General features: G+C 37.1%; 87 protein-coding genes, 1 tRNA gene, 1 rRNA gene, 1 pseudogene and 4 riboswitches. Of the genes and pseudogenes, 58 read left to right on the top strand and 32 right to left on the bottom strand.

Annotation, left to right across the window (positions count from 1 at the left end; translation table 11 throughout):
- A 5S ribosomal RNA gene (gene rrf, locus ACQKNC_RS19015) occupies nucleotides 1-74 on the top strand; the annotation flags it as partial.
- Between the two features lie 214 nt (nucleotides 75-288).
- On the opposite strand, the gene ACQKNC_RS19010 is transcribed toward rrf, so the two are convergent.
- The 5 genes from ACQKNC_RS19010 to ACQKNC_RS18990 form a co-directional block, all read right to left on the bottom strand.
- Nucleotides 289-1,743, bottom strand: coding sequence for an alanine/glycine:cation symporter family protein (locus ACQKNC_RS19010; protein WP_427426308.1), 1,455 nt, complete (start codon nucleotides 1,741-1,743; stop codon nucleotides 289-291).
- A 490-nt stretch (nucleotides 1,744-2,233) separates the two neighbouring features.
- Entirely contained in the window at nucleotides 2,234-3,451 is a 1,218-nt protein-coding gene (locus ACQKNC_RS19005; protein ID WP_427426307.1) for an NAD(P)/FAD-dependent oxidoreductase, read from the bottom strand.
- A complete protein-coding gene (locus tag ACQKNC_RS19000; protein ID WP_427426306.1) occupies nucleotides 3,441-3,782 on the bottom strand; it encodes a (2Fe-2S)-binding protein in 342 nt (113 codons plus the stop codon). The genes ACQKNC_RS19005 and ACQKNC_RS19000 overlap by 11 nt, the downstream gene beginning before the upstream one ends.
- Nucleotides 3,782-4,048 carry a (2Fe-2S)-binding protein gene (locus tag ACQKNC_RS18995; protein ID WP_427426305.1) on the bottom strand — a complete coding sequence of 89 codons (267 nt, stop codon included), beginning with the start codon at nucleotides 4,046-4,048 and terminating at the stop codon, nucleotides 3,782-3,784. The genes ACQKNC_RS19000 and ACQKNC_RS18995 overlap by 1 nt, the downstream gene beginning before the upstream one ends.
- Before the next feature lie 143 nt (nucleotides 4,049-4,191).
- On the bottom strand, nucleotides 4,192-5,877 hold the full coding sequence (locus ACQKNC_RS18990) for a sigma-54 interaction domain-containing protein (RefSeq protein ID WP_427426313.1): 1,686 nt from the start codon (nucleotides 5,875-5,877) through the stop codon (nucleotides 4,192-4,194).
- Nucleotides 5,878-6,051: 174 nt separating this feature from the next.
- Here ACQKNC_RS18990 and ACQKNC_RS18985 point away from each other — a divergent pair, with 174 nt between their 5' ends.
- The 5 genes from ACQKNC_RS18985 (at nucleotide 6,052) to ACQKNC_RS18965 (ending at nucleotide 11,755) form a co-directional block, all read left to right on the top strand.
- Nucleotides 6,052-7,233 carry an NAD(P)/FAD-dependent oxidoreductase gene (locus tag ACQKNC_RS18985; protein ID WP_427426304.1) on the top strand — a complete coding sequence of 394 codons (1,182 nt, stop codon included), beginning with the start codon at nucleotides 6,052-6,054 and terminating at the stop codon, nucleotides 7,231-7,233.
- Entirely contained in the window at nucleotides 7,230-8,249 is a 1,020-nt protein-coding gene (locus tag ACQKNC_RS18980) for a proline racemase family protein (protein WP_427426303.1), read from the top strand. Before ACQKNC_RS18985 ends, ACQKNC_RS18980 begins: the two co-directional genes overlap by 4 nt.
- 14 nt (nucleotides 8,250-8,263) lie before the next feature.
- A complete protein-coding gene (locus tag ACQKNC_RS18975) occupies nucleotides 8,264-9,136 on the top strand; it encodes a proline racemase family protein (RefSeq protein WP_427426302.1) in 873 nt (290 codons plus the stop codon).
- 205 nt (nucleotides 9,137-9,341) lie between these two features.
- Nucleotides 9,342-10,244 (top strand): 4-hydroxy-tetrahydrodipicolinate synthase, encoded by a 903-nt coding sequence (dapA, locus tag ACQKNC_RS18970; RefSeq protein WP_427426301.1) that lies wholly within the window; start codon nucleotides 9,342-9,344, stop codon nucleotides 10,242-10,244.
- A gap of 26 nt (nucleotides 10,245-10,270) precedes the next feature.
- Nucleotides 10,271-11,755 (top strand): aldehyde dehydrogenase family protein, encoded by a 1,485-nt coding sequence (locus ACQKNC_RS18965; RefSeq protein ID WP_427426300.1) that lies wholly within the window; start codon nucleotides 10,271-10,273, stop codon nucleotides 11,753-11,755.
- A 199-nt stretch (nucleotides 11,756-11,954) separates the two neighbouring features.
- Here ACQKNC_RS18965 and rpoN read toward each other — a convergent pair whose 3' ends face one another.
- Nucleotides 11,955-13,238, bottom strand: a complete 1,284-nt coding sequence (rpoN, locus tag ACQKNC_RS18960) for an RNA polymerase factor sigma-54 (protein WP_427426299.1) — start codon at nucleotides 13,236-13,238, stop codon at nucleotides 11,955-11,957.
- 374 nt (nucleotides 13,239-13,612) lie between these two features.
- Entirely contained in the window at nucleotides 13,613-14,677 is a 1,065-nt protein-coding gene (locus ACQKNC_RS18955) for a M24 family metallopeptidase (protein ID WP_427426298.1), read from the bottom strand.
- A gap of 134 nt (nucleotides 14,678-14,811) precedes the next feature.
- Between ACQKNC_RS18955 and ACQKNC_RS18950 the strand changes: the two genes are divergently transcribed.
- On the top strand, nucleotides 14,812-16,494 hold the full coding sequence (locus tag ACQKNC_RS18950) for a peptide ABC transporter substrate-binding protein (protein ID WP_427426297.1): 1,683 nt from the start codon (nucleotides 14,812-14,814) through the stop codon (nucleotides 16,492-16,494).
- A 157-nt stretch (nucleotides 16,495-16,651) separates the two neighbouring features.
- On the opposite strand, the gene ACQKNC_RS18945 is transcribed toward ACQKNC_RS18950, so the two are convergent.
- From ACQKNC_RS18945 to ACQKNC_RS18930, 4 genes are read right to left on the bottom strand one after another with little or no spacing between them, the layout of a single operon-like run.
- Entirely contained in the window at nucleotides 16,652-17,017 is a 366-nt protein-coding gene (locus ACQKNC_RS18945) for a DUF3899 domain-containing protein (RefSeq protein ID WP_427426296.1), read from the bottom strand.
- Nucleotides 17,014-19,002, bottom strand: a complete 1,989-nt coding sequence (locus ACQKNC_RS18940; protein WP_427426295.1) for an ABC transporter ATP-binding protein — start codon at nucleotides 19,000-19,002, stop codon at nucleotides 17,014-17,016. The genes ACQKNC_RS18945 and ACQKNC_RS18940 overlap by 4 nt, the downstream gene beginning before the upstream one ends.
- A 13-nt stretch (nucleotides 19,003-19,015) precedes the next feature.
- A complete protein-coding gene (gene opp3C, locus ACQKNC_RS18935) occupies nucleotides 19,016-20,050 on the bottom strand; it encodes an oligopeptide ABC transporter permease (RefSeq protein WP_427426294.1) in 1,035 nt (344 codons plus the stop codon).
- Nucleotides 20,051-20,053: 3 nt separating this feature from the next.
- The gene (locus ACQKNC_RS18930) at nucleotides 20,054-20,977 is read right to left on the bottom strand and encodes an ABC transporter permease (protein WP_427426293.1); all 924 of its coding nucleotides are present in this window, start codon (nucleotides 20,975-20,977) and stop codon (nucleotides 20,054-20,056) included.
- A 586-nt stretch (nucleotides 20,978-21,563) separates the two neighbouring features.
- Between ACQKNC_RS18930 and ACQKNC_RS18925 the strand changes: the two genes are divergently transcribed.
- From ACQKNC_RS18925 to tsaD, 6 genes are all read left to right on the top strand, one after another.
- A tRNA-Asp gene (locus ACQKNC_RS18925) sits at nucleotides 21,564-21,639 on the top strand.
- Nucleotides 21,640-21,832: 193 nt separating this feature from the next.
- A complete protein-coding gene (locus ACQKNC_RS18920) occupies nucleotides 21,833-22,168 on the top strand; it encodes a hypothetical protein (protein WP_427426292.1) in 336 nt (111 codons plus the stop codon).
- A gap of 297 nt (nucleotides 22,169-22,465) precedes the next feature.
- Nucleotides 22,466-22,915, top strand: coding sequence for a tRNA (adenosine(37)-N6)-threonylcarbamoyltransferase complex ATPase subunit type 1 TsaE (gene tsaE, locus ACQKNC_RS18915; protein WP_427426312.1), 450 nt, complete (start codon nucleotides 22,466-22,468; stop codon nucleotides 22,913-22,915).
- The gene (gene tsaB, locus ACQKNC_RS18910; protein ID WP_427426291.1) at nucleotides 22,912-23,619 is read left to right on the top strand and encodes a tRNA (adenosine(37)-N6)-threonylcarbamoyltransferase complex dimerization subunit type 1 TsaB; all 708 of its coding nucleotides are present in this window, start codon (nucleotides 22,912-22,914) and stop codon (nucleotides 23,617-23,619) included. The genes tsaE and tsaB overlap by 4 nt, the downstream gene beginning before the upstream one ends.
- Entirely contained in the window at nucleotides 23,612-24,064 is a 453-nt protein-coding gene (rimI, locus tag ACQKNC_RS18905; protein WP_427426290.1) for a ribosomal protein S18-alanine N-acetyltransferase, read from the top strand. The genes tsaB and rimI overlap by 8 nt, the downstream gene beginning before the upstream one ends.
- On the top strand, nucleotides 24,064-25,080 hold the full coding sequence (gene tsaD / locus ACQKNC_RS18900) for a tRNA (adenosine(37)-N6)-threonylcarbamoyltransferase complex transferase subunit TsaD (protein ID WP_427426289.1): 1,017 nt from the start codon (nucleotides 24,064-24,066) through the stop codon (nucleotides 25,078-25,080). The genes rimI and tsaD overlap by 1 nt, the downstream gene beginning before the upstream one ends.
- A 561-nt stretch (nucleotides 25,081-25,641) precedes the next feature.
- Here the strand turns inward: tsaD and ACQKNC_RS18895 are convergent.
- Nucleotides 25,642-27,585, bottom strand: a complete 1,944-nt coding sequence (locus ACQKNC_RS18895) for an ATP-binding cassette domain-containing protein (RefSeq protein ID WP_427426288.1) — start codon at nucleotides 27,583-27,585, stop codon at nucleotides 25,642-25,644.
- Between the two features lie 226 nt (nucleotides 27,586-27,811).
- On the opposite strand from ACQKNC_RS18895, the gene ACQKNC_RS18890 reads away from it, so the two are divergent.
- The 3 genes from ACQKNC_RS18890 (at nucleotide 27,812) to tatC (ending at nucleotide 29,839) form a co-directional block, all read left to right on the top strand.
- Nucleotides 27,812-28,447, top strand: a complete 636-nt coding sequence (locus ACQKNC_RS18890; protein ID WP_337988604.1) for a redox-sensing transcriptional repressor Rex — start codon at nucleotides 27,812-27,814, stop codon at nucleotides 28,445-28,447.
- A gap of 366 nt (nucleotides 28,448-28,813) precedes the next feature.
- Nucleotides 28,814-28,999 carry a twin-arginine translocase TatA/TatE family subunit gene (locus ACQKNC_RS18885; RefSeq protein ID WP_010857065.1) on the top strand — a complete coding sequence of 62 codons (186 nt, stop codon included), beginning with the start codon at nucleotides 28,814-28,816 and terminating at the stop codon, nucleotides 28,997-28,999.
- A gap of 18 nt (nucleotides 29,000-29,017) precedes the next feature.
- Nucleotides 29,018-29,839: a twin-arginine translocase subunit TatC gene (gene tatC / locus ACQKNC_RS18880; protein ID WP_427426287.1), complete on the top strand. Its 822-nt coding sequence runs from the start codon at nucleotides 29,018-29,020 to the stop codon at nucleotides 29,837-29,839.
- 90 nt (nucleotides 29,840-29,929) lie between these two features.
- Here tatC and ACQKNC_RS18875 read toward each other — a convergent pair whose 3' ends face one another.
- Nucleotides 29,930-30,691, bottom strand: coding sequence for a CPBP family intramembrane glutamic endopeptidase (locus ACQKNC_RS18875; RefSeq protein ID WP_427426286.1), 762 nt, complete (start codon nucleotides 30,689-30,691; stop codon nucleotides 29,930-29,932).
- 178 nt (nucleotides 30,692-30,869) lie between these two features.
- Here ACQKNC_RS18875 and groES point away from each other — a divergent pair, with 178 nt between their 5' ends.
- Both groES and groL read left to right on the top strand, forming a co-directional pair.
- On the top strand, nucleotides 30,870-31,154 hold the full coding sequence (gene groES / locus ACQKNC_RS18870; RefSeq protein WP_049667833.1) for a co-chaperone GroES: 285 nt from the start codon (nucleotides 30,870-30,872) through the stop codon (nucleotides 31,152-31,154).
- Between the two features lie 147 nt (nucleotides 31,155-31,301).
- Nucleotides 31,302-32,933, top strand: a complete 1,632-nt coding sequence (gene groL / locus ACQKNC_RS18865; protein WP_427426285.1) for a chaperonin GroEL — start codon at nucleotides 31,302-31,304, stop codon at nucleotides 32,931-32,933.
- Between the two features lie 250 nt (nucleotides 32,934-33,183).
- On the opposite strand, the gene ACQKNC_RS18860 is transcribed toward groL, so the two are convergent.
- The 3 genes from ACQKNC_RS18860 to ACQKNC_RS18850 form a co-directional block, all read right to left on the bottom strand.
- Nucleotides 33,184-33,900 (bottom strand): hypothetical protein, encoded by a 717-nt coding sequence (locus ACQKNC_RS18860; RefSeq protein WP_427426284.1) that lies wholly within the window; start codon nucleotides 33,898-33,900, stop codon nucleotides 33,184-33,186.
- Nucleotides 33,901-34,168: 268 nt separating this feature from the next.
- The gene (locus ACQKNC_RS18855; RefSeq protein WP_427426283.1) at nucleotides 34,169-37,324 is read right to left on the bottom strand and encodes an amino acid adenylation domain-containing protein; all 3,156 of its coding nucleotides are present in this window, start codon (nucleotides 37,322-37,324) and stop codon (nucleotides 34,169-34,171) included.
- A 145-nt stretch (nucleotides 37,325-37,469) separates the two neighbouring features.
- The gene (locus ACQKNC_RS18850; protein WP_427426282.1) at nucleotides 37,470-39,218 is read right to left on the bottom strand and encodes a methyl-accepting chemotaxis protein; all 1,749 of its coding nucleotides are present in this window, start codon (nucleotides 39,216-39,218) and stop codon (nucleotides 37,470-37,472) included.
- Between the two features lie 585 nt (nucleotides 39,219-39,803).
- Here ACQKNC_RS18850 and ACQKNC_RS18845 point away from each other — a divergent pair.
- The 9 genes from ACQKNC_RS18845 to ACQKNC_RS18805 all read left to right on the top strand — a co-directional run bounded on the left by ACQKNC_RS18845 (nucleotide 39,804) and on the right by ACQKNC_RS18805 (nucleotide 49,937).
- Nucleotides 39,804-40,175, top strand: a complete 372-nt coding sequence (locus tag ACQKNC_RS18845; protein WP_427426281.1) for a hypothetical protein — start codon at nucleotides 39,804-39,806, stop codon at nucleotides 40,173-40,175.
- Nucleotides 40,176-40,407: 232 nt separating this feature from the next.
- Nucleotides 40,408-41,745 carry an AAA family ATPase gene (locus ACQKNC_RS18840; protein WP_427426280.1) on the top strand — a complete coding sequence of 446 codons (1,338 nt, stop codon included), beginning with the start codon at nucleotides 40,408-40,410 and terminating at the stop codon, nucleotides 41,743-41,745.
- Complete coding sequence (locus tag ACQKNC_RS18835; RefSeq protein WP_427426279.1) at nucleotides 41,738-42,469, top strand: hypothetical protein; 732 nt, start codon at nucleotides 41,738-41,740, stop codon at nucleotides 42,467-42,469. The genes ACQKNC_RS18840 and ACQKNC_RS18835 overlap by 8 nt, the downstream gene beginning before the upstream one ends.
- A gap of 979 nt (nucleotides 42,470-43,448) precedes the next feature.
- Nucleotides 43,449-44,621, top strand: coding sequence for a glycosyl hydrolase family 18 protein (locus ACQKNC_RS18830; protein ID WP_427426311.1), 1,173 nt, complete (start codon nucleotides 43,449-43,451; stop codon nucleotides 44,619-44,621).
- A gap of 133 nt (nucleotides 44,622-44,754) precedes the next feature.
- Nucleotides 44,755-46,983, top strand: coding sequence for an S-layer homology domain-containing protein (locus ACQKNC_RS18825; protein ID WP_427426278.1), 2,229 nt, complete (start codon nucleotides 44,755-44,757; stop codon nucleotides 46,981-46,983).
- A 158-nt stretch (nucleotides 46,984-47,141) separates the two neighbouring features.
- Nucleotides 47,142-47,576, top strand: a complete 435-nt coding sequence (locus ACQKNC_RS18820; protein ID WP_427426277.1) for a MarR family winged helix-turn-helix transcriptional regulator — start codon at nucleotides 47,142-47,144, stop codon at nucleotides 47,574-47,576.
- A 50-nt stretch (nucleotides 47,577-47,626) separates the two neighbouring features.
- Nucleotides 47,627-48,610, top strand: coding sequence for a ring-cleaving dioxygenase (locus ACQKNC_RS18815; protein ID WP_427426276.1), 984 nt, complete (start codon nucleotides 47,627-47,629; stop codon nucleotides 48,608-48,610).
- 103 nt (nucleotides 48,611-48,713) lie between these two features.
- The gene (locus tag ACQKNC_RS18810) at nucleotides 48,714-49,331 is read left to right on the top strand and encodes a nitroreductase family protein (RefSeq protein WP_427426275.1); all 618 of its coding nucleotides are present in this window, start codon (nucleotides 48,714-48,716) and stop codon (nucleotides 49,329-49,331) included.
- A gap of 63 nt (nucleotides 49,332-49,394) precedes the next feature.
- Nucleotides 49,395-49,937, top strand: a complete 543-nt coding sequence (locus ACQKNC_RS18805; RefSeq protein ID WP_427426274.1) for an NADPH-dependent FMN reductase — start codon at nucleotides 49,395-49,397, stop codon at nucleotides 49,935-49,937.
- A gap of 348 nt (nucleotides 49,938-50,285) precedes the next feature.
- Here ACQKNC_RS18805 and ACQKNC_RS18800 read toward each other — a convergent pair whose 3' ends face one another.
- A complete protein-coding gene (locus tag ACQKNC_RS18800) occupies nucleotides 50,286-50,882 on the bottom strand; it encodes a biotin transporter BioY (protein ID WP_427426273.1) in 597 nt (198 codons plus the stop codon).
- Between the two features lie 173 nt (nucleotides 50,883-51,055).
- Nucleotides 51,056-51,248: riboswitch (cobalamin riboswitch) on the top strand.
- Nucleotides 51,249-51,487: 239 nt separating this feature from the next.
- Here ACQKNC_RS18800 and ACQKNC_RS18795 point away from each other — a divergent pair.
- Nucleotides 51,488-52,534: a FecCD family ABC transporter permease gene (locus ACQKNC_RS18795; protein ID WP_427426272.1), complete on the top strand. Its 1,047-nt coding sequence runs from the start codon at nucleotides 51,488-51,490 to the stop codon at nucleotides 52,532-52,534.
- Between the two features lie 5 nt (nucleotides 52,535-52,539).
- On the top strand, nucleotides 52,540-53,316 hold the full coding sequence (locus ACQKNC_RS18790) for an ABC transporter ATP-binding protein (protein ID WP_427426271.1): 777 nt from the start codon (nucleotides 52,540-52,542) through the stop codon (nucleotides 53,314-53,316).
- Nucleotides 53,317-53,719: 403 nt separating this feature from the next.
- On the opposite strand, the gene ACQKNC_RS18785 is transcribed toward ACQKNC_RS18790, so the two are convergent.
- From ACQKNC_RS18785 to ACQKNC_RS18775, 3 genes are all read right to left on the bottom strand, one after another.
- The gene (locus ACQKNC_RS18785; RefSeq protein WP_427426270.1) at nucleotides 53,720-54,034 is read right to left on the bottom strand and encodes a DMT family transporter; all 315 of its coding nucleotides are present in this window, start codon (nucleotides 54,032-54,034) and stop codon (nucleotides 53,720-53,722) included.
- Entirely contained in the window at nucleotides 54,034-54,387 is a 354-nt protein-coding gene (locus tag ACQKNC_RS18780) for a DMT family transporter (RefSeq protein ID WP_427426269.1), read from the bottom strand. The genes ACQKNC_RS18785 and ACQKNC_RS18780 overlap by 1 nt, the downstream gene beginning before the upstream one ends.
- A gap of 72 nt (nucleotides 54,388-54,459) precedes the next feature.
- Nucleotides 54,460-55,038: a TetR family transcriptional regulator gene (locus ACQKNC_RS18775; protein ID WP_427426268.1), complete on the bottom strand. Its 579-nt coding sequence runs from the start codon at nucleotides 55,036-55,038 to the stop codon at nucleotides 54,460-54,462.
- Nucleotides 55,039-55,186: 148 nt separating this feature from the next.
- On the opposite strand from ACQKNC_RS18775, the gene ACQKNC_RS18770 reads away from it, so the two are divergent.
- The 3 genes from ACQKNC_RS18770 to ACQKNC_RS18760 all read left to right on the top strand — a co-directional run bounded on the left by ACQKNC_RS18770 (nucleotide 55,187) and on the right by ACQKNC_RS18760 (nucleotide 58,289).
- Nucleotides 55,187-55,357 (top strand): hypothetical protein, encoded by a 171-nt coding sequence (locus tag ACQKNC_RS18770; protein WP_427426267.1) that lies wholly within the window; start codon nucleotides 55,187-55,189, stop codon nucleotides 55,355-55,357.
- 65 nt (nucleotides 55,358-55,422) lie between these two features.
- Complete coding sequence (locus tag ACQKNC_RS18765; RefSeq protein ID WP_427426310.1) at nucleotides 55,423-56,589, top strand: endonuclease Q family protein; 1,167 nt, start codon at nucleotides 55,423-55,425, stop codon at nucleotides 56,587-56,589.
- A 77-nt stretch (nucleotides 56,590-56,666) separates the two neighbouring features.
- A complete protein-coding gene (locus tag ACQKNC_RS18760; protein WP_427426266.1) occupies nucleotides 56,667-58,289 on the top strand; it encodes an S-layer homology domain-containing protein in 1,623 nt (540 codons plus the stop codon).
- Between the two features lie 154 nt (nucleotides 58,290-58,443).
- Here ACQKNC_RS18760 and ACQKNC_RS18755 read toward each other — a convergent pair whose 3' ends face one another.
- The 4 genes and pseudogenes from ACQKNC_RS18755 to ACQKNC_RS18740 form a co-directional block, all read right to left on the bottom strand.
- Nucleotides 58,444-58,737, bottom strand: coding sequence for a hypothetical protein (locus tag ACQKNC_RS18755; protein ID WP_427426265.1), 294 nt, complete (start codon nucleotides 58,735-58,737; stop codon nucleotides 58,444-58,446).
- A gap of 13 nt (nucleotides 58,738-58,750) precedes the next feature.
- Nucleotides 58,751-59,047 (bottom strand): annotated as a pseudogene (locus tag ACQKNC_RS18750) (transposase); the annotation flags it as partial.
- Nucleotides 59,048-59,565: 518 nt separating this feature from the next.
- Nucleotides 59,566-59,853, bottom strand: a complete 288-nt coding sequence (locus tag ACQKNC_RS18745) for a DUF2653 family protein (protein WP_427426264.1) — start codon at nucleotides 59,851-59,853, stop codon at nucleotides 59,566-59,568.
- Nucleotides 59,841-60,314 (bottom strand): hypothetical protein, encoded by a 474-nt coding sequence (locus ACQKNC_RS18740; RefSeq protein ID WP_427426263.1) that lies wholly within the window; start codon nucleotides 60,312-60,314, stop codon nucleotides 59,841-59,843. The genes ACQKNC_RS18745 and ACQKNC_RS18740 overlap by 13 nt, the downstream gene beginning before the upstream one ends.
- Before the next feature lie 216 nt (nucleotides 60,315-60,530).
- Between ACQKNC_RS18740 and ACQKNC_RS18735 the strand changes: the two genes are divergently transcribed.
- The 11 genes from ACQKNC_RS18735 (at nucleotide 60,531) to ACQKNC_RS18685 (ending at nucleotide 77,438) form a co-directional block, all read left to right on the top strand.
- On the top strand, nucleotides 60,531-61,547 hold the full coding sequence (locus tag ACQKNC_RS18735) for a YdcF family protein (RefSeq protein WP_427426262.1): 1,017 nt from the start codon (nucleotides 60,531-60,533) through the stop codon (nucleotides 61,545-61,547).
- 220 nt (nucleotides 61,548-61,767) lie between these two features.
- On the top strand, nucleotides 61,768-63,054 hold the full coding sequence (locus ACQKNC_RS18730) for an SEL1-like repeat protein (RefSeq protein ID WP_427426261.1): 1,287 nt from the start codon (nucleotides 61,768-61,770) through the stop codon (nucleotides 63,052-63,054).
- An 817-nt stretch (nucleotides 63,055-63,871) separates the two neighbouring features.
- Nucleotides 63,872-65,161, top strand: coding sequence for a protoglobin domain-containing protein (locus tag ACQKNC_RS18725; protein WP_427426260.1), 1,290 nt, complete (start codon nucleotides 63,872-63,874; stop codon nucleotides 65,159-65,161).
- Nucleotides 65,162-65,685: 524 nt separating this feature from the next.
- The gene (locus ACQKNC_RS18720) at nucleotides 65,686-67,074 is read left to right on the top strand and encodes a protoporphyrinogen oxidase (protein WP_427426259.1); all 1,389 of its coding nucleotides are present in this window, start codon (nucleotides 65,686-65,688) and stop codon (nucleotides 67,072-67,074) included.
- A 125-nt stretch (nucleotides 67,075-67,199) separates the two neighbouring features.
- A riboswitch (SAM riboswitch) is annotated at nucleotides 67,200-67,299 on the top strand.
- A gap of 215 nt (nucleotides 67,300-67,514) precedes the next feature.
- Nucleotides 67,515-69,362: a bifunctional homocysteine S-methyltransferase/methylenetetrahydrofolate reductase gene (locus ACQKNC_RS18715; protein WP_427426258.1), complete on the top strand. Its 1,848-nt coding sequence runs from the start codon at nucleotides 67,515-67,517 to the stop codon at nucleotides 69,360-69,362.
- On the top strand, nucleotides 69,355-72,786 hold the full coding sequence (metH, locus tag ACQKNC_RS18710; RefSeq protein ID WP_427426257.1) for a methionine synthase: 3,432 nt from the start codon (nucleotides 69,355-69,357) through the stop codon (nucleotides 72,784-72,786). The genes ACQKNC_RS18715 and metH overlap by 8 nt, the downstream gene beginning before the upstream one ends.
- 59 nt (nucleotides 72,787-72,845) lie before the next feature.
- The gene (locus tag ACQKNC_RS18705; protein ID WP_427426256.1) at nucleotides 72,846-73,346 is read left to right on the top strand and encodes an N-acetyltransferase family protein; all 501 of its coding nucleotides are present in this window, start codon (nucleotides 72,846-72,848) and stop codon (nucleotides 73,344-73,346) included.
- 369 nt (nucleotides 73,347-73,715) lie between these two features.
- Complete coding sequence (locus tag ACQKNC_RS18700; protein WP_427426255.1) at nucleotides 73,716-74,747, top strand: fatty acid desaturase; 1,032 nt, start codon at nucleotides 73,716-73,718, stop codon at nucleotides 74,745-74,747.
- Nucleotides 74,748-74,910: 163 nt separating this feature from the next.
- The gene (locus tag ACQKNC_RS18695) at nucleotides 74,911-76,059 is read left to right on the top strand and encodes a sensor histidine kinase (RefSeq protein WP_427426254.1); all 1,149 of its coding nucleotides are present in this window, start codon (nucleotides 74,911-74,913) and stop codon (nucleotides 76,057-76,059) included.
- 16 nt (nucleotides 76,060-76,075) lie between these two features.
- Nucleotides 76,076-76,687 carry a response regulator gene (locus tag ACQKNC_RS18690; protein WP_427426253.1) on the top strand — a complete coding sequence of 204 codons (612 nt, stop codon included), beginning with the start codon at nucleotides 76,076-76,078 and terminating at the stop codon, nucleotides 76,685-76,687.
- A 190-nt stretch (nucleotides 76,688-76,877) separates the two neighbouring features.
- The gene (locus ACQKNC_RS18685) at nucleotides 76,878-77,438 is read left to right on the top strand and encodes a methyltransferase (protein WP_427426252.1); all 561 of its coding nucleotides are present in this window, start codon (nucleotides 76,878-76,880) and stop codon (nucleotides 77,436-77,438) included.
- A 161-nt stretch (nucleotides 77,439-77,599) separates the two neighbouring features.
- On the opposite strand, the gene ACQKNC_RS18680 is transcribed toward ACQKNC_RS18685, so the two are convergent.
- From ACQKNC_RS18680 to ACQKNC_RS18670, 3 genes are all read right to left on the bottom strand, one after another.
- Nucleotides 77,600-78,574, bottom strand: a complete 975-nt coding sequence (locus tag ACQKNC_RS18680) for a proline dehydrogenase family protein (protein ID WP_427426251.1) — start codon at nucleotides 78,572-78,574, stop codon at nucleotides 77,600-77,602.
- A 78-nt stretch (nucleotides 78,575-78,652) separates the two neighbouring features.
- A complete protein-coding gene (locus ACQKNC_RS18675) occupies nucleotides 78,653-79,405 on the bottom strand; it encodes an ABC transporter permease (protein ID WP_427426250.1) in 753 nt (250 codons plus the stop codon).
- Complete coding sequence (locus ACQKNC_RS18670) at nucleotides 79,402-80,133, bottom strand: phosphate ABC transporter ATP-binding protein (protein WP_427426249.1); 732 nt, start codon at nucleotides 80,131-80,133, stop codon at nucleotides 79,402-79,404. Before ACQKNC_RS18670 ends, ACQKNC_RS18675 begins: the two co-directional genes overlap by 4 nt.
- A gap of 110 nt (nucleotides 80,134-80,243) precedes the next feature.
- Between ACQKNC_RS18670 and ACQKNC_RS18665 the strand changes: the two genes are divergently transcribed.
- On the top strand, nucleotides 80,244-80,744 hold the full coding sequence (locus ACQKNC_RS18665; RefSeq protein WP_427426248.1) for a methylated-DNA--[protein]-cysteine S-methyltransferase: 501 nt from the start codon (nucleotides 80,244-80,246) through the stop codon (nucleotides 80,742-80,744).
- Nucleotides 80,745-80,824: 80 nt separating this feature from the next.
- On the opposite strand, the gene ACQKNC_RS18660 is transcribed toward ACQKNC_RS18665, so the two are convergent.
- Together ACQKNC_RS18660 and ACQKNC_RS18655 are read right to left on the bottom strand one after the other, a co-directional pair.
- A complete protein-coding gene (locus tag ACQKNC_RS18660; protein ID WP_427426247.1) occupies nucleotides 80,825-82,120 on the bottom strand; it encodes an ammonium transporter in 1,296 nt (431 codons plus the stop codon).
- Between the two features lie 14 nt (nucleotides 82,121-82,134).
- Nucleotides 82,135-82,476, bottom strand: coding sequence for a P-II family nitrogen regulator (locus ACQKNC_RS18655; RefSeq protein ID WP_427426246.1), 342 nt, complete (start codon nucleotides 82,474-82,476; stop codon nucleotides 82,135-82,137).
- 312 nt (nucleotides 82,477-82,788) lie between these two features.
- On the opposite strand from ACQKNC_RS18655, the gene ACQKNC_RS18650 reads away from it, so the two are divergent.
- The 12 genes from ACQKNC_RS18650 (at nucleotide 82,789) to guaA (ending at nucleotide 97,078) form a co-directional block, all read left to right on the top strand.
- A complete protein-coding gene (locus ACQKNC_RS18650; protein WP_427426245.1) occupies nucleotides 82,789-84,249 on the top strand; it encodes a nicotinate phosphoribosyltransferase in 1,461 nt (486 codons plus the stop codon).
- Between the two features lie 22 nt (nucleotides 84,250-84,271).
- Nucleotides 84,272-85,096 (top strand): ammonia-dependent NAD(+) synthetase, encoded by an 825-nt coding sequence (gene nadE, locus ACQKNC_RS18645; protein WP_427426244.1) that lies wholly within the window; start codon nucleotides 84,272-84,274, stop codon nucleotides 85,094-85,096.
- A gap of 493 nt (nucleotides 85,097-85,589) precedes the next feature.
- Nucleotides 85,590-85,910: an NAD synthetase gene (locus ACQKNC_RS18640; protein ID WP_427426243.1), complete on the top strand. Its 321-nt coding sequence runs from the start codon at nucleotides 85,590-85,592 to the stop codon at nucleotides 85,908-85,910.
- Nucleotides 85,911-86,619: 709 nt separating this feature from the next.
- A complete protein-coding gene (locus ACQKNC_RS18635) occupies nucleotides 86,620-87,249 on the top strand; it encodes a nitrous oxide reductase accessory protein NosL (RefSeq protein WP_427426242.1) in 630 nt (209 codons plus the stop codon).
- A gap of 60 nt (nucleotides 87,250-87,309) precedes the next feature.
- Complete coding sequence (locus ACQKNC_RS18630) at nucleotides 87,310-88,581, top strand: right-handed parallel beta-helix repeat-containing protein (protein WP_427426241.1); 1,272 nt, start codon at nucleotides 87,310-87,312, stop codon at nucleotides 88,579-88,581.
- Complete coding sequence (locus ACQKNC_RS18625) at nucleotides 88,578-89,030, top strand: nitrous oxide reductase accessory protein NosL (protein ID WP_427426240.1); 453 nt, start codon at nucleotides 88,578-88,580, stop codon at nucleotides 89,028-89,030. The genes ACQKNC_RS18630 and ACQKNC_RS18625 overlap by 4 nt, the downstream gene beginning before the upstream one ends.
- A complete protein-coding gene (locus ACQKNC_RS18620; RefSeq protein WP_427426309.1) occupies nucleotides 89,030-89,842 on the top strand; it encodes an ABC transporter permease in 813 nt (270 codons plus the stop codon). Before ACQKNC_RS18625 ends, ACQKNC_RS18620 begins: the two co-directional genes overlap by 1 nt.
- A gap of 173 nt (nucleotides 89,843-90,015) precedes the next feature.
- On the top strand, nucleotides 90,016-90,693 hold the full coding sequence (locus ACQKNC_RS18615; protein WP_427426239.1) for an ABC transporter ATP-binding protein: 678 nt from the start codon (nucleotides 90,016-90,018) through the stop codon (nucleotides 90,691-90,693).
- A 240-nt stretch (nucleotides 90,694-90,933) separates the two neighbouring features.
- Complete coding sequence (locus ACQKNC_RS18610) at nucleotides 90,934-91,878, top strand: AAA family ATPase (RefSeq protein ID WP_427426238.1); 945 nt, start codon at nucleotides 90,934-90,936, stop codon at nucleotides 91,876-91,878.
- Nucleotides 91,875-93,056 carry a DUF58 domain-containing protein gene (locus ACQKNC_RS18605; protein ID WP_427426237.1) on the top strand — a complete coding sequence of 394 codons (1,182 nt, stop codon included), beginning with the start codon at nucleotides 91,875-91,877 and terminating at the stop codon, nucleotides 93,054-93,056. Before ACQKNC_RS18610 ends, ACQKNC_RS18605 begins: the two co-directional genes overlap by 4 nt.
- The gene (locus tag ACQKNC_RS18600) at nucleotides 93,053-95,239 is read left to right on the top strand and encodes a transglutaminase TgpA family protein (RefSeq protein ID WP_427426236.1); all 2,187 of its coding nucleotides are present in this window, start codon (nucleotides 93,053-93,055) and stop codon (nucleotides 95,237-95,239) included. The genes ACQKNC_RS18605 and ACQKNC_RS18600 overlap by 4 nt, the downstream gene beginning before the upstream one ends.
- Nucleotides 95,240-95,274: 35 nt before the next feature.
- Nucleotides 95,275-95,376, top strand: a riboswitch (purine riboswitch).
- Between the two features lie 151 nt (nucleotides 95,377-95,527).
- The gene (guaA, locus tag ACQKNC_RS18595; RefSeq protein ID WP_427426235.1) at nucleotides 95,528-97,078 is read left to right on the top strand and encodes a glutamine-hydrolyzing GMP synthase; all 1,551 of its coding nucleotides are present in this window, start codon (nucleotides 95,528-95,530) and stop codon (nucleotides 97,076-97,078) included.
- A 46-nt stretch (nucleotides 97,079-97,124) separates the two neighbouring features.
- On the opposite strand, the gene ACQKNC_RS18590 is transcribed toward guaA, so the two are convergent.
- Genes ACQKNC_RS18590 through ACQKNC_RS18580 form a run of 3 tightly spaced genes read right to left on the bottom strand, consistent with a single transcriptional unit; the run spans nucleotide 97,125 to nucleotide 98,531 of the window.
- The gene (locus tag ACQKNC_RS18590; protein WP_427426234.1) at nucleotides 97,125-97,667 is read right to left on the bottom strand and encodes a DUF7010 family protein; all 543 of its coding nucleotides are present in this window, start codon (nucleotides 97,665-97,667) and stop codon (nucleotides 97,125-97,127) included.
- On the bottom strand, nucleotides 97,651-98,094 hold the full coding sequence (locus ACQKNC_RS18585) for a hypothetical protein (RefSeq protein WP_427426233.1): 444 nt from the start codon (nucleotides 98,092-98,094) through the stop codon (nucleotides 97,651-97,653). Before ACQKNC_RS18585 ends, ACQKNC_RS18590 begins: the two co-directional genes overlap by 17 nt.
- Entirely contained in the window at nucleotides 98,091-98,531 is a 441-nt protein-coding gene (locus ACQKNC_RS18580; protein WP_427426232.1) for a LytTR family DNA-binding domain-containing protein, read from the bottom strand. The genes ACQKNC_RS18585 and ACQKNC_RS18580 overlap by 4 nt, the downstream gene beginning before the upstream one ends.
- Before the next feature lie 512 nt (nucleotides 98,532-99,043).
- On the opposite strand from ACQKNC_RS18580, the gene ACQKNC_RS18575 reads away from it, so the two are divergent.
- Entirely contained in the window at nucleotides 99,044-99,712 is a 669-nt protein-coding gene (locus ACQKNC_RS18575; protein WP_427426231.1) for an MOSC domain-containing protein, read from the top strand.
- A gap of 241 nt (nucleotides 99,713-99,953) precedes the next feature.
- A riboswitch (purine riboswitch) is annotated at nucleotides 99,954-100,055 on the top strand.
- Nucleotides 100,056-100,192: 137 nt separating this feature from the next.
- Nucleotides 100,193-101,518, top strand: coding sequence for an NCS2 family permease (locus tag ACQKNC_RS18570; protein ID WP_427426230.1), 1,326 nt, complete (start codon nucleotides 100,193-100,195; stop codon nucleotides 101,516-101,518).
- Nucleotides 101,519-101,986 lie beyond the last annotated feature (468 nt).

Below are 101,986 nucleotides of genomic sequence, written 5' to 3'. Positions count from 1 at the left end.
AACACGGAAGTTAAGCTCTTTAGCGCCGATGGTAGTTGGGGGCTTCCCCCTGTGAGAGTAGGACGTCGCTAGGCAATGGAAACAGTCAGCTGAGTACTGGCTGTTTTTTTATTGTTAAATAAACTATCGGTATAGGTTAAAGTGCTATATCTTCTTGGTCGCTTCAATCCCTCAAACTCAATTGTTCAAATGATGTAATTAACCATCGACAAGAAATTAAAACTGTTGGCAATTAAACAATGAAAGAGCAACTACAAACCATTATAGTTTTTGTAGTTGCTCTTTTTTCTATTTGTTATGTTTATGTTTGTTACTGTACTCTATCCAGAAGTCAGCATTTTCAATGCCTACTTCTCGCGGATCAAAAATCGGATCGAGCCCAGCCTTCTTTTGACGGTCGTAATCACGCAAAACTTTTATAGCTGGTTTTGTTAATAGGACAATGGCGATAAAGTTCAAATAACTCATACTGCCGAATCCGATATCTCCAAGACCCCACATCAAACTAACAGATTGAACACTTCCAATATAAACTACAATTAAGAAGACTAATTTTAAAACTAATTTTAATATGGGGTATTGCAGTTTTTTATCTAAATATACGATGGTAGTTTCTGCGATATAGTAGTAGGCCATTAAAGTTGTAAATGCAAAAAGGAAAATGGCTATAGCCACGAAACCACTACCAAAATCATTAAACACAGTAGAGACTGCCGCTTGTGTATAAGCAGTACCTGCCACAACGCCAGGAATGTTTTCAACTAGAGGTGTTGTTGCTCCAGGGGGTGTTACATTATACATACCTGTAATTAAAATCATTAGAGCAGTTGCTGTACACACGATAATAGTATCAATGTAAATAGAGAAACCTTGTACTAATCCTTGTTTAGCTGGATGGGATACTTCAGCAGCCGCTGAACTGAATGTTGCTTCACCAGCTCCAGCAACATTTGAAAATACTGAACGTCTTACACCCCAAGCGATGGCAGTACCAATTATACCTCCAAATATTTCGTTCGTACCAAATGCGCTTGTAAAGATTAGTTTAATCAAATTAGGAAGTTCACTTATATTAGCACCTAAAATAATAACTGTTAAAAGAACGTAGGCAAGCGCCATGATAGGCACAATTTTATCAGCAACACGAGCAATACGTTTAACACCACCAAAAATTATTAGTCCTAAAAGGGCAACAATAATTATACCCGTTATAAATGGAGGAATATTAAATGCTGTATTAAATGAAGTGGCAATTGTATTTGCTTGAATACCGGGTACTAAAATGCCATAAGAAATACAAATAACAAGTGCTACAAAAATAGCGAAACCTTTAAGTTTCAAACCTTTTTCAATATAAAACGGTGATCCACCACGATATTGGTTATCTGCTTTTTCTTTATAAACCTGTGCTAGTGTTGATTCAATGAAAGCGCTTGCACCTCCAAGAAACGCCATCACACACATCCAAAAAACTGCACCTGGTCCACCCGCTGCAATAGCAGTAGCCACCCCTGCGATATTACCAACCCCAACACGTCCAGATAATGCCATACAAAAAGCTTGGAAAGATGATATTCCTTCATTTGATTCTTTTCGTTCACGCAACAATCGTATCATTTCTGGAATATAACGGAATTGTACAGCTCTGGTCAGAACAGTAAAATACAATCCTACACCTAATGCTAAATAAACGAGTGCATTTCCCCAAATGTAATCGACTAACGTATTAATGATTGCTTCCATATGATTTCCCCCTTGAACAACTAATTCTTTTTTTATGTTCATAAATTCCTTGCGCTCTTGGCAATTCCCTAAGATTGTATACTTCCATTTCCTACTAAGATTGTTTTACTACATAGCTATCGTTAGGGATTACTCAAGCTTAAATTTATGAATTGAAGATAATAGTTAAAAAATACCTCCCTTCAAAATTTCCCTCCCTTATAATTCTTAATGCATTTTTTATGCCATAAAAAAATGCTCTTCATCTCTTGATTACTCACTTCACTCCGAGAACGCTTTACGGGGGCGTCTAAAGCAAAATATCAAAAAAATCTTTTTCTTATAAACCTAAAAAAAATCCTTTTCTCCGTGTTATGAGAAAAAGATTTTTAATAGGTTGTTATGCTGTTTACGCTGACTCGAATGCTTGCAGCGTGTAAATGTAACACAGTGTAATATTCTAATTGCTAAATGTTATACACTTTTTGTTTTGTCTAAAATACTGACAGTTTTATTTGATAACTTTTAGAAATGACTCTGTCCAAATTTTTTTCAATTGTTGGCGACCTGCTAGAACTTCTGGATGGAATTGAATATGTGCGTTAGCCCTTGTAGTCTCTACATCTTCAATAGCGCGTTGAATTTCTTGCTTTGTAGTGCCAGTATTTAATTTATATGCGATTGTAAGCGCAGCAACTTTGCCTTGTGCTAATGCAACTTTTGCTCCTTCAATACCAGTAATATTGCCTGCAACATGTAGTCCCTCTAAGTTAGTTTCCATTTGCTCATTATGTAATGGGATAAATCCACCTAATTGTTCAATATAATGGAATGGACAACCTGCTAAAGAAGCAAGTTCTGCTAAAGGATATAAACCGCCAGCTATACAAACGAAATCTGCTTTAATGCGTTTTTCGCTACCAGGAACGATGGAGCCATCAGTATTTACTGTTGCAATGACTACACCTTCTACTTGATCTTTGCCAACTATTTCAACGACTGCTTTTCGTAACATAATTGGAATATCCCACATTTTTACTCCATTTTTTGGATAGAAGGTAATACCTAACTTCTTCATAAATTCATTTTTCATAAATTTACTTCCGATTTTAACAAGGGGGGAGGGGGCCATATGAGATACATGTAGTAAAGAATTCATGACCTCTAGAGGGTTTCCACTAGCCTCTGTTAATAAGTTGGTAGCGGGTAATGTGATAGCTGCTACTTGAACGCCTGCGATTTGTAATTCCATCGCGATGGCTGAGGAAAGTACGTTAACACCAATAATAACCCCACGTTTGCCAGGCTTTACACGATGTACATTTGTCATTACTTGTGCAGCCCCTACAGACATTACACCAGGAAGTGTCCAACCTGGAATTGGGAATGGAGATTCAGCGGCACCTGTAGCTAACAGAAGCTGCCTTGTACGAAATACACCTTTATTTGTATGGACGGTCCACTCTTGCTCAATTTTTTCTAAATCTGAAACGCTCGTTTGTAGTAAAAGTTCGACATTGAGAGCTTTTGCACGTTCAAATAAACGCTTGGATTCTGCAATGCCATTCCACCATTTCCCTGGACTTTCTTCATATAATTGTCCAAGTAAGCGTCCTCCTGCATATAAGTATTCATCAATGACAAGAACAGCTATATTTTTTTCTGCTAATGTAATAGCGGCAGAAAGTCCAGCAGGACCAGCACCAATAATAATCACTTTATTTCCCATTGTTTTTCCTCCAGTCACGGACCGACGTAGGAAGTGTCTTACCACTTTTCACAACTATGCCATCAGAGACAGGGGTTATACATGCGCGTTCGCCTTCTAAGCCGTTGACAGTGACGCGACACTCAAAGCAGTGACCAATATTACAGTAGATGCCACGAGGTTGACCTGTTTCTTCATGGACACGTAAGGTGCGAATACCATTTGCAAGTAAAGCAGCTGCTAAGGATTCACCTTTGTATCCCTCATATTCTTGGTCATCAAAAATGAAAGACACTTTGTCTTTTGAAGGGAAAACTCCTAAAACAGGGTGATTCATAATACGTTCAGTCATTATTTAACCTCCCCTAATTCGGCAAACCGCACAGGACGAATTGGTGCCTGAAATTTTAATGAAATTTCGCTGTCTAGGCGTGGGTGATGTTTGTGTGCGATGTGATCGACCATTGTACGACAAGTACGACCACCACAATAGCCCATGCCTGCCCGCGTTCGTAGCTTAAGTTCACGAGCAGAGCAATTAGTTTCAGATGCTACTTCTACAAGTTCATCGTAGCTAACTTCTTCACAACGACATACAATCATAGATTTATTTTGCATAACTACACCCCTAATTAAGGAATTTTATTTACATATTAGTTACTGCAAGAACTGTGCCATGAAGCGTTTTTGGATGTACATTAATGGCTTGACGCATTTCAAAAGAAAAAGTGTATAAAATTATTTACATTAATTTTAAAAAATTAGACATCAATGTTTAATTTTTTCAATCGATTGTATAATGTTGCTCGAGTAATGCCTAAATTTTTGGCACATATTTTTTTATTACCATTTACTAAGGCAAGCTGCTCTAAAATAATTTCACGTTCATAATGCTCGAGTTGATTGCTTAGTTCCGTCCCTTGTGGAAAATCCTTTCGTACTTCAAGTTTTTCACTTTTTGGAACGGCTGCTAAAATATCTGCAGGTAAATCTTCTATATGAATTGCCCCTTCATCAGAAAAAACAACGAGGCGTTCAATAACATTACCTAGTTCACGAACATTTCCTGGCCATTGATATTGCAAAAGAATATTCGCAATTTCAGGCGGAATTCCTTGAATAGGTCGATTGTATTTAATGGATTTCTCATATAAAAAGTAGTTACTAATCTCCAAAATATCAGAAGCTCTTTCTCGAAGTGGAGGTACTGTGAAATTTACGACATTTAAACGATAATATAAATCTTCTCTGAATTTTCCTTCCTTCACTAATTGCTTTAAATCCCTATTAGTAGCAGCTACTAAGTTAAAATCGACATCCATTTCCTTCGTGCCGCCCACTGCATAAAATGTTTTTTCCTGCAACAATCGTAAAATCTTTACCTGCATATCTAAAGGCATTTCTCCAATTTCATCTAAAAACAGTGTGCCTCCTCGTGCAAGCTCAACTTTTCCTTTTTTTCCTTTTTGATGCGCTCCAGAAAAAGCTCCTTTTTCATAACCAAAAATTTCACTTTCGAATAATCCGCTAGGGATGGCCCCGCAATTGATAGCTACAAATGGTGCATCTGGTTTTTCACGAATCGCGTGAACTGCGCGTGCGAAAAGCTCTTTGCCGACGCCACTTTCGCCGTAGATTAAAATATTTGCCTCAGTTCTTGCCACTTTATTTACTTTTTCAAGCACCTTTTTTAGTGTGGGGCTATTACCACGAATAAGTGTAAATGGGTCGTAGGCTAAACCGTTAGTATTCATCTGTTTCTCTAAATTTAATAATTTTTCAGAAGTAATATGAAGTTCTTCGTTTAATTTTTTCACATGGGTAATATCTGTTTCGGCAACGACTGCGCCTATCGTTTGATCGTTTAACATGACAGGGTTGGAGTTGATCATTACAACAAGGTCTTCACGCGGAAAATGCTGTTGCTGATAAACGGATTTTCCATGCTGCAATGTATGTAAAATTTCAAGTTGATCTTCCTTAAAAAAATCCGTGATTGGCTTTCCAATAATATTTTCCCCAGATACTGAAAAAATACTTTCGGCTCCTTTAGTCCAATAAATAACGTTTTGATGACGATCAATTACAGTACAAGATTCATTAATCGTTTCTAAAATGGTGTTTAAATAGGAGTTTAAACACTCTAATTCATAAGCCAGATCGTACAACAAGGATTCTTTTGATAAATATCCTATATATTGCTTTGTTTCATCACGTATAAGTAAGAATTCATATTCCTCCAAATAATCAAGTACTGTTTTGATTGGGCAATCCATGCGGACAATTTGACAGGCTATATAGTTAAAATCACTTTTTCTTTTCCCTCGTTTCACTGCATAAGGTTTCTCATTTTCAATGACAAAGTACTGTAACTTGTCATCGTTAAGTATAGTCACAACATCCTCTATCGGGATAAAAGCCAAATTCCGTTTTAACATTTTATTCATAATTAAATGGTATGGATGCAAAATATATCCCCCCTAATCATTCATTTGTCCAATTCTTTTGAATAATATAAATAATTTTGACACATAGTGCATCGTTTATCAAACAAATTCCGAATAGATACATTGGCACGTTTTTTGCAGAATGTTAAGTGCTAGCAAAAAGGGGGGAGAGTCTTGGAGAAATCACATCAGGATATCGTAGTTATTGGCGGTGGCATCATCGGCGGGGCAATTGCTTATTACTGTGCAAAGGCCGGTCTAGAAGTAACGGTACTCGAAAAAAATGAATTGGCGAGTGGTACATCTTCTCGCTGTGATGGAAATATTTTAGCTATAGATAAGGATCCGGGCTTTGACAGCCAGATGTCATTAGTAAGCCAGCAATTAGTACATGAGTTAGATAAAGATTTGGAAATTAAATTTGAATATCGCAACCCTGGAAGCATTCTTGTTTGTGAAAGTGATGTAGAAATGGAAGCCGCTCAGCAATGGGTAACTCGTCAACAAGAAGCGGGTTTGGATTTTAATATGTTAGATCGTGCGGACTTGCGAAACGAATCAAAATTTTTCGCAGATGATTTATATGGTGGCTTGGAGTGTAAAACAGATTCAACGGTGAATCCGTATATGCTGACATTTTCTATGTTCCATTCAGCAGAAAAGTTTGGTGCAAAAATACGAAAACATACAGAAGTAAAAAACATTAAGAAACAGCCAAGTGGCACGTTTTTAATCGAGACTAACGAAGGTATAATGACAGCCAATAAAGTTATTAATGCTTGTGGTATTTGGGCACCGACAATTGGACAAATGCTCGGTGTTGATGTACCTATTAAACCACGTAAAGGTCATATTATCGTTGCATCACGTCAGCAACCAGTAGGCCTAAGAAAGGTAATGGAATTCGGTTATTTGATTTCTAAATTCGGCGGAGAGCGTATGGTGGATGCGGATATCGAAAAATATGGAGTTGCTTTAGTATTTGAACCGACAGAAGCACAAAACTTTTTAATAGGGAGTAGTCGCCAATTTGTTGGCTTTGATACGAAAGTAAATCATGATGTCGTGAAAATGATTGCCAGACGTGCAGTACGCTTTTATCCGAAAATTGCCGATATGTCGGTTATTCGTACATATGCGGGGCTAAGACCATGGACAGAGGATCATTTACCAATTATTTGCGAAGTAGAGGAGGTACCAGGCTTCTACATAGCGGCAGGGCATGAAGGGGATGGTATTAGCTTAGCGGCAGTCACAGGAAAGCTTGTGCAAGAATTGCTACAACACAAAGATACATGTATTCCTACTGAGCCAGTAAATATAAATCGATTTAAGAAAGGAGTAATCCACATATGAAATTTCAAAAGTTATTTACAACAATTGATACCCATACAGGTGGAAATCCAACGCGTTCACTCATTAGTGGCATGCCGCCGCTTGAAGGTGAAACGATATCTGACAAAATGCTTTATATGCAAAAGCACTTTGACTGGATCCGAAAATTTCTTATGAACGAGCCTCGAGGCCATAGCGTCATGTCAGGTGTTATTATTACGGATCCTTGCCATCCAGAAGCTGATTTAGGTGTTATTTATATTGAAACGGGTGGCTACTTACCGATGTGTGGGCATGACACAATAGGCGTTTGTACAGCACTTGTTGAATCGAATTTAATTGAGGTTCAAACCCCTTATACACATATTAAATTGGACACCCCAGCAGGTTTAATTGATGTGAAAATTAAAGTAGAAGATGGCGTGGCTAAGGAAGTAACGTTTAAAAACGTACCTTCTTTTCTATTAAAGACAGTTGAAATTGAAGACACCGAACTCGGTATTGTTGAATGTGAAATTGCGTATGGTGGTAATTTTTACGGCATTATAGATGCTAGAAAAATAGATCTAGATTTAACAGCAGAAAATGCTACGAATATTATTAATACAGGTATTCGTCTTCGCAATGCCGTGAATGCCAAGGAAGAGATCGTACATCCTGAGTTTTCGTTTATTCATGGGTTAACGCATATCGAGTTTTATACAGATCCAGTAAATGAATTAGCGGATTTAAAAAATACAGTCGTTGTACCGCCGGGCGGCATTGATCGCTCGCCATGTGGTACAGGTACTTCAGCTAAAATTGCGACTCTTTACACGAAAAATGAGCTTGCTATTAATGAACCGTTCATTTATGAAAGTATTGTAGGTACATTGTTTCAAGCGCGTGTACTAGAGGAAGTAGCTGTTGGTGATTTAATAGCTGTTATCCCTGAAATAACAGGATCCGCATGGGTAATGGGTATGCATCGATTCTTTTACAATGATCAGGACCCGTTAAAAGAAGGCTACCTGATGATTCCACCAATGGATCACTAAAGGAGGTTAGATATATGAACTATCATAAATCTTTTCAAACGATTGATACACAGGTAGTCGGAGAAGCCTTTCGTATAGTCGTGCAATCGCCTATCGTAATTTCTCAGGAAAATATAGTGGAAGCGGCTAATGCATTAAATACACAATTTGAAAATACAAAACAACTTCTATTAAATGAACCACGTGGGCATCGTGGTATGAACGGATGCATTATCTTGCCATCAGCTGTTGCATCATTCCGTTTATTATTTTTCCAGCATGATGCTTCTACAGATTTTAAGTATGAGGCACTTGTAGCTACGACGACAGCATTAATAGAGCTTGGAACAATTGAAGTATCAGAGAGTGATATGTATACGATTGAAACAGTAAAAGGTATTTACAAAGTAAATGTACAACTTTCGGAGAAAAAGGATGAAGTATTGTCAGTTCATTTAACAGTGAAGCCAGCGCTTGTAGAAGACGAGTTTGTAGTGGTAGATGGTGAGCGACGTTATATTGTTTTAGAAAAGCCTGAGCAATTAAAGGCACTTGTACTAGATGAACTAGCAGATATTAGTACATGGGGAGCAAACAAAAGTACAAAATATAGTACAGCTGATGGTGTCATTGTGTATGAAAAAGTAGGGAGCGAAGTGCGTTCGGTAACATTTGAACGTGATGGCTATATTCTTCGCTCGCCAAGTGTAGATAGCACACTTGCATTAGTAGCAGTCTTAGGCGATGAAGCTGTGCAAAAAAACAACAGTATTTTTTGCAGCTGTATTGAAATTGCAAGCAAAAATGAGGTTGGCTACGAACTTGCATTAACAGGATATATCACAGGAATCCATCAATTTGTAGTAGACAGGGAAGATCCACTACAACGAGGATTTGTCATTGTGTAAATACAAATTAAATTCGGACGTTTTGTTTATCTGTCCAAAAGCGAAGATCAGCGGCAATTGTTTTCTGTAGCGAAAGCAAAGCGGCAGCAACAAATGTTTTCTGTGCGAAAGCGAAGCGGCAGCAACAAATGTTTTCTGTGCGAAAGCGAAGCGGCAGCAACAATTACGCCAAGGCGAAATTTATATTACTTAGGAGGAAAAAAGTATGAAAAAATTAGAAGGTGTATTTCCAGTATTAGTAACACCGATGTTAAACCAAACAGACATCGATTGGGATGGCTTCCGTCAAAATATCGAGAGTTTTATAGAAACAGGCGTAACTGGTATTGCCATTAACGGTAGTACAGGTGAATTCGTAAGTTTATCTAAAGAAGAGCGCTTCAAAGCTGTAGAAGTAGCAGTTGATCAAATTAAAGGTCGTATTACATTAATTGTTGGTACGGCTGCAGAAACAACAGCGGAGGCAATCGAATATACACAACAGGCTGAACAAGCAGGAGCAGATGCAGCTTTGCTCATTAACTCTTATTACGCACACCCAAAAGATGAAGAAATCTATTTACACTTTAAATCAGTTGCAGAATCAGTAAGCTTCCCAATTATGATTTATAATAATCCATTCACTTCTGGTGTGGATATTGGCATAGAAACAATATTAAAAGTAGGCCGAGATGTACCAAACATTACACATATTAAAGAATCTAGCGGTAGCATCGGCAAAGCGCGTGATATTGCACGTCAAGGGCAAAACAATATTAAAGTATTCTGTGGTTCGGAAGATTTAGCGATTGAATCATTCCTTGTTGGTGCTGTTGGTTGGATTTCTGTATCAGGAAATATTGTGCCTGAACTTGTAACGGAATTGTATAACAATGTAAAAGACGACAATCTGGATGAAGCGTGGGCTATTTATGATCGTTTATTACCATTATGTGCATTTTTAGAAGGATCAGGTAAATACGTACAAATTGCAAAGCGTGCAATGGAATTAAAAGGTTGGGCGGGCGGACCTTGCCGTTTACCGCGTCTTCCATTAACAGAGGAAGAAGATGCACAACTAAAAGCAATCATGGCTGACTTAGGCGTACTGATAGCCGAACATAAATAATTTTTATGAGAAAAGGAGTGTCGAATATGGAGGCAGTATTAACACTGAAACCGAAAGTAAAAGAATTTTTACAATCGACAATTGGTTTATATATTAATGGTGAATATGTACATTCTCAATCAGGTAAAACTTTTGAAGTATTAAATCCGGCAAACGAAGAGGTAATTGCAACAGTACATGAAGCACAAGCTGAAGATATCGACATAGCTGTGCTGGCCGCACAAAAAGCATTTGATGATAAATGGTCTATCATGGATACAGCAGAACGCTCACGTATTATTTATAAATTTGCAGACTTACTCGAGGAGCATCGGGAAGAACTAGCACAACTAGAATCATTAGATAATGGTAAACCATACAAAACAGCCTTAGCTGATGATGTGGACGGTACTGTACAACATTTTCGTTACTATGCAGGATGGGCAACAAAAATTACAGGAAAAACAGTGCAAGTATCAAAGGATTACTTAAATTACATTGTCCATGAGCCAGTGGGGGTTGTGGGGCAAATCATTCCATGGAATTTTCCACTTGCAATGGCTGCATGGAAATTAGGCTCGGCATTAGCGGTAGGTTGTACAGTTGTTATTAAGCCGGCAGCGGAAACGCCATTATCGTTATTGTACGTAGGTCAATTAATGAAACAAGCTGGCTTCCCAGATGGTGTTGTGAACATCGTACCAGGCACTGGTGAAGCAGGTGAGGCTGTTGTTACACATAAAGGTGTAGCCAAGGTGGCATTCACTGGATCAACAAAGACTGGAATTCACGTCATGAAAAAAGCTGCAGACGATGTGAAAAGTGTAACATTGGAGCTTGGGGGTAAATCTCCAGCAATCGTTTTACAAGATGCAGACGTAGCAGAGGCAATAGAAGGAACATTTGCTGGGACAATGTATAATCACGGACAAAATTGTAGTGCATGTACAAGAGTCTTTGTACACAGTAGCTTATACGATCAATTTGTTGAGCGACTTGCAGAAAAAGCAAAAGCATTAAAATTAGGACCAGGGCTAGATCCGGAAACAGATATGGGTCCACTTGTTTCACAAAAACAACTGAATACAGTACTTGGCTTTATTGAAAAAGGAAAAGAAGAAGGTGCACGTCTAGTAGCGGGTGGGGAGCGTGAATTTAACAAAGGTTATTTCGTACAACCGACTGTATTTGCTGATGTACAGGATGATATGACAATTGCTCGTGAAGAAATTTTCGGACCGGTTATGTCCATCTTCTCATTCGACACAGTAGAGGAAGTGATTGCTCGTGCAAATGATAGTAAGTATGGACTTGCAGCAAGCATCTGGACTGAAAATGTGAAAAAAGCACATTATATCGCTAGTAAGCTACAAGCAGGAACCGTATGGATTAATGATTTCGGTTTAGAGTGGGAAACGATGCCATTCGGAGGTTACAAGCAATCAGGTGTCGGTCGTGAAATGGGCGGTGAATATGGCTTGTCTAACTATACGGAAGTTAAAAGTGTCTTCGTAAATATGAAGCAAAACTAAGCCGATTCCTTTAATATAGGCTCATCATCAAAAGTTGGGGATGACATTTGTTAAAACGGATGCCATGTATATAAGGTGATTGTAGTGAGGCTGGGCCGCCCCTAGGAAATCCCTTAGTCGGAACGGAAATCAACCCAACGTTATGTTGGTGAGCCTTAATTTATAGGAAAAGGAGCTACTAAATTGAGAGTAGCCCCTTTTAAAATTGAATCATTTTACGTCTTGTAGATGACGGAATGTTCATTTCTTCACGGTATTTTGCAATTGTACGACGTGATATTTCAATACCAAGTGTAGTGTTGAAATGCTCGGCAATTTTTTGATCTGAGAAAGGCTTCTTTTTATTTTCAGTTTTGATATAGTCTACTAAAAGCGATTTTACCTTTACTTGTGAAACGCTGTTTCCATTTGCTGTTTGTAATTTAGAAGTGAATAAATCTCGAAGTTCAAATGTCCCATAAGCCGTTTGTACATACTTATTCGTTGTGACCCGGCTAACTGTCGATTCATGTACTTCAATTTGTTCAGCAATTTCACGCAATGTAAGAGGCTCTATAGAATCAAAGCCATGTATAAAAAAGGCTTTTTGCTTCTTAATAAGTGCCTTCATGATTTTGATAATTGTAATTCGACGCTGCTCAATACTGTTAACTAGCCATTGATAATCTGATAAATATTTTTTAAAATAACTCTTTTCAGAGGAATTGGCAGTAATATATGGTGCATAATCCGCATGTATATTGATTTTTGGCAAATAATAATCATTTAATGAAAAAGTGATAGAGCCATCAACGTTATCAACAATAATATCAGGTGTATTATGATGTACAGCTTCCTGATGAAACAGTGAGCTAAGTTTAGGTTGCAAAGTTTGGATGAATTGATAAATTTCTTGCAATTCATAAAGTGATATATCTAACTCATTAGCGATTTTCTTCCATTTCTGATTTGCAAGTTCGTCAAGATAAGAGAAAATTACTGTTTCTGCATGAGCTGGACTATTTTCACGATACATTGTTTGTAATAGCAGGCATTCTTTCAAATTGCGTGCACCTATACCAAGTGGTCCGATTACTTGTAATAAGTGAATACCCTTTTCGATTTCATGGTCCTTAAAAGTCGGCGTAATTGGTTGTTCATAGTAGCCGTTGTCATCCAAATGATAAATAATGTGTTTAAGTAGTTTAATGTCTTTATCTTTATGAAAAGTTAACTTAATTTCCTCAAATAAATCATCACGAATATTTTTTTCATATTTTGTGACATGTTCCAAGATATTTGTGTGACGGCTAACACCCTTTGAAAAATGTGCACGTTCTTGGAATGCCGGTTCACTTAATTCTATTAATGGATTAATAAGCTCTTGTTCACGAATATATTGTTCTAATTCTTGTGTAGAATATTGTAGTAACTCGATGGCTTGACGAAGTTGTAAAGTCATAACTAAATTCAAATCTTGAGTTTGTTTAATAGAAAGATGCATATTAAAACCTCGATTCTCTATTTAACTTCTTCCTCCGGACACAATTATGCCGAGGCATAATTAATATACTTAAATCCATAGAAAATGATGTTAGTGACAAAAATTTTTGACATTAAAACTAAAGTAAAAAGAAACTATTAGTAAATGATATTTAAGATGTGTCCAAAATATGAACATTATTATCATGCGTGTATAAATAATGTGAAAAAATGAAAGGCATTCCATGAAATTGATCGCTCATCGCTACGGGAGAAGGCTTTCCATGGACGTGGCCTGAGCCTCCTCATCGCTCATACTTCGCTCGATGTACTTTCATACCAATCATTTTTAACCAAGAACAGATTTTAGTATTGAATCAAAATTAAAAGATTACTTTATAAAATTATAAGCTCTTTTGGTGAGTGTGTGATAACTTCAACACCGTTTTTTGTAACGATGACATCATCTTCTATACGTACTCCACCAAACTCAGGAATGTAAATACCTGGCTCAACAGTAAGCACCATATTTTCTTCCAAGATGTCTTCACATACTGTAGACATAAAAATGTTTTCATGAATATCTAAGCCAAGACCATGACCCGAGCCGTGTCCGTAATTTTTTCCATAGCCTTTAGCTTTTATGAAATCTCGTGAATAGCTGTCTGCTTCTTTTCCAGTAATACCAGCCTTCATATTAGATAGAGCTTTCTGTAATGAGTCATAAACGATTTGGTAAATTTCCTTTAGTTTTTTAGGTGGTTCACCAACTGCAATTGTTCTCGTCATATCTGAACGATAGCCTTGATAATATGCTCCAAAATCAAGTGTCAGCATATCGCCATTTTCAATGATTTTGTCAGATGCAACACCATGCGGAAGTGCAGAACGATGGCCAGAAGCAATAATTATATCGAATGCAGCTCCAGTAGCTCCGTTTTTACGCATATGAAACTCTAACTCATTTGCGATATCAATTTCTGACACTCCTGGTTTAATAAATGTCAAAATATATTTAAATGCCTCGTCTGAAATCCACGCTGCTTTCTTAATCAATTCAATTTCTTCTGGTGTTTTTATCATGCGTAAATTTTCCACAATATTAGATAGCGGCATTAATGTTGCTGTTAATTTACTAGACATTAATTGATATACCTCATAAGTAACATGTTGTTGCTCAAAACCAACCGTTTGAATAGATTCTGTGTCTAAAATTTCTTGGATTGTTTCATATAAACGGCTGCGATCGATTTCACGAACATCAAATTCTTTACTTTGGTTTGTTGCCTGCTGTGTGTAACGGAAATCTACGAGTAAAAGTGCTTTAGTTGGTGTAATTACTACTGTACCTGCACTGCCTGTAAATCCTGTTAAATAACGACGGTTTTGATTACTCGTTATGATGAGTACATCCGATTGTTGCGCTCGTAATGCTACACGTAATTGTTCTAGTAGTGACATGCTATAACTCCCCCTTTTTAAATATACTGCAAGATTTGTGCCATATTTAAGAGAGACATGGTGTAGGCATGAATATTGCATATATGTTTGTTGTACGGTACTAATCGTGCAATAAAATCAAAGGGGATATGACAATGACTAAAAAGACAAAATGGTTAGTCGTGTTATTGGGGCTGATGCTAGTTGTTTTAGTTGGCTGCTACGGCAAGGAGGATAATTCTTCTAGTAGTCCAACTGGTGGCAATAGTACGGACAAAGAGTCTACTACTGATGGCGACAAAGCTGTTGGACAGGAACTACATTTAGTGGCGGGAGGGGATTTAGCAACAATGAGTTCATTGGGGAGTGTAGATGCACTTGCAGTTACAGCAATGAACTCCGTATTTGAGGGGTTATACCGTATCGGACCAGAAAATACACCAGTGCCAGGAATGGCAGAGTCATATGAAGCTTCAGAGGATGGTACTGTATATACATTTAAGTTGCGCCAAGATGCTATGTGGAGCAATGGTACACCTGTTACAGCACATGACTTTGAATATGCTTGGAAAAGAGCTATCAATCCTAAAACGCAAGCAATTTATTCTTATTTAATGCTAGATATAAAAAATGCAGCTAGTGTTCAAAAAGAGGGCGATCCACTATATGGTAAGGTAGATGAAATTGGTATTAAAGCGCTAAACGATCACACATTGGAAGTCCAACTAAATGCTCCAATTCCATATTTCTTAAGCTTAACAACTTATGCACCGTTCTTTCCACTAAACAAAGAATTTACAGAAGCACAAGGCGATCAATATGCGTTAGAAGCAGCCAATATGATATATAATGGTCCATTCGTAATGGAATCATGGCAGCATGGTCAAGGTTGGACGTTCGTTAAAAATGGGGAATATTGGGATAAAAACAGTGTGAAGCTTACAAAAATTACACAAAAAATCGTGAAAGATACAGCAACAGCTGTCAATCTATATGAAGCGGGAGAGATCGACACTGCTGAGCTTTCAAGTGAGTATGTTGCTCAATACAAAGATAGCCCAGAATATTCAACATTTTTAAAACCGAATACGTATTTCATTCGAATGAATCATGAAAATAAAGTTCTATCAAATAAGAACATTCGTAAAGCAATCGATATGGCTTGGGATAAACAAGGCTTTGCAGATGTGATTTTACAGGATGGCTCTATTCCAGCTTATTATTTAGTACCACTTGGATTATCAACAGATGAAAAAGGTGTTGATTTCCGTGAAGGTAATGGTGATATGAATAAAACTAATGTTGAATTAGCGAAGGAAGCATGGGCTACTGGTTTAAAGGAGCTGGGGGTAGATAAAGTAAAACTAGAGTTTTTAACATACGACCGTGCAGAGTCTAAAAAAGCTGCAGAATTTATTAAAAACCAATTAGAAACAAATCTTGAAGGCTTAGAGCTAACAATCAACATGCAGCCTAATAAGCAAAAGCTAGCATTAGAAGGGGCTGTTGACTATGATTTAGACTATGGCGGTTGGGGCCCTGACTATCAAGATCCTATGACATATATTGAGTTATTCGAATCAACAGCCTACTACAACCAATCTCACTATAAAAATGAAAAGGTTGATGCTTTAATTAAAAAAGCTAAAACAACTTCTGATGTTTCTGAACGTTGGCTATTAATGCAACAAGCTGAAAAGATTATGATGGATGATTTTGCATTTGCTCCAACATTCCAAAAAGGTATAAGTCGTTTGACGAAGCCGTATGTAAAAAATTTATATGAACATCCGTTTTCAGCTGACATTAGCTATAAATGGGTTGAAATTGTAAAGTGAAAAAAGATGCTGCCTACTTAGATAGGTAGCATCCTTTTTATGTTGTTGAAAAACTATTGTGTCAATGAAATTATGGTGTCATAGTATGGTTTTTCGGCAAAACGAGGGTTGATTTCCGTTCGATTGGGCGCGTCGGGTTCAACACTATAAAAAGAATCTATAAATAGAAAACAAGAGATAAAATAGTTGTCATTATACAGCCAATCAAACCTGCTAGTAGCAGTGGATAGGTAAAGGTATAAGATGGCGCTTGTACGAATTCTAAGTTACCATCTAACTCATAGGCGTAGGTGCCGTTTTTAGTGACACGAGCAAAAAAGCGTTTAAAGCTATAAGCGATACCATTAAAAAGCCCGCCTTGCACAACAAACAGTATTGCCCCAACGATTGTAAAAGCAAGTGAAGCAAGAAAAGTATGATTAATCATAGTCAGCATTGTTATTGATTGTTTTAAGAGTAATGTATAGAGAAGAGAACATATGAACATGCAACCAGTAAACAATATAGTTGTTTTTAATTTCATAGCGGTAAGCTCTCACGGTTTGCTTGATAGTATTGGGTAAGCTCCTCTTCTGTCAGCATGACAAAATGGCCAGGGCGTACTTCAGTAAAGCTTTCACTTTCTCTATTAGTAACGTTATATTCGGCTTCATTAAAAATAATACGTTTTCGTTCACGTTCCAGTTTTGGGTCAGGCAGTGGTATAGCAGATAATAATGCCTTTGTATAAGGGTGAATAGGGTGATCATAGAGCTCTTGACTTTCTGCAAGCTCGACAATTTTTCCGCGATGCATGACGCCGATACGGTTACTAATATATTTCACCATCGACAAGTCGTGTGCAATAAATAGATATGTCAGTCCACGTTCCTTTTGTAGCTTTTTCAATAAATTAACGATTTGTGCTTGAATTGATACGTCTAATGCGGAAATTGGTTCATCAGCAATGATTAGTTCGGGCTCTACAGCAAGTGCACGTGCAATACCAATACGCTGACGTTGCCCGCCACTAAGCTCGTGAGGATAACGATTAGCATATTCTTTTGTTAAACCTACTATATTTAATAACTCATAAACTTTTGCCTTCCATTCGCTTTTCGGTACACCATGAATAGCAAGACCTTCTGCAATAATATCAGCAATTTTCATACGTGGATTTAGGGAAGAATAAGGGTCTTGAAAAATCATTTGCACCTTGTGATTAAAGGCTAATTTTTCTTGCTTCGTCTTTGCCTCATTAATATTTCTACCGTCGATGTGAATATCGCCATCTGTTATAATATTGAGTCCAATAATCGAGCGCCCTGTCGTGGACTTACCACAGCCAGATTCTCCAACTAAACCGAAGATTTCACCTTTATAAATATCAAAAGTAATGCCATCTACAGCTTTGTTGATAGCATTTTTATCTAATTTAAAATGCTGTTTTACTCCTTTTAATGATAAATACGGGTTGGTTGTATCAAATACAGGAGCTTTTTCACGTTCTTTGCGTTCAACTTGGGCTAACTGTTGATGAATTGGTATCATTTTAGGCGCTTGCTCATGTAATAACCAAGTTGCAGCATAGTGTGTGTCGCTGACCTTAAACATAGGTGGCTCCTCTAAAAAATCGATTTTGAGTGCTTGGTTATTACGAGCAGCAAAGGCATCTCCAATCGGCGGATGTAGTAAGTTTGGTGGTGTTCCAGGAATAGCGTATAGTGTGTCGGTTTCAATATCTGGGTTTGGCATTGCAGCGAGAAGACCTTGTGTATATGGATGCTGACAATGGTAAAAAATTTCATCAACTAAGCCAATTTCAATAATTTTTCCGGCATACATCACGGCAACACGATCTGCCATTTTTGCTACAACACCCAAATCATGTGTAATAAATATAATTGAAAGATTCATCTTTTTTTGAATGTTTTTTAGCAATTCTAGAATTTGTGCTTGAATCGAAACGTCTAGAGCTGTGGTAGGTTCATCGGCAATAATAATACGAGGCTCACAAGCAAGTGCCATCGCGATAACGATACGCTGACGCATTCCTCCAGAGAATTGGTGAGGATATTGTTTATATCGTATATCCGCCTCTTTAATGCCAACAAGCTGTAATAGTTCAATCACACGTTCTGTAATTTGATTACCACGTAATGTTGTATGTTTTTTTATGCTCTCTGCAATTTGACTACCGATAGTCATCGTGGGGTTTAATGCAGTCATGGGATCCTGGAAAATCATTGAGATTTCAGCTCCACGAATTGCATGTATTTCCTGCTCTCTGCACGTTAAAATATTTTTTTCATTATATAAAATTTGACCGTTTTTCAGCATTGTTGTTTCAGCAGGGTTTAATCGTAATAGGCTTTTCGAAGTAACTGATTTTCCAGAGCCCGACTCGCCAACGATTGCTAGTGTTTCACCTTCAAATAAGTCGAATGATACATTGCGTACAGCCTGAACCTCACCATTTTGTGTATTAAATGAAATACTTAAATTTTTAACTTCTAATATTTTTCTCAAGTCGCACCCCTCCTTATTTACGTGTTTTTGGATCGAATGCATCACGCAGTCCATCACCAAGTAAATTAAAGCTAATCATAATTAAGCTAATGACAATGGATGAAAAAATCATGCCATGTGGATAAATACGTAATAATTTATAAGAATCATTAACAATCGTTCCTAAGGAAGCAGTTGGTGGCTGTAGTCCTAGGCCGATAAAACTTAGTAATGCTTCAGTAAAGATAGCTCCTGGAATGGTAAAAGTAGTAGCTACAATAATCGGACCTAGTGTATTAGGAATTAAATGTTTCCAAATCAAGCGTTGGTTACTAGCACCGAGCGTCCTAGAAGCAAGAACAAACTCATATGTTTTTAGCTTTAGTATTTGTGCTCGTACGATACGAGCCATACTAATCCACCCGACGATAACCATTGCAATAGTAATAGAAATGATTCCTGGTTTTAAAATAAGAATGAGAAGAATATTAATAATTAGCCCAGGGATACCAACTAACACTTCAATAATACGTTGCATGATATTATCAGTGCGACCACCGTAAAATGCTGAAATAGCACCGTAAGCAACCCCTATAATTAAATCAATAGTTGCCGCTAAAAAAGCAATATAAAGAGAGATACGTGTACCCTGCCAAATACGTGTCCATAAATCCCGACCTAATTCATCTGTACCAAACCAAAAATATTCACTTATACCTTTTGCTTCGTATTGGTCAACGCCACGACTATCAACACCGTTCAAACCTAAGAATGAAATATTCTCAAGAACAGGAACTTTTGGTGGTAAATTTGTACGCGCAATATTTTGTTCATCGTAGCCATGACTATTCATAAATGGACCAAAAATAGCTAGAAAAATAACGAGGATAATAATACATAAACCAACAATGGCTGCTTTATTTTTGCGTAAACCAAGCCATGCATCTTGCCAAAATGATTGTTCAGGACGATACCTAAAATCATCGATAAATTCACTTTGAGAGGCAGGCTCAAATAAATCAGGAGGATATTTTTTTACCGTTGCATTCTCAGTTACTTTTGTTGTCATAAATTACTCGCCTCCTGTAACACGAATTCGAGGGTCAATGAATCCGTATAAAATATCAATAACCAAGATAACGCTTACAAAAAGAACAGCATAAAAGATTGTGGTTCCCATAATAAGTTGGTAATCATTCGTAATAATGGAGTTAACAAATTGCTCTCCTAACCCAGGGATACTGAAAATTTTTTCAATAACAAGTGAGCCAGTAATCGTATTAACTGTTAATGGTCCGATAATAGTAATGATTGGGATCAGCGCATTTCGAATTCCATGCTTTGTAATGATATAGGGATTCGACAGTCCTTTTGATCTTGCTGTTAAGATATATTCTTGATTGAGTACTTCTAACATTTCAATTCGTGTAAAACGGGCAATTGTTGCAACAACACCGACCGCTAAAGCGATTGTTGGTAAGATTGAGTATTCAAAACCATTCCAAAAGGCGATTGGTAGCCAGCCTAGTTTGACACCAACCCAATATTGTAAAAAGCCTGCAAATACAAAGGAAGGAATGGAGATACCGAGCACAGCTAAAACGGTAGCCCCGTAATCTATAATGGTATTGTGTCTTAGTGCCGCTACGATACCTAACAGTAAGCCTATTAAAGTACCGACAGTAACGGCTTGAAATCCTAGAATGGCAGAGGCGCCGATACGTTCTTGAATGATTTTTGTAACCGGACGATTATCAAGAACAAATGAAATACCTAAATCCCCTTGTACAAGATTTGTTAAGTAAATACCGAATTGGATAGGTACCGGTTTATCTAGACCGTATTTTTTGTAAAGTAGTTCTTTTTGTGTTTCAGGTAAGCGTTCATCATTAAATGGAGAACCGGGTAATGCCTTCATAAGCAAAAATGAAAGCAAAATGATAATAAATAACGTAATTATCATGTAGCCGATTCGAGTTAAGATGTACCGAATCATTGAAACGACCTCCTTATGAAATAGTTTTGTTGAATCTATTTAATTTATTTGCAATATCGATGCCAAAAGATGGAGAATCATCGAAGAATTGGATCATCACCATAGTGTGTGGTTGATTTCCGTTCCGACTGGGTGCTTTTATCGCTGCCGCTTCGCTTTCGCGCAGAGCAAAGCTTCCTGGGGGCGTCCGATGAGCACTGATCCCCAAGGAGTCGCCCCGTCCTCACTCCAATCAACTAATATACAGGGCATATATTTTAAAAAATGTCATCCACAACTTTTGGTGATGAGCCAAAGAATTAACATTTAATCCGTTCTTGATTAAAAAAGTAGATTGGTATCAAAGTACTTGGGGCGGAGGGAGGCGAGTTCTTCGGTTGCGTTGCTTTCGTCACAGAATAAGGCTCTCTGCTGTCCTCATAAGAGCAAAGTATGAACGACGAGAAGGCTAGGTCATGCCCGCTGAAAGCGTCCTATGGCAGTGGAATGTGAAATCAAGTATATATTTTGGTGAAAAGCTTATAAAATATGAAAAAAGTATTGCATGTGACATTTACTTATGATATATTTATAGATGTCTTAGAGAGGTCCCGTGGTGTAGCGGTTAACATGCCTGCCTGTCACGCAGGAGATCGCCGGTTCGATCCCGGTCGGGACCGCCATTATAAACGATAATATAGTTCTTATGATGCTTTTAAATCATAAGAACTTTTTTTATTGTTAATATAAGGAAATTAGGGATATCAATAAAATTGGTTCTATAATATTTGTTGGTGTATCCATAGATTTTTAGCTCGTTAATAAGAGTGACTATTTTATCGATTCTTCTCGTATGAAGAATTTGGAGGTGTTAGCATGCGAAATTATTTTTACATAAAACGTATGAATATAAGCATACTTATAGGTGCTATTGTAATACTAGCAGGTTGTGGAGATCCTATTTTAGACATAGAAGAGTCCAATGCGTACCATTGGCAGAAAAATATGAATGAAACAGAATTTGAAAAATTAAAAGAAGGTATGTCATATATGGAAGTGGTGAAAATTGCAGGAGGAGCAGGGGACAAAGTAGAAAAAGATCAATACCGCTGGAATGATGAAATACTTATGACAAAAACATATATAGTACGATTTAAAGATGATAAAGTGGTTGATAAAGAGGTTACTGAGATAAAGGGGCATAAAAAATAAGCTCATTTTTAATAAGTGGTTTTATCTTTATTCAGCACATAGTTTAATAACGCTAACGGTGATTTAGCCAAGGCACAATTGATTAGTAGATTCAACTTACGACTCACCCCATAACTTGTACTACTTGGAGTGAAAATATCTTCGTTTATTAAATACACAGTAATTAATATTTTGTCGACAAGCTGAAACAATTACGCCAAGGTGTAATTGTTTTTTTGAATTCCATTGGATGTTTTGAACATTTACGCTTGTTTCGGTAAACTAGAAGTAATGGAGCTAGGAGAGGAAAAAGAGATGATGTATGAAAAAATAATGAATTCACTTGATGATACTGAACATTTTGCGTTGAAGCTAGCAAGCTTACTAGAAGCCCAGGATACAATTACATTAGAGGGTGATTTGGGCGCAGGTAAGACGACATTTACGAAAGCATTAGCGAAGGGACTTGGCGTGAAGAGAACGGTCAATAGCCCGACATTTACGATTGTAAAGCAATATGAGGGGCGTTTACCATTTAATCATTTAGATGTTTATCGTTTAGCAGAAAGCGATGAGGATCTTGGATGGGACGAACTATTTTATAGTGATGCGGTGTCAGTTGTAGAGTGGGCTCATTTGATTGAACAGGATTTACCCCAGGAGCGTCTTGGAATAGAGATTTACCGAATTGGAGAAAATCAACGACGATTTGTATTAACACCTCTTGGCAAGCGATATGAGGCATTATGTGAGGAGCTAATGAAATGATTTGGTTAGGGATAGAAACAGCGAATGCACCACTTTCTATTGCTGTAATAAGGGATGGAAAAGTGATCGCAGAGATTGTACAAAATATAAAATTAACACATTCAGCAGGTGCTATGCCAGCCATTGAAGAAGTGCTAGCAAAGGCTGGCTTACAACCAAGTGAGTTGGATGCGATTGCTGTATCAGAAGGACCCGGTTCTTATACCGGTGTACGAATAGGTGTGACGCTTGCTAAAACATTAGCATGGACACTTAAAAAGCCTTTAGTTGGAATATCTAGCTTAAAGTCATTGGCTGCAAATGCATCACTATATGATGGGTTTATTTGTCCTATTTTTGATGCGCGAAGAGGAAATGTTTATACGGCTGTTTACAAAGGTTATGGGCTTGAAGCGATTATTGATGATTATCACGATCATATTGATGGCTTGTTAGAGCGTTTGCAGGCTTTAGAGGCACCGGTTTTATTTGTTGGAGTAGATGTAGATGTTTTTTGGCATAAAATCGTAGAGGTGCTAGGTGATTATGCGCAACGCACATCTTCTAGTAATGATTTACCACGAGCAAGTGAAACAGTTCGGTTAGCAACGAAAGTAGAGCTACCAAGTGTGGATGTAGTGCATCATTTTGTCCCGCAATACAAACGTATTGCAGAGGCGGAGGCGAATTGGCTGAAGGAACAAAAGGAGAAGGCACATGAGTAGTAATGTAACATATCGTAAAATGGTATCTGAAGATGTCCCAGTAGTGTATGAAATTGAGCTTGCTACATTTCCTACACCATGGACGTTAGATTCTTTTTATTATGAAGTGCATGAAAATCAGTATGCACATTATGTGCTAGCTATAGATGAATATAATAATATTATCGGTTTTTGTGGAATGTGGATGGTTATAGACGCGGCGCAAATTACGAATGTTGCTGTTATAGAGGCTGCTCGAGGTCGCGGCATTGGGGAAGGTTTAATGCGAGAGGCAATGCGTATTGCTAGTGATCATACTATGGAAGTTATGAGTTTAGAGGTACGAGTAACAAATACAGTTGCTCAAAATCTTTATCGAAAGCTTGATTTTCAAGATGGTGGCATACGTAAAGGCTATTATACAGATAACGGGGAGGATGCCCTTGTCATGTGGGTGAATTTATAATGGAAGATCGAATGATATTAGCAATAGAATCGAGCTGTGATGAAACAGCAGCAGCGGTTATTCGAAATGGCTCTGAAATTGTTTCAAATGTGGTTGCTTCTCAAATAGAAAGTCATAAACGATTTGGTGGAGTTGTACCTGAAATCGCATCTCGTCATCATGTTGAGCAAATTACAATAGTTATAGAAGAAGCATTAGCACAGGCAAATATGAAGCCAGCTGATTTAGATGCTGTGGCAGTTACTGAGGGTCCTGGTCTTGTAGGTGCATTGTTAATTGGGATTAATGCCGCGAAGGCCTTTGCATTTGCCAATAATTTACCGATTATCGGTGTACATCATATAGCAGGACACATATATGCCAATGCACTCGTGCAGCCAATGGAATTCCCATTATTAGCACTTGTTGTATCGGGTGGCCATACAGAGCTAGTTTATATGAAAGAACATGGCTCTTTTGAAGTCATCGGTGAGACGAGAGATGATGCGGCAGGAGAAGCTTATGATAAAGTTGCGCGTGTTTTAGACTTACCGTATCCAGGTGGTCCGCGAATTGATAAGTTAGCCCATGAGGGAGATGAGGCTGTATCCTTCCCAAGAGTGTGGTTAGAGGAAGATTCTTATGATTTTAGCTTTAGCGGCTTGAAATCAGCGGTTATTAATTACAAACATAATATGGATCAACGTGGTGAAGAAATTTGTCCGACTGCCGTTGCCAAAGGATTTCAGGATAGTGTAGTTGAAGTGTTAACTGCGAAAACATTACGGGCAGCTCGCGAATATAAAGTGAAACAGGTTATTGCAGCGGGAGGTGTAGCGGCAAATAAGGGCTTACGTACATCACTTGATTCTGTATTTGCGGAAGAAGGTATCCCGTTTTATGTGCCACCATTAAAGTTGTGTACAGATAATGCCGCTATGATAGGGGCAGCAGCAACACCAATGTTTGAAGCAGGTATTCGCGGTAATTTATCAATGAACGGTCGCCCAGGTATGGAGTTAAAATCCTGGGTTTAACTTCTTTCAGAAGTTAAAGCCTCCGGCGGATGTCACAAAATCGGAAAGGAGTTCTTTGTGCAAGCACAAAGCCGATTTCGGACGCAATTATGCTGAGGCATAATTGATTATAGTAAAGAGGTGTTTTAGATTGGATTCTAAAATACCTCTTTTTGCTTTTGTGAAAAAAATGTTGAGAAAACATTGTTTATAAGAAAATTAGATCTGATAAGTTGACAAATTTTTCAGAAAATTATCCACAGGTAAAGAGCAATTAAAACATCGAACATTCGTACTTATGCACAAAATGTTGATAACTTGTGCATAACTTGTGATTATTCAATATATAGTAGCCTGTTTTGCACAAATTGATGTGGATAAAATAATTTTAAATTGTGGACAATGTGGAAAAGTCTGTTGATATGTTGATATTACTAGATTTATTGTGTGTATAAAGCTGTGGGCATTTTTTGTCGAAAAATAGCACTTGACCAATATATATGAAAAATCAAGGCGAGTAAAGTAAAAAGCCATGCGACAAGGCACATGGCTTTACAAGTTATATTCCACTCCAGAGGGATGTTATATAATAATATTTTCAAGTTCTTCACTTAGCTCAAGCCATTCCATTTCAAATAACTCGAATTGTTCCTTAGCAGTTGATAGTTCATCTTGAAGCTGTGTAATTTTTTCATGGTCTGTGAAAATCTCGGGATCGCAAAGGGCTTCTTCTAATCGAGCTATTTCGAGATTCGCTTGTTGCATTTTCCCCTCTAGTTCTTCAAGCATGCGTCTAATTTGGCGCTCCCGTTTTTTAGCTTCTTTATCAATTTTAGAGGTAGATATCTTCTCAAGTACATCAGCTTGTACTTGCGGTTGAGCAGCAGCCTTCATTTGTGCAATTTCTAATAGCTCTTGTTTCTTCTCAAGATAATAATCATAGTCACCTAAGTATTCAAAGGAACCATCGCCAGATAGATCGATTACTTTAGTAGCGATTCGATTGATGAAATATCGGTCATGCGATACAAATAAGAGCGTTCCAGGATAATCGATAAGTGCGTTTTCAAGTATCTCTTTACTATCTAAGTCTAAGTGATTGGTAGGCTCATCGAGAATTAAGAAATTTGCTTTTTGCATCATCAACTTAGCTAATGCTAGTCTAGCTTTTTCTCCACCAGATAAAGACGACACAGTTTTATCTACTTCTTCTCCACTGAATAAGAAACGGCCAAGCACCGAGCGAATATCTTTTTCATTCATTAATGGCCATTCATCCCATAGCTCTTTTAGAACACTTTTATTGCTCGATAACTTTGCCTGCTCTTGATCATAATAACCAATTTGAACATTTGTACCATAGCGAATCTCTCCAGAGAGCGGTAGCAAATCTTTGACAATCGTTTTTAATAAAGTTGATTTACCAACACCATTTGGTCCAACTAATGCAATTCGATCTTCGCGGAAAGTACGTAATGTGATGCCACTTGATATTTTCTTATCACCATAACCAATCGCTAAGTCATCAATAGATAATACATCATTACCACTTTGACGTTCAATTGTAAAACCGAAGCTTGCTGACTTTTCATCGCCATCAGGGGAATCCATCCATTCTGTACGTTCAAGCATTTTACGACGACTTTGTGCCATTTTAGTAGTAGAAGCACGAGCAATATTTTTTTGAATAAATTCCTCAAGCTTGGCTTTCTCATCTTGTTGTCGTTCATATAGCTTTAAATCACGCTCATAATTTTTCGCTTTTTCATCTAAATAGGTACTATAATTGCCTGTATATTTTGTGACACGATGACGAGAGACTTCGTAGACAATGGAAACAACCTGGTCTAAGAAGTAGCGGTCATGGGAAACAATTAGAATAGCCCCTTCATAGCCTTTTAAATATGATTCCAACCAAGAGAGGGTTTCAATATCCAAATGGTTAGTAGGTTCATCGAGTATTAATAGGTCAGGTTTACTTAAAAGAAGTTTAGCGAGTGCTAACCGAGTTCGTTGTCCCCCTGATAGTGAGCTAATTGGCTTTTGGTAATCCTCAGGATAAAACTGCATGCCATGAAGCACAGAACGTGTATCAGATTCATATTGATAGCCACCCGCATCCTTAAAAGTATGCTGTAAATGATCGTATTCAGACATTATTTTTGCATATAAAGTAGAATTCTCATAAACAGTGGGATCAGCCATTTGTTGTTCTAGTGACCGTAGTGCTTGTTCTTGTGCAATAAGCGGTTCAAAAATTGTCATCATTTCATCCCAAATCGACAATGTTGAATTTAATCCAGCATGTTGCTCTAAATATCCAATTTGTACACCTTTAGGGATAATTATATCGCCAGAGTCATATGACATTTGACCAGCAATTATTTTAAGTAAAGTGGACTTACCAGCACCGTTACGACCTACTAATGCAACGCGGTCACGATGTTGAACCTCTAATTTTACGCCACTTAAAATTTCATCTGCAAGGAAGGATTTATATAGTTGATTGACCTGTAAAACAATCATTCTTGACACCTCAATTCTTCCTTAGTGTAATAGATGAGCGATTCGCTTGCAATGTCGAGGCTTTACTTATGCTAAGCTGTCATGTAAGATTGAAACGATTTCCCTTTAGTTAGTGGCGTAAAAGCGCCATTAACTAAAGGGAAATACTCCAGAGAATATTATAAACTTAGTAAATAGTTAATTAAGTATGTATCATGCTATTTGATACATATAAGGAGGAAAAAGTTTGAAACAAGAATTAAAAATTCCACAAGCCACTACAAAAAGACTTCCTCTTTACTATCGATTTATCCAAAACTTTGCACAAGAAGGCATGGAGCGCATTTCATCGAAAGAACTGAGTGAAGCGATGAAAATTGATTCTGCAACTATTCGCCGTGATTTTTCTTATTTTGGTGCTCTAGGGAAAAAGGGATACGGCTATGATGTGCAGCATCTCTTAAAATTTTTTAGTCAAACGCTCGATCAACATGAAGCGACAAAAGTAGCGTTAATTGGTGTAGGTAATTTAGGTAGTGCTTTATTAAAATATAATTTTCAAAAAAATCATAATACTCATATCGTTGTGGCATTTGATTCAAAGGCCCCGAAGGAAGGTAAGATGATTAGCAATATTCCTGTTTTTCATCCTGATTTATTGGAAGAAAAATATGCAGAATATGGAGCGGAGCTTGCAATTTTAACAGTTTCACCACGTTCCGCACAGAAAATGGCTGATAGATTAGCGGCAATGAATGCAAAAGGAATTTTGAACTTTACGCCAGAGCGTATTACTGTACCAGATAAAATGCAACTTTTAACAATCGATTTATCAGTAGAATTACAGGCGCTTATTTATTTAATTCGTAATCAGGAAGAGTGATAATTGTACATAATTTAACTTCTTTCAGCGGATGTCACGGAAATCAGAAAGGAGTGCTTAGTGGGTGTTAGCCTAAAATCATCGCATCCATGCGATAACGGCTAACTGACCTGCATCGGTAAAAACGCCACGTCCTGTGGCATTACCGAAATGACCGACATCGTGTCGGCACTCGTGCAGGCCCAAGCACAAAGCCGATTCCGGACGCAATTATGCCGAGGCATAATTGATAGTATAGCTCTCACAATTTCTGTAAAATAAGTATGAAGTAAAATGCGAGAGTGACTAAAAACTTTCACATATTATTAGTTAGCAAAATGGCGAAATATGCGTTAAAATGATGGATATAAAGAGGAGGTGGCTTTAATGGGTGGTATTGGTCCTATGAGCCTCATTATTATCGGAATTGTCGCATTACTAATTTTCGGTCCTAAGAAGTTACCGGAGCTTGGTAAAGCATTTGGTTCAACATTACGTGAATTCAAAAATGCTACTAAAGGATTAGCCGACGAAGATGATGATGACAAGAAAAAGAAAGAACTAGATAAGTAAAGTTAGGATGTTTGAGGAATGAATCCAAAAGATCTAACTGTCATTCAGCATATAGAAGAATTAAGAAAACGGCTTTTCATTGTTGCCGTTTTCTTTGTTCTCGCTATGGCTGGCGGCTTTTTTGTTGCGAAACCGCTTGTTAAATACCTTCAAACTACTGGAGCGAATTATAATATAGAGCTTCATGCGTTTGATGTAGTAACACCACTTGCAATTTATATCCAAGTCGTTTTTTTAATAGCATTTATCCTATCTTCTCCGGTATTGATGTATCAATTGTGGGCATTTATTAGCCCCGGATTAAGGGAAGTGGAACGAAAAGCAACCTTAAGCTATATCCCGTATTCGTTTATATTGTTTTTAGCAGGGCTATCTTTTTCATATTTTTTACTATTCCCTTACGTCATAAAGTTTATGATGAATTTATCAAATGAATTAGAAATTCAGCAAACGATTGGCATACATGAATATTTTTCGTTTTTATTTAAGCTTACAATACCTTTTGGTTTTCTTTTTCAATTACCTATCGTCGTCTTGTTCTTTTCACGTATTGGGATTCTATCGCCTGAGTTACTAATTCGTATTCGTAAGTACTCATACTTTGGTTTATTTGTGTGTGCTGCTCTAATCGCACCACCTGAATTAGCTTCACACTTAATGGTTTCAGTACCGTTATTTATGCTTTATGAAATTAGCATTATGATTTCCCGTGTTGGCTATAAGAAATACTTAAAATCAGAGGAAATGCGAATGAAGGAAGAACAAGAAGCTGAACAAAAACGCCAGGTCGAAGAGGCACTTGAACAGCAGCGACGTCAAATCGAAGAATTGAATCAATAAAAATAGAAGCTCGATGCTAATTAGAAGCATCGAGCTTTTTCGTAGTTATATCTACCTGAAAATCAGTGGGAGAAAAACTTCCACTGATTTTTATTGCATTTTTTCTAGTTGTTCAAGAAACTTTTGCAATGGTTCTGCATACAATTGTACAAGTGTCACAAAACCATTCAGCATGACATGGGCGATAATGGACGTCCAAATACGTTTTGTTTTGTGATATAAGAAGGCAAAAATCAATCCGCAGATTGTATAAAGCAAGATGTGTGAGAAGTCGAAATGAATAAGTGCGAAGAAAATTGCGCTTACTATACCGGCTACCCAGAAATTAGTTGTTTGGACAAGCGATCCAAAAATAACACGGCGGAAGACGAACTCTTCTAATATTGGTCCAAATACGACAATTGCTAATATCGCAATAGGAGCACCTTTTGCAATAGCTACAATATCAGCTGTGTTTTGCGACCCACCTTGGATACCGAATATAGCCATTTCGATAGCTGCGCCAATCATTTGGCCAATAAAAACTAGGAAGAAACCAATAATTCCCCACATAATTGATAGTGGTATAGTTTCTTTCTTTCCTTGATAAATATCCCAAAACGCTTTATCTCGAGATGTTATGATTAAGCTTAGAATTAATGCAATGGCAAAGCTAAGTGCAATATACCAGCCTTGCGTAAGTGGAGCAGCTTGCTCACTAGGTAAACCGGTTGTACTCATAACAAGCTTGTGAAACGGTTGTGCCAGCCATCTACCTGATATTTGCATGAGAATATAGATCAATAAAACATAAAGGGCTGTTTTTTTATGTTTTATTTTTTTAGAATTATTCACAGTCAAAATCCTTTCCATTCATTATGCTACCTTTCTATTCTATTGTAGAGGAATATGGAAAGAAAACAAAATTTTTCGTAGTTCTGACTTGCAAAAAAAAGTGCGATTGATTATCATAATAATTGTGTTAGCACTCGTCTGTATAGAGTGCTAAAAACGCTTGAACATACATTTTATTAATAGGAGGTTGTTTCACTTGTTAAGACCACTAGGAGATCGTATTGTAATCGAACTAATCGAGGTAGAAGAAAAATCTGCATTCGGTATTGTACTGCCAGACTCTGCAAAAGAAAAACCGCAAGAAGGTAAAGTTGTAGCAGTTGGGACAGGTCGTATATTAGAGAACGGGCAACGTGTAGAGCTTGACGTTAAAGTTGACGACCGCATTATTTTCTCAAAATACTCTGGTACAGAAGTTAAATATGAAGGTAATGAATACCTAATTTTACGCGAAAGCGATATTCTTGCAATTATTGAATAAATTAATATTTTAGCTTGATTAAAGTAAATGCCTTTAGTGATCGTCACAGATAAACAAATGGGTTGATGACGATGACAATATGGCGAAATTTCTATAAATATATTGATGAAGCTTAACGAATATTCCATTTCAGGAGGGTAAATTCAAATGGCAAAAGATATTAAATTCTCAGAAGACGCTCGTTCATTAATGCTACAAGGTGTAGATAAATTAGCAAACGCAGTAAAAATTACTCTAGGGCCTAAAGGTCGTAACGTAGTTTTAGAAAAAAAATTCGGTTCACCACTTATTACAAATGACGGTGTAACAATTGCAAAAGAAATCGAACTAGAAAACCCATATGAAAACATGGGTGCAAAATTAGTAGCAGAAGTTGCTTCTAAAACAAACGAAATCGCTGGTGACGGTACAACGACTGCAACAGTATTAGCTCAAGCAATTATTCGTGAAGGCTTGAAAAACGTAACAGCTGGTGCAAACCCTGTAGGTATTCGTAAAGGGATCGACAAAGCAGTTGCAGCAGCCCTTACAGAATTACATGCTATTTCTCGCCCAGTAAGCAACAAAGAGGAGATCGCACAGGTTGCGGCTATCTCTGCTGCTGATGATGAAGTAGGTCAATTAATTGCAGAAGCAATGGAACGTGTGGGTAACGATGGTGTTATTACTATTGAAGAATCTAAAGGCTTCACAACTGAGCTTGATGTAGTTGAAGGTATGCAATTCGACCGTGGCTATGCATCACACTACATGGTAACAGATACAGAAAAAATGGAAGCTGTATTAGACAACCCATTCATTCTAATTACTGATAAAAAAATTACAAACATTCAAGAAGTATTACCATTATTAGAACAAGTGGTACAACAAGGTCGTCCACTGTTAATCATCGCTGAAGATGTTGAAGGTGAAGCTCTTGCAACACTTGTAGTAAACAAACTTCGCGGTACATTCAATGCGGTAGCGGTTAAAGCTCCAGGATTTGGTGATCGTCGTAAAGCAATGCTTGAAGATATCGCAATTTTAACAGGTGGTCAAGTAATTACAGAAGAATTAGGCTTAGACCTTAAATCAGCTGATATTACATCACTTGGTCGCGCTGCAAAAGTTGTTGTTACAAAAGACAATACAACAATCGTAGAAGGTGTTGGCGGTGCAGATGCAATCGAAGGCCGTATTGGTCAAATCCGTGCTCAACTTGCTGAAACAACTTCAGAATTCGATAAAGAAAAATTACAAGAACGCCTTGCAAAATTAGCAGGTGGTGTAGCAGTAATCAAAGTTGGTGCTGCAACAGAAACAGAACTAAAAGAACGCAAACTTCGCATTGAAGATGCTCTTAACTCAACTCGTGCAGCAGTTGAAGAAGGAATCGTATCAGGTGGTGGTACGGCACTTCTTAACGTATATGCAGCAGTTGAAAAAGTTGCAAATGTAGAAGACGGCGACGTAGCAACTGGTATTAAAATTGTTCTACGTGCTTTAGAAGAACCAGTTCGTCAAATCGCAAACAACGCGGGTCTTGAAGGCTCAATTATCGTAGATCGTCTAAAACGCGAAGAAATCGGTGTAGGCTTCAACGCTGCAACTGGCGAATGGGTAAACATGATTGAAGCGGGCGTAGTAGACCCAGCAAAAGTAACTCGCTCAGCTCTACAAAACGCAGCATCTGTAGCAGCTCTATTCTTAACAACAGAAGCAGTTGTAGCAGACATCCCAGAACCAGCATCAGCAATGCCAGATATGTCTGGTATGGGCGGCATGGGTGGAATGATGTAATCTACGGCTCCAGCCAAATAAAAATCACTTCTCAAATTTGAGAAGTGATTTTTTTATGCTTTAGCGAATATTTTTCAGTGAATCGCTGATAAAATATGGACAATCGCTGATAAACCTCCGACAATCGCTGATAAAAATAGCAAAATCGCTGATAAAATCCCAACAATCGCTGATAAAAATAGCAAAATCGCTGATAAACCTCCGACAACCGCTGATAAAGCTAATAAAACCCCGAAAAAGAGCTTTAGACTTATTCTTTTTGCTTCAACCTAAAATCAGGAGGAATATAAGAGATAAGAGAATAATCGATTTCTTCTCCTGCTTGAGTGGATAATTGTACAAGTAAAGATTCTTCGTTATTCGTGGGATGTATAGCGCTTGTTTTTATAGTAATCACTTGAGCACCAATTCTTCTTGGGCTTCCAACAACGACCACCTGATTTCCCAACGTATAAACTGCTATAATATCAGCTTGGAACGTGACAATATATAAATCTAAATCAGTTTTATGTTGAAATGTTGGAATCGTGAACCCCATATTTTGTTCAAAGTCATACCAATCTGAAAGAGCAACATCGTAATTCGTAAATAGTCGATGTAGTGCATAATGAATTCTAGTTGGGACATAGCTCCACCGACCGATTGAGCTATGCCAATATTCTTCATAAGCGGGTCTCCGATAGCCAGGGTTATTGATGATAACATCATAAGGAATTTTAGCGCCATTCTCTATCACATGTGAAAGTGTATCAAATTTTGATGGGAGAGATAATTCTGGAAAAGGAGGGTCAGCAATTGTTTGAGGTTTTATCGGCTCAAGACTATTCAAACGATTCTCTAGGCCTTTTATTTTTGCTTTAAGCCCATAAAATCTATTTGGTTCTTCAGCATCGTAAGAAGATACAATGTTCAAATTAAATAATATTAGGGTAATCATACATAAAGATATTTTTTTTACGTTACACATAGATTCACCTCTCTACATACTTTGTTCATTAAATGAGGAAATATGTAGTATTCTCAAAATTTTGATAAACATGGACTTGCATCGTGTTGTTGCCGCTGCCGCCCGCTACGCTTTCGCGCAAAAAACATTTGCAGGCTTTAGCACAAAGCCGATTCCGGACGCATTTATGCCGTGACATAATTGATTTACTTTTTTTTTAATAAAAAAGTAGTACAACCTAGCCTAGGTTGTACTACTGATCTAATTACCCATCGTTGTAATCCTGGAATTATCGAACTCCGACAGGCATTGGCTCAGGAAAATAGCCTATTTTAATACCATAATTCATCATATTACGAATAAAAGCTGGATTAGGAGCTTCGCATGTGATATCAGTATTCGCTAAAAATTCCTGCGTTTTTTTGCTATTAAAGACAAACGGTGAATCACTTGCTCCATCACCTTCGAGCTGTGCAATGGCTAAAGATAAATATTCTTTCGTTTCCTCAGAATGCTCACTATGTAATAGCCAGTCCGTATACTCCTGTGCAGTTACAATGTCTAACTCATAGTCGAGGTCCTTCAGCATTTTGATAAAATCTAGATAGGTTAGAGGAACAGGATTACACAGGTGGAATATTTGTCCGTTTGATGTTGGTTGGCAAGCTAGAGCTACTAATGCTTGGCTAGCATAATTAATCGGTGTAAAATCTACATGCCAATTAGCTGTTGGTGTCTTACCTAAGTAAAGCATAGACTTAATCATTCGGTAAAAAGCATTATCGTCTATATTACGTTGGAATTTCCCTGTGACGGAATGACAAGTTAAATTTCCAACACGATAGATTGAAATTGGAATTTGATCGTTTATTGCATTTCGAACAAGATTCTCAGCCTCAAGCTTACTTTGAGTATAAACATTCTCGAGCTTAATATCATAATTAAAGTTACCTTGTGCTTCATTGGGGCCCCATTGATGTGCAGCAAGTTCCTCTGGAATACCTAATGTTGATACATAGTGGAAATGGATACCTTGTTTGCTCTTTGCTAGTTCAAGCAAATATTTCGTACCTTCAACGTTTACATCATTAAAATGATCTGTTGAGCCAAAATGCCTTACATCTGCTCCACAGTGAATAATCGCATCAATTTCTGCAATAATTGTCTGCTCATCCTTCATAGATAAATTAAGGCCACGTTTCCCCAAGTCTCCTTGAATAACTGTTACTCGATTTTCCATAAGGACATCTATATCATTTTCAAAATAGAATAGCATACTTTCCATTAGCTTTTCTTCAAGTGATATTTGTGCATTTGGTCGAATGAGGCAGAAGATATGCGCACTTGTTTTCATTAAAAGCTCATATAACACATGACTTCCTAAATAGCCAGTTGCCCCAGTTAACAGAACAGTATTCATCGGTAATGATTTTACTGTTTGAGAGATGGGGAGAGCAATGGGCTCCATCAGTTCCTTCAATATTGAATTAGCTGTCTGCTCTTGATGATCATGATCCTCAGGTTGATAGCTACTAATATAATCGTCAAGCTCTGCAATGGTTTGATGTTGGAAGAAATCTTGAATTTTTAAAAATGGAATATGCTTTTTCACTTGTACAAGAATTTCAAGCACCTTCAATGAATGTCCACCAATATGGAAGAAGTTATCGTGAATTCCTACGCGCTCTATGCCTAGCGCATACTCCCAAGCATTTGCTAACAATTGTTGTATATAGTTTTCAGGCGCATCATATGGACTGTTAAGAGATGTAGTTACCTCCATTGAAGCTAATTGTTTACGATCAATTTTGCCTGTTGGAGACAATGGCATGTCCTGTAATTCAAAGAAACGTTCAGGAACCATATAATCTGGTAAATTGCTTGCTAAAAAATCTCTAATCGAAGCTTGTTCTACCTGATTACCCTTCGATACAGTGTAGTAGGCGGATAAACTATTATTACCATCTGTCATTTTCTTCGCAAGTATGATGGCTTCTTGAATGCTAGGATGATTGCTTAATACCGTTTCAATTTCTCCTAGCTCAATACGAAAACCTCTTACTTTAATTTGAGAATCTTTACGTCCAACAAATTCAATAACGCCACTAGGCAATAAACGAACTAAATCGCCTGTTCGATACATCCATTCATCTGATTTAAATAAATGGGGGATAAATGCCTCAGCGGTTTTTTCTGGCTGATTTAAGTAACCTGCTGCTAAACCAGTACCAGCTATACATAATTCTCCGATTTCATTAATAGGGCAAAGCTGGCCATCCTTATTAACAATATACATCTCATAATTAGCAATTGGCTTACCGATAGGAATACTTGCCTGATTATATGTTATTACATCCTTTACTCTGTAATAGGAGGACAGCACAGTACATTCAGTCGGTCCATAAACGTTAATAATCTCAGTCGCTGTACCGAATTTTTCTTGCCATCTTTGTACGACAGCGGGCATTAGAGCTTCTCCGCCAACTGACAAATAATTAAGTGACGATAATTTTTCACGGTATTCTAAAGGAAGGTGTGTAGCAAGCTGGGTAAAAAATGCATTTGGCACAGTAGCTGTCGTTACTTGTTCGCGTGCAACCATATCAGCGAATGCCTCAATGGATATACGTTCGACGCTTGTTAGCATATGTAATCTTGCACCTGAAAAGAAAGCAGTAAATGTTTCCGTAACAGATGGGTCAAAACTGTAAGAGATAAACTGAGAAAATACGTCAGCCTTCGTAGTCCGGTAGATTCTTTGATTATCCGTAATCAAGTTAATAACAGCTTCATGCTTGAGCATGACGCCCTTTGGTTGACCTGTCGATCCCGATGTATAAATAATATAGGCTAAATCGGTTGGACTAAGGTCAATATGAACATTTTCTTTTGGAAAAGCTATCTCCATCCGATTTATTGTAAAGACGGTGCGAGATAGGGAATCATTATGTATTAATTCATTAATAAGTTGGATATATTCATCTTTTGTTAATATGAATGGGGCACCTGTATCGTTTAAAAGGTAATGACAACGTTCTTTCGGATAGCTAGGATCAACGGGGATATATATGCCTCCAGCCTTTAATATGCCTAGCAAACCAATTACTGTTTCTTTACTTCGTTCCATGACAATCGCTACTTTATCACCTTTTCGCAAACCACTGGCAACTAACATATGTGCAATTTGATTGGATTGTTCATTAAGCTGACGATATGTCATCATACCCCCATCAAATGATAATGCTATTCGGTCAGCAAACTGATTAGCTGCTTGATAAAATGCGTCAGGTATTGTTTTACTCTTGTCATAGTACGCTTTTGTTTGATTTAAAGTTGAATATAATAACAAATCCTCTTCGTTTAACAATTGTGTATGATCAGATGGTGAGATTTGTCGTTCAGGTTGTTTCATTTGAGAAAGTGGTATTTCTTGTTTTATATTCAATTATTACAACTCCTATTTTAAAAAGGGAAGCTGTCTTATAAGTCTCTCAATAAACAGAATTTACTTATAAGACAGCGCCTTTCATTTTTGTCTCGCATATAATTGGCAGTAAAACTTCACTCGGAACTTTAGAATTGAGTTTTCTTTACTTCACTACAAAAGTGTTGACAACATTTAACAATTCATTTGATAAGTCAGTCAGTGCTTGGGCTTCTTCAGAAACTTTATGCACAGTGTTAAGTTGGGATGCAGATGTTTCGGCTACTGCTCTCGTATTATCTCTTGAATTTACCGAGAAGTCTTCCATATCCTTAACAGCAGAAGTTACTTCCTCCATACCCGCAGCCATTTCTTCAATTGTTGCAGATAGTTCTTGAATTTGCCCAGTAACATGATGAATAGAAGTAAAAATTTGACTAAATGATTTCTCTGAGTCATTAATCATCAATAAACCATTGTCCACTTCTTCCACAGCTCGTGTCATAATATTTACGGATTCATACGTATCGCGCTGGATATGGGAAATAAGCGTAGAAATTTCACTAGCTGAAGCCTCTGATTGCTCAGCAAGCTTGCGAACTTCGTCTGCAACAACAGCGAAACCACTTCCAGCTTCTCCAGCACGAGCAGCTTCTATTGCTGCATTCAACGCAAGTAAATTTGTTTGGGAAGCGATTCCTGTAATAATACCGACGATTTCTTCAATTTTACCTGAATGCTCACCAAGCATTTTTACAGATGATGCTGATTGATTTACAGCCTTACTAATGGCATTCATTTGTGCTACAGATTTATTAGTAGATGCATTGCCTTTTTCAGCTTCTTCTGAGGCAAGGATAGAAGATTCCGAAATTTGATTGGATGTCATGGCAATTCGTTGAATACCAATGCTCATTTCCTCAATTGTAATGGAGCTTTCTTGTGCTTTTTGTACTTGTAAATCAGCGCCTCCTGCAATCTCTTGCATAGATGAAGCTACACTATTGTAAGAATCTGTTGCCTCATGCATATTAGTTGATAAAACATTTGCGGACTTTGAAACATGGGTAGAAACATTTGTTGCACTTATAATAACCGTTCTCAAATTCTCGATCATTGAATTGAAGTTTTCTGTTAGCGTGCCAACTTCATCTGTTGATGATACAGGTAAAGGCTCAAGCTCTAAATTACCTTCTGCCACCTTTCTAGATTGTCGAGATAGTAGTTGGATTGGTTTTAATTTTCTTTTTATAAGAGAGTAAACTGCAATAGATGAACCAATTAAGAAAGTAACTGTCACTAAAAGTATCCACATTACTTCTGACATCGCCTTAGCGGTCACCATTGATACATCATAGTCCATTGCATAGGCAGCCAAAATAGAGCCATCTTCGTCAAAAATAGGTGTAATTCCTGTTTTATAGCTACCATACTCATCGCTATATATTTCAGTAGCTGTAGCTTCCTTTGTTTCAAATACATCTTTAATCTTTGCAAGGAAATCTGAAGATAGGCCCATTGCTATCATATCTTGGTTATATTCAGCTCCCACATCCAGAACACTAGATGAAAGAACCGGTGCATTTATTTTTTCTCCATCTAACGTAATGAGAAAAAGGTTCGTAATAATATCGGATTGATCGTTTATAGAATCCATTTCTTTGGTCAAACGTAGGACATCGGGGTTACTAGCATTAGGCTCTTTCAATGCAGATTTCAGTGTCTTTTGATCTATGGTTTTTGATAGAATCAATCCTTTGTCATGAAGAGATTGGTCCATATCTTTTAAATTACTGTTCTTGACTATATAATAGGAAAGACCTAAAGTGACTAATCCGAATAGTAATAAAATATTTAACATTATAGCTGTTAACTTTTTACTGATGGACGTATGCTGTTTCTTACTTTTTCTCATGCTCTTCCTCCTAAAATAATATACAAAACATATTTCAAATTGGTAACGTAGATGTAAATATTTTTGAAAGTTATGTACCATTTTGTTACAAATGGAATGAATGCAAAATAATCCATTTATACCCTTACATTAAACAACTATACTGCCAAAAAATATGGTTAACAACCCAGAAAACTTCCTATTTCGACATTAAATCTACGGAAATTAAATGAGTATTTAGTTTTTTAGTCTATAAAATTCTTTATTGTATAGATATTTTTATGAAAAAATAACCTTTTTTTAATATAAAATAAGGAACGTTGTTATATAAGTTGATTTTAAAACATTTGATTTGATGATTACCCCGGTGGGTAAGAGAGAAGCCATGTCCTCAGTTTTTTATAAGTCAATAATAGTTTCTAATAAACAATAAAAAAGCTATCCATTAGTTCTTATTCGAACTCCTGGATAGCTTTTTTGCTATAGTTATTTATCTTGGATTTCCAAATATCAGGTGATAAATCTACATGCCAGGTAGGTTTAAACCTGGTAAACCTGGTAAGCTAGGATATTGCCCTCCTGGGAATGGCTGAGGACGTGGCGGATATGGCTGCGGAGGACGCGGTGGATATGGTTGTGGCGGATATGGCTGCGGAGGACGCGGCGGATATGGTTGTGGCGGATATGGCTGCGGAGGACGCGGTGGATATGGTTGTGGCGGATATGGGTGCGGAGGACGTGGTGGGTATGGTTGTGGCGGATATGGATGCGGAGGACGCGGTGGGTATGGTTGTGGCGGATATGGATGCGGAGGACGTGGTGGATATGGTTGTGGCGGATATGGATGCGGAGGACGTGGTGGATATGGTTGTGGCGGATATGGATGCGGAGGACGTGGTGGATATGGTTGTGGCGGGTATGGCTGTGAAGGGCGCGATGGATATGGCTGTGTTGGATACGGGCTACCAGAAGGCATAGTAGGGTGAAACGGAATGTTAACATCATCTTCGGGATTTAATCTAGGATTGACCAATGAAACACACCTTTCTTCTTTTTTCTTTTCTAACATATGCCTACTATTATTATTGTCATAGGCATTAAACTAAGCGAATGATCGATAAAGGTATAATTCGCTAAAATAGAATGTGTTATAAAATATATCAAATTTAATTATAATAGAAGGAAATGTTGTTGAAGGGTGTTTAGATAAATGACCATAATAAAAATCAAAAGAATAAAGATACAAAATTTACGAAATGTACGACATGGTGAAATCGTTTTAACTGTGAATTTTGAGACATTTTTTAAGGCTAATGTTGTAGGTATATACGGACAAAACGGTTCAGGGAAAACAACTATTGTTGATGCATTCGGCTTGTTAAAGGCACTTATTTCCGGCTGGATAGCTGAGATTAAATTGCCATCTCAGGAAAAGCGATTAATTATGGCAGGGGAGGATACGGCAAGCATTGAGTTCGAGTTTCTTATAGAAAATCAATTTGGAACATTCTTCCTAAATTATTATGTAGAGTTGCAAGAAGATGAAAACAGACTGTATACAACGGTTGAACGAATAGCTTACAGAGAAAATGAGAAAGGGAAGCGTTCAAAGATTCTAATTAATGTTACCGAGGAAGACATACAACTACGTAAAACAAACCTTTCTGATATGAATGAAAAAAAGCGTATTCAATTACTAGTCATTCATCAATTATCTAAAAAACAATATGCGTCCTTTGTCTTTCACAAAGATTTAAAGCCGTTATTACAGGACACGCTGTCAGAGCTAGAAATGCAATTGCTTCATAATTTGGCAATAGATTTTAATCGAGATTTACATGTCGTTAATAATCAAAATATCGCACCATTATTTGAAGAGCGCCTCATGCCCTTTAGTATCCATCTAGAAAAAACTCGTGGTTCTATATCTTACAATTTGAAGGGGCCAGCGTTATTGCCAGAGGATACGTTTTATGTGTTATGTGAAGTGATAGAGCAAAGTAATCGTGTATTATCAGCGATTATTCCAGGCCTAAGTATAAAGATTAATGTAATTACAAAACAAACTATGGATAATGGGGAAAAGGGAATTCGTTTTGAATTTTTATCGCAGCGAGGGGATCGCGAATTACCATTACGGACAGAGTCTGAAGGAATTTTGAAAATTATATCTGTACTAAGTGTGCTTATTGCAGTTTATAATAACCCAAATGCTTGTGTAGTAATTGATGAATTAGATTCTGGTGTTTTTGAATATTTGTTAGGCGAGTTGTTAACAGTGATTGATGAGGACGGAAAAGGCCAGCTTATTTTCACGTCTCATAATTTACGTGTGTTAGAGGTGCTAGCTATTAAAAACTTATGGTTTACGACAACGAATGAGGATCGGCGTTATATGCAGCTAAAGGGTATTAAAGAGGTAAATAATGCTCGAGATGTTTATTTACGTGCAATTCAGTTGGGTGGACAGGATGAAGAGGTTTATAAAGAAACGAAGACATTTAAAATAAAGCGTGCCTTTAGAAAAGCAGGTGTCCAGCGTGACTAAAAAGGTTTTTTTAATCATTGTAGAGGGGCAGACGGAGCAAATTGTTTTAGAGGATTTTCTAGATGAACATTTTGCGAATTCAACGATTCGCTTTGATGTACAACGAGAGGATATTTTAACGAAGTGGGATGCTAATAAAAGAATACCTAATATTAAAAATAGTGTCGCGCGAGTGATTCAGAGCTATTTGGAGAAGTATAAGTTTTTAGCGAAGGATTTAACTGCTGTCGTTCATATTACTGATGCAGATGGTTGTTTTATTGCCCCCGAATTTGTCAAGGTGAAGGAAGATATTGAGCAAAATTTATACTATACAGAGGATGCGATATTGGTGAAATCTGAGAAGCGTAAGGAGCAAATCGAACAACGAAATGAAATGAAGGCGAATAATGCCAAAATCCTTGTGGCAAATGATTATTTTAGCATTCATCGATTAAGAATACCGTATCAGCTATTCTATTTTTCTACAAACTTAGAACATGTACTATGGAATGAGCGCAATGAAGTAGCAATGGAAAAGGTGCAAAAGGCTGATGAATTTATGGAAAGTTTATCGACCTCCATAGAAGAGTTTTTAAAAGAATTTCTTCCAGTTAACGCTGAGCTTCCATATAAAGAAAAAATGAAAATGAGTTGGTCATTTTTAATGGAGGACTGTAATTCCTTACAGCGCGGAACGAATGTACCGTTATTATTTGAAATGATTAAATCAGATGTACAATGAAAAACAAAATGGCTAAGGTAATCTTTGTGAATGATGATTTCCGTTCCAGGCTACTCGCTTTGTCGCTGACGCTTAGCTTTCGCGCAGTTAAAACATTGTCGCTGACGCTTAGCTTTCGCGCAGTTAAAACATTGTCGCTGACGTTACGCTTTCGCGCAGAGCAAAGCTTCCTGTGGGCGAGCGTCGAGCCGCTTCCTCCTCTAAAGGAACGAAGGCTAAGTGCGTCACGTAATGTGACAACGCCTTCGTGACCAACATCGTGTTGGCCTCAGGGTCTCGCCTGTCTCGCTTTTTCGAAGAGGTACTATACGACACCTTAATTTCATTGACATAATTTAAAACGTTGGGCGAAAAACTTCGCTATTATTTTAATGATAATGTCACTTTTTGTGGAGCTAGATCAATGGCTAGGCTATAAGATACTTGGGGAAATTGGGATTCAGTTTATGCAATTTTTATTCATCGTCTTTATGTATTGGGTTTTTCAATTATTATTACACATTCATAATAATAAACCTCTTGAAGCTAAAACATTTAAAACATACCAGAAATTCATGGCATTTATGCTTTGTGGCTTCGTCATACAGGTATTTTCAATAAATTTCGATGCGAGTATGCGGGAAAATGTTCATTTTATAGGTTCTGTACTACAGTTGTTTGCTTATTTCTTTTTTATATTTTATTTTCGAGCATGTCATAAATACTATAAAGAAATTAAGGAAAACAAGGTCCAATCGCTGTAATAAGCGATGGATCTTTTTTGTTTCAGGGAATCTGTTCTAACTGTGCAATGACATCTTTTCCTTTCAATATTCATAAGCTTTATAGGTGTGATTTTATCAAGCTAGAAGGAGGCACTACCATTCAAATACATGTTGTACGGGCAGGGGAATCCATATGGGGTATTTCGCAGGCGTATGGGACTACAGTTCAAAGTATTGTAGATGCCAATCAAATTCCTGAACCAAATCGAATAGTTATAGGGCAAGCTCTTGTGATACCGATTGTCGGAAGTTTTTATTATGTGCAGCCAGGAGATAGTTTATATACAATCGGTCAACGCTTTGGCATCAATTATTTAACTCTTGCTCAGGTGAACAATATTAGTCCGAATCAGCCTATATCTGTTGGTATGCGACTTTATATTCCACCTCAGCCAAAAACAAGAGCTGAAACATTGGCATATTTAGAGCCGAAAGGGACATTCGTTAGTGAGGCATTATTGAGTCAAGCAAGAGAAGCGGGTCCATATTTAACTTATCTTGCTTTATTTAGCTATGAGGCAAGGCGAGATGGGACACTTAAGAGACCTCCGAGTCAAGGTGTGACGCAAATTGCAAATGATACAGGTGCTTCTCTAGCAATGGTTGTCTCGAATTTAGAGAATTTTAGTTTTAGCGGTGATTTAGCGAGAGATATTTTTCAAAGTACAGCAGTACAGGATTTGCTTTTTACTAATATTCTTGCAGAGGCAAAGCGTTTAGGAACAGTAAAGGATATCCATTTTGATTTTGAGAATTTGCCGGGCGATCAACGACAAGCGTATAACAACTTTTTAAGGAGAGCTGTGAATCGATTCCATCCACAGGGATATACAGTATCGACAGCGCTAGCTCCAAAAACAAGTGCAAGTGAGAAAGGTCCATGGACTGAGGCACATGATTATAAAGCACATGGAGAAATAGTGGATTTTGTTATGTTAATGACGTATGAATGGGGGTATTCTGCAGGGCCACCTATGGCAGTGTCGCCACTTCCAGAGGTAGAGGCAGTTGTAAAATATGCAGTAAGTGAGATACCTCGGAATAAAATTTTACTTGGACAAAATTTATATGGCTATGACTGGACACTGCCTTTTGTACAAGGGGGACCATATGCAAAAGCAGTTAGTCCACAAGCAGCTATCGAGATTGCTAAGAAATATAATGCAGCCATTCAGTTTGATTTGAGGTCTCAAGCACCCTTCTTTGATTACTATGATGAACAAGGGAAAGCACATATAGTGTGGTTTGAGGATGCAAGGTCAATTCAGGCGAAGTTCAATTTAATCAAACAGTACAAACTTCGAGGAGTAGGGTATTGGAAGTTAGGTTTACCATTCCCTCAAAATTGGTTATTAATCGGATCAAATTTTGATGTAGTAAAGAAATGAGAATTTTCAGGAGCAACAAAGAAGCTCTATGTTCATTCTATTTTCTTAAAAATATAAATAATGCGAAAACATCATTTCCATTTATGGTAATATATATTATAATAATGGTAAATGATAATTTAGGAGGGATATTTTGGTAAAATTTAAAAAGTTAGGTATCATACTAACATCTACAGCATTTTCTGTTAGTGTACTTTCTCCCATGGCACAAGCTTCAGCAAATGTAAAAGAACCGCAAGAGAGAGTAGCAATTCAAGTTTCTTCAACAGAAACAAAAGTAACAAAAAGTATGCTTATTAAGCAATTGAATACACTATTCTCAGACAAGTTCAATTTTGTGACAGAGAAAGATTTCTCAATGGGGGAATCGCATTATTTTAATGATGATAAAACGATACGCTATGAATTAAACTTCCATAAGACAATCAATGGCAAAGACGCTTATGGTAGTTTTACTTTTAAAGGTGAAGATTTAGAATTAGAAAATTTCTACTATCAACCTATCAATATAGCGGATGCATTGTACCCAGTGAAGTATTCAGAGGGTGAGGCGAAAAAAGTTGCCCAAGACTTCCTGAAGAAATTGCCGAACACTGCGAATTACAAGCTTCGTGAAGACAATGGATATGGTGATTTTGGTTTTAGTTATAGTAGACCTTTATCTGAACCAATTTCGTATTCATTCGCTTATTCACCTACACACAATGGTGTACTACTTAGTAATGAGATTATCCATATTGCAGTTCTAGCGAATGGTGAAGTTACAAGTATGTATCGTAATACGGAGTCAACTAGTAAGGCAACATTTGATAACTTAGAACAGAAAAAGAATGAGTCAGATATACTTTCACAGGTTCGCGAAAGTTTGTCAGTAGATCTACGTTATATGGTTGACTATAACTACCAAACAGGCGAAGCTATTGCTAAGCTTGTGTATATGCCACCAACAAGCTTCAATGGTGTACATGCAATAAATGGGCAGTGGCAAACAATGAATGGTTTCACTTCTCAAGTACCAAAGGCAAAAGTAGTAGAGAAACTTGCATCGCAACCGCTTGCGCCTAGAAAGAAAGATATTACAGTAGCAGAAGTAGAAGAGTTAGCTAAATCTTTCTTAAAAGTTGATTCAGACAAAGTAAAGCTACAAATTGATTCAGTTAATGAAAGAGAAAACGAAAATGGCGAGACAATTTACGAAGTGAATTATATGTATGATTTTGGAAATCATGGCTCAGGCGCATCATTTGCAGTGAACAAAGCAACAGGTGAGATTACGGACTACTGGGATATACGTAGAGATTTCGCGGAGACAGATGATAAAGTAGAACCAATTTCAAAAGATGCTGCATTAGCAAAAGCGATAGACTACTTAAAAGAGTGGGTTCCGTCATATATTCATAACTATTCAAAACCACTAGAAGATACAGCATATGACAAAAACAGCAAACAGTATTACTTCTCCTTCCCACGTATTGTCAATGGCATTGCTGTAGTAGGGGATGAAATTTCTGTTGGTATTAGTGCAGATGGGAAATTAAATGCTTTACATGTTAATAATCGTAAGATTGATAATTGGCCGTCTGTAAACAAAGCTATTCCTGCTGATAAAGCAAAAGCAATGCTTAGTGAGGGGTTAAAATTGGAGCTTCAGTATGCAAAACAGGATGGCGAGGATAATCACCACTATGATTTAGTATACGCTCCAGTTTATAATGGAAGCTTGTCCAATGGTATTGATGCAACAACTGGTGAATGGCTTCAAAAGATTGATGACTCTAAAGATAAACCAGCCATTTCACATCCAACAGCTGGAGGAGAATTAACTTATTTACTACGCCAAAATGTGTTAGAAGTTAAAGACCCTACAAACTTTAATGCTGATACAGCTGTAACAAAGGGAGAAGCTTTGAAAATCTTAGTTAAATCATTATCATATGGATATGATTTCGGTCCGTATGGAAGAGACAACGATACGCAATCCTTTAATAATATTGACAAAAAGCATCCATTATACAGAGTCGTTGAACAAGCTGTAAAAATGGGTATTTTACAACCAGCAGATCAATTTGCAGTAGATACAACATTGACTCGTCAAGAGCTTGCAGAATGGTTAGTGCGCGTACTGAATTTAGAGAATGCTGCTAAGCATAGTGACATTTACAAATTAAACTTTACTGATGCAAGCTCTATTGACCCAGCGTATTCAGGTTATGTTGCTTTAGCGAGTGCAATGGGACTAATTGATGGACAGCAAAATAAATTCAATGCTACTGAGAAAGTGACATATGCAGATTTGGCTGTATCTACAGTTCGTTTAGCAAAGGCTGCTTATGAACAAAACAATGACCGCCGTTACTATTAATTAATAATTTATAAATGAGAGGGCATCTCCTAATTATAGGGGGATGCCCTTTTTGTAATAACAGTAAAACAAAAGGATTGCTGTTTAGTAGTGTATATGTTATTATTATCTCAAATTAAAGATAAATTAATTCGAAGTAAATAGGAAGAGGGAGTCGTATGAAGGATGACAATCGTAATTTAAAAGCCTTTACGGTATTGTTCCGAGCATATCAAACGATTCAAGATGCAACAAAGAGAGATTTACTTCAATACAATTTAAATCAAACCGAATTTTCGGTACTTGAATTTTTATATCACCATGGTGAGCAACCAATCCAAGTGATTGGAAAGAAAATATTAATCGCAAGTAGTAGCATTACGTATGTTATTGATAAGCTCGAACAAAAAGGTTTTGTGTATCGACGTGCTTGCCCGAAGGACCGCCGTGTCACATATGTTTTATTAACATTTGAAGGACAAACGGTGATGGAAGAAATATTCCCAAAGCATGAACAAAAAATTAACGAGATTTTTGAAGTTTTAGATCAACAGGAGATGGACACAATGATTTTGTCTTTGAAAAAGGTTGGTTTAAACGCAATTAAAAAATAAAAAATTTTACGTATATATCTCGAAATCGAGATAAGTAGGAGGAACATAAAATGAATCATTTAAAAGGAATTCACCACGTAACTGCTATCACAAGTAGTGCGGAAGAAAATTATAAATTTTTTACTTATGTGTTAGGGATGCGATTAGTGAAAAAAACAGTTAATCAGGATGATATTCAAACATACCATTTATTCTTTGCAGATGATAAAGGTAGCGCTGGCACTGATATGACATTTTTTGATTTCCCAAACATTCCAAAAGGTGTGCATGGAACAAATGAAATTTCAAAAACTTCATTCCGCGTGCCAACAGATGCGTCATTAGACTATTGGGTAAAACGTTTCGACCGATTAAATGTTAAACATACAAGTATTAAAGAGCAGTTTGGCAAGAAAACTTTATCTTTCGTCGATTTTGACGATCAGCAATACCAACTTATTTCTGATGAAAACAATACAGGTGTTGCATCAGGCACTCCATGGCAAGATGGACCGATTCCTCTTGAATATGCAATTACAGGTCTAGGTCCGGTTTTTGTAAGAGTTGCTAATTTTAAATATTTCAAAGAGATGCTAGAAAAAGTGATGCTCTTTACAGAAATTGCGGAGGAAGGGGATTTCCATCTATTTGAGGTTGGTGAAGGCGGAAACGGTGCACAAATCGTTGTAGAATTTAACACAGTTTTACCAGTAGCTCGTCAAGGCTTCGGTACAGTACATCATGCTGCATTCCGCGTAGAGGATCGAGCTGTGTTAGATGAATGGACTGAACGATTTGAAGGCTTTGGCTTCCATACTTCTGGTTATGTAAATCGTCACTTCTTTGAATCGCTTTATGCACGAGTAGCACCACAGATTTTATTTGAGCTAGCTACTGATGGCCCAGGGTTTATGGGGGATGAGCCTTTTGAAACTTTAGGTGAAAAATTATCATTGCCACCATTTTTAGAGCCAAAGCGTGCACAAATTGAAGAGCTTGTTCGTTCTATTGACACTGTAAGAAGTACGACTATGTTCGATAAAGAATATGAGTAATATCTTTCACTCCATTCAGTAGAGAAATACAAGCCTCTGCTAAATGGAAATGAGATACTCGTAACAGCTATATGATAATTAAAAATAATTGGAGGTCAGTTAGATGGAATTTTCAAAGCTAATAGATAAGCGTCGTTCTGCGAATAATTTTATAAAGGATATCAAGATGAGTGAAGAAGATATACGTCCCATTTTGGAGGATGTTAAGCTTGCTCCGTCCGCCTTTAATTTACAACATGCCAATTACATCGTTGTATTAGATGAAGAAAAAAAAGAAAAAGTAAGAGAAGCAGCATACGGGCAATATAAAGTGCACTCGGCCTCAGCGGTTGTACTTGTCCTAGGGGATAAAGAAGCATATAAAAATACTGATAACCTTAATCAAGGGATGGTAGACTTAGGCATTATTACTGCTTGTGAGTTAGAAAATCTTGTTGATGATAATAAGAAATTTTATGAAGAACGTGGCGAGGAATTTATGAAGGAGGAAGCCATTCGTAACGCTTCACTTTCAGCTATGTTATTTATGCTGGCAGCCAAAAATCGTGGATGGGATACATGCCCAATGATCGGCTTTGATCAACCACAAATGAGAGCACTTTTTAATGTTCCGGAGACACATGAAATTGCACTAATAATAACAATAGGTAAAGAAAAAGAAAGTAGTCGTCGCTTGCGTGGTTATCGTAAACCAGTTGAGGAATTTGCTACCTATTATTAGGGTGGTATAAAATAGAATTGTTTATAAATAATAAAGTTAATGTATGTTTAGGAGGAAGCAATTATGAAAGTAGTAGCAATCGTAGGTAGTATCCGTAAAGAATCTTATAATATGCAATTAGCAAAATTTATTCAAAAACATTATACAGAGAAATTTGATCTTGAAATATTAAGCTTGAAAGATTTACCGATGTATAACCAAGATATCGAAAATGAAGCACCACAACCTGTACTTGATTTTAAAGCAAAAGTAAAAGAGGCAGATGCGGTTCTTTGGTTGACGCCTGAATATAACGGTACAGTACCAGGTGTTATGGTTAACGCCATCGATTGGTTATCTCGAGTTGATAAAGTAATGATTGGCAAGCCATCATTCATGATGGGAGCATCAATGGGTAACTTAGGTACTGTTAAAGCACAATTACATTTACGAGATATTTTATTCTCACCTGGAGTAAATTCACCATTACTAAGTGGTAATGATGTTTATATTGGAGCAGTACACACTAAATTTGATACAGAAGGCAATCTAACAGATGAGGGTACTATCAAATTCCTAGATGTAGTAATTGATAACTTCTTAAACTGGATGAAAATATACGTTTAAAAATAAAAAAATGTCCCATAGTATAACAATACTTATGGGGCATTTTTTGTTTGTTGGGTTTAAGATAGAGCGACGGATAGAAGAGCCAAGCGACAAATAGGACAATCAGAAAAACGCCCTTTCTAGCATTACACTAAAGAGGGGCATTTTTAGGAAATAAATTGTTTATTTATCCTTTAACAAAAAAGTTGTGGATAAAATGTATGCTATTTATATAACTTGATTGGAGTGGAGGCTGGGCGACTCCTTGGGGGTCAGCGGCAAATGTTTTCTGTAGCAAAAGCAAAGCGACAGCTACAAAGCGCCCAGCCGGAACGGAAATCAACCCCTCGTAATGGTGTTAAGCTTTTATTTAATCGGAATTATTTTTAAAACTTTTTGAAGGCGGTATGCAAAAATACCTGCAAATATAGCTAAAATAATATCTTTTGGTAAAGGAGGCATCATCCAAAGCCATGCAATCTTATAAGTGAAAGCATCAGGAGCACTAGCCCATAGCTTGTAGGCAAAGTACATCCAATTTGTCCCTAGTAAATAATTAATAGCTGTTGCAACTAATGCAGCAACTACATAGCTTTTCTTCGTTCCACTGCGTTCTACAATAAGCCCCGCGACATATGCAGCTAATATAAAAGAGACAATGAAACCAAATGTAGGACTTAAAATTTGTCCAAAGCCCCCACCGAAACGAGCAAATACAGGTGCACCTGCTAAACCGATACACATATAAACAGTACAAGCGAGTGCCCCTTTTCTACTACCAAGAATAAGCCCTGCTAAAATAGCAAAAAATGTTTGCAATGTGATAGGTACTCCACCGACCATCATGAAAGGTACAATAGACGTGATATTAGCTCCTATCATCATCAATGTTGAAAATAGTCCAATGTATGCAAGATCTACTGTTCTTAATTTGTGATGAGTATGTTCCGCAACTGTTGTCATTATTTCACCCCTAAATAGTAATGTTGATAATAATAGTGTAAAAAAATAAAGCTTTTGTGTCAACTTGATTATTTAAGTCGGTTAACACAAAAGTTGTTATCCTGCATAAATTGATAAATAACTATTATTTATAGACTAACTATTAAAATATATGATAGAATCGTCATAATTTTAAAATATTAAATGCTAATGGTGTGACATCTTGTAAAATGTGTCGCTTAAAAGGGAAGTCGGTGCAAATCCGACGCTGTCCCGCAACTGTTACGAGGAGTTCTATGATGTATTAGCCACTGTTCTAGAATGGGAAGGCAATCATAGGTACATTGATTCGAAGCCAGGAGACCTGCCAATTAGTAATTCCTGTAATGCCCACGAGGATGAAAGCGATTACGGACAATAGTAGAAGGAAATCTTTCTGACTTTGTTTAATCAAGGGTATTTCTATGCGCATTTGCATAGAATGCCCTTTTTTTTATTTATTTTCATTCGGCAAGTGTTTGTGAATGTGAAACGTCTGCTACAAGTGTTTTGTCGCGAAAGCAAAGCGATAGAGGGCAATTACGCCAAGACAAAATTGATTTTTAATGAGTAGGAGTTATAAACTGATGAATAAAAAATTTATGATGCTTTCAATGATTCTTCTTCTAGTACTTATAATTTCGATGACAATTGCGATTATGGTTGGATCGGTTTCCGTTACGCCACTTTATGTATGGAAGGTTATCCTTTCTAAAATCCCATTTATACAAAATTCAATCGAACAAGATTGGAGTCGCTCACAGGAAATTATCATTTGGCAAATACGAGTTCCGCGTGTATTGCTCGCAGCTATCGTTGGAGCAGGCTTAGCAATTGCAGGAGTAGCTATTCAGGCACTTGTTCGTAATTCAATTGCAGAACCGTATATTTTAGGGATTTCTTCTGGTGCAACGGTTGGTGCTACAGCTGTCATCATTTTAGGCGCTTTTTCATTTCTGAGCGTTTATGCGCTTTCCGTATCTGCATTTATAGGTTCTCTCACAGCAATGGCTTTAGTTTTCTTCTTAGCGCGTGTTGACGGTAGAATTTCTGTCTTTCGACTTTTACTTTCAGGGATGGCGGTGTCGTTTATTTTATCTGCTATTTCAAATTTTATATTAATGACGTCGAAACAAGAGGGCGGAATGAAGGCAGTCATGTTTTGGATGCTAGGAAGCCTTGCTGGTGCGAAGTGGAGTAATCTTTTAATTCCTACAATTATCTTTATTGTAGTATTTGCCTTGTTATGGCTCCACTATCGAAATCTAAATTTATTACTTCTTGGGGAAGAAGCAGCGGTCACACTAGGGGTTAACTTACAACAATTTCGTATACAGCTTATTATATTAGTTTCATTATTAACGGGTGTGCTTGTTGCTGTAAGTGGTTCAATCGGATTTGTCGGCTTAATCATTCCACATATTGTAAGGTTAATTGTAGGTTCAAACCATAAATATGTTATACCGATTAGTGCATTATTCGGAGGGATTTTCCTAGTTTGGGCAGATGCACTTGCTCGAATTTTAATTGCTCCGGAGGAAATGCCAATTGGAATTATCACGGCTTTTTGCGGAGGTCCATTTTTCATTTGGTTGCTACGTAGTAACAATTATTCATTCGGTGAAGGAGATTAAAGCATATGACATTAGAAGCGAAACAAGTATCATTCTCCATTTCTGATGAACGTATATTACATGAAGTAAATATTCGAATAAAGGACAAGCAATTTGTTGGTCTAATCGGTCCTAATGGTAGTGGGAAGTCAACGCTATTAAAGAATATGTATCGTTTATTAAAACCAGAAAGTGGAACAGTCTTGTTAAATGAACAGGATATTTTAAAGCAATCGAGTAAAAACATTGCTAAAAATTTAGCAGTTGTAAGTCAAGAAACACCAGTCTTATTCGATTTTACAGTACATGATTTAGTTAGTATGGGGAGAACACCTCATAAAAAACTATTGGAGCTAGATCAAGAACGAGATTTTCAAATTGTAAAAGATGCACTGAACCAAACAGGTATCGCTCATTTAGAGAAACGTAGCTTTAGCACTCTTTCGGGTGGAGAAAAAAAGCGTGTGATGGTTGCCCGTGCCCTCTCTCAGCAAGCACAGGTACTTATTTTAGATGAGCCAACAAATCATCTGGATATTCAGCATCAATTGCAGCTTATGGATCTAATTCAAACTTTACATTTAACAGTTGTTGCAGCAATACACGATTTAAACATTGCAGCCATGTATTGCGATCAAATTTATGTTTTACAGCAAGGTCGAATTGTTTGTTTTGGAACACCAGAAGAAGTACTTACACCACAATTATTACAAGATGTATTTGGAGTTTATGCTGATATTCAAATACATCCACTTACAGGTAAACCATATTTAATGTATATCCCAGAGCAATTCACAAAGTAAGCTTTAGAAACTCGATAAAGTGATTGATACATAGTGTTATTTAGGGAATATGAAAGTTAAAAATGTAAATAGAAAAAATTAGAATATTGGTGCTGTAGCTCTGCTTTATCACTATAAATTAGAGTGAAATGCCAGAAGATGCATGCTTTGTGAAGCGGTTGATTGGAGTGGAGACTGGGCGACTCCTTGGGGATCAGCAATAGGGGAACGAAGGCTAAAACCATCGCATGTTGTGATAACGCCTTCGTGACCAACCTCGTGTTGCCCTGACGCCCCCTAGAAAGCGCCAAGTCGGAACGGAAATCCACCCCCTCGTTTTGCCGAAGAGTCATTTAATATAATTTCATTAACTTATTAGGTTTGGTACGCATGCACAACACATATGGATTGAAATGAAGTCAAATTATGCTACTGCTTTTAAGCCTGCTACACCAATAATAATGGCAATGATACTAATTATTCGAGTCAGGTTTTTAGATTCGCCGAAGAATATAATATTCACGAGAACAGCACCAACTGTACCAATACCAACCCAAACTACATAGGCGATGCTTAACTGTAAATAGTTAAAGGATGCATATAATAGCACAAAGGACATTCCAAAGCCGCCTATATATATTAATAAATTTCGTATATTTTTTTCCTGACTATAAAAGCGTAAACCTACAACACCAATAATTTCTGAAATTGCAGCCAATAAAACAAGTAACCAACCCATTATGCATTAGCTCCTTTCTCTTCAATGTGATCTTTTGAAGGGTTATCAGCTAAATTAAGACCAATAACGCCCAATATTAAAATAAACATGAAGATTCCTTTAATAGCATTAAACTCACCGTCAAAAATAAAAATGTCCATTAATGTAGTCCCAATTGTACCGACCCCAGCAAAAGTCGCATAAACTGTGCCAGTAGGTAAGTTCTCACAAGCTTTCGATAAGAAATGGAAATCTATCGCAATTAGAGACACAATAATAATCCAATGCCACCAAGCATTTGCAACATTAAAACCGAATATCCAAAACAATTCAAACAAACTAGTTAATCCAACGTAAATCCAATCTTTTTGCATAGTTAAATTCCTTTCGTTTATCAATGATTATGACTGACATTCAGTCATTTTCGGTGTAAAAGAGAACGTCACTTAGGCGTGACGTAAACAGAGTGCATAATGTAAAAAGTCGAGAAGCTCAAGTTTTTGAAATCTAATTGTTTCTTCTGTACTGTCGTCATACAAATAAATTTGTTCAGCAGCAGATTCTATTAGACCAATTACAAGTTTAGAAGAACGAGTAGTATTTAGAGAGGCGCGTATCGTTCCTTGTTGTTGAGCTTCATATAAGAAATTATTCATCCATTCGTAATAGGGTGCATATATATTTTCCCATTCTTTCATATGCTCAGTTTGTGTAATACCTGCATAGATAAGTGCAAATACATCTCTATATTCCTCTGTTAATGAAAAAACAATATCTACTACTTTTTCAAGTTGCTTTGCAAAAGGCTCATGTTTTGAAATACCATCGTTAATAGCAGCAATAATCTTCTCAACCATAACTTTTGCAATAGCTGGCATAACTGAAAGCCGTGATGGGAAATAAAGATAAAATGTCCCTTGCGCTATACCTGCCGCTTTTACGATATCTGAAACCTTTGTCTTTTCAATTCCTTTTTCACGAAAAACTTCAATTGCAGCTTGAATAATTTTCTCTTCTTTTGACATGAAATCCCTCGCTTTTGGCCTGCTTATTTGATATGTTACAAAATAGCTGAAATAAAGTCAAAGAAAATGACTGACAATCAGTCATTGTTTTTTCGTGTATATATGTTTCTTATTTGGGGAACTTTATTCGTGAAAGGATTTGATGAAAATGGAAGAGATAAAAATTGCGCAATTAGATCAGCAACAGCTTGGAAAAATTAATGAATTAGAAAAGGAAATTGGAGTGACATTAGTGGCATATGATTCTTCGACAATGTCATCACAGGGCTCGGGTGCCCTTGAGTCAATCAATAGTACTCACAGCAATCATCCATCATAATTAAGAATAAAATGTGCCTTGCAGCAATGTGAGGTTTTTTCATTTTAAATAGGGGGATTCCAATGATGCAAGATTTCTATGCGGATTTACATATTCATATTGGACGTACTTCTAGTGGACGCGCTGTCAAAATTACCGGCAGTAAAACGCTAACGTTAGCAAAGATTTTAGAGACTGCTAGTGCAAAAAAGGGACTAGATATTATTGGGATTATTGATTGTCATTCTCCAGAAGTAATGGATGAAATGGCAGGGATGATTGAACAAGGGGAGCTCAAGGAGCTAAGACAGGGAGGACTTCGTTATCAAGACACATCCCTTATCCCAGGCACTGAAATTGAGATTTATGATCATCATTGCCTTGGCCCAATCCACGTACTTGCCTATTTTCCGACACTTTCACTTATGGGGGAATTTTCAAAATGGATGTCTCATTATATGAAAAATATCCATTTAAGCTCTCAGCGAATCTATTGTGATGGTCAAACATTGCAACAAAAGGTTCGTGAGTTAGGAGGGCTTTTTATTCCTGCTCATGTTTTTACACCATTTAAAAGCTTGTTTGGAAAAGGTGTACATCGTAGTTTAACAGAAGTATTTGATCCTCAGCTTATAGATGCGATTGAGTTAGGTTTAAGTTCTAATACCGATATGGTGAGTAACATTAGAGATCTTCAAGCATACACATTTGTCAGCAATTCTGATGCACATTCACTTGGAAAAATTGCACGCGAGTATCAAAAATTAAGACTAACTGATGCCAATTTTACAGAATTGAAAATGGCACTTCATGAACAGCAAAATCGAGCTGTAACAGCCAATTATGGCTTAAATCCATTGCTTGGTAAATATCATCAGACTGTCTGCGCAAAATGTGGCGAGCAGCTTAGCAATTCGGCCACAATCTGTACAAAATGTGAAAGCACTCAAATTATAAAAGGTGTTGCAACACGTATTAAGGAGCTTTCAGAGCAAGTTACAGATAAACGTGTTCGACCACCATATATTCACCAAGTACCACTAGACTTTATTCCAGGGTTAGGGCCGAAAATGATGGAAAGATTACTACAAGCATTTGGAACAGAGATGAACATCTTGCATCGAGTTTCACTAGAACAGCTTGAACAAACCGTACCACATAAGATTGCTAAGATGATCGATTTAGCAAGAACAGGACAATTAGCAATTGAAGCTGGTGGCGGGGGGACTTATGGGAAGATACAAAGTGAATAAAAACACTTGCTCATATTTAACCCATTTTCATCCTTCATCTATTAAAATAGTAATTAGTAGAAGTGGAGGGATTAATTATGCAATTATCAAAGAAATTTCGATTTTTAGCGGCTGGTGTACTGGCGTTGCAATTAGCGATGCCAGTAGGAGCAAACGCTGTGGAGCAAAGAGATTACATAGCGCCAAGTTGGGTGGCCCAGGCAGATTATATAGCACTCGGCGATTCCTTGGCTCATGGTATGAATGAGGTTGGCATAATCGGTTTAGGTTACGCAGATTTTGTTGCGCAAACTTTACAGCAAGATGGATTCATCACTTCTTATAATAAGGGGTTTGCGTATTCAGGCTATACAACAAAAAATGTATTGGAAGATATACAAAATGATGTGGAAAAGCCTGTGACAGGATTCGGTTATCAAAGTGACAAGGTAAAACTTCGTACGTCTATTAAAGAGGCTGAAATTATTACTTTGACAGCTGGCGCCAATGATTTAATACCTATTTTGAAAGAGTTCCAGTCAACTGGTATTAATGCAGCAGCGATGTTAAAGGCATCACAAGGAGCAATAAAAAATATTGCCACTATTTTAGAAGAAATTAAGAAAATAAATCCGAACGCTCAAGTTTATGTTATGGGGTACTATAATTCTTTCCCGTACTATAGTGAGGATTTACAGAAGCAATTTAAAATGTTATTAACAGTCATGAATACAACGATCAAAACAACTGTTGAAAAAGCGGGTGCCATCTTTGTACCGACATACGATATTGTAGCAAAAGATGTTCCAAGCTATTTACCAAATCCTGAAAATATTCATTTAAGTGAAGCGGGCTATTTAGCAGTAGCGAACGAGGCGTTTTTACCAGCGATTAAAGCAAGTACGTTATGGGATGTATCAAAAACTATTCAAGCAAATATGAAAGATAGTACAACTGTAAAAATAAGTTGGCAGGAAGCGAAGGATAATGTAGGTGTCACTACTTACAAAGTATATGTAAATGGTAAGCTGATATTTAAACAAAATGCTGAGACGACGGCGATAACCTTAGATAATTTAACAGAGAATACAGAATACACGGTAGCTGTTAAAGCAGTAGATGCAGCTGGCAATGAAAGTGTACAAAGTCCAACAGTTACTTTTACTACAGGAAGCACTTTAAGCCTTACTGATATCGACAATCATTGGGCGAAGGAGTTTATCCTGAACGCTGCAGAAGATGGCATTATGAAAGGCTACGCAGATGGTACGTTTAGACCTGAGCAAAATGTAACTCGTGCACAGGCTGCTAGCATGCTTGTTAGAAGCCTAGGTTTAACGACGAAAGAACGGGCACCATTTACAGATATCGCAAGTTATGATGTTGGAACGCAGGCAGAAATTGCAGCAGCTTATGAATACGGGCTAGTTAAGGGAACGGGTGAGAAGTTTAACCCAGGACAGCCAGTTACTCGTGCTCAATTAGCATTAATGATTAATCGTGCCTATGAACATCAGTTAAAGCAACCTTATGCTGTGAAAGGAAAAGCACCCTTTTCTGATATTGCATCTTACAGTGAAGAAACAAAACGTGCAATAACAATGTTGTATGAACAAGGCATTGTTATGGGGAGTGAAGGGGAATTTTCACCAGAGGCTCCGACAAAACGTAGCCATGCAGCGAAAATATTCGTAAATTTCAATAGTCTATTAAAAAAATAAAGATAGTGAAACAACTCAAGCTAGAGCTTGTAAATAGAAACCTCTACCACGGAGGACACTGAAAAACTTACGTTTTCATAAAAGCGAACCTTTTTCAGATAAAAATAAGGCACTTCTTGTTCAATTTTGAACAGGAAGTGCCTTATTTCTGTCACTATTTCTTATTCATTTTTCGTTTAGTAGCTTTAATATCCGTTTCAAATTGACAGCGAATATCGTTGTAGCACCTTGAATTTCCATGCCAAATAGACCCGCAGTCGATGCCGTATCGTACCCGTGTCCGTTTTTTAAATTCGCTATTCTTCGCTTCTACTTTGTAGCGATTTGCGGCTAATTGATAAAATGCTTCCGTATTTTGAAATGCCTCTTGTTCGGCATGTGTATCCGACTTAATTGTGACAGAATATGTTTTACTTTTTGCGCCTTCTTTATAACAGCCCTCTCTCATTGGACATACTTTGCATTTTTCGAAGACGAAGCCGACGAAATTTTGTAAGCGAACTTGAATCAATGACTGGATCTTCTGGCGCCATATCCAAGAAATATTTGAATGACATATCGTACTTTGAACGCTCTACAAGGTCGACGTCTGATACATCATAAATTGCTTTTAATAATAAGTACTTAAACATACGAATTGGAGGAATGGCATTACGTCCATTGTCTAAACAATATTTTGTTTTTAACTCTTCTAAAATGAATGAAAAATCAACAAGTTCATTGATTTGGCGAAGTATATTATCTTTTGGCACAACAATATCTTAGATCGCCATATATGGACTTAAATAAAGGGTTTCTTGATTTGAAATCATCAGGGGGCACCACCTGCACATTAATTCTTTTATTATAAAGGAAAGCGTGACTAAAATAATAGTGTGATACATTGCGTTGTTTGGAGAAGCATCGCTCGACCGCGGAAAGCGAGCGGAATGCTTCGGAAAACAACAGTAGAGTCACAGTGTCAAATGAAAAAAGCGAGTTATTCAACGATTAAATCGTTGAATAACTCGCAATGTGAGAAGATATAGACTTTTTCAGTGCCCTCCTACCACACGCTATGTATTTTTATTGCTGTGAACATATAGTGCAATTTAAGGCGAAATTGATATAGGTTGATTGGAGTGGAGGCTAGGCGATTCCTTGGGGATCATATGGTGAAGAGCCAAAATAATGAAGTGAAATGATTCAAAGAACAGGCAAAAAAAGGTCTTGAAAATTAAAAAGCAGTTCAATAAATCTAATTTATGATTTATTGAACTGCTATTCTTTTACTTATTTACGATAGTCTAGCAATAATGCCTTCCTCATCGTCTAGGACAAGTTCAATGCCTGTTGAAAATGGGTCGCTATGTAGGACATCTTTAATCCATACACGTAGTGCGCCAATCATTGCTGCTGTATTGAACATCTCGATTTGTCCATTAACTTCAACTTCTGCACCAAAGCCTGTGGCATCATCGTATGTTAGTTCTACAAGCACATCCTCAGGGCGAATGTTTTTATTGTAGGCCTGTGATAAGCAAATTGCATTTATAATATCCTGCTCATTAATTATTTGTGCCATTGTGCTTCCTCTTTACGTTTTTTATCTTTAAACATATTAACAATTTTTACAACTAGCATTATGATAACCATGATGGCTGCAACGTTAATTAATAAGCCTAAAATATTTCCAAGCATACCCATGCCACTGAAAAGACCTCCGAATAATAAGCCAGCTAAGCCACCAAGCATTAAGCCTTTCATAAGGCCGCCTGAGAAGAAGCCACCTTTCTTAGCTGTTGAATCCGTTTTGTTTGTAGAAGTTGTATTGTTTTTATTTGTTGTTGCATTATTTTGATCTTTAGATTTATCCTGAGATTTTTGGAAATTTGAGTTATTGTTATGATTATTGTTTGAGAAACCTTTTTTACCTGACTTATAAGATTTAGCTTCTGCAGTTGGTGTATCTGAGATGAATAATGTTGCACCAACAGACGCAAACATTAGTGTCGCTGCAAAAAGAGCAGCAAGGATTTTTTTCATTGCTTACATTCCTCCAATATATTTTTTAGTTTTGTCATAAACTAGTTCTTAATAGTAATCTTACATGAACCATCTCGAAAAATAAAATAAACGCTTCCGTTAATTTAGGTATATCAATAAATTTGAACAAGTAGTGTCAGCGCTCACCACCAAAGGTTAGAATGCATTACGTATTACTTATGCCATGTATATAGTTGAAAAGAAAGGAGTGAGACGATGATTTCAACATTATTACTATTAATGTCAATTTTTTTAATGTTATATTTAACGGAAAAAAGACGTTTTCTCAATGCAGTAGTTTTAGGTTTTTTAGGGATGTATATTTTGAGCACAATAATTAGTCAATATCCTTTATTGCTCCAAAATGAGCAGGGGATTGTGTCGAAGATGGGTATAGTTATAATACTTGGAAGTTTCCCGAGTATTATGTTTATTTTATCGATAGCTACGTTTTTTAATAGTAAAGTTTTACTTGAAAAAGAAGGACGTAAAGTTCGTAATCTATTGTTAGCTGTTTTTGGCTTGAGCTTTTTTATCATGATGATTTGGTATGTATTTGTGATTTTTGCAAATATCGAAAATGAAATTTGGCATATTCTTTTCTTCTATGCGTTTTTAGTTTTTGGCTATACAATGTTTATATACACAAGCATAATGGCCTATGCATCTCTATATCATTTTACACCAATCCTTTATGAGCCTAACTATATTATTGTACTAGGGTCAGGGTTAATCGGAGATAAAGTGCCACCACTTTTAGCTAGTCGTTTAGACGAGGCTGTAAAGCAATTTCAAAAATATGGTGAACGGCCTTACATTATCGTCTCAGGTGGACAGGGAAATGATGAAAAAGTATCAGAAGCATATGCTATGAAAAAATATATAGTTGACGAACATCAGATACCAACTCAAAAAGTATTTAAGGAAGATCAATCGACAAATACTGAACAGAATATGGCATTCTCTAAAGAAATTATGGATAAACATGCTCAAGGAAAAAAATATCGATCCCTATTTGTAACGAATAATTTTCATGTTTTTCGTGCAAGTATTTATGCTAAAAAGGCGAAGCTTGATGCACAAGGCGTTGGTTCAAGGACTGCCTTTTATTATGTACCTAATGCATTTACTCGTGAATTTATCGGTTTATTAGAAATGTATAAATGGATTCATATCACTGTCTTTTTGTTTATTACATTGTTCATTGGATTAATCTTGAGAGCATATGTGTAACCAATTTCAAACTGTCTTCCATATAATAGTGGTAAGACAGTTTTTTATCTCTATTCAGTAAATGTTTTTTAGCGACAGCAACAATGTTTATCTGTGCGAAAGCAAAGCGACAGCAACAATGTTTATCTGTGCGAAAGCAAAGCGACAGCAACAATGTTTATCACGACAGCAACAACAATTACGCTAAGGCGAAATTGATAGTGTGCAAGGGGGGAAACGTATGTATGGGCAATTTTTAGCAAAACAAAATAAAGAGCGAATTAGATCCTTACAAAAGCTCACGCAAACACAAGATACATGGTTTGCGCAAAACATTAATTTGATAACAGTCGAAGAAGTACAATTAGCAGCTTTGCACAAAATATTATATCAAGTTGTGCGAGGACTTTTGAAAAAAAATCAACAACGACATTTACAAATTATACATCCAGAACAGACACAGTCGGTACAGGAGAATGTGCTAACGCTTTTAGCTGAATATGATGATTTACTGCGTGAAGCAATTCCACTCCCTATCTATATTTTCATTTGGCAAATTTCTTCTCTTGAGAAGATTGCCAATTGTGTTGAAGTTGTTGATGATTTACTTGATATATTGGAATGGTTTTTTATTCACCAAAATGAGCAGGTTGAGGCGTTTGATGAAGAGGATCTAGATCATGAGGTCATCATTGACCTATACAAAGATGCCATCGAGGAACAGGATGTAGAGGCACAATTACAGCTTGGGGAATATTATAATGCAATTGATGGTGAATATTTCCAATCCGGAAAATCAATAAAGTGGTTTGAGTTAGCTGCATCACAAGGTAATGCTGATGCACAATATGCACTTGGTAATTTTTATTTTGAAGGTATAGGTGTTCAAGAAAACTATAATACGGCTTTTTCATTGTATGAGGCTGCAGCAAAGCAAGGGCATCCAGATGCTGCTAATAATTTAGCGGATATGTACTTTAATGGTGAGGGAGTATCAGAAAATTTGGTCCTTGCGAAGAAGTGGTTTGATTTCGCTGCACAACAAGGTGTGGCAGAGGCTATGTTTACACTCGGAATTATTTACGAGCAAGGATTAGGAATCGATGTAGACGAGGAGCAAGCATGTAGCTGCTATAAAAAATCTGCTGAAGCAGGCTATGTTGAGGCACAATATAGGCTTGGAGGAATCTACTTGGAGGGACGTCTAGGGCAACCTAAAGATGCGAACCGTGGATTATATTGGTATGAAAGAGCTGCAGAGCAATATCATGTCGATGCCTTTTATGATTTGGGCTTTATTTGGAGCCAAGGGTTAACAGGTATACGAAATATTGAAAAAGGTATTCATTGGTTTAAACAGGCTGCTCTTCAAGGTGATTCGGAAGCTAAATTACAACTAGGGCATATATACAATAAAGGCGAAGGAATAGCTAGAAATATTAAAGAGGCTATAAAGTGGTATGGACTTGCAGCAGATGCAGGAAATGAGGAGGCAGCTGGTTTACTGCAAGAATTAAAAGGAATGTAAATTTTTTATTAAAAAATAATGAGTATTTAGATTCGATTATCGGCTCTATTTATATAGGTCTTAAGTATTTGTTTCTAGGGTTTGTTTGGGTATATGTTATCAGGTTCAACTAATTGTAATAATATTAATATAATGAAGTAGTAATTACTACAAACTAAAACAAGGAAAATGTAAGCATAAAAAAACAGAGACGATGTAAATTGGCTACCCAAAAGTATTGTGGTAGCTTTTTTACTGCTTAGTACAATAAGTTAAGTAACAGGGACTTTATATACAATTTGTGGGAAAAAATGTATATATGAAAATTGACAGCTATTTATAAAATGTATATTGTATATGAGTGATTTTGAAAAAGTAGATAGTAGCTATAGCTAATTTTAATGTGATTTTGTTAGACTTTTTTTTGCAATATTAATGGTACCTTTTCTTATTAGGCATGGACATGTTGAATAAGAAAATATAGGTTTACTATTGACCGATAAAAGGATTTATTGTTGATATTTTGCTTATGTATGCCCATTTTTTAGTTGATTGTAGCCCGTAGCAGAAATCAGCGTCTTCTAATGAAAGGGATAGAAATGGTTAACTAACATCCTGATGGCTTATCACTAAAAGTTGAGGACGACATTTATTAAAACATATGCCACATATGTATTAGTTGATTGGAGCGAAGGCTGGGCAACTCTTTACAACTCGTCGGACGTCTCAGGAAAGCACCCAGTCGGAATGAAACCGTCCTAATTTCTTATATTTCTGGTGAACGGAAATAGATTTTCTCAGCTTTTCAAAAGTACACGACATGAAAGAAGGTAAATGTGTGATTTTTCAAAAACAGAGAAAGACAATGGCATTAGATTTACAACAATACATTGTAAAAATGGATATAGCTAATAGCCATTCAATGAAACAGCAAATTGATTTGCTCAAATTGACAAATCGGGACTTACAATATTTAAAAGCATTTCAACCTTTTGTAGAAGACAATATTGATCACATTGTTAATCGATTTTATAAAAAAATTGGAACTGAACGTAATTTAGTAGATATTATTAATAGACATAGTTCTGTGGAAAAGCTGAAAATTACATTGCGACGTCATATAATTGAAATGTTTAATGGTATGATTGATGATGATTTTTATCAAAGACGAGTTAAAATTGCTAAGGTTCATGTCCACATCGGGCTAAAAACGCAATGGTATATTTGTGCTTTCCAGGAGTTAACGGCATCATTTATTGACTTGGTTGAAGAACATATTAATCATCCTATGGATCAGCTCAATACAATTCGAGCTATCTCTAAAATTTCTAATTTTGAGCAACAATTGGTTTTAGAAGCGTTTGAGCACACAATTGAGCAACTTCATGAAAATATAGAACGTGAAAAAGAAGTGGTGGAGAAAAAGATTGTTGAGTCTTCGGAAGCCCTTGCCACAATATCTCAGGAAACGAATAACTCATTTTGTCGCTTAAGTAAACAATCAGATGAAATTAAACAACTAGCAAAAAAATCACTTCAAGTGTCGACTATGGCTGAGAGTCAGGCATTAGAAGGTCGTGAACGATTACAGAATCAATCACAAAATATGAGTAATATTATTTTCTCGCTTAATGATATAACGGAGAATATTGCACAGTTGTCAGATATGTCGAAGGAAATGGAATCAATTATGAACGTCGTTACAAATATCGCTAATCAAACAAACTTGTTGGCTTTAAATGCGGCAATAGAAGCTGCTCGTGCTGGAGAAGCGGGTAAAGGCTTTAGTGTTGTTGCAGATGAAGTGAGAAAACTATCGATTCAAACAAAGGAATCTGTCACATCGGTAGCGACGTTACTACACATAACGAATGAGCGAACAGATAAACTTGTTCATTCGCTTAGTAATATTCAAGAAGAGGTAGCATCTGGCGAAGAAAATATGGTTCGAACGGAAGGACAATTTATTAACATATTGGAAGCTATGACCGAAGCCAAAGAACAAAATGGTCGGATGGAAAAAGAAGTACAAGCAATAGTAGAAATTCTAGGCGATTTAGGTATTGCTTTTAATGAAGTAAAAAATTCTGCTAAAACGTTAGCTAGCTTTGCACAAAATTTAAATTAATTAAGAGAAAAGTAAAAGGCGAAGAAATAGTGTTTTAATTTTTTTAGGTGCTACAAACTTCAGGGTATAAATAACACTATATCAACTGTTAATATATAATATCTATTAGGCAGATAAAAGCCTCTAGTGGACATGTACTGTTTAATTCAATATATGCTGTGAAACAAAAGGAGCTATCCAATACGCTGGATAGCTCCTTTCATGTTGTTGAAAACTATTATGTAAATGAAATTAGGGTGTCATATTAAATAAAGTATGACTCTTAGGCAAAACGAGAGGTTGATCTCCGTTCCGACTGTTCGATGAGCCGCTTTGGGCAACGAATGTTTTCTGTGCGAAAGCGAATGGACAGCACCAAATGTTTTTTGCGCGAAAGCTAGTAGCCTGGTACGGAAATCACATCTAAAGCGCCACAACATTCCCGCTGGTTAGCTCCATTTTTGCTAAATTTGTAAAGGGTTTAACGTAATTTTTCGATAAAAAAGTTTATACTGAATAAAGAACTAAAAATAGGGGCGGTTAATATGAAAACAGTTGTTGTATTAGGTGGCGGAATTACGGGATTGTGTACGATGCATTATTTACAACGCCAAGTTCAGGAGAAAAATTTAGATGTAAAACTTGTGCTTGTTGAAAAAAATACATACCTTGGTGGCAAGATTCACTCTGCATACGAACAAGGTTTCATCATGGAAACAGGTGCAGATTCTATTGTAGCGCGTCATAAAGGTGTCATGGAGTTAGTAGAGGAACTTAATTTTGAGCAAAATCTTGTGTACAATGAAACGGGTGTTTCATATATTTACACAAATAATGAGCTACATGCCATCCCAGCAGACTCAACGTTCGGTATTCCTATGAGCTTACAATCTCTTGAGGAAAGTACGCTTGTATCAGAGGAAGGTAAAAAAGAAGCATTAAAGGATTTAACAATGCCAAATGAAGGGTTTACAAAGGAAAGCTCTATTGGGGAATTTCTAACGTATTATTTAGGTGAGGAGCTTGTTCAAAACCAAATAGCGCCCGTACTTGCAGGTGTATATTCGGGAGATTTAAATCAACTTTCAATTGCTTCCACTTTACCGTATTTAATCGATTACAAAAATGATTACGGTAGTATTATTAAAGGTTTCGATGCAAATAGGGAACAATTTGTGAAAGCATCCAATAAAAAATTTATTTCATTTAAAAATGGTTTATCATCACTAATTGATAGGCTTGAAGAAACATTAACGGATGTAGAAGTTATAAAAGGAATTGCCACTACTAGTGTTAAAAAGCAGGAAAATCAATACCTTGTTACATTAGCAAACGGTAAAATGATAGAAGCAAATCATGTTGTAATGGCACTGCCAAATGAATCGGTACAAAGCTTATTGCAGGATAAATCTTTGAACTGCTATTTTGAACAATTCAATACTGCATCCGCAATTACGATTTATTTAGGGTTTGATGTACCTGATAATAGATTACCAGCAGATGGAACAGGCTATATAGTATCCCATAATTCAGATGTTATTTGTAATGCAGCAACGTGGACAAGTCGCAAGTGGAAACATACCTCATCCGAAGGAAAATTACTTGTACGACTTTTTTATAAGAGCATTAACCCTGCGTATGAAGGATTGCGTATGATGACAAATGAAGAGTTAGCAGCTGTTGCCCTAGAGGATGTAAGAAAAAGCTTGGGGATTGAGGAAAAACCAACTGTTGTCGATGTGACAAAATGGATTGACCAGATGCCGAAGTATGATTTGGCACATCGTGAAGCGTTGCAAGGTTTAGTGCAAGAGCTTGAGAAAAACTATCCGAATTTATCCATAGCGGGATGCTCTTATTTTGGAGTAGGCATAGGTGCATGTATTCAAAATGGTAAAAAAATTGGTGAAGAACTTGCTGGAAAACTATCGTAATTGTCTGATATAAATCAAAATATTATATTTTTCGCAAAAATTATCCTGTGTTCAGTGAAATAGTCTTGACTCAATCGTTTGTAAACGTTATGATTCTTTTAATTATTTAAAAAATTCATACTAAATTCTTATCAAGAGAAGCTGAGGGACTGGCCCTATGAAGCTTCAGCAACCAACTTATTGTCAGGTGCTAAATCCAGAAGACCATTGTGTCGAAGATGAGAAGGAAAACAATTACGAAACGTTAAAGCCTTCTTTTTATGTAAAAGAAGGCTTTTTTATTTTAACTTCTTTCAGCTGAAGTCTCCCACCTCTATAGGTGGTGAGATGAATAAACGGATTTAAGTTGCTACGTCGTGTTTGGCCTAAAGCCTCCGGCGGATGTCACGGAATTATGCCGAGGCATAATTGATATAGATAAGGGAAGAGAGGCTAATTTTATGGGATTGCTTGAAAGGTTAAAAACAAATGTTCTTACAGCAGATGGTGCAATTGGTACAGTTTTATATGGTTATGGCTTGGAGTACTGCCATGAGGAAATGAATATACAAAAACCTGAATTAATTGAAAAGATTCATAGAGAATATATAGCAGCTGGTGCCGATATTATTCAAACGAACACTTACGGTGCTAATGCCATAAAATTAGCCCGCTATGGATTAGAATCTCGTGTGCAGCAGTTTAATGAAGCTGCTATAACGATTGCAAAACGAGCGGCGGCAGAGGGTGGACAATTTGTCTTAGGTACTATTGGGGGAATCCGCGGTATTCGAAAGAGTGACGCAACGTTAGAGGAAATTTTAGCAACGGTTGATGAGCAAGCCACTGTTTTACTTGCAGGAAATCCAGATGGCCTTTTACTTGAAACATATTATGATTTTGAAGAACTAACAGCAACTTTAACAATGCTACGAACTAAAACAATATTACCGATTATTGCTCAAGTTTCTATGCATGAACCAGGAGTTTTACAAAATGGAATGAGTTTAAATAATGCTTTACATGAACTTGAAGCGCTAGGTGCTGATATCGTTGGTGTTAACTGTCGCTTAGGTCCGCACCATACTATACAAGCATTTGAAGGTGTAGAGCTTCCAGAAAAGGCATTTATGTCGGCATATCCGAATGCCTCTCTTCTTGACTTGGAGGATGGCCGTGTCGTTTATGAATCAGAGGCAGATTACTTTGGGCGAGCAGCTGTAGCACTTCGCGATCAGGGGGTGCGTTTAATTGGTGGCTGTTGTGGTACGACACCAAAGCATATTGCTGCTGTGAAAAAGCACTTAGAGGAGCTATCTCCAGTAGAGGAAAAGTACGCGAAGCCAGAAAAAGTAGAGTTTTTACGTGAGGCAGAACCACCAAATTACGAGCCATTACATGTAAAAGTAAAACGTGAACGCTCAGTTATAGTGGAGTTAGATACACCAAGACATTTAGAGATTGAGGGCTTTATTAAAGGGGCAAAAAAATTATATGAGGCGGGCGCGGATGTCGTCATGATGGCTGATAATTCACTTGCTTCTCCAAGGATTAGCAATGTCGCAATGGGTGCCTTACTGAAAGAAACGCACGGGGTCCGCCCATTGACACATATAACATGCCGAGATCGTAATTTAATTGGTCTTCAATCACATTTAATGGGATTAAATGCACTAGGGATTCATGATATTTTAGCAGTTACTGGAGATCCGACAAAGGTAGGAGATTTCCCAGGGGCAACTAGCGTTTATGATGTATCATCAATGGAGCTAATCCAATTAATAAAACAGTTAAATAAAGGTGTATCGTTCTCAGGGAAACCACTTCGTAAAAAGGCAAATTTCTCTGTAGCGGCTGCGTTTAATCCTAATGTACGTGTGCTGGATCGCGCTGTCTCTCGATTAGAAAAGAAAATTGAACATGGGGCAGATTATTTTATTTCACAGCCTGTTTATACAAAGGAAAAAATCGTGGAAATTTACGAGGCAACAAAGCATTTAGAAACACCGATTTATATAGGTATTATGCCAGTAACGAGCTATAAAAGTGCGGAGTTCTTACATCATGAAGTACCGGGCATCAAGCTATCAGATGATGCGTTAACGCGTATGAAGGCTTGTGGGGATGATAAGGAACGCGCAACACTAGAAGGGATTGCAATTGCTAAAGAATTAGTAGAAGTAGCAGCGGAATATTTCAATGGTATTTACCTCATCACACCATTTTTACGCTACGATATGACACTAGAATTAATGAAATTTATTGAGCAATTGGATGAACAGAAAAAAGGGGTAAGTATAAATGGCTAAGCACTTGATTGAAGAGCAACTAGAGAAACGAATTTTAATTCTTGATGGCGCAATGGGTACAATGCTACAAAATGAAAATTTATCAGCAGAGGATTTTGGCGGCGAGGAATATGACGGCTGTAATGAAAATCTCGTGCTAACTAGACCAGATGTGCTTGAAAAAGTTCATAGAAAATACTTAGAGGCTGGAGCAGATATTATTTGTACAAATACATTTGGAGGTACACCACTTGTATTAAATGAATATGATCTTGGTGCGAAGGCAGAAGAAATCAATAAACGGGCTGTGGAAATTGCACGCAAAGCAGTGGATGAGTTTTCAACATCCGACTGGCCACGTTTTGTAGCAGGGGCAATGGGACCAACTACAAAAACCTTATCGGTTACAGGTGGAATTACATTTGATGAGTTAGAGGAAAACTTTTATGTTCAGGCAAAGGCATTAATTGAAGCCGGAGCGGACGTTCTGTTGCTAGAAACTAGTCAGGATATGCTGAATGTAAAAGCAGGGACATTGGGGGTATCTCGTGCCTTTAAGGCAACTGGAAAAGAGCTTCCTGTGATGATATCTGGAACAATTGAACCGATGGGAACGACGCTGGCCGGTCAAACAATTGATGCTTTTTATATTTCCATCGAGCATATAAAGCCATTGTCAGTTGGTTTAAACTGTGCGACTGGACCAGAATTTATGACTGATCATATTCGTTCTCTAGCAGAGCTTTCAACAGGCTATATTAGCTGTTACCCGAATGCAGGATTGCCGGACGAGGAAGGCTGCTATCATGAGTCACCTGAATCTTTGTCACAAAAGCTAAAAGGCTTTGCAGAAAAGGGCTGGCTTAATATTGTTGGGGGCTGCTGTGGTACAACGCCAGCACATATTGCTGCTATTCGAGAGGTGCTAAAGGACGAAAAGCCTCGACAATTACCAGATGCAACGCATGGTCATGTAGTCTCAGGTATCGAGCCATTGGTGTACGACGATTCTATGCGTCCGTTATTTATTGGAGAACGGACAAATGTCATCGGCTCTCGTAAGTTTAAAAATTTAATTATTGATGGGAAGTTTGAGGAAGCGGCTGAAATCGCGCGTGCTCAGGTGAAAAATGGAGCACATGTGATCGATATTTGTTTAGCGAATCCTGACCGCGATGAATTAGCGGATATGCGAGGCTTTATGCAGGAGGTTGTAAAAAAAGTAAAAGTACCTCTTGTAATTGATTCAACAGATGAAAAAGTAATTGAGGAAGCACTTAAGTTTTCTCAAGGAAAAGCCATCATTAATTCTATTAACTTAGAGGATGGTGAGGAGCGTTTTGACGCAGTTTTACCGCTAGTGAAAAAATATGGCGCCTCTTTAGTTGTCGGTACAATTGATGAACAGGGTATGGCGGTTGATCGACATCGCAAGCTAGAGATTGCTGAACGTTCATATAAATTGTTAACAGAAAAGTGGGGTATTGCTCCAGAAGATATTATCTTCGACCCATTAATGTTCCCTGTAGGTACGGGAGATGAGCAGTATATTGGCTCGGCACTTGAAACGGTAGAAGGAATTCGCCTGATTAAAGAAAAAATGCCTCGTACATTAACGGTGCTTGGTGTAAGTAATATTTCATTCGGATTACCACCAGTAGGTCGTGAAGTATTGAATGCCGTGTATTTATATCACTGTACTCTTGCTGGTTTAGATTATGCAATTGTTAATACGGAGAAGCTAGAACGTTATGCATCCATTCCTGAAGAGGAAATTAAGCTAGCTAATGATTTACTCTTTAATACAAATGATGAAACATTAGCTGTCTTCACAGATTTCTATCGTGATAAAAAGAAGGAAAAAACAGAGGCAGATATTCCGAAAACTGTAGAAGGTCGTTTGGCTTACTATATTTTAGAGGGTACAAAAGAAGGACTAATTGAAGATTTAGATGCTGCTCGTGAAATTTTTGAAACACCGCTTGATATTATAAATGGACCATTAATGGATGGAATGGCAGAGGTTGGGCGCTTATTTAACGATAACCAGCTGATTGTAGCGGAAGTATTGCAATCAGCGGGGGTTATGAAGGCAGCAGTGGCACATTTAGAGCAATTTATGGAGAAAGATGAAGAGAGTGCTGGCAAGGGGAAGATGGTACTTGCTACTGTAAAAGGCGATGTGCATGATATTGGGAAAAACCTTGTCGATATTATTTTAAGTAATAATGGCTATAAAGTGATTGATCTGGGCATTAAAGTAACACCTGCTCAATTAATAGAAGCGATTCGCAAGGAGAAGCCAGATTTCATCGGGCTTTCAGGCTTACTAGTAAAATCAGCGCAGCAAATGGTTATTACAGCTCAGGATTTCAAGGAAGCAGGTATTGACGTACCTATTTTAGTAGGAGGGGCGGCATTGTCTCGCCGCTTTACTGAAACAAAAATCGCCGGCGAATATAATGGACCTGTCATTTATTCAAAGGATGCGATGCAAGGATTAGAGCAGGTAAATCGATTAATGGGGACAGATACACGTGCTGATTTCTTAGTTGAAATTGAGGAATCTCGAAAAAAACGCTTAGAGGCAGACGAAAAAAGAGCTGCTCGTCCGGCAAAAGAAGTAATTGTAAAGCCTGTACGCACTGTAAAGGAAGCTTCTGTCTTTCTTCCAGCTGATATGCGACGCCATGTAAAGAGAAAATATGCTGTTTCGCATTTATATCCATATGTTAATATGCGGACATTACTTGGACATCATCTAGGTTTAAAGGGTCAAGTACAGCAATTACTTGATGTTGGCGATGCAAGAGCAACAGAGTTAAAAGATTTAGTCGATGATTATTTACAAAGTGATGTATTGAAGCCATCAGGTATGTATCAGTTTTTCCCTGCACAAGCAGATGGAGATGATGTAGTCGTTTATGATCCAGCAGATAGCAAAACAGAAATTGAACGATTTACCTTCCCACGTCAGCAAGTTGAACCGTTTTTATGTCTTGCAGATTTCCTGAAAACAGTCGAGAGCGGTGAAATGGACTATGTTGCCTTAATGGTGGTAACAGCAGGGCAAGGGGTTATGGCGAAGGCACGTCAACTAAAAGAGGAAGGGAGATTCCTTGAAAGTCATGCATTACAATCTACAGCTCTTGAGCTTGCAGAAGGCTTCGCGGAGCGTATGCACCAAGAAATTCGTGACCAGTGGGGCTTCCCGGATGCGACAGATTTTACAATGCGTGACCGTTTCGCGGCAAAATATCAAGGACAACGCTTTTCATTCGGCTATCCTGCATGTCCGAACTTAGAGGATCAGGAGAAACTGTTTGGCTTATTAAAACCAGAGGACATTGGCGTTCATTTAACGGAAGGCTTTATGATGGAGCCAGAAGCCTCTGTTTCAGCAATCGTTTTTGCACATCCAGATGCTCGATACTTTAATGTGTAATGCTAGAAAAAATAGTGTATCTTTACGTAAAGAGTAGAAATGGTTGGGACGTGAAAATGATGATTCGATTAATGGAAGAGAAAGATTTACCTGAGGTTTTAGAAATTTACAATGATATTATTTTAACGAGCAAAGCCGTTTATCGATATGAAACACAATCGTTAGAAGATAAAAGACAATGGTTCAAGGAGCAGCAAACAACGGGTAATCCACTGCTGGTCTTTGATGAAAATGGCACAGTAATCGGCTTTGCAACATATAGTCAGTTTCGTCCATATCCAGGTTATAAGCACACAATGGAGCACTCTGTGTATGTGCATAAGGAACACTATCAAAAGGGGATAGCTTCACAGTTAATGCATGAACTTATTCGAATTGCTAAAGAGCAAGATGTGAAGACACTCGTAGCAGGCATTGATGGTGAAAATATCGGAAGCATTAAAATACATGAAAAACTAGGCTTCGAATATGCGGGTACAATTAAAAATGCAGGCTATAAATTTGGACAGTGGCTAGATCTTGTATTTTATCAGCTACAGTTAACTGGACCAAAAGCATAAGGGTATGTCGTGTCATATTCTTTCTTTATAATATGTTAATCCTTGCTATACTCTTTTTGTTCAGCTTGCCTACTCATATCAATGCTACACTTAAAAGCCTATCGCCAAAATTTGGGGATGAAATATACATTGTATAATAGGTTGATTGGAGTGGAGGCTGGACGCCCCCAGGAAAGCGCCCAGCCGGAACGGAAATCTACTCTACTTTATAGTGAGTAGCCATAAAAATTTATATTTATTTTCTTTGCAGACAAGATAAAAGGATATGACAAATGTCATATCCTTTTTATGATGTTTGCTTCTGTTGCATGATTACACTCTTGTTTTATGATGAGGTCATAAGGAAAAGGAAACGAGGGAGTAAAAACAATGGCAACAGATAAAGAAAAAACAAAAAAACTGCGCCAGGACGTAGCACCATTTGCGAAATCTGACACAGGTAAAAGTATTTTTCAAATGGTAAATACGATTGTACCTTTAATTGCTCTATGGGTAGCAGGCTATATGTTAGTGGATATTTCACCATGGCTAACAGTTGGGTTAAGTGCAATTTCTGCTGGCTTTGTCGTAAGAACATTTATTATTTTCCATGATTGTACACACGGTTCATTTTTCAAAAGTAAAAAAGCAAACGACTGGGTTGGTTTTGTAACTGGAGTGTTAACATCATTCCCGTATGAAAAATGGAAGCGTGAACATACAATTCACCACGCAACTAGCTCGAACTTAGACAAGCGTGGTATCGGTGATATTGATATGATGACAGTAGAAGAATTTTTACAAGCATCTAAAGGACAACGTTTATGGTATCGTTTTTACCGTAATCCGTTCGTAATGTTCGGCTTAGGACCACTATTAATGGTGTTAGTATTAAATCGTTTTAATCGTAAAGACGCTAAACAGAAGGAACGCTTTAACACATATTTAACAAATGTTGTTATTTCTGGAATTTGTATAGCTTTAATTTACTTTATGGGTTGGCAAGCATTTTTATTAGTACAGGGTGTAACATTATTTATTGCTGGTTCTCTAGGTATTTGGTTATTCTATATCCAACATACGTACGAGGATTCATATTTTGAGCATGATAAAGAATGGGATTATGTAAAGGCTGCTGTTGAAGGTAGCTCGTATTATAAATTACCAAAGTTATTACAATGGGCTACAGGTAATATCGGCTTCCACCATGTACACCATTTAGCCCCTCGTGTACCAAACTATAACCTTGAAAAAGCGCATAATGACATACCACCATTACACACTGCAACGACTATTACGTTACGTACAAGCTTAGAATCATTACGCTACAAGTTATATGATGAAGAACAAGGTAAGTTTGTAAGCTTTAAAGATGTTAATGAAATAATCAAGCGAAAAGCAAGAGGCAGTTTTGCTGCTTAGTAAAATTTTTTCAGCCATCTCTTCTTAGGGATGGCTGTTTTACGTAATAAAATCATATATTGTGGATGAAGCAACTGTACAGCTGTCACGGTAAAAACCATGTGCAGGCATAAAATTAATTTTCTTGTTATAATAAGGGAAAAGTAGGAAAGAGCGTGAGATTATGTTGAGGAAATGGCAAAGTATTATTCCGAATAGTCCAATGCTCAGCGTATATTTATGGATTATTTTCTGTTTCCTACCGTTTTTCTTCATTTTTAGAAAATCATCCTATATAGAAATATCAATGGGTATTACATTTTTAATGCTATATTTTATTTTCTATCGGTTTTCCATGAATTCGAAAAACGGTCTTGTTTATATGTGGATTAGCTTTGAAATGGTCATTAATATCGTTATGACCATATTGTTTGGCTACGTGTATTTATCAATTTTCACAGCTTTCTTCATTGGAAATATTCGTAAACCTGTTGGCTTCTATATTATGTATGGTCTACATATTGGTTTTACGGTTATTTCTACAGGTGCTGGCTTCTTCGTTGAGCTACATTTATTTTTATCACAACTACCATTTGTTGTTTTGACGATTCTAGCGGTTGTGCTTCTCCCACTAACGATTTATTCGAAAAATAAACGCGAAAATTTAGAGGGGCAGCTTGAGACTGCTAATGAACGAATAGCTGAGTTAATTGTTTTTGAGGAACGCCAACGTATTGCTCGGGATTTACATGATACTCTCGGTCAAAAGTTATCGATGATAGGCTTAAAAAGTGACTTAGCTTCAAGATTAATTGAACGTGATCCACAGCAGGCTCTAACAGAGATTAAGGATATCCGCCAGACAGCAAGTATCGCATTAAAAGAGGTACGTGAATTAGTATCCGGTATGCGAACGGCTAGGTTTGAGGACGAGCTTATGCGTATTTCTCAAATATTAAAGGCCGCTGAAATGGAGTTTGTATTTGAGGGGGATAAAGATTCATTACAAGTTCCACCACTTGTAGAAAATGTTTTATCCATGTGCTTAAAAGAGGCAGTTAATAATGTCGTTAAGCATAGTGGCGCTACAAAATGCGAAATTGCCTTCCATCAAAACTTTAAGGAAGTATATTTAGTAGTTCGTGATAATGGGCAAGGTATCTCCAAAAAGCAAGCTTGGAAAACTGGTAACGGATTAAAGGGAATGCGAGAACGCTTAGAGTTTATAAACGGTTTCTTTAAAATCGAAAGTGAAGAGGGCACTACTTTAACAGTGTCGATTCCAGTGGCGATTACGCATCAGAAGGTCAAAGAAAATCTGAAGAACATATAGAAAAGAGGATTGTGACATGATACGAATTGTAATTGCTGAAGATCAGGGTATGCTATTAGGCGCACTTCGTTCATTACTTAGTATGGAGGATGATATGGAGGTCGTCGGCTTAGCAAAAAATGGTGAGGAAGCATTGGCGCTTGTAGAAGAGCATCAGCCTGATATTTGTATTATGGATATTGAAATGCCAGTGAAAACTGGATTGGATGCTGCTGAGGACCTGCATTGCTCAGGTTCTGATTGTAAAGTGATTATATTAACGACATTTGCAAGGCCAGGTTATTTTGAGCGTGCAAGAAAGGCCAGCGTTCGTGGTTATCTACTAAAGGATAGTCCGATAGAAGAATTGGCCAGTGCCATTCGCACAATAATGGATGGCAAAAGAATATATGCGCCTGAACTCGTTGATTTTGTCTATGAGGATGATAGTGAAAATCCTTTAACTGACCGTGAGAGCCAGGTACTGACACTTGTTGCAGAGGGGAAAACGACAAAAGAAATTGCTGCAGAATTATTTTTATCGGCAGGGACTGTTCGAAACTACATCTCCACTATTTTAGAAAAATTAAATGTTGGGAATCGTATTGAAGCCATTGCACGCTTTAAAGAAAAAGGCTGGAATAAATAAGTAGCTTAAGAACCTATCATGAATACCCTTATACCTAAGAAAGTGTATGGTTTAAAAATAGACAAAAGGCATTGAATCATTTAAATTCAGTGCCTTTTATTATTATAAAAGATATATTAGCATATTGAATATTTAGACTACTAATGATAATATTTAGAAAACTATAAATATTCTAATAGGAAGGATGAAAATGATTATGGGAAAAATTATGAAAGTTACTTCAACAGCATTATTAGCAACAACTTTTGCCATGACTAGCGCATATCCTTCAGCCGTTTTTGCTGCAAGCAACGATATGGTTGATCCAGTAGTTGAGACGGAGGCATCTATCCCACTACAAAGTAATATGGATCTAGCTGTTCAGGCGGCATTAGTCGGTCCTGAAATTAAAAAATTAAATGTACTAGGTCATGAATTTAATGTAAAACCAGCTTCTATTTCGAAAAAGAATGAACTAACAGTTGTAAATGGGCAAATATCCCATCACTTAAGCTGGCGTCCGGATGATCAGTTATACTACCGTATTGATATAGAAAATGGAGAAGTAAAGAAAGTAGAGATTAAAATTGACCGTGGAGGTTGGACAAGTTTATCTGCACCATTTCTTGCTACATTAGCACAAAAGAATGATATCCCGATTACGCTCGAAATGATACAAGAACTTGGGCAAAAATTAGGTAGTCTTATTGATGGTAAATGGGAGTATGCAGCAGAAACAATTGTTTCAACCATTGCGTTACACGTTGAATAATATAAAACTTTAATCAGTGGGGCTTTTTTCATCCCCACTGATTATTTTTATGACACGTTTTTAAGAAATTCCTAATAGTGCTTGAGGAATCAGAGTTTGAAAATCCACAACTAAAGCCAGAAGCTTGTACGATTAAGCTTCTGGCTTCTTTATGTGGGACCTTATTTTTTACGTTTTGTTAAACGTCCAAGAACGAATGCACCTGCTGCTACAGCAAGGACTGTATTCGTTTTTTTCGTAAATACTTGCTTTGTTACAAGATTAACATTTTGTGGACGCTCCGCTAAACGGCGCATAAAGTAGCCGTACCAATCTTCGCCGAATGGTACATATACACAGAAGTTATAGCCTTCTTTTGCAAGCTCTTTTTGCATATCTGTACGGAAGCCGTAAAGCATTTGGAATTCGAATTTATCAAGTGGAATATTATTGTCAGCTACAAAGCGTTTTACGTGTGCAATAACATTATGGTCATGTGTTGCGATGGACGTAAATTTACCATGTAGTAAATGATATTCGATTAACTCGATGTAATTTAAATCAATATCTAACTTATCTTGGAAAGCAACCTCTACAGGTTCTTTATATGCACCTTTTACGATACGTAGACGATAGTCCTTGAATTTTTCGATGTCGTCCTTCGCGCGATAAAAGTAAGATTGGATAACAGTACCTACATTATTAAATGATTTGGATAACTCTTCAACCATATCAAAGGATGTTTGTAAACGGCCGTAGTTTTCCATATCAAAGTTAACGAATATATCATATGCTGCTGCTTTTTCTACAATCTCTTTTAAATTATCGTAGCAAAAATCAACATCAATATCTAAACCTAATTGAGATGGCTTTAATGAAATATGCGCATCAACGCCGTTTTCATGAATAGCCTCAATAACAGCAAGGATTTGTTCTTTAGCTTTTGTTGCTTCTTCTTCCGTTGAAACAAATTCCCCTAAATTATCTACTGTGCAAGAGATTTTATGTGCGTTAAGCTCTTTGATGCTCGCAATCGTTTCTTCAATATTTGTACCAGCTACTACACTTTGTGCTCCCAATTTTAGTCCGTATTTTTTTGCAGCACTATTTAATAGTTGGTTTTCAGATAAATGGATGAAAAAATCGCGTAATAACATGGTCATTCTCCTCACTGCATTTCTTTTTTCTATATTATAGCATAATTTAGAAAATAAATATTGTTTTTACTATAACAATTATTTCACTTCAAGCATTTGCATGCGCTCATTAAAAAGTGCAGGATAGCTTAAAAAACCTATCATTATGCTCGATAATGTCGCTGCTGTTAGCAGAGCGAAAATGATTAATAGTTGGAATTGCACCGCTTGAATAGGGTCTGCTCCGCCAATTATTTGTCCACTCATCATACCTGGTAATTGAACAAGACCAATTGTTTTTTGGCTTTCAATTGTAGGAATCATACTTGCCTTTATCGCATTCATTAGCTGTCGATGAATTGCCTGTTTTGGTGTGCCGCCAAGCGATAAAATTAACTCAATTTCGTTTTGATGACTTGCAATTTCCGATGTAAAACGATTTAAAAATAGAACCGATAATACCATTGAATTTCCAATCATCATGCCGCTAATTGGAATAATATACTGCGCTGTTGCAGGTACAATATCAAAACCAAGCAATACTCCTTGCGTAACAAATTCTACTACAATAAGAGTTAGTGCTATTTTCCATGTAATACCTTTAATACCTTTCCCTTTTTTACGAGCATTTAGTGTTGCTACTATAATCATTAAAGCAACCATAAGGAAAATATAAATATAGCTTTGAGCATCAAAAACAAATTTTAAAATGTAACCGACGGCAAGTAGTTGAATAATAGAACGAATAGTAGCTATGAGTGTATCTTTTTCAAGTCCTAGCTTTAAGGTTTTTGACAGTAGAAGAGGGATTAAAACAAAAATTAACGTTAAGGAAAGCGAAGTATACGTCATACATTCACCCCCTGTACAAATTCAGCGACACGTGGATTTTTAGGTGCGTTAAGTAAGGAACTTTTTCCTGTTTCAATAAGCTCCCCGTCCATCATGACCCATGTATAGTGTCCGATTGTCAGAGCTTGCTGTAAATTATGAGTTATCCAAATTATTGTGACATTAAACATTTTGTTGATTTTAGCAATAAGTGTCTCAATTTCCTGCACAGATTGACGGTCTAGTGCAGATGTGATTTCATCTAGCAATAAAATGGGGGATTGATTAATAAGTGTTCTTGCTATAGAAACTTTTTGTCGTTGTCCACCTGATAATTTATGCGTAGGGCGTTGTAAAAAGCTTTGATCGAGTCCAACATCTCGTAAATATTGAATAGCTTCTTGCTCTGTAAGCTGTTCTCCTTGTAACGAACGAGGAAGTGCAAGATTGTCAAATACAGTTCCTTCTATCATAGGGGCTGCTTGAAGAGCTATACTCACATGCCTTCTTAAAGCGGTTGGCTCGTATGTAGAAATGTCTTGATTATCAATTAATATTTGACCATCTGTAGGGGACAGTAGTCCATTGCACAATTTAAGTAGAGTTGTTTTGCCAGCGCCTGAAGGGCCGACTAATGTAGTGATTTTTCCTTTTGGGAATGAACCAGTAATCGATTTTATTATCATTTTGTCATTCGATGAAAAGGTGACCTGTTGAAAATGAATAGCAGGCTCATATGATGTATTCATAAAGTTAAAACTCCTTTATACTGATAGGTAAAATAACTGTAGCATGAAACAAAGGGAAGCTAAATAATATTTTACAAGTAATGGGTAAAGTAAGTTAAGGGGGATACAGAATGGATGTATTATATGTAGATACATTAACATATGCACAAGGTAAAATGTACATCGTTGCTTCAGATGAAGGTCTTGTCTATATCGGAACACCAAATGCACCATTTGAAGAGGTGGAAGTGTGGGCAAAAAAGCCCTTTAAAGGCTATCACTTTGAAGAGAATAAAGATAAATTACAGCAATATATTAAGCAATTAACGGCTTATTTTAATAAAGAACTTACTGAATTTGATTTGCCAGTACATGTCAAAGGAACACCCTTTCAACTAGCAGTATGGGATGCATTGAAGGAGTTACCATATGGTACAACTACAACGTACTCAGATATTGCTCATCGCATAGGTAATCCGAAAGCAGTAAGAGCTGTAGGTAGTGCAATCGGTGCTAATCCAATATTGGCAATTATTCCTTGTCATCGTGTGATTGGGAAAGATGGTAAGCTAACAGGCTTTCGTAGTGGACTAGCTATGAAAGAATTTTTACTTGAGCTAGAGAGATTATAATAAGAAGAATCTGCATATGCTGCTTAAAGCGTGTGCAGATTCTTGTTCTTCGTTTCAAAGGAATAAAAGCTCATTGAACACTATACATGTTCTTCTTGGACCTTGGTGTGTGTTTTACCAATATGAGTTAGACGCTGAGCAAATGTTTCTCCTCGTACGGCAGAGCCTTTGAAAATATCTTGAAATTCATAAGCAGGAGCGCCATGTTCGATGACATCTAAGCCAGCGACTTCTTCCTCAGCGGAAACTCGTAATGGCACAAATGCTTTTATTATAAATAAACCAGCTGTTACTGAAACGCTAACCCAGGCAATTGTAGCGATAACTCCAATTGCTTGCACACCTAATAGGCTAAAGCCCCCTCCATAAAATAATCCTTGACCACCAATATCAAACAAACCAACTGCAAGGGTACCCCAAGCGCCACAGATACCATGCACAGCAATTGCACCAACAGGATCATCAATTTTTAATTTCCATTCAATAAAGCGGACGCCTTCAACTAATAATGGAGCAGCAATCAAGCCGATAATGATTGAACCGATAATACTAACATTAGCAGCACCAGCAGTAATAGATACGAGCCCTGCTAAAGCACCGTTTAATGTTAGCGAGCCATCAATATGACCATATCGAAACTGTGTATAAAAGGCAGTAGCGACAACTCCAGCAGCCGCTGCGAAAAATGTATTTGCGATTACGATAGGAACAAGTTTAGGATCAGCAGCTAATGTAGAGGCTCCATTGAAGCCGAACCAACCAAACCAAAGTAAAAATACGCCTAAAGCTCCTAGTGGAATGCTGTGTCCTGTAATAACGTTAACACGACCATTTTCATATTTACCAAGACGGGGGCCGACCATAATCGCTGCTATAAATGCCGCAACTGCACCTGATAAGTGAACAACAGTAGATCCAGCGAAGTCAACGAAGCCAAGTTCTGTTAGCCAACCTTGACCACTCCAAACCCAATGACCAACAACAGGATAAACAAGTGATGACATGAGAATAATAACGCCGATATAAGCAAAAATATTAGTACGTTCTGCCACTGCTCCAGATAAAATTGTTGCTCCAGTTGCTGCAAACATCGTTTGGAAAATAAAGAAGGAAAGATTATCTACACCTTTTAAGGCGAAGCCACTTGTACCGAAGAAACCTCCGACTGTATCACCGAACATAATAGCGTAACCACATAGAAAATAGACGATACCGCCAAGTGAAATAGTAAGGAAGTTTTTCATAATAATATTGACTGCGTTTTTTGAACGCGTAAAGCCAGCCTCCACCATCGCAAATCCTGCATGCATAAAGAACACTAAAATTGCACCGAGCATCATCCAAACTAAATTTACAGATAATATTACTTCATCCATATATTTTGCCTCCTTTATTCTACTGCAATTGATCCGACTTCTTTAGTGCGGATACGAATTGCTTGTTCTACTGGATAAATAAAGATTTTACCGTCTCCAACCTTGCCGGTTGCTGCATCACGTAATAAAACTTCTACAATTGGATCTACTTTTTTGTCATCTACAATCATTTCTAATTTCAACTTCGGTAAAAATTCAATTTCATAGGTATTTCCACGAAATAGCCCAGTCCGGCCTAATTGCTTTCCGCAGCCAGCAATTTCGGAAACACTTAGTCCTGCAATTCCTTCCTGTGCCAGTCCGTCCCTAACAGCACCGAAAACTTCAGGACGAATGATTGCTTCTATTTTTTTCATCAATACCAGCTCCTTGCGTAATTTAATTTACATATTAAAACGACATAAAAAACAGTGCAATTATTATTTTGTTGTGTATGTTAGGTTTTGTTACATCTTGTATTTCGCGTTTCGAAATAGTTTGCTAAAAAGGTTTTTATAGGAGGAATGAAAGCGGTACTAAAAAATGTGTCTAAAATGTGTCTTGTTTGAAATTTTCTGATTATTCATGTAAGGAAATCTAACATTAATACAGGAGAATGTTCAAACGCAAGAAATTGGGTATATAGTGTATACTAGGACTAATTATCAAAGCGGAAGAAGGGGTTTCTTGTGAGATCAAACTATGCAGATGATAGCTTAGCGCTACACACGGACTTATACCAAATCAATATGGCAGAGTCGTATTGGGCTGATGGTATACATAATAGAAAAGCAGTTTTCGAATTATATTTTAGAAAGTTACCTTTTGGCAATGGTTATGCAGTTTTTGCAGGTTTAGAGAAAATCCTTGAATATTTACGTAATTTCCATTTCAGTGATTCGGACATTGCGTATTTACGTGAAGAGGTTGGATATAAAGAGGATTTTATCGAGTATTTAAAAAATATTCGATTTACAGGGGATATGTATTCTATGGTGGAAGGAGAAATTGTTTTTGCTAATGAACCAATTGTTCGCATTGAAGCACCGTTAGTGGAGGCGCAGCTAATTGAAACTGCATTACTTAACATTGTGAACTACCAAACCTTAATCGCAACAAAGGCTAGTCGTATCAAACAAATTATAAAAAATGAAGTGGCGATGGAGTTTGGTACACGACGCGCTCATGAGATGGATGCAGCGATCTGGGGAACACGAGCAGCGTTTATAGGTGGTTTTGCTTCAACTAGTAATGTGAGAGCAGGTAAACTCTTCAATATACCCGTATCAGGAACACATGCACATGCACTTGTACAGGCTTATAAAAATGATTACGATGCTTTTCACGCCTATGCAAAACGTCATCGTGATTGCGTATTCCTTGTAGATACTTACAATACGTTAAAATCGGGTGTACCAACAGCGATCAAAGTGGCTAAAGAGCTTGGTGACAAAATTAACTTTATTGGAATTCGTTTAGACAGTGGAGATATAGCTTTCTTGTCGAAAGAAGCACGTCGCATGTTAGATGAGGCAGGTTTCCAGAACGCTAAAATTATCGTATCAAATGACTTAGATGAATACACGATCTTAAACTTAAAGGCTCAAGGTGCAAAAGTTGATGTGTGGGGAATAGGTACAAAACTTATTACAGCTTACGACCAACCTGCTTTAGGGGCTGTTTATAAAATGGTCGCTATTGAAAATAAAGATGGACAATTAGAAGATACGATTAAAATATCAGCGAATGCTGAAAAGGTAACAACGCCAGGTTTAAAAAATGTATATCGCATTATTGATAGAAAAAACGGCAAGGCAGAGGGAGATTACATTACGATGCAAGATGAAAACCCTCAATCAGAGGAACGAATTAAAATGTTCCACCCTGTTCATACATTCGTATCCAAATTTGTAACAAACTTTGAAGCTAAGAATTTACATCATCATGTGATCAAAAATGGCGAAATTAATTATCAAAATCCTACTTTGGAAGAAATGCGTGATTATGCAGCTGAGAATTTAGAGTTGTTATGGGATGAATATAAACGTGCCATGAATCCTGAAGAATACCCAGTCGATTTAAGCCAAAAATGCTGGAATAATAAAATGCGTAACATTGAAGAAGTAAGTGATATGGTCAATCGATTGTAAAACGTAAGGAGTGAAGGACAAAATGATATTACAACAAGAAATCATTAGGGAATTACGTGTATTACCTACTATTGATGCGCAGAAAGAGATTCGCAAATCCATTGATTTTTTAAAGGAATATGCGCGTCGCTATAGCTTTGTAAAGGGATTTGTCCTTGGGATATCAGGTGGGCAAGACTCAACGTTAACAGGGAAATTAACGCAGCTTGCGGTTGACGAGTTAAATGCCGAGGTGGGAGAAGTGAAGTACTCGTTTTGGGCTGTTCGTTTACCATATGGTGTGCAAGCAGATGAAAAGGACTGTCAGGATGCGATTGACTTTATAAAGCCTACGAAAACTTATACGGTCAACATTAAACATGCTGTCGATGCGAGTGTTGGAGCATTAACGAATGCGGGTATTGAACTAAGCGATTTTGTAAAAGGAAATGAAAAGGCACGTGAGCGAATGAAGGTGCAGTATTCAATTGCTGCTATGAATAATGCTGTTGTGCTAGGGACAGATCATGCTGCGGAGGCAATTACAGGTTTTTACACGAAATTTGGGGATGGTGGGGCGGATTTAATGCCAATTTTCCGTCTCAACAAGCGCCAGGGTAAGCAGTTGTTAGCTGCGCTTGATTGCCCGGAGCACTTATATTTAAAGACACCAACTGCGGATTTAGAGGAAGATCGTCCATCATTACCAGATGAAGTAGCACTTGGTTTAACTTATGATCAAATTGATGATTATTTGGAAGGGAAAGAAATCCCTGAAGAAGCTCGAAAAACATTAGAAAGGCATTATTTACGTTCTCAGCACAAACGTCATATGCCAATTACAATATTTGATGATTTTTGGAAGTAATATAAAGCTATCACCATAACGTGGGGTTGATTTCCGTTCCGGCTGTGCGCTTTTATCGCTGTCGTTTCGCTTTCGCGCAGAGCAGAGCTTCCTGGGGGCGTCCGATGAGCCGCTTGGGGCAACAGGTGTTTTTTGCGCGAAAGCGAAGTGCTACCGTAGCGGCAGCAGCAGGATGTTGGTCACGAAGGCGTACCACAGGACGTGATGGTTTTAGCCTTCGTTCCCCTATCGCTGTTCACCAATGAGTCGTCCAGCCTCCACTCCAATCAACCTATATATAATGGAATACGTTTTAAAAAATATCATTTCCAACTTTTGGCGATAAACATATAAATATTGGGGAAAGAGTTATAAGAAAAAGTGAAAAACACTTTTTCTTATAACTCTTTTCTCTCCTTTTTAAGCAATTTGGTTCTGTATTATTAAGTTCAAGCATATAATGTCGATATATATACCTATAAAGTTGATAAAAAGTAAAGGAGGGTAATTATTTATGAGGACTTCTAGAGTAAGTTCGACGACTAGTAGCATATTTCGTAACGAACAACAGTATCTACATGCTGGGGATTTAAGTCATAATTTTGGACAAAATCCGAAGAGACAGTTTAAAAACAGTTTGCAAAAGAATAAAAATAATAAACATATAAGTAACACTAGACAAATTCAACAACAACGTCCAAATAAAATAGCGGCTGGTTGTGGGGACAGTGCTTACGATTTACAAATACGCAATGAATTAAATGAAACTGCCGTTAAGCTAAGTCTTGTCAGCAAGCGAAAGAAGCTTCTCAATAGTTACCGCTCTTCTGTATAACCGATCGTAAATGAAACTTTTATGTCAATAAAATAAAGGTTTTCTATTAAATAAAGTATGGCTCTTCGGAAAAACGAGGGGTTGATTTCCGTTCTGGCAGGGCGCTTTGTTGCTGCCGCTACGTTAACACTACGCTTTCGCACAGAGCAAAGCTTCCTAGGGGCGTCCGATGAGCCGCTTCACTCGCGATGCTCGCTCCAGGGTCTCATCTGTGACGCTAATCCTCAAGGAGTCGCCCGGCCTCCACTCCAATCAACCTCTTCACATAATATGTATCTTCTGGTATGTCACTTTAATATATTCAACGAAACTTCTGCAACAAATATTTCTGTACGCTTGCTCACAGAAAAGTGAGTACCTGAAACGGAAATCACTCCATTTAAAGCGCCAACATTTACAAAGATTCCTTTGAGGATTTTGTTTTTCAACACTATGAGACTCTCTATGTCATTCTTAATGTAGAGAGTTTTTTCCTTTGGGGAAAGTTTGATGGAGGTAGAATCACCCTGTAAGTTATCGAAAAAATGGAAATGATATATTTTATATTCAAAATATTTGAAGTCGAGATGTTCAATGAATATTCAAGGTAATTTTTCCAATACTTCACAGCTATTTTTAACTTATTTCACAACTTACCTGTAAAGTATGTAATAGAGAACAGAAAACAGAAAACAGAAAACAGAAAACAGAAATATTGGGGGAAGCAATTGTGAAAAAAATATGGTTACCTGCACTTGCTGCATTACTTTTACTCGCGGCGTGTGGTACAGAAAAAGATCAAGTTAAGAAAGAAGAGTCTAAGCAAGATGTTACAACAAGTGAAGCAGAAGCAAAGGATAAATCTAAACAAGTTGCTTCTTTAGTGGATCCACGCTTACAAGAGCCAAAAGAAGGTACAATGTGTGAAATGTGTAATATGAAAGTATATTTGAAGGACGAAGATATGGGTGAATTTTCTACTCAAGCAATAAAAGAGGATGGAACAGTTGCCTTTTATGATGACATTGGCTGTTTAGTAAATGCTGAGGTTGCCAATAATGAAAAGAACGAAAAATTTGTACGTGATTTTAATACAAAAGATTGGGTAAAGGTTGATGATGCAACTATCGTCAAAACAGACCTAAAATCTCCTATGAACTGGGGATATATTTATTTCACTAATAAAGCTGATGCAGACAAATATATAGCTGACAATCCAACTGCACATGTAGAGGAATTACAAAAAATTAAAGATGATGCATTAGAGCGTCGTAAAAAGAAAATGGGAGAAAAAGAAGTCGAAGGTGAATCTGATTCTATGCATATGGAAGAAAAGAAACAAGATGGTCATGGTCATTAATCGAATGGACTAGGGGAATTTCCTCTAGTCTTTTCGTGCTGAACTGGGAGGTAAGGATTGGTGAAAAAAATAGTGTTTGCCTTATTATTTTTTCTATTCATGAGTCAGACAGTGCACGCCGATTTCGATGTACAGGAGGCAATTAATGAAGCAAAGCCAGGGGAGGTCGTTCATATTCCTGCTGGTCGTTACCAAGGTAATTTTATTGTGTCAAAACCGATAACGCTACAAGGTGAAGGAGGAGCTGAACTTATTGGTGAAAGAAACAACCCAGCACTCCGAATTGAAAACACTGCTAATGTCATCGTGGAAAACATAACGTTATCAGGAAAAAATAAAGCGATTGTTGCTAATACTGTAGATGGACTAGAGCTACGAAAATTACAAATTAAAGATGTTCATACAGGCGTTCATATACAACGCTCCAAAAATGTACGCATACATGAAATCAATGTGACCGGTATCGACGGTCATTATTCCAAAAAAGGTAATGGGGTGGCTGTCTTTAAGAGTGAAGACATCATCATCGAAGGCAATACTATTGAGCAAGTGCAGGACGGAATTTATGTAGAGGAGGTCAAACATATTGTTGTTCAACGTAATAAGGTGACGAGCAGTCGTTACGGTACGCATTTTATGTATACAAGTGATGCTGAAGCACTTTTTAATACATATGTTCATAATGTGACTGGTCTTATGATTATGATGACAACTGACATACTCCTTGAGAGTAATACAATAGCTAACCATTTTGATTTTAATGGCTACGGTATGCTGCTGTATGATGTACAGCAAGCAAAAGTTAAACATAACACGATCAAAAATAATCGAACTGGTGTTGCAATGCAGAAAAGTTCAAATATCCAAATTGAAACTAATGATTTTCAGATGAACCAAACAGCCCTTGAAGGTACCAAGGTAAGTGATGACACAATGGCTAGTAGTAATAACTTTACAGGTAATATTTTAACGGCGCGCTCCGATAAACAAGGCTTTCGACTGGTAAATAATTATTATGATGATTACTCAGGGATTGATTTAAAAGACAATGGTATTGGTGATATTCCCTACGTGGCTGTGTCAAGCTTTGGTCAATGGATGGTTCGTCAGCCTGTTTACCAATATTTCGTGGCATCTCCGAGCGTTATTTTACTGACATCACTGGATCAGCAAATTAATAGAACTGAAAAGAATATGCTTGTTGATAATACTCCGCGATTGGCTATGAAGCATGAGAAAGAAAAGAACAAGATGAATATGGAGCAAATGCTATTAGGCTTATTCTTGACATTAAGTAGTTTATGGCTATGGAAAAGAGGAATAACAGAATGAAAAAATGGATAATGATTGTCGTGCTATGTTGTGGTGTGTTGGTGGGCTGTAGTGAAAAAACATATGAACCTCGTGAAATAGTAAGTGAAACCGATGTTTGTAAAATTTGCAATATGAGTATAGTTCACAATGCATATGCTGGTCAGATTGCATTGAAGAATGGTGATTATGAAATTTTCGATGACATTGGCTGTCTGATGGAATATATAAAAGCAAATGGAGAAGATGAGATAGGGGCGGCTTATATTAAAGACGCAGCAAAAAATGAATGGATTGACGTTTTTAATGCTGTTTATGTATACAACAAAGATTATTGGACTCCTATGAATTATGGGGTAGTTGCGCTCGATTCGAAGGAAGCGGCACAGGAGTGGATGTCTACAGAGGGAGAGGGTCAGCTGCTTGCCTATAAGGATCTACTCGATTTTAAATGGGGGATCCATAAGTGATGTATAGTATGCTTATTAAACTAGAATTAAAGCAAATGCTCAGAAGTCGTTGGATGCAGCTTGTAGGCGTACTTTTCACGTTCATTTTTACAGCTATCATTGTCATTCAGCAAATGGCATTACCAGATGTAGAGGGTTTTACACGACAGACAGCCTCGTTTTTAAACGTACTGTTGTTTTTATTGCCTCTATTTATATTAACGATCGGTAGTATGAGCGTAGCTGGTGATGTAGAATCAGGCTGGTTTTCATTATTGAAGACTTATCCGATGACTCGTATGCAATATATTGCAGGAAAGTATATTGCCTCTGTACTTGCTTTTTTATTGGTCGTTGTCGTGGCGTTTGGCGTAATATTAGCGCTTGGTGGATTTCTTGGTGGAGTGCGTTTGCCATTTATTTTCATAATTCTAACCTTGCTATGTATATTCATTTTTGTGTCATTGGCCATTGCAGTGGGAGCTTTTGCGAAAACAAGATTATTTGCACTGTCGTTATCACTTGTTTTTTGGTCAATTTTTTTATTACTAATCTCTTACGCTTTAATGGCTATTGGAACTGTCGTGGCTGGTCATATTCTTCAAAAACTGACGATTATAGCGATACATATTAATCCTGTGGAGTGGTTGCGCTTTGGTTACTTTATTTTTACAGATCAGGCTAGCGTGCTTGGCCCAGCATTTTATAAAGTAACACAGTTTTATGCGTCACCATTAGGTTACGCAGTATACGTAGCTGTGACATTGCTTTGGATAGTATGTCCGTTAGCTTACACTAGCTTACTTTTATCTTCTTTCGGTGAAAGAAGATAAAGCCTCCGGCGGATGTCACAGAATCGGAAAGGAGTTCTTAGGGGATGTTAGCCTAAAACCATCGCATCCATGCGATAACGGCTAACTGACCTGCATCGTGCAGGCCTAAGCACAAAGTCGATTCTGGACGCAATTATGCCGAGGCATAATTGATAGAAAGGGGACAGAAGATAATGCTATTAGAAGCAAAGAAGTTATCGAATATCTATGATAATAATAGAGGTCTTCAAGAAGCCTCCTTTTCTTTACAGGCAGGGCGTATTTTAGCGCTTGTAGGAGGAAATGGTGCAGGAAAGAGTACTTTAATTCGCCTACTAACTGGGCAGGAAAAGCAAAAATCAGGAGAAATAATATGGCATAAACCACAAGCTATTCGATACATGCCTGACGATGTGGATTTTCCATCTATGTTAACAGCGGCAGAAATTCTGCAGCTACTTGCCTCTTTAAAGAAAATTGGTAAAAAAGAACAGGAAGATGTACTGAGACGTGTTGCTTTATGGGATGTTCGAAAGCAAAAAGTGAAGCATTTCTCAAAGGGAATGCGTCAAAGACTTAATCTCGCTCAAAGCTTACTTGGCGAAGGCTCTTTGCTTATTTTAGACGAGCCGACTAATGGCCTTGATCCTTATTGGATTGCAGAGCTGAAAAAAATGATGCTAGAGGAAAAAGCAAGGGGCTGTACTGTAATATTTTCTACGCATTTGCTTGCTTTTGCGGAGGAAGTAGCGGACGATGTGTTAGTTTTACATGAAGGAAACATACTAATTTCTGGTGAATTAGAGGAAATACTTTTACAAGAAAATTCATCTTCATTAGAGAATTTATGGTTAAAAAAATTAAATTTGTAACATTTTGATAGGTAATGACGTTATACTAGGAGATAGGCTTGTTTGAACGAGAATTCAGACAAGCCTTATTTCTCATGCCGAAGTATTACTACTTTTCTCGCTAAGTGCTCAAACTATAGGGATTAAGCAATAGATTATCGTCTCATATAATTGTGTTACTAAACATATTTCGTTATTCTTAAAGGAATTATCATGCAATTCGAACAATTGCCGAAAATGAAATAGGGGGTTTTTTGATTTATGAATTCGCAAATACAAGATGTATTAGAAAATATAGAAAAAGTAATGATAGGCAAAAGAGAGGTTGCGGAGCTTAGCATAGTAGCCTTGCTAGCAAGGGGACATATCTTGCTTGAGGACGTACCGGGTGTTGGTAAAACAATGATGGTACGAGCATTGGCAAAATCCTTTGATGCACAGTTTAAAAGGATTCAATTTACACCTGATTTATTACCGTCAGATGTTGTAGGGGTATCTATCTATAATCCAAAAACGTTGGAATTCGAGTTTCGACCTGGTCCGATTATGGGGGATGTAATATTAGCTGATGAAATTAACCGTACATCTCCAAAAACACAATCTGCTTTGCTTGAGGGGATGGAGGAAGCATCTGTCACTATTGATGGTAAAACTCTAACAATCAATCAACCATTTTTCGTTATGGCCACTCAAAACCCAATCGAACACGAAGGAACATATCCGTTACCAGAAGCACAGCTCGACCGATTCTTACTAAAAATAAAAATGGGCTATCCTACAAGAGGGCAAGAAGTGGAGATTCTTCGTCGTGCTGAACATGGTAAACCGATTGAAAAAATTGAAGCAGTGCTAACTGTTGCGCAATTAAATGAATTGCAGGAGCTTGTACAGGGTGTGTATGTTGATGATTCAGTCAAAAATTATATGGTCGAACTAGCGACTCAAACAAGAGAAAATAGCTATGTACATTTAGGAGTAAGTCCTCGGGCAACAATTGCTTTAATGAAAGCTTCACAAGCTTATGCATTTATTAAAGGGCGTAGTTATGTTACTCCTGATGATGTTCAATATTTAGTACCATTTGTCTTTAGCCATCGTTTAGTATTAAAACCAGAAGCTCGTTATGATAACGTAGCGGCAGAAGAAATTATTGAGCGTATTATTGCCAAAACACCTGTGCCCACAAAGAGGTTTGCAGAACAATGAAGAAATGGCGAGCTTTAATAGAGAAAAGTAAACATTTCTTATTAGTTTCTTTGTTAATGATTTTAACGTTTTGTTATGCCATGTTCCAAGGTGGGTTTGTCAGTTGGTTTGTATTTTTTACGGTGAGTCCGTTTTTGTTATACGCATTTACTTTCTTACTGGTAAAAGAAAATATTTTACTGGTGGAACGCAAGATCGAGCCCTCCCATGTGGAGAGTGGACAATCTGCTAAGGTGACAATTACGGTAGAACGAAAAACACGCTTTCCGTTTGCTTATATGATGATGGAAGAACTTGTGAACAGTGAGGCCCTTGTTCAATCGAAGGTGCAAGGAACGAATGCCATTAAGTTCGTTGGCTTTAGGAAGAGATTTAGCTGGAATTATGTGCTGGAAAATATGTCCCGTGGCGAGCATCGCTACTTAGGTGTTAATATTGTTTTCTGTGATTTTTTTGGCTGGGCAAAAAAGCAAGTTGCGGCAGAAAAGGAACAAGTTATTTTAGTTTATCCGAGAGTACGAGAGATGAGGTATGCCGCGCTTCAAACAAAATTTGATGTTGGTTCAATGATGTCACCTTATTCGATTGTTAAGGATACATCAATGGCTGTTGGCTTACGTGAATATGTTCCTGGTGACCGTTTTTCATGGATTCACTGGAAGTCATTTGCGAAAACACAAACGTTGCAATCTAAGGAATTTGAAGATCGTCAATCACAGGAGTTAATGTTGGTACTTCATGCCGGAAAGTCTCCGTTATTTGAAGAAAAAATTGAGCTTGTGGCATCGATGCTACAAACAATTGTCAAAGAACATGGAGATATTTCATTTGTTTCAGCTGGTTCTAAAACGAAGGTGTTTCCGATTATTCAAGGTAATAAGCAGCTAGATCAAGTAATGTATCATTTAGCTGCTATAAAACCTGCTGAAACGGTCAAATTTCAATTACGAGATCAACAAGTGTTTAAGCATGTTGCAACACTATTGTATGTTACGAGTGAAGTATCCGATGAATTATTTCATTCTCTTGCCATTATGGTGAAAAGCTGTATTTGTTTTGTAGTAGCGGAGCAGCCACCTATGCAAACAGAGCTGGCAAAGCGTTATAAGCAAATTCAAGTTGTACATGTAAATCCAATAGATTATTACAATTTGTTCACGGAGGTGAAGAAGCCGTGAAAAAATCACTAGGAGATTTTATAGAATTAGCAATAGCATACGTAATTATTTTTCTAATTTTACGTGAATGGCTTATTCCTGTAATGGAGTTAACAAATACAGGCGTGTTTCATTTATTTTTAGTGTTTATTGGTCTATCACTAGCACTCAACTTATTTCAAGTACATCCATTGTTGTCGGGGTTAGTGAAATTTGGTTATATTACTTGGTTTATAGTGTTTATGTATAGTAAAAGTCCCCTTTTCTCAGGAGAGACGTTACCATTTTTAATGCATGAATGGAAATGGAATATGACTACTATTCTATCGGGTGATTTTGGACATGTATCGGATTCATTTAGAACGGTGCTATTCCTTGCGCTTATTTGGATGTTGATATACCTAATTCATCACTGGATAACTGTGCGGAAAAATATATTCTATTTCTTTGCGTTAACCGTATTCTTTATTGCCACACTAGATACATTTAGTGACTATGATGGAAAGGTGGCAATTGTTAAAGTTATTGTACTTGGATTAATAATGACAGGCTTGCTTTTTGTTAAGCGCTTATGGCTTCAAACAGATGCATCGGGCAATGTAATAGAAAAGTGGAAATTGGTTATTCCGATGATTGTTTCGGTAATGCTTGTTAGTGTAGTGGCATTCTTTTTACCTAAGGTAGGACCAACTTGGGCTGATCCGGTGCCTTTTATTAAAGGGATTGCAGGGCAAGGGGACGTTGGAACAGGTGAAAAAACAGTTGGTTACAGCGAGGATGATAGCCGATTAGGGGGACCGTTTAAAGGTGATAATACACTAATTTTTACTGCAACTTCCCGTGATCGTCATTATTGGCGGATAGATACAAAGGATACTTATACATCGAAGGGCTGGATTCTTTCGGAGGGTAACTTTGGGAAAAATGTTTATCAGACCAATACCCCTATCCAAACTTCATTACAAGTTGGATCTCCTAAAAATGAACGTAAAATTCAAATGGACATTGCTGTTCCAATGCCATTTATAATTCAAACATATGGCATGACATCTGTTTCTGCCCAAGACTCACCGCTATTTATTCAAGATGAACAAACTGAAAAAATAGCAATAGAGCAACAGAATGGCGATTCAAAATTATTGTCTAACTATACGGTGTCATATAGTAATCCAGTATATAGTATGGAGCAGCTCCAATTGTCTAAACCTTCAGAGCTAAAAACATTAGATTCATCCTTTAATCGGTTTTTACAATTGCCAAACACACTTCCACAACGTGTAGAGAATTTAGCTAAAGAAATCACACAGAATAAAGCTTCGGTATATGATCAGATAAAAGCAGTTGAAAAATATTTTTCATCTCATGGCTTTAGATACGATAAAAAAGAAGTAGCAACCCCGGCTGAGGGCCAAGATTATGTTGACCAGTTTTTATTCGATACTAAAGTTGGCTACTGTGATAATTTCTCAACATCAATGGTCGTACTCCTACGCTCGGTAGGGATACCCGCACGCTGGGTAAAAGGCTTTGCACCTGGTAATCCTGGTCGAATGACAGACGGTTTACGTGAGTATCGAATTACAAATGATAATGCACACTCTTGGGTGGAAGCGTATGTACCTGGAACAGGTTGGATGGAATTTGAACCGACAATTGGATTCATGGGGAATGTGAATATCGATTATGATATTGAGCAAGACACTGCACAGCAGGAGCAAGTGCTACAGCCTGAAAAAAAACAAGTGCAACCAAAGAAGGAAGAGCAAGCATCAAAAAAAGAAACTGCTAGCTCAACATCGTTTAGTTTAGATACTGTATGGACATGGGTGAAAAAGCATACTTATGTTTGGATTGCTCTAGTCATTTTGATGATCATCACTGGCGTTGCTTTGTTTATGCAACGTAAAACATGGATACCTAAAATGCAAGTTCGCGCATTTCGTAAAAAAGAAGCGGACTGGACAAATTTTGACGCTTCATACCATATTCTAATGAAGCAATTATCTCGTATTGGATTACGCCGGAAAGATGGGGAAACATTACGAGTATTTGCTACAAGAGTAGATGCATCGTTAGAGACAGAAGAGATGCAAAAACTTACCACTGTATATGAACAACATATTTATGGTAAGGACAAACAAGAGGTTGACTTTGTGAAGCTGAAAGAAAGTTGGGAATATTTAATCAATCGAACTATCAGTTGATTTTGATGGGTACAAAGAGTAAAATGAAAAAAATTATATATGATGAGGATTGCTTTCATATAAGTTCGATAATAAGGTTCGAATGTTTCTACGAAATCACCGTAAATGATTTCTCTATGAAGGTGAATGTTTTGGTTAGGTGAGAAGGTTAGTAAATCACTTTGCTTTGCTACGCATTCGCCTTTATAAATTTAGAGCTTATGAACGCGTAGGAAGTTTTTACTTTCATACGCGTTTTTCTTTGAACATATGAAAAGTCCTTTAAAAATAGTAGAAGAGGTGGAAATATTGTCAGCAAGCCCTTTATTAGAGCAAGAAAAAATCGTCGTTCTTGATTTCGGTAGCCAATTTAACCAATTGATTACGCGTCGTATCCGTGAATTTGGTGTTTTCAGTGAGTTACATCCTCATACAATTACAGCAGAAGAAATTAAAGGTATGAACGCAACAGGTATTATCTTTTCAGGTGGTCCAAACTCAGTTTATGACGAAAATGCCTTTCATGTAGACCCGGCTATTTTCGAATTAGGCTTACCTATCCTAGGTATTTGCTATGGTATGCAATTAATGGCACATACGCAAGGTGGTAAAGTTGAAGGTGCTGAAACACGTGAATATGGTAAAGCAGAAATTAAAGTAACAGCTTCAAACAAGTTATTCGGTAACTTACCAACTGAACAAATCGTTTGGATGAGCCATGGTGACCATGTAACAGAAGTACCTGCTGGTTTTGAAGTAATCGCAACAAGTGCTGCTTGCCCAATCTCAGCAATGGCAAATGTAGAACGTAAACTATATGCAGTACAATTCCACCCAGAAGTACGTCACTCTGTATATGGTAACGACTTATTACGTCAGTTCGTATTCGACATTTGTGGAGCAAAAGGCGATTGGTCAATGGCAAACTTCATTGAACTTGAAATCGCAAAAATCCGCGAAACAGTAGGTGACAAAAAAGTATTATGTGCACTTTCTGGCGGTGTAGATTCATCAGTTGTTGCTGTTCTAATTCATAAAGCAATCGGCGACCAACTAACTTGTATGTTCGTTGACCACAACTTAAACCGTAAAGGTGAAGTTGAGCAAGTTATGAAAACATTCACAGAAGACTTTGACATGAATCTTATTAAAATTGATGCACGTCAACGTTTCATGGATAAACTTGCGGGCGTTTCTGATCCAGAGCAAAAACGTAAAATTATCGGTAACGAATTTATTTACGTATTCGATGAAGAAGCGGCTAAACTTGAAGGAATGGACTTCTTAGCACAAGGTACGCTTTACACAGATATCATTGAATCTGGAACATCAACTGCGCAAACTATTAAATCTCACCATAACGTTGGTGGTCTTCCAGAAGACATGCAATTCAAATTAATCGAACCACTTAACACATTATTTAAAGACGAAGTGCGCGCACTAGGATTAGAGCTTGGCCTTGACGAAAAAATCGTTTGGCGTCAACCATTCCCAGGCCCAGGTCTAGGTATCCGTGTACTTGGTGAAGTAACAGAAGAAAAACTAGAAATCGTACGCGAATCTGATTTCATCCTACGTGAGGAAATCGCAAAAGCTGGTCTTGATCGCGACATCTGGCAATACTTCACGGTATTACCTGACATCCGTTCAGTTGGCGTAATGGGCGATGCACGTACGTATGACTATGCAATCGGTATCCGTGCAGTAACATCTATCGACGGTATGACTTCTGACTGGGCACGCATTCCTTGGGATGTATTAGAGAAAGTTTCTGTACGCCTAGTAAACGAAGTAAAACACGTTAACCGCGTGCTGTATGATATTACATCTAAGCCACCTGCAACTATTGAGTGGGAATAATCCCCTCATTTGATTTCGAATAAAAAGCTAGTCTGATTTTTACAGACTAGCTTTTTATTTCCTTTTTTAGCATTAAAAATAAGAAAAGTACACCAATTTCTACGATTAATGGGACAAAAATAATATTTAAATGAAAGAAAATTACACTTATAAAAATAGCTATACAAATAAATATTGAACTATATTGATAACTTTTTGATTGATAAAAGAATGAATATGGTAACAAATGTGCACCGTAAATAATTGCATATACAGGTAAGACCCACATAGGTGCTTTAATTAATAAAAGAATACAAATAATTAAATATAAAATTTGATTGTTTGTTGCAATCAATAGTCCATTAATCAATGGATTTTCTTTATAAAATAAATCAACATTTAATATTTTGGCACAAAGAATCGAAACAGGAAACAGCAATGCACCACAAGATAAAATACCAATATTTTTTATCATTAAATCTAAAGGCAGCAACGTGATTATTGTGATAACTCCCCAAATAAATATTGAGGCCATTATAAATGGAAGCCCCTTCTTTTGTTTCTGAGCAATATCATTTAATAGTACTTGTAAGCTAGTATTGAGGTTCATTTTCGTCTCCTTGATTTTTAAGCGATCTATTCAAACTATCCGCTATTTTTTTATTTTCATATTTTGAGAAGAAATAAAATCCGATGATATGACCGATCAACGTTATCACTAAAATTAGCAACAAATAAGGTTTGATAATTTCAAATACTTTCAGAGAAAAGAGATATACACTTCCTATGCCACAGAAAAAATTCAAAAAAGTACTAATAGTAATTTTAGGTGTTACTTTTAATGTTGAGTAGTTCCACAAATATGGATAAGCTATACCAAAAACAATCCCCATCAGAACGCTAATACCAATTAAATTCCAAATGTAAAAAAAGTTGACTATTTCTTCGTGAAGATTAAAAATAGTAATTAAAAAAATAATCCAAATCAACCCCAAAAATGAAACGTATAAAAAGCTATTTTTTAAGTCTTTTATCATATCAATTTCTCCTTAATAGATTTTGCGTAATGTCTACTGACAATATACTTATTTTGTTGTTTTGTAATAACTTCCAATCTAGCATGACTTCCCGAAGCAAATGAGCGTATTTGATTCAAATTCAAAATCATTGAATTATTGATTCTAACCAATCCGAATGATTCCAAGTAAGATAATTCTTTTAAAATCTTATTCAGCAATAGCTCTGAACCATCTATTAAAAAGACTTTAGTAAAATGACCAGATGCTTCAATTGCTTCGATGTCATTGAGTTCAATCATAACCTGACGATTTGTTTTGAAATCTGTTGCGCTTAATGTTATAGATTGAAAAAAATGCTGTTCAATTGTCGAAAGTAATTCTTTATTCGATGGATTACTAATAATCTCAATTTCAGAAGATGATTGATTGTTTTTCCAAATATAGTTGAATTTCATGTGGATCTCCTTTCTGTTTTAATCGTAGCAACACTTCTCAGAACTTACGATGATTTTTCGTTTTGTTGCAAAAAAAATAGGCTTTGTTACAACGTAGATTCAGTAAATTTAAAGCTACAGTTTTCACACCATCAAAAAACTTAAAGATTTTTAATTGGTGTTTAACTTCTTTTAGCAATTGTTTTATGTAGCGAAAGCAAAGCGTCAGCTACAATTAATTTCTATACCGAAAGCGTAGCGACAGGTACAGAAGTCTCCCACCTCTATAGCTGGTGAGATGAATGCGGGTTTAAGTTACTTTTCAACGGATGTGTGGAAACCCGCTGAAAGAAATAAAAATGATTGTATGTTTTATGGAGTTAGGAGTTGTGAGAGTAGTAGATGTAAAACTTCGATAAATTACAGTTTTTGAAATTCTTTCTTTAAGGGTAATACTTTCCAAGCGCTAGGTATAGTAAACTAATGAATATAAATAGGACTCTATGTCGTTGTTTAGTTTAGGGGGGATGGAAATGGAACAAAATATAGCGATGATTCATACACTTGCTATTGGTATGCCGAAAGAATTGCATTATAGTAATGGGCGCTCAATGATTACAGGGATTGAAAAACAAAAAGTACAAGAAGTTTATTTGTCCGCTCGTGGATTTAAGGGGGACGATGTAGCAGATAAAAAACATCATGGTGGTCCTGACCGTGCCGTTTGTTTATATCCTGCGGAGCATTACATACAATGGGAACGGGAACTGGGTAAACCGTTGCCGACAGCAGCTTTCGGTGAAAACTTAACAGTAACAAATATGTTGGAAGCGGATATTTGTATTGGCGATATTTATAAAATAGGTGATGCTGTCATCCAAATTACCCAAGGACGTGTACCATGTAGTACGATTGATAAATATACAGAGGCGAACATATTACTCAAACGTTTAATTGAAACAGGTTATACGGGCTTCCTTGCACGTGTACTGGAAGAAGGTACAATCTGTGCAGATTCAAAAATTGAATTAGTGGAAAAGCATCCTGCAAGTGTTTCGGTTTTGCATTGCAACGAAGTGTATTTTAAAAACAAAGACGCACTTGCGATGAAACGTATACAAGCAGTTGATGCATTAGCAGAAGATTGGAAACAAAAATTAGAAAAGAGAATTCAGCACTTGCAAAGTAAAGTGATGAATTAAACATATGTTGATCAAGGGAGCTCTCCCACAATCGCTGTATTTAAATCCTCTAGAATTCAAATGAGTTCTAGGGGGTTTTTATTTTATAACTATCGATAAAACGTTCAGTCCTAACCTATTAATGCAACGATTTCTTAAAATGTGAACATTAAATAAGAATTTTACACGAACTTTCGTATAACATTTGTGAAAAATGTTCGGAAATAGGGTTGAAATCTGAAAAGTGAAATGATATATTACGATTGTAAATTAAATAAGTCGTCGTATAATGTCGGGGATAAGGCCCGTGAGTTTCTACCAAGTTACCGTAAATAACTTGACTACGATTTTAGTTATATATATATCAATGTATAGACACTAATTAATTTCTCACAATAAAATGGTGATGAAATGTATCGTAGACATGCGACTAGTAGAGTAGTCAGCGTGTCTTTTTTTGTTTTCGATATTGAAGACGACCATACGGAGGATTTCTTTAAAATGAAAAAGTATTTCATGTTCGATGAATTAGGAACTAATTATCGCCGCGAAGTTCTTGGTGGTTTCACAACGTTCTTAGCAATGGCTTACATTTTAGTAGTAAACCCAGTAACATTGACATTAGCGAATGTAAAGGATTTACCAGACGCTTTACGTATGGATTATGGAGCAGTGTTTGTTGCAACTGCTGTGTCAGCAGCAATTGGTTGTTTTATTATGGGGTTCTTGGCAAAGTATCCACTCGCTTTAGCTCCAGGTTTAGGGCTAAATGCATTTTTTGCTTATACAGTAGTATTAGTAAACGGTAGTCCATGGCAGCATGCACTAGCAGCAGTATTTATTTCAGGTCTATTTTTCTTATTATTAACATTAACAGGCTTACGTGAAAAATTAATTAATGCTATCCCTATGGAACTAAAATTAGCAGTAGGTGCTGGTATCGGTTTATTCATTGCTTTTATCGGGATGCAAAATGCACACATCATAGTTAAAAATGATGCAACTTTAGTTGGTATCGGTAATTTACACGAACCAGAGGTGTTACTAGCAATATTCGGTATTATGGTGACAGTTATTCTAATGGTGCGTGGTATTAAAGGCGGCGTATTCTACGGTATGGTGATAACATCGATCGTTGGTATGTTGACAGGACTAGTTGATTTGCCTGAAAAAGTTGTATCAGCACCACCTAGCATTTCACCAACATTTGGTGCGCTATTCAGTTCTTTCTCTGACCCAAGCTTTTATACATTATCGATGCTGTCAGTAATTTTAACTTTCTTATTTGTCGACTTCTTTGATAATGCAGGGACATTAATTGCGGTAGCTAACCAAGCAGGATTAGTTAAAGATAATCGTTTGCCACGCGCGGGTAAAGCTTTAATTTCTGATTCAATTGCAACGATTGTTGGTTCAATTTTCGGTACATCTACTATTACATCTTATGTAGAATCTTCTTCTGGTGTAGCAGCCGGTGCCCGTTCAGGTTTCGCTTCAATTGTAACTGGATGTTTATTTTTACTATCTCTATTCTTTTTACCGTTGTTAGGTGTTGTTACTCCAGCTGTTACTGCTCCAGCATTAATAATAGTAGGAGTTTTAATGGTTGCTTCTTTAGGCCAAATTGCTTGGGATCGATTTGAAATCGCAGTACCATCATTCTTAACAATGATTATGATGCCATTAACATATTCAATCGCAACTGGTATTGCAGTAGGTTTCATTTTCTATCCGTTAACAATGATTATTAAAGGGAAAGCAAAAGAAGTAAATCCGATTATGTATGTCTTCGCCGTAATCTTCTTATTGTATCTAGCAACTTTATAAAATAGAAAGCTGTTCACAAATTCGGTTCGACGATATTTGTGAGCAGCTTTTTTTATTACAAGAATATTTTCTTTGCAGAAACATTTATATAGGAAAGGATTCAGTTTTCTATAAATTCTATTTCACGGAATTATTTTTCTTTTAAAATATAGTTGTATTACTAGAAGATTAGTGATATATTTAAACACGTTGTTACGAAACACCAAACAACAACTTAAAAAACATTTAACATAAAGAGTTGACATGGAGTTAATGATATGTTAAAGTATAGAAAGTCGCTTAAATGTGACGAATTAATGAACCTTGAAAACTGAACAAGCAAAACGTAATCAATAAAGTTTTTAGTAGCTGACCTTGAGTTAGTGAAAGAAACAAATTTTTGGACATCAAACATGATGCCAGCAAAACAATTTGAGCTAATCAAATTTCTTTTTATGGAGAGTTTGATCCTGGCTCAGGACGAACGCT

Source organism: Lysinibacillus sp. NPDC094177 (genome assembly GCF_050279145.1).
Taxonomy (GTDB): Bacteria; Bacillota; Bacilli; order Bacillales_A; family Planococcaceae; genus Lysinibacillus.
Note: the sequence above shows the minus strand (reverse complement) of the source record. Positions and strands in the feature narration are given on the sequence as shown.

Excerpts from the sequence above, each read along its gene's own strand:
- ACQKNC_RS18765 (WP_427426310.1), top strand. The coding sequence starts at position 55,423 with ATGCAAGATTTCTATGCGGATTTACATATTCATATTGGACGTACTTCT.
- ACQKNC_RS18845 (WP_427426281.1), top strand. The coding sequence starts at position 39,804 with ATGGCTGCGGAGGACGCGGTGGATATGGTTGTGGCGGATATGGCTGCG.
- nadE (WP_427426244.1), top strand. The coding sequence starts at position 84,272 with ATGATATTACAACAAGAAATCATTAGGGAATTACGTGTATTACCTACT.
- rpoN (WP_427426299.1), bottom strand. The coding sequence starts at position 13,238 with ATGCATCTTTCTATTAAACAAACTCAAGATTTGAATTTAGTTATGACT.
- ACQKNC_RS18615 (WP_427426239.1), top strand. The coding sequence starts at position 90,016 with ATGCTATTAGAAGCAAAGAAGTTATCGAATATCTATGATAATAATAGA.
- ACQKNC_RS18670 (WP_427426249.1), bottom strand. The coding sequence starts at position 80,133 with ATGAATACATCATATGAGCCTGCTATTCATTTTCAACAGGTCACCTTT.
- ACQKNC_RS18640 (WP_427426243.1), top strand. The coding sequence starts at position 85,590 with ATGAGGACTTCTAGAGTAAGTTCGACGACTAGTAGCATATTTCGTAAC.
- ACQKNC_RS18580 (WP_427426232.1), bottom strand. The coding sequence starts at position 98,531 with ATGAAATTCAACTATATTTGGAAAAACAATCAATCATCTTCTGAAATT.
- tsaE (WP_427426312.1), top strand. The coding sequence starts at position 22,466 with ATGTATGAAAAAATAATGAATTCACTTGATGATACTGAACATTTTGCG.
- ACQKNC_RS18945 (WP_427426296.1), bottom strand. The coding sequence starts at position 17,017 with ATGAAATTAAAAACAACTATATTGTTTACTGGTTGCATGTTCATATGT.
- ACQKNC_RS18795 (WP_427426272.1), top strand. The coding sequence starts at position 51,488 with ATGAATAAAAAATTTATGATGCTTTCAATGATTCTTCTTCTAGTACTT.
- ACQKNC_RS18980 (WP_427426303.1), top strand. The coding sequence starts at position 7,230 with ATGAAATTTCAAAAGTTATTTACAACAATTGATACCCATACAGGTGGA.
- ACQKNC_RS18680 (WP_427426251.1), bottom strand. The coding sequence starts at position 78,574 with ATGTTATTACGCGATTTTTTCATCCATTTATCTGAAAACCAACTATTA.
- ACQKNC_RS18850 (WP_427426282.1), bottom strand. The coding sequence starts at position 39,218 with ATGAGAAAAAGTAAGAAACAGCATACGTCCATCAGTAAAAAGTTAACA.
- ACQKNC_RS18585 (WP_427426233.1), bottom strand. The coding sequence starts at position 98,094 with ATGATAAAAGACTTAAAAAATAGCTTTTTATACGTTTCATTTTTGGGG.
- ACQKNC_RS18995 (WP_427426305.1), bottom strand. The coding sequence starts at position 4,048 with ATGCAAAATAAATCTATGATTGTATGTCGTTGTGAAGAAGTTAGCTAC.
- ACQKNC_RS18770 (WP_427426267.1), top strand. The coding sequence starts at position 55,187 with ATGGAAGAGATAAAAATTGCGCAATTAGATCAGCAACAGCTTGGAAAA.
- ACQKNC_RS18575 (WP_427426231.1), top strand. The coding sequence starts at position 99,044 with ATGGAACAAAATATAGCGATGATTCATACACTTGCTATTGGTATGCCG.
- ACQKNC_RS18675 (WP_427426250.1), bottom strand. The coding sequence starts at position 79,405 with ATGACGTATACTTCGCTTTCCTTAACGTTAATTTTTGTTTTAATCCCT.
- ACQKNC_RS19010 (WP_427426308.1), bottom strand. The coding sequence starts at position 1,743 with ATGGAAGCAATCATTAATACGTTAGTCGATTACATTTGGGGAAATGCA.
- ACQKNC_RS18930 (WP_427426293.1), bottom strand. The coding sequence starts at position 20,977 with ATGATTCGGTACATCTTAACTCGAATCGGCTACATGATAATTACGTTA.
- ACQKNC_RS18975 (WP_427426302.1), top strand. The coding sequence starts at position 8,264 with ATGAACTATCATAAATCTTTTCAAACGATTGATACACAGGTAGTCGGA.
- ACQKNC_RS18625 (WP_427426240.1), top strand. The coding sequence starts at position 88,578 with ATGAAAAAATGGATAATGATTGTCGTGCTATGTTGTGGTGTGTTGGTG.
- ACQKNC_RS18840 (WP_427426280.1), top strand. The coding sequence starts at position 40,408 with ATGACCATAATAAAAATCAAAAGAATAAAGATACAAAATTTACGAAAT.
- ACQKNC_RS18740 (WP_427426263.1), bottom strand. The coding sequence starts at position 60,314 with ATGAAAAAAATCCTTGCTGCTCTTTTTGCAGCGACACTAATGTTTGCG.
- ACQKNC_RS18700 (WP_427426255.1), top strand. The coding sequence starts at position 73,716 with ATGGCAACAGATAAAGAAAAAACAAAAAAACTGCGCCAGGACGTAGCA.
- ACQKNC_RS18885 (WP_010857065.1), top strand. The coding sequence starts at position 28,814 with ATGGGTGGTATTGGTCCTATGAGCCTCATTATTATCGGAATTGTCGCA.
- ACQKNC_RS18990 (WP_427426313.1), bottom strand. The coding sequence starts at position 5,877 with ATGAATAAAATGTTAAAACGGAATTTGGCTTTTATCCCGATAGAGGAT.
- ACQKNC_RS19005 (WP_427426307.1), bottom strand. The coding sequence starts at position 3,451 with ATGGGAAATAAAGTGATTATTATTGGTGCTGGTCCTGCTGGACTTTCT.
- ACQKNC_RS18920 (WP_427426292.1), top strand. The coding sequence starts at position 21,833 with ATGCGAAATTATTTTTACATAAAACGTATGAATATAAGCATACTTATA.
- ACQKNC_RS18685 (WP_427426252.1), top strand. The coding sequence starts at position 76,878 with ATGATTATGGGAAAAATTATGAAAGTTACTTCAACAGCATTATTAGCA.
- ACQKNC_RS18755 (WP_427426265.1), bottom strand. The coding sequence starts at position 58,737 with ATGAGAGAGGGCTGTTATAAAGAAGGCGCAAAAAGTAAAACATATTCT.
- ACQKNC_RS18705 (WP_427426256.1), top strand. The coding sequence starts at position 72,846 with ATGATTCGATTAATGGAAGAGAAAGATTTACCTGAGGTTTTAGAAATT.
- ACQKNC_RS18590 (WP_427426234.1), bottom strand. The coding sequence starts at position 97,667 with ATGAACCTCAATACTAGCTTACAAGTACTATTAAATGATATTGCTCAG.
- ACQKNC_RS18820 (WP_427426277.1), top strand. The coding sequence starts at position 47,142 with ATGAAGGATGACAATCGTAATTTAAAAGCCTTTACGGTATTGTTCCGA.
- tatC (WP_427426287.1), top strand. The coding sequence starts at position 29,018 with ATGAATCCAAAAGATCTAACTGTCATTCAGCATATAGAAGAATTAAGA.
- ACQKNC_RS18570 (WP_427426230.1), top strand. The coding sequence starts at position 100,193 with ATGAAAAAGTATTTCATGTTCGATGAATTAGGAACTAATTATCGCCGC.
- ACQKNC_RS18780 (WP_427426269.1), bottom strand. The coding sequence starts at position 54,387 with ATGCAAAAAGATTGGATTTACGTTGGATTAACTAGTTTGTTTGAATTG.
- ACQKNC_RS19000 (WP_427426306.1), bottom strand. The coding sequence starts at position 3,782 with ATGACTGAACGTATTATGAATCACCCTGTTTTAGGAGTTTTCCCTTCA.
- ACQKNC_RS18610 (WP_427426238.1), top strand. The coding sequence starts at position 90,934 with ATGAATTCGCAAATACAAGATGTATTAGAAAATATAGAAAAAGTAATG.
- ACQKNC_RS18605 (WP_427426237.1), top strand. The coding sequence starts at position 91,875 with ATGAAGAAATGGCGAGCTTTAATAGAGAAAAGTAAACATTTCTTATTA.
- ACQKNC_RS18895 (WP_427426288.1), bottom strand. The coding sequence starts at position 27,585 with ATGATTGTTTTACAGGTCAATCAACTATATAAATCCTTCCTTGCAGAT.
- ACQKNC_RS18860 (WP_427426284.1), bottom strand. The coding sequence starts at position 33,900 with ATGTGTAACGTAAAAAAAATATCTTTATGTATGATTACCCTAATATTA.
- ACQKNC_RS18660 (WP_427426247.1), bottom strand. The coding sequence starts at position 82,120 with ATGGATGAAGTAATATTATCTGTAAATTTAGTTTGGATGATGCTCGGT.
- ACQKNC_RS18875 (WP_427426286.1), bottom strand. The coding sequence starts at position 30,691 with ATGGAAAGGATTTTGACTGTGAATAATTCTAAAAAAATAAAACATAAA.
- dapA (WP_427426301.1), top strand. The coding sequence starts at position 9,342 with ATGAAAAAATTAGAAGGTGTATTTCCAGTATTAGTAACACCGATGTTA.
- tsaD (WP_427426289.1), top strand. The coding sequence starts at position 24,064 with ATGGAAGATCGAATGATATTAGCAATAGAATCGAGCTGTGATGAAACA.
- ACQKNC_RS18955 (WP_427426298.1), bottom strand. The coding sequence starts at position 14,677 with ATGTCACTACTAGAACAATTACGTGTAGCATTACGAGCGCAACAATCG.
- ACQKNC_RS18715 (WP_427426258.1), top strand. The coding sequence starts at position 67,515 with ATGGGATTGCTTGAAAGGTTAAAAACAAATGTTCTTACAGCAGATGGT.
- ACQKNC_RS18950 (WP_427426297.1), top strand. The coding sequence starts at position 14,812 with ATGACTAAAAAGACAAAATGGTTAGTCGTGTTATTGGGGCTGATGCTA.
- ACQKNC_RS18805 (WP_427426274.1), top strand. The coding sequence starts at position 49,395 with ATGAAAGTAGTAGCAATCGTAGGTAGTATCCGTAAAGAATCTTATAAT.
- tsaB (WP_427426291.1), top strand. The coding sequence starts at position 22,912 with ATGATTTGGTTAGGGATAGAAACAGCGAATGCACCACTTTCTATTGCT.
- ACQKNC_RS18665 (WP_427426248.1), top strand. The coding sequence starts at position 80,244 with ATGGATGTATTATATGTAGATACATTAACATATGCACAAGGTAAAATG.
- ACQKNC_RS18655 (WP_427426246.1), bottom strand. The coding sequence starts at position 82,476 with ATGAAAAAAATAGAAGCAATCATTCGTCCTGAAGTTTTCGGTGCTGTT.
- ACQKNC_RS18690 (WP_427426253.1), top strand. The coding sequence starts at position 76,076 with ATGATACGAATTGTAATTGCTGAAGATCAGGGTATGCTATTAGGCGCA.
- ACQKNC_RS18815 (WP_427426276.1), top strand. The coding sequence starts at position 47,627 with ATGAATCATTTAAAAGGAATTCACCACGTAACTGCTATCACAAGTAGT.
- ACQKNC_RS18695 (WP_427426254.1), top strand. The coding sequence starts at position 74,911 with ATGTTGAGGAAATGGCAAAGTATTATTCCGAATAGTCCAATGCTCAGC.
- ACQKNC_RS18735 (WP_427426262.1), top strand. The coding sequence starts at position 60,531 with ATGATTTCAACATTATTACTATTAATGTCAATTTTTTTAATGTTATAT.
- ACQKNC_RS18745 (WP_427426264.1), bottom strand. The coding sequence starts at position 59,853 with ATGGCACAAATAATTAATGAGCAGGATATTATAAATGCAATTTGCTTA.
- ACQKNC_RS18720 (WP_427426259.1), top strand. The coding sequence starts at position 65,686 with ATGAAAACAGTTGTTGTATTAGGTGGCGGAATTACGGGATTGTGTACG.
- rimI (WP_427426290.1), top strand. The coding sequence starts at position 23,612 with ATGAGTAGTAATGTAACATATCGTAAAATGGTATCTGAAGATGTCCCA.
- ACQKNC_RS18620 (WP_427426309.1), top strand. The coding sequence starts at position 89,030 with ATGTATAGTATGCTTATTAAACTAGAATTAAAGCAAATGCTCAGAAGT.
- ACQKNC_RS18790 (WP_427426271.1), top strand. The coding sequence starts at position 52,540 with ATGACATTAGAAGCGAAACAAGTATCATTCTCCATTTCTGATGAACGT.
- ACQKNC_RS18760 (WP_427426266.1), top strand. The coding sequence starts at position 56,667 with ATGCAATTATCAAAGAAATTTCGATTTTTAGCGGCTGGTGTACTGGCG.
- ACQKNC_RS18775 (WP_427426268.1), bottom strand. The coding sequence starts at position 55,038 with ATGTCAAAAGAAGAGAAAATTATTCAAGCTGCAATTGAAGTTTTTCGT.
- opp3C (WP_427426294.1), bottom strand. The coding sequence starts at position 20,050 with ATGACAACAAAAGTAACTGAGAATGCAACGGTAAAAAAATATCCTCCT.
- ACQKNC_RS18785 (WP_427426270.1), bottom strand. The coding sequence starts at position 54,034 with ATGGGTTGGTTACTTGTTTTATTGGCTGCAATTTCAGAAATTATTGGT.
- ACQKNC_RS18965 (WP_427426300.1), top strand. The coding sequence starts at position 10,271 with ATGGAGGCAGTATTAACACTGAAACCGAAAGTAAAAGAATTTTTACAA.
- ACQKNC_RS18810 (WP_427426275.1), top strand. The coding sequence starts at position 48,714 with ATGGAATTTTCAAAGCTAATAGATAAGCGTCGTTCTGCGAATAATTTT.
- ACQKNC_RS18800 (WP_427426273.1), bottom strand. The coding sequence starts at position 50,882 with ATGACAACAGTTGCGGAACATACTCATCACAAATTAAGAACAGTAGAT.
- ACQKNC_RS18730 (WP_427426261.1), top strand. The coding sequence starts at position 61,768 with ATGTATGGGCAATTTTTAGCAAAACAAAATAAAGAGCGAATTAGATCC.
- metH (WP_427426257.1), top strand. The coding sequence starts at position 69,355 with ATGGCTAAGCACTTGATTGAAGAGCAACTAGAGAAACGAATTTTAATT.
- groL (WP_427426285.1), top strand. The coding sequence starts at position 31,302 with ATGGCAAAAGATATTAAATTCTCAGAAGACGCTCGTTCATTAATGCTA.